Origin of the sequence: Pseudosulfitobacter sp. DSM 107133 (genome assembly GCF_022788695.1) — a bacterium.
Taxonomy (GTDB): domain Bacteria; phylum Pseudomonadota; class Alphaproteobacteria; order Rhodobacterales; family Rhodobacteraceae; genus Pseudosulfitobacter.
This window is the reverse complement of the sequence record NZ_CP085158.1, coordinates 1-113,241: the sequence shown is the minus strand read 5'-3', so window position 1 is coordinate 113,241 and position 113,241 is coordinate 1. Positions and strand designations below refer to the sequence as shown.

Sequence of the window (113,241 nt, the reverse complement as noted above, 5' to 3'; positions counted from 1 at the left end):
ACGGCGTTAGAGTTGGACCGTCGCGGGCCGAAACGTGGGTCGAAACGGATTGCCCAAGACGTCGAAATCATCATCGATGAGAGCCTGCGAAGATACTATCTGGTCCGCGAGCGTTCGAGCTTTCTTCGCATCTGGCGTGAGATCCGTGCCGAGTGCGAGGCGAAGGGGTTTCAGCCGCCGACCCGGAGAACGGTGAAAGCCCGTCTAGACGCTATGGATCAGCGAGAGGTCTTCCGGAAACGGCGCGGGGCTGAGGAGGCTGACAAGATTTTTGCCGCGCGTCCTGGCCGCCTTGAAGTTTCAGCCCCGCTGGAAGTCGTTCAGATCGATCATACAACTTCAGACATTACGTTGGTCGATCACGTCAATCGACGGCCGCTTGCGCGCCCCTATTTGACGGTTGCCATTGATGTCGCGACCCGGATCGTTCTCGGGGTCTATGTAACTTTCGACGAGCCATCTGTCTTGTCGATCGCATTGTGTCTCGATCACTGCGTGCGCCGGAAATCGGTGCACATTCCGGGGACATTGGAAGAGCTGGTTTGGCCGACGGCTGGCATCCCGAAGGCGATCCACGTCGACAATGCGCAGGAGTTTCACAGCGACGCCTTCAGAAAGGCCTGCGAAGATTGGGGCATTGCTGTCGAGTATCGTCCGCTTGGCGGCAAACACTATGGTGGCCATGTCGAACGGCTGATCGGAACGACCATGGGTGCCGTTCATGTGCTGCCCGGGACCACCCAGTCCTCAATCGTCGAGAAGGGCGACTATGACAGTGAGAAACATGCGGCCCTGACCCTGGTCGAGTTCGAGGATTGGCTTCATCTGGAAATCTTTCGCTACCACAATACGGTTCACGAAGCCCTCGGGCGAACGCCGCTTGCGGCATGGGCGGACATGCGCGGGGATACTGCGGGACGGCAGATTGTCGATGTCGATGCCTTTCGGACAAGCTTCCTGCCCTTTGAGTGGCGTCAGCTCGGGCGCACCGGGATCACGCTCTTCGGGGTGCACTACTGGAGTGATGCCTTCGCGTCGTTGGTCGGACGCCGGCATGGTAAGGTACAGGTGAAATACGATCCGCGAGACTTGTCGCAGATCTGGGTCATCACCGGTGATGGCCGCGTGATCTCGGCCCGGTACCGGGATCTCAGCCACCCGCGTATATCGCTTTGGGAAAGTCGGCGGGCGCGGAAAGAATGGCATGATAAACATTGTGGCCGGATCAATGAGCGGGTCCTATTCCAATTGATTGACGCGCAGCGGCGGCTGGCTGAGGCGGCGCGCCAAAAGACGCGGACTGCCCGGTTGGAAAACGAAAGAGGTGCTCGGCTTCCCCGGCACCAACCGCGCCGCGATCCATCGCGCGAAATGTTCGCGATTGATACAGGCAACCCTGATCTGCCAACCTATGAGATTGATGAGTTTAATGACCCCAGACGAAAGAATTGACCGTATCCGCGGCGATCATTGGATCGCGTTTGACCGTGCCACCATCGTTCTCAACCGATTGACATCCCTGATGGAAATGCCTCAGCAGAGCCGGATGCCGGGGCTGATGGTCTATGGAAGCTCTGGCATCGGCAAGACGATGATCGCCAAACGCATGGCGAGCAAATATCCGACGCAGTACAATGCCGAACTGGGCGTCACGAAGACACCCATCCTGCTGGTTCAGGCGCCGCCCGCGCCGGATGAGCGCCGGTTCTATCAACACATCCTGTCGACGATCGGGGCGCCGATGTGGGGGCGTCACACGGTGTCCGAGCTTGAGGTGCGCGCGCTAAGCCATCTTCGGGACATGGACCTGAAGATGCTGATGATCGACGAAGTGCATAACCTGCTTGCCGGCAGTTACCGGGAGCAACGACGGTTCCTGAACATGCTACGGTTCCTGAACATGCTACGGTTTCTGTCCAACGATCTCTGCGCGTCGCTTGTCGTTTTCGGTGTCAACGAGGCCCTCGAGGCCGTCCGCGGTGACGACCAACTGGCCCGTCGGCTGGACGAACACTACCTGCCGCTCTGGGAGGACGACGTGGAGTTCTCCCGTCTGATCCAGACGTTGATTGCCGCAATGGCACTCGAGCAGCGGTCTGGCCTGACGGTTGGGTCGCTTCGAACGATCCTGAAAGTGACGGGCGGCGTCACCTCTCGCGTGTTCATCATGATCAAGTCTTTGGCCATAGAAGCGATCGAGACGGGTGAGGAGCGGATCACCGACGAAGCGGTTCAGTCCTGGCAGCCGGTCTGGGCAAAGCATGCCTGGAACATCCCTCGCCAACCCGCCGCAGCATTCCGGTGACCGTCAGATCGCTACCGTTTCGACCGCCGCCTGCACGCGATGAGCTTCTGTCCAGCTGGATCGGGCGATTGGCGAAGGCCAATCACTGCTCCGCTGAAGAACTTTGCGGCTATCTTGGTTTGGGGCAGGGCAGGGTGCCGGAATATGCAGGTGACTTGCAGGGAGCGACCTGGGCCTTGCTTTGCCGAGCGGTTCAGCGGCCCGCGCATGAGATCCTCGCCATGGCCCTTCCGGACACGAAGCATCAATCCGCCCGATGGGTGTCGCCGCATGACTTCCAGTATTGTCCGAGGTGTGTTGAGAAAACACCCGATCTGGTGCTTCGCCATTGGCGCTTGGCATGGTCGATGACCTGCGAAACCTGCGGTCAGGCCCTGGCAACCAAGTATCCAGCCAAAGATGTACCAAGCGGACTTCATGGTCGCGCTTTACGCGGCGCGGAAGCTCTGAAGTCGGCTGTCGCCACGAACAATCTCGCGCGGTTGCGCCGGGTGGATTTGACCATGCATCTCATGGCAGTTCTGGAGATCGGGAACCTGAGGGCGCTCACTTCGGGGAACGAGCGCGAAAGGTTAATGGCGCTTGCCGCGGTCGGTGTTAGCGTGACCCGTCCTGTCGCGTAGCCCTTAATTGTGAGATGGGAAATCCAACGAAATCAACGGCTGTGCTTTGCCCTTAAATATGAGATTTTGCCTTTAATTCCGATATTTTTGCCCTTAAACCTGAGACAGGGTTCACAGACATGTGCGGCAAACATCGATGGATAGTGATGACGAAGACTCCGTTGCCGTTGGTGCTGAAGAGGCGCGCAGGGCCGTTGTGCTGCGTCCGCTTGTTCAGGCATATCTGAAAGGTACGGGCAGTCTGGAAAGTGGCATCAATGACGCCGTTTGGGAGCTTGGTGTCAGCAGGGCGACGGTCTGGCGTTGGATAAAGCGGCTGGCGGAAGAGGGTGGACGCACCAGTGCCCTTGCTCCGCGGAAACGGGGTCGTCCAGCCGGTACGGCCTTGATATCCAGCAAGGTCGAAGCGGTGATCGAAGAGCACCTTCGCCGCTATTTCTTGCGCCGGGAGCGTCCGAGCCTCTCGCGCGTCGTGACAGAAATCCGCAGCGCGTGCTGGCAACAGGGCTTGCAGCCGCCGACGCGTCGGACGGTTCAGCGTCGTCTGGATACGATGGATGCCCGCGAAGTTGCGAAAGCACGCGAGGGCGCAAAGGTGGCCCGCCAGAAATTTGCGCCGGTCACAGGTGAGAACAAGGCCAGTATGCCACTGGAGATCGTCCAAATTGATCATACGCCGGCGGACATCATTGTTGTCGATAGCTTTGAACGCCAACCAATTGGGCGGCCTTGGGTCACGCTGGCGATCGACATCGCAACGCGGATGGTAACCGGATACTACACTTCTCTCGAGGCCCCTTCGCGACTGGCAGTGGCACTTTGCCTGACACGGGCGGTTGCCCCCAAGGCGGAAATTCTTGCGGAATTGGCGTGCAATATTCCTTGGCCCGCACAGGGCAAACCGCAGAGCATCCATGTCGACAATGGCCGCGATTTCCGGTCGCGGGCCTTTCGATCGGCATGTGCGGAATGGGGGATTGATCTGATCTATCGGCCGCCGGGAAGTCCTCACTTCGGAGGTCACATTGAACGTTTGATCGGGACGATGATGGGGGCCGTTCACCTGTTGCCGGGAACAACGCAATCCTCGGTCGCGACCAAGGGCGACTATGATGCCGAAGGCCAGGCAGTGATGACGTTGAGCGAATTCGATCGTTGGTTTGCTTTGGAAATCTGCCGTTACAACAACAGCATTCATTCCAGTCTTGGCTGCACGCCCGTTGCCAAATGGGAGGCGCTCTCAGAACAAATGACAGGCGACATCCCATTTGATATCGAAGCCTTTCAGGTGAGTTTCCTGCCGAGCGAACTGCGCAAGATCAGGCGTGACGGCATCCATCTGTTCCAGATACGGTACTGGTCCGATGCACTGACAGGCCACATCGGGCGCGGGGATGGAAAGGTGGTCGTTCGCTACGATCCTCGCGATATCTCAATGATCTGGGTCGAACTGGACGATGGCCGATATGTTGAGGCGCGGTACAGAAACCTGGAAATTCCGCCAGTGTCCCTCTGGGAATACCGCGAAGCCATGAGGAAGGCTCGTGCCCTTAACAAGTCCGGGTCCAATGAGCTGGTTCTGGCTGAGCTGATCCGACAGCAACGCCAGGTCGAAGCTGAAAGCCGGGGCCTGACGAAGGCCGAACGCAGAACCCGTGAAAGAAAAGGAACATTGGAGGGCGCCAACTCGGCCGTCTCGTCAACCGAAGGGCTGCGCCCGATCGATACGGGTGATACATCGCGCCCATTGTTCAAGGTGGAGAGATGGTGAATTGAGGGCAGGAACAACTGAAGAAGACGGTCGGATCGCCCTCATTCAATCAGACATCTGGATCGGCTTTCCACGGGCCGAACAGGTGTTGGACCGCTTGCAGGGCATGATCGAAGCGCCACGGCAAACCCGTATGCCTGGGCTTCTTGTGCATGGCGCCTCCGGGATCGGAAAGACGATGATCGCCCGCAACCTGTCGCGCAAGTACGCACCGGAATACGACCCGGCGTCAGGCATCACCCGCACACCGCTGCTGCTTTTGCAAGCGCCGCCCGCACCCGACGAACGGCGGTTCTATCTGCACATCCTGGCCGCCGTCGGCGCCCCTGCAACGGCACTGAGCGCCCGCGCTCAAAATGTGGCTTCCCTAGAGGTCCGTGTCATCGCCCTCTTGCGCGACCTTGGCCTGCGAATGATCATGATCGACGAGGTTCACAACCTTTTGGCCGGGACCCACCGCGAACAGCGCCGCTTTCTCAATGTTCTGCGGTATCTCAGCAATGAACTCGAAGTGTCACTGGTTTGCCTCGGGGTCAGCGAGGCCGTCGATGCCATCCGTGGTGATATCCAGCTTGCCAGGCGGTTGGACGAACATCACCTGCCGAACTGGCGCGACGATACCGAGTTCTCGGACATGATCCAGACACTCATCGCGGCAATGCCCCTCGAGAAGAAATCCAATCTGAAAGTCAAGTCGCTCAAGCAGATACTTGCGCTGAGTGGCGGGGTGACCTCGCGCATCTTCGCCCTGATCAAGGATCTTTCCATCGACGCGATTGTGACTGGTGAGGAATGCATCACTGATGACGCGATCGCAAAATGGACGCCGGTTTGGTCGCGCCATGCGAAGGCCCATCGGCGGCTCGAGAAGTCCGGGGTGTGACGCCGCGACCGCTGCCAAAGACTGTCGCACCGCTGCCAGACGAGTTGTTGTCAGGTTGGCTGTCTCGGTTGGCTGCGGCCAACTACTGTGATGACGCCGAACTGCTGGCTCATATCGAAGTCGATATCACGCATGGCACCGCCTTGGACTTCGGCATCGACGCGGCTGCGGCAGAGAAGATTGCCAATGCCGCACGGGTCGCCCCAGATGTCGTGCGATCTTTGACCTTTCCAGCAATGACGCCACGAGAAGCATCGCTGACGGCCCAGATGCCATTCCAGCATTGTCTGCAATGCTCCCGAGAGGGCCTTTCGCTCATGCATTGGAGGCGGGCCTGGGCATTCGACTGTCAGGTCTGCGGGACGGGACTTGTGCAGACCCTTGGCAAACCCGGTGAGGAACAGATATGCGACAAACTGATCTACCGAGCGCGACGCGGGTCAGGGATGCTTGAGTGTGCCGCGCGATCACGCAGCCCCAAGCAACTTCGGCGCGCAATGCGCGCGGTCACCTTTGCCATGTCACTTAAGGGCTGCCACGGGGCGCCGTTGTTTGCTCTTCAGAGCCACAAACCGAAAGTGAGGCTGTTTTGCCTTGCTGCCATTGATGCAGCCCAATCTCGTCCACTGATCAAAGCCGCCATCTCAAGCTCCGGCATCGACGACTATGCAAAGGTTGCTCTTTTGCGCGCCTTCGAGAAGGAGCATCGATTGCTAGCCGCAGTCGATCACATCGCGCAAAGGCGCGCGAGAAGCAAAGGCCCCATAACAGCTGATCTCGCAATTAAGGGCAAAACACGATGCCGAAAGCGTCTCGTCTCAGATTTAAGGGCAACGCGACACCTGTGAGCCGATTGCCGACTGCAATCGATATGACAGCTTGAGGAGAACAAAGAATGGAACGATCAGACGTGATAGACGCGATGGGAAAGCTGCGGCTCTACGGGATGAGGGCTGCCTATGACGAGGTTCTGACCACCGCCGTCAAACGCCAGCACGAGCCTCAGAAGATCATTGGGGATTTGCTGACAGCCGAGATCAGGGAGAAGCAGGCACGGTCGGTCAAATACCAGATGACCATTGCCAAGCTGCCGCTCGCGAAAGAATTGGAAGAGTTCGACTTCGAGGCAGCCGAGGTGAACGAGACGCTGATCCGGGACTTGGCCACGGGCGACTTCCTGGATCATCAACGCAACCTCGTGCTGATCGGTGGAACCGGCACCGGCAAAACCCATCTTGCCGTCAGTATCGCTCGGACCTGCATCCGGGCCGGGCGGCGCGGCCGGTTCTTCAACGTTGTCGACCTGGTGAACAAGCTGGACGCCGAAGCCAGGGCAGAACGGCAAGGCCGAACCGCTGATCTGATCTCCCGGCTCGACTTCCTGATCTTGGATAAGTTGGGCTATCTGCCCTTCGCCCAGACCGGCGGCCAATTGCTGTTCCATCTGATCAGCAAACTCTACGAGCGCACCTCGATCATTGTCACCACCAACCTGGCCTTCGGTGAATGGCCCAGCGTCTTCGGAGATGCCAAGATGACAACCGCGCTGCTCGACCGCCTCACCCACCATTGCGAGATTGTCGAGACCGGCAACGAAAGCTGGCGCTTCAAGAACCGCGCATAGCGCCAACCCGAAACCCCGCAGGCCCGCCGCCGCTGCGCTATGTGAGGGCTACGCAGCGCCAGGCCTGCTCAGCACAAAGGGGTCAATATTGGACGCCGATAGGGGATAGCTTTGCACGCCCTCGAAACCGCGAAAGTTCTTCATCTTGTCCAACGTCTGATTGCCCATCAGGTATTGCATGGCGTGAAAGATCGGCGAGGCATGCGGCTTGACCGCCACGCGGTCTTCCGGACTCAGCGCAGAAAAGTAGAGCGCCGTCATGATCGAAACCATCGACGCAGAGCTAGCCTGATGCCCCCCAATCTTGATTCCGTCTTCCTTCGGTCGGATGTGATTGGCGTGGTGAATCATCCAGTGCGACAGCCAGAGTAGGCGGTCCTGTAGGGTTTCGAGGTGGGCTGTGTCAGATGTCATTGTTGGTCCTCACGGGAGAAGATTGCGTTCTCACGAGATTACCGCCAAAACTTTAGAATTTCTCGCCTATTTATCTCCGTTTATATCCAGCACTTGGTGATATGCATCGCAATTTGAGAGATACTTGGTGAAATCCGCCAATTGTGATTCTTACGAAGCGAGCATCCTGCATGCCTGCAGCAGAATGGACGCGTTACGATCAATGAACTGGCCGAAAGTGTCGGCCTGAGCCCGTCGCCAGTGGCGCGCAGGCTGGAAAATGCCGGGGTGATCACTGGCTATGCGGCGCTGATTGATGAAACCACTTTGGGTGATGAATTTTCTGTCTTTGTTTAGGAAATCCAATGCGGAGGGCCGGTCAGCCTTTTCGTCGAACTGGGTCACAGCAAGCTTGCTCGTGTTGTCATTTCCGACGAAAAGGCATTACTTTCCTTTAGTTGCTTGTGGACGACACAAACCTGATCGCAACCCGATGCTTCTAAAGCCAAGTCCAACGTATCCGTCTGAGCCCGCATGTTGGCGCAGAGTTTCCATGAGATGATGATGTAGCGGCTGTAATCGTCCAGGATCGTGCTGAGATCATTGATTTGAGTGAGTTTCTCTCTACTGTGCCACGGTTCAATCAGACGTCGATGACATTAGTCACATTTTCACGGAAATAGTCGACTTTTCCATCAAATTCATGGGAAATGATATGGGTTACACTCGTGACTTCACATTGCCGTTCACCATAAAAAAACTGCTGGTTAAAGCGAGTAAGATGCCATCCATCGCCTAGGCTAGAGGTATCGATAGCGAGTGCCAACGTTCCTTTAGGAAACACCTCGGCACTGAGCCGCCCAAGAACTTCCATAAGCCCTTCAATCGAGCTGGCAGACTGCCAGCTCGTGTCCAAGTCATCCTTGTAGTGCTCAATCTTGAAGTCGATATCATCTGCTACGTGCGTTAGCATTGAAGAGTCGCCTTGCGTAAACTTGTGCATTAGCTGCCCGATTGCAGTGTCTGTGGGACCGGTGGTGGTTATCGTTGCGGTCATTGTTCATATCCTTTGATTTCTGTAGACAAGATATGTCACTCAACATATGCATTATCAATATCGATGTAATCTATTCACTGTATAGGCATTCACTATGTTTGAGCTAGCAACCTTGAGATATTTTCTGAGTGCTTTTGAGACGGGCACGTTCAGTCAGGCTGCAAAGGTCAATGATGTGAGCCAGCCGACAGTCTCGATCGCAATCAAGAAACTGGAAGGCCACATAGGAGAACCATTGTTCCGTCGATCACGGGCTGGGCTAACGCCAACGGCGAAGGGTGAGCAACTTTATAGGGATGCAGCAGGGAGTGTTACCGAGCTTTATGCACTTGAAGGCAAAATGCGCCGTCAGCCCCACCACAAAGTACGGGTCTACTGCTATCCTGATATTCTGTTGGGATCGCTAGCATCTTCTATGCAGAGCGTTGTCCGCAAAGCGGGAAATTTGGAGTTCAGCTTTACGGCGTCACCGGAGGACAGCGATATCTCATACGTTGCTCAAACTTGTGTCCCCAAGGGCCACGGATTTCTACCAATACTGACCGAAAACTATGGCGTGGCGATAGCAATCCATCACCCCCTCGCATCGACTGATGTCTTGCACCTCGAGGAGATTCTCCAGCAGCCCACTATACACCGCCCCTACTGCCCAAACTCTGACCGGGTAGATTTACTCGGCCCAGATCGCCCTCATTCACTTGCTCGGGCTGTTAATGACAATCAGGTTCTGGATCTCATTGCGGCTGGACTTGGATTGGCCTTTGTACCTATGTCTCATGGAAATGCTCATACCGGAGTCGTTGTACGACCAATCGAGGGCTCGGACATTGGGCAAAGGACCATTGGAATATCCCATCGGAAAACTGCTTTTGCCTCTGATCTCGCGGCTAAACTTGCAGTATCACCCGGTGAATGACCATGGATTGTCTCCTTTTTCAATCAAGACGTGTCATACTATCTTTGACCCGCCGAATTGGGATGGATGATTCGAGTGATGCCACTCCATCTATTTTGGTTAGACGCGACGTTAGAAAGTGCTCGAACTCTTCAAGCCCCTCGACAGATATCCTTAAAAGATAATCTCTGTTACCTGTCATCAGCCAGCAATCGACTATTTCGGGGCACAGTGCAACTTCTCGTTCAAAGCAGACAAGGCGATTATCAGTCTGGTGATCTAGCTTTACAGACACGAAGATATTCATATCGTATCCCAGTTTTCGCTCGTCGATATGGACAGTATAGCCGGTGATAACGCCGTTACTTTCCATGATGCGGATGCGCCGCGAGCAAGGAGATGGAGATAGATTAACCCGCTCGCTCAGTTCTTGTAGGGATAACCGCGCGTCCTTTTGCAATTCATTGAGTATCTTGATGTCAATTTCGTCGAGTTTTTGTCTCATGTGGAGTTCCTTAGCGTTTCTACGTGCATTAAGATAAGATTCTGGCTGTTCCAACCAATAAACCAAGGATTCTTTGAAATATTAGCCCAATTCACCACGAGCTACCCGCTACAATGTCGAGGTACGAGATGCACTGATGAGCAAGCCCAAAGCGACTTCCACAGACTTTTGAAAGGTAGGGAGCGCAGTGATGAAAAATCCTGTCCAATACACAGGCGGGGTCCAAGCTCGTTGATCGACGAGAAAATTGGCGGAAACTGACACAAATACCAAGCGGAGACATTATTATGTTAGCAGTCTATAACACCGCCCGAGGCGCAGCTGTTGATACCTTATCCATTCAAGAGATTGACGTTCCGGCACCAATGGCCGGTCAAGTACTGGTTGCGATAAAGGCTTCGGGCATCAATCCGTCAGATTCCAAATTGCGAGGTGGTGCACAGGGCCCAATGGTTGCAGACAAAGTTTTGGTCCATAATGACGGTGCGGGAGTGATCGAAGCAGTCGGAAGCGATATTGATGCACGCCGTGTCGGTCAGCGTGTGTGGCTCTACAACGTCAACCGGTCTAGTGATGGGTTGGGACAAGGTGTGAACGGCACGGCCGCACAGTATGTTTGTGTATCATCGGACCTAGCCATCGAGCTGCCAGAGCCGGCAACCTTCGAACAGGGTGCTTGCATTGTAAGCGTTGCCTGGACAACACCTTCCCAGTTTTCGCCTGAGCTGCGACTCCGTTTCTGACGGATATTGGGCGGGAGTTTCGCGATGGCGACTACGGTAGAGTTTCTCATGGACTACGGGGTGGAGATACGGGCCAATGGCCAGAAGCGGTGGCCCAATGAGGTCAAAGCACGGATCGTGGCTGAGAGTTTGCAGCCGGGCGTGAGCGTGAATGCAGTTGCGGCGCGGTATGGGCTTCGGGCGAACCATTTGTCGGAATGGCGGAGTCAAGCACGCGATGGCCGGTTGGTTTTGCCTGCGGGCGATGACGACGCCTTTAGTTTTGCGCCACTCGTAGTCTCGGATGGTGGCGGCTGTGCGCATATGTCGGCCGTTGCGGGGCGGTCCGCGAAGCCTGACGAGTCATCCCATACCTCCATCGAGATTGCGATTGGTCGTGTGACAGTCCGGCTCGATGGCACGACCAGTTCGACCCGGGTTGCCGAGATCGTGCGGGCAATCGAGGGTCAGCCATGATGTTCCCATCAAACCGTGTGCGGGTTCTGGTCTCGACGCAGCCTGTGGACTTCAGGAAAGGTCATGATGGGCTGGCGTCGATCGTGTCGTCGGTGCTGCGCAAGGATCCGTTCACCGGCACGGTTTTTGTGTTCCGCTCGCGCCGGGCGGATCGGCTGAAGCTTTTGTATTGGGACGGCACCGGATTGGTGATGGCTTATAAGCGGCTGGAAGAAGCGACCTTCACCTGGCCGGCGATCAAGGACGGGATGATGGCGCTGAACCACGCCCAGTTCGAGGCCCTGTTTGCCGGTCTGGACTGGCGCAAGGTCAAGGCTCTGGAGATGCGCCCACCTGCTGCGGCAGAGTGAATCAACCGCTGTCTTTTGTGTGTTTTTAATGGGGTTTTATCGTATCCTGATGGCATGATCACGACACCCGCCATTGACCTATCCACCATCCCTGCTGCGCAGCGTGCGGCGGTTTTGGCGTTGATGGAAAAGGTAGCGGCGCTTACGGAAATCACCCAACGGCAAGAGCACCTGATTGCGGAGCTGAACCATGCCCTACATGGCAAACGGTCGGAAAAGCTGACCGAGGATGAGCGGCAGCTGGCGTTCGAGGATCTGTCCATCGCCCTGGCTGAGGTCGAGGTGCAGAAGGACCAACTGGCCGCTCAGACAGGTGACAAGACGACAACCAAATCTGCGCCAAAGCGCACCATCGGCAATCTACCGGCCGCACTGCCGCGCATCGAAGAAGTCATCGAACCTGACAGCCTGAGCTGCCCTTGCGGCTGCGGCGTCATGCACAAGATCGGGGAAGACCGCAGTGAGCGGCTGGACATCGTGCCGGCGCAGTTGCGCGTCATTGTCACCGTGCGCCCGAAATACGCCTGCCGGACCTGCACCGACGGCGTGACCCAGGCTCCCGCACCATCGCATCTGATCATGGGTGCCCTGCCGACCGAGGCCACCATCGCCAATGTGCTGGTCAGCAAGTATGCGGATCATCTGCCATTATACCGCCAAAGCCAGATCCTGGCGCGTGCGGGTCTTGATCTGCACCGCGCTGTGCTGGCGGACTGGGTCGGCAAGGCGGCCTTCCACCTCAAGCCCGTCGTCGACCGGCTGGCCGAACACCTGAAACGATCCAACAAACTGTTCATGGACGAAACCACGGCCCCGGTGCTGGATCCGGGGCGCGGTAAAACCAAAACTGGCTATCTCTGGGCACTGGCCCGCGATGACCGACCATGGGGCGGTGAAGATCCGCCCGGTGTGGTTTACTTCTATGCCCCCGGTCGGGCGGGCGCGAATGCCGAAACCTTCCTGACAGGCTTCGACGGCATCCTGCAGATCGACGGCTATCAGGGCTATAACCGGCTGACCAAACCCACGCGCAAGGGCGGTGCCCCCATTCGGGTGGCCCATTGCTGGGCGCATGCGCGCCGCAAGCTGAAGGAAGTCTTTGACCGCGATGGCTCAGAGATCGCCGCCGAAGGCCTGCGCCGCATCGCTGAAATCTATATCGTCGAAGCTGACATTCGTGGCATCTCCCCCGGCCAGCGATTGTCTGCCCGTCAGGCCCGCAGTGCCCCGCTGGTCGCAGCATTCGGTGAATGGCTGGAGGCTGAGCGCCGCAAGATCTCCGCCAAATCCCGGCTGGGTGAAAAGCTGACTTACATCCACAATCACTGGGACGGACTGCAGACCTTCTTGGCCGATGGGCGCGTCGAGATCGACAACAACCGCGTCGAAAACCTGATCCGCCCCATCACCCTCAATCGGAAAAACGCCCTCTTCGCTGGGCATGACGAGGGTGGTATCGCCTGGGGCCGCATCGCCTCACTGATCGAAACCTGCAAGATCAACGGCGTCGAGCCCTTCGCCTATCTCAAGGCAACCCTCACAGCGATCGCCAATGGTCACCCACAGAGCGCCATCGACGATCTGCTCCCGTGGAACTCCAAGACGTCAAGCTGAACCGACAGTGCCCTCCTGGGAACGCTTACCTTGCATTGGCGTGCCAGCGATGACAGCTCATCGTGCAGTGATGTGTGGCGGTGCAGTTAAGGGAAAAATTGTCCTCGTAACTGGAGGTGCCGGGTCGGTTGGACATTCTGCAATCCAGATAGCCAAAGCTGCCGGGGCGCGCGTTTTTGCCACCGTCAGCACAGACCAAAAATTCGAAATTGCGCAAGCGGCAGGTGCCGATGTTATCATCAACTATCGCACTGAGGACCTGAAATCGCGCCTACTTGATGAGGCCCCTAATGGAATTGACCATGTGGCAGACGTAGATTTTGCCGCTCATGCCGAGATATATCCCTCAGTCTTAAAGATCAATGCCAGCGTTGGATCATACGCTACCGCTACGAACCTAACCCCGGCCATCCCTTTCTACCCTCTGGCCTTCAGAAATATTCTGATCCAACCGATATTTGTCTATTCGATGAGTGATGAAGCTAAAGCAGACGCAATAGCAGATATTTCACGAATGCTGGCTAAAGGCCAATTGACCCCGCGCATTGCCAAAACCTTTGATTTTAAGAGTGTGATCGTCGCCCATGAGGCTGTGGAAGCGGGAACTTTGGTTGGGAACGCGGTAGTTGAAGTAAAAGGCTGACGCATCAGTAAGACGCTTCGGACCCGTGGGTAGTGTTTCAATTGCATTCTAATCCTTGGACAAAAGAATCTCCTTCGCGTCTTTTGCCCACAACGTCAAAGCATCTACAGTGGTTCGTACACGAGTCAGCCGAGCGAGGTTGCTCGCATATATCAGATAATAGCTTCGAGAGAACGTATGCTCGGGCAATATGCGCACCAGATTTGGGTCGGAAGAGCCAATGAAATTTGGTAAAACTCCAGCACCAAATCCTTGTGTTGTCATCATGTACTGCGCGACAATATTCGTGCTGCTGAGTTTCGCGGTTAGCTGATCGTCAATATCGGACAGATAATAGAGGTCATGCCCGAATAATTGATCACGAATGTAGCCGTAGACAGGATATTTTCGAAGTTCTTTTAGGGTTAACGGGGTGCCATAACGGGCAATGAAACTCTTGCTAACGTAGACGTGAAACGAGTAATCGGTCAGCTTTTTTGACAAGAGGTGGCCGCTTTCTGGACGGATACTGCTGATGGCTATGTCTGCTTCGCGTTTAGAAGGGTTCATCGGCAAAGGTGAAGGGACGAGCTCCAGTTCCAGTTGCGGGTAATCAACAGACAACTTTACCATCCGTGGTGCCAAGAAAAACACCCCAAAACCTTCCGGTGACGAAACACGAACAACACCCGTCATTTGCTCATCTGATCCGTCGATGCTTGCAGAAGCCAACATCCAGTGAGCCTCTATCTCTTCTGCGAAAGGCAAAAGTTGAGCACCTTTTTCTGTCAGCAGAAAACCTGTTGGTAAACGGTCAAAAAGCTTTGTTTTCATTGAAATTTCTAGAGCTGAAACACGGCGTTCGACAGTACTGTGGTTCACACCAAGTTCTCTAGCTGCTGCCGTTACACGCCTCGCTCTTGCCACAGCAAGAAAATACCGCAAGTCGTTCCAGTCCCCTCGAATTTTCGCTTGTTTGCGCACTACCGTTCCTCGCATGTAGCTATTGATTGGAGCATCAATATCCCCAAAACTAAAGGAACAGTGAGCTAGACGACAAATAGTTGATTTCGCCCCTTAGGGAAAGGCGAAGCGCCACATAAGCAGTCAACAAGCGGGAGAGATTGAAAATGAAGAATAGTATGCGAAAATTGGGAGCTTTGACGGCAGCCTCCGCAGCTCTTATTGCAAGTGCGGCCTTCGCCGACAAGGCAACCGACACCCTAAATGTGGCTTGGGATGGTCAGCTAACCAATGCGGATTCCTACTACAACGCAAATCGTCCGGGCATTATGCTCTCTCGTATGGTGTGGGATCAGCTTATTGAAAGGGACCCCGATACATTTGAATATCAACCATCGCTAGCTACGGAGTGGCGTTGGATTAATGACCTGACACTCGAATTCGAACTTCGGGAAGGCATTTTTTTCCACAATGGTGAGCCATTTGACGCAGACGATGTTGTTTACACATTTAACTTCATTTCCAACCCTGCCAACAAAATCGTTAATCCGACGGTTGGTAGCTGGATCGATCACGTAGAAAAAGTAGATCAGTACAAAGTCAGGATTCATCTATCGAATGTTTTCCCTGCGGCCTTAGAATTTTTGTCCAGCGCAATGCCCATTTATCCAAATGAATATTATGCGGAAGTCGGGCCGGAAGGAATGGCAAACGCGCCGGTTGGTACCGGACCATATAAGATTGAATCCATCGAAGCCGGCGTGTCGGTAAGTTTTATGATAAATGAAGACTATTGGACTGGTAGTCCAAAAGGTATGCCGCAAATCGGAAGAGTAGTTGTTACCTACCCGGCAGATAAAACTACCGCAATGGCGGAGCTGATGTCCGGGTCGTTAGACTGGATGTGGTATGTTCCAGCCGACCAAGTGGAAAACTTAGCCTCTGTACCCGGCCTAACGGTCACATCCGGTGAAACGATGCGCGTGGGTTACATGAACCTCGATACCATGGGGCGCTCAGGTGAATCACCACTGCAGGATGTCCGCGTGCGGCAGGCGATTGCACATTCTATCAACCGCGAAGAATTTGCCGACGCCTTTTTCCCACCATCGGCGACAACATTAAAGGCGTTCTGTTTTCCGACTCAATTTGGTTGCTACCAAGGGGCCCAACAGTATGATTATGACGTAGACCGCGCGAGAGAGCTGATGGCAGATGCAGGTTATTCAGACGGTTTTCCTACCTCACTCTATGCATATCGCCAGCCAACCTCTTGGGCCGAAGCATTGGGCGGATACATGGGTAAGCTCGGAATTTCTACATCAATTCAAGTACTACAATACTCCGCTTTTCGCACCAAGGTTCAAGAAGGCAACGTTCCAATTTCCTTTGGTGACTGGGGATCCTATTCAATTAATGATGCATCCGCTATTCTCGACAATTTCTTTACGGGCACGCTCGATGATTACGCTGGCGATGAAGAGGTTTCCGAGTGGATAACAAAGGCGAGCGAAAGCAACGATCCTGCCGTACGAGAAGCACTGTATAAGCAGGCGATTGATCGCATAATGGAGCAAGCATACATTGTGCCACTAAACTCTTTTGGTGTGTTTTATGCCTATAGCGATGACTTAAACTTCACATCGCACCGTGACGAAATTCCCCGCTACTATCTTTACAGCTGGAAAGACTAGTTCCCAAACCCAAATTTCTCTCGCCCCCAAACATATTGAGGGCGAGAGTGCATACTGAGCAGGAGTCCTCCAGTGCTTACCTACCTACTAAAGAGAAGTGTCGTGGCGTTGCTTGTAGCGTTTACTGTCTCTATCATCAGCTTCGCTCTGCTCCATTTGTCGGGAAACTTGGCGCAATCACTGGCCGGCCCGTCTGCCTCAGCTGATGATGTTGCAAAAATTTCCGAGGCTTATGGTTTTGACCGTCCGTTCACCATTCAATATCTCGATTGGGCATCTGGCGTACTAAGAGGTGACTTTGGAGAGTCTTACTTCCTAAAGCAGCCGGTGTTTCCGCTTGTTATGTCCCGCTTACCAGTTACGCTAGTTTTGGGTGTTTCTTCACTAACACTAGCGCTTTTGGTTTCAATTCCACTTGGTATTATTGCGGCCCTTCGCCCAAACTCCTGGATAGACCGCACAGCGTTGACAGTGTCAGTGTTTGGACAAGCGATGCCTAGTTTTTGGTTTGGACTACTTCTGATGTCGGTACTTGCCGTATCACTGCGCTGGCTGCCGGTATCTGGTTCGAGTACTTGGTATCACTTTATAATGCCAACAATTACGCTCGCCTATTATTCAGTTCCACCATTCATGCGTCTTGTGCGCGGTGGTATGATGGAGGTACTTGCCGCTGACTTTATTCGAACAGCACGCGCAAAAGGACTCCGCCCGCATTCAGTGATCTTCAAACACGCATTGCGAAATGCCGTTGTTCCATTAGTGGCAGTTGCAGCCGTCCAATTGGGTGCCGCGTTGGGTGGATCGGTCGTAATTGAATCTGTTTTTCGATTGAACGGGGTCGGATTTTTGGCGTGGGAGTCGATAACTCGCGCAGATTTTCCGGTTGTTCAGGCTATCGTCTTGATCCTTTCTTGTGTCTACATTTTTCTGACTTTGGTTGCTGATGTTCTCAATGCCATTCTCGATCCACGTATTCATATACGCTAAGAGGAATTGTTAATGAATAATTTGAATGAACCCGAAGCTCCCGCAACAACGCAGCAGAATTTGTTTGGCGAACTTTGTCATCGAGCACTTCAGCATACGGGATTAATGATTGGAGCGGCAATTCTAAGCTTTGTTCTCTTTGTCGCATTAATGGCACCTTTCCTTGCTCCGTCTGATCCGTATTCGCAGGACTTAACAAATAGATTGCATCCTCCAATCTGGAATTCAGACGGAAGTTGGGAATATCCACTGGGAACGGATCAACTCGGACGAGATTATCTGAGTCGCTTGATCTATGGATCAAGAATATCACTTTTGATTGGTTTCAGCATTATGGTGATTTCTGGTCTGATTGGCACTACGTTGGGCGTTTTGGCTGGGTACTTTGGTGGCAAAGTGGATTTGGTCGTTAATTTTGTTATCACCACAAGACTCGCTATGCCTGTCATCCTTGTTGCGCTAACAGTCTCAGCACTGGCTGGAAGTTCAGTCTCGAACCTTATCCTCGTTTTGAGCCTTCTGTTATGGGACAGGTTTGCCGTTGTTACCCGAAGTGCCACGATACAGGCACGCGACCTCGAATACGTGACTTCTGCACAGGCCGTTGGGTGCTCAACAGGACGGATTATCGTTAGTGAGATACTCCCAAACATTATGACCTCAATTGTCATAATTGCGACGATCGAGATGGCCAACGGTATCTTGCTTGCCGCTGCCTTGTCGTTCCTCGGGCTAGGCGTACCCGCACCCTTACCCGATTGGGGAAGTATGATTGCCGACGGGAAACAATACATGTTCTTCAGCCCTTGGGTTATCACCATTCCGGGACTCGCACTTTTTGCTCTTGTCTTGGGAATAAACCTACTCGGAGATGGTATCCGTGATCTTAGTGCGCAGGAGAACAGGAATTGACCCCTCTTTTAGAAGTTAAGAATCTCAATGTTCATATTCCGCTTCGGGTGGGTGATCTTCACGCGGTACGCGGTGTTAGTTTTTCAGTTTCCGGTGGTGAAACCCTATGTTTGGTTGGAGAATCCGGGTGCGGAAAATCGCTGACTTCCTCTGCAATAATGAATTTGTTGCCAAAGCAGGCCCAGCGGACATCAGAGAAACTGTATTTCGATAACGTCGATTTAACGAAACTCAGCGAGCGAGAAATGTCAGATATCCGTGGGAACAGGATGGCCATGATCTTCCAGGATCCAATGACTTCGCTGAATCCTACTTTCACTATCGGTAATCAGTTAGAAGAGGTGCTAATGAGGCACAGCCGTGTGTCGCGTTTTACGGCCAGAGATAAAGCTGTTTTTCTTCTGGAAAAAGTGGGAATTCGCGGGGCCGGAGACCGATTGAAGCAACACCCGCATCAATTGTCAGGCGGCTTACGCCAGCGGGTTATGATCGCAATGGCACTGATGTGCGATCCGAAACTAATTATAGCTGACGAGCCGACGACGGCGCTCGATGTGACAATTCAGGCAGAGATTCTAAATCTACTGTATGAACTCAAGCAAGAACTAGGAATGGCTCTTGTATTGATCACCCACGATTTAGGTGTTGTTGCGAGTGTAGCCGACCGCGTGGCAGTTATGTACGCGGGCCGTGTTGTTGAAACAGGGAGTGTTTCTGGGATTTTTCAAAGTCCACAGCACCCCTATACACAGGGACTGCTCAGCTGTGTTCCCATTCCGGGACAAACAAAACGTGGCGAACATTTGGGATCTATACCTGGGGTAGTTCCTAGCCTGATAGGAGCGATGCAAGGTTGCGAATTCGCGAACCGGTGTTTATTTGCACAGACTGTCTGTCGCTCCGGTGCTGTGCAGCTTTCGGAATCTCAACCAGGGCATTTCTATCGGTGCGTATTCTCAAATGAAGAGCGGTCAGCCGTTTCCAAGATAGGTGCACGATCATGAGCCCTTCAGTTTTGGAAATTAAATGTGTAGAGAAATACTTTCAAATTGCCTCAGGTATATTGAACGGCCGACAATATCTAAATGCTGTTAATAAAGTTTCACTGTCAATTGAAACAGGCGAAATCCTTGGTCTCGTTGGTGAGTCAGGCTGTGGTAAGTCCACCCTTTCGCGGATGATGCTTGGTCTTATGACGCCCAGTGCGGGAGAAATATTACTTGGCGGAACACCTATTCAGAGCATGTCACGGTTCGAAGTTGCTCGCCAGGTTCAACCTGTCTTTCAGGATCCATCTTCTTCGCTGAATCCAAGCAAAAGAGTAGGTGCTATCATTGGATTACCCCTTGTAGTCCATGGTGTTGAGAAATCGGCGAAGTCTAGAAGGATCCAAGTCGAATCCATAATGGAACGAGTGGGTTTACCGCGCCGCTACTATGATACATTTCCTCATCAACTTTCCGGGGGGCAACGCCAACGTGTCTCAATCGCGCGAGCACTTATTTTGTCACCCGAGTTGCTCATATGTGATGAGCCGACTTCAGCGCTGGATGTGTCAGTTCAATCACAAATTCTCAATCTTTTGCAGGACCTACAAAAAGATTCAAATCTTACAATGATAATTATCAGCCATAATTTGGCCGTGATTGAACACTTAGCGACGCGTGTCGCTGTCATGTATCGCGGTGAAATCGTTGAAGAAAATTGTACTGAGGCGTTGTTCTCAGAGCCATGCCACCCCTATACCCAGAAATTGCTGTCTTCTGTTCTAACTCCCGAAAGTGGCCTGCAACGAAACCTTGAAACAAGAAAAAATGGTATTGTTCTCGAATAAACCTCGACATTTACAAAAAGGAAAATATATGCAAAATATACCAGTTTTTGACGGCCACAATGATGCTCTTGGGCGGATGTATATGTCGAAATCGGCCAATCCAGCTCAAGGCTTTTTAAATGGACAAGACGAAGGTCATTTGGATCTCATAAAGGCTCGGGCGGGGTCAATGGTAGGTGGTTTTTTTGCGCTTTACTCCCCCTCAAGTGACGACCCTCTAGGCTTTCTGTCTAAACTACAATCTGATGACGATGGCGTTGTTTCAATCCCAAACCCTCCACCGCTAGGTATCGAAGATGCGCAGCGTTCAATCATATCTCAAATGTCTATTTTGGCAAAGATCGAACGCGAGTCGCTAGGTGACGTGGTTATCTGTAAAACGAGTACTGCCTTGCAAGAAGCTATCCGAAACGAGTCGTTGGCAATCCTCCTGCACCTTGAAGGAGCAGACGCAATTGACGAAAACTTCGATTTTCTTGAGATCCTTTACAGGTTTGGTCTACGTTCGATTGGGCCGGTCTGGAGCCGCGACAATATTTTCGGCTATGGTGTTCCTTTCCGATTTCCCTCGTCGCCTGACTTAGGTGAAGGTCTTACCTCGCGGGGAGAGGATCTCGTTCGGCTCTGCAACGAAATGAAAATACTTGTTGATACAGCGCACACAACGGAAAAGGGGTTTTGGGACATTGCAAAAATATCAAATGCCCCGTTGATCGCAACACATTCAAATGCGCACGCGCTTTGTCCATCTCCTCGAAATTTAACGGACCGCCAGTTGCATGCAATACGTGATACAGATGGTATGGTTGGGCTCAACTTTGCCACAGGTTTCTTACGATCAGACGGTGCTATGCGGCCAGATACCGACCTGCAACTAATGGTCGAGCAAATAGATTACTTGATAGGCGTAGTTGGTGAAAATCATGTTGGATTCGGTTCGGATTATGATGGTGCAATCGTTCCAGAATCCGTTGCTACTGCGGCTAAGCTTCCTGTTCTAGTCGACGCGTTGCGCCACAGAGGTTACTCCGAGGAATTGCTTCAAAAAATAGCCTCTAAAAATTGGCTTAGTGTTCTGGAAAAAACGATAGAGTAGAGCGCGTGTTGTCAACGGCGGCGTAACAACCTGCCATTGGGGCGGAGCAAAAGTCGGCCACTTGGTTACGCGCCTTGGGGCGTGATGCCATCAAGTAGCAAGCACGTTCCAAGGCGCGTTGGCCGTCAGGCCAACCTGATGATGTGTTAAGTTTTGGTACGCTTTGATTTGCTCTGATTGAGCCGTAAGGTAAGCGCGGCTTAGACCCCACCTATACGGCGTAGTTCGTAAGTATCCGCCGAAGGCCGCTGACGTGCCCTATTGATCAAACGGGTGATGTCACGTTAACTGCCCTATTGTTGTTCGCGTCGCGATTTCTTCTTATCTGACTGCAATGCAGACATCGGCTATCAGCTACAAGCGCCATCGCTTTCCATCCCAGATTATCGCTCACGCGGTCTGGCTCTACATGCGCTTCAACCTAAGCCTGCGTGAGGTTGAGGAGATGTTGCTCGAGCGCGGAATTGATGTGTCCTACGAAACCATCAGGCGCTGGACGGTCAAATTCGGGCCTCAGATCGCCCAGAATCTGCGACGGAGGCAAGCCCGTCCGGGTGATGTTTGGCATCTGGACGAAGTCGTCGTGAAGATTGCCGACAGGTCATTCTGGCTCTGGCGCGCGGTCGATCAACATGGGGTTGTGCTGGATGAAATCCTCCAGTCCAGTCGGAATAAGCCGGCTGCGAAACGTCTGATGCTCAGACTTCTCAAGCGTCATGGCTTCGTGCCAAAACGGATTATAACGGACAAGCTGCGATCCTATGGCGCTGCCAAGCGCGACGTAGCGCCCGGTTTGGATCATTGGTCGCACAAGGGCCTGAATAATCGCGCAGAGAACAGCCACCTGCCGTTTCGAAAGCGGGAACGGGTGATGCAAGGACACCGATCACCCGGCGGCTTGCAGCGCTTCGTGTCTGTTCACTCAGCAACCCGAAACTGCTTCTTTGTCCCATCCTGCCGCCGCACAGCCTTAACCATCCGCTTCCATCGGTTGCAGGCACTTGATGTCTGGAAAACGGCTGCGAACATCGCCTGATCCCACTAACGCGATGCCTTCGCCGATTGCCGACAGGTTAACGTGACAACACCTTGACCGGTGCCAGTCGGGCAGCGGTTCAGCGCAACCTCGCATGGATGGAAGCGCGAGGCCTCATCCGGGAAGTGACTGGGCAGGGGCGGTTCCGGATGTGGCAGGCAGCGACCTGAAGAGGGCCCGAAGGTGATCCAGAACACGCATAAGCACGCTTATGGCAAATAATGCGCAGGGACCCGCTGTATGTTGTAAAAGCGAAATTTTACGTCCCAGCACTTTGTCGATTGTGTTTTAGAGCTAGCTCCATCCATTCGCTTCCAAATTATGGGTGTTTGCATCAACCAGCCATCTATTTGGTCGGTGCGTTGGGTTTCGGGATCACTTTTTGAAATTCAATTCATTGGCGAGCTTTGAGGTTTCTCGTAATTCTGCCAGAGCTTCCTCTCTTTCTTTTATCTCGGCGCGAAGCTTATTTTCGAGGATTTTTGATATCCTTGCCCATTCGCGAAGCTGCGCTCTTGAGCCCCTGTTTTTATATATTTCTAAGGCCTTGTTGCACAAATCGAGTGAGGGATTCACTGCGTGGATCCAGCATGATAGCTGGAGGTCATGAGCAGTTGGGCACCTACGAAGTACAAGACCACGAACTGGTCGGCTTACAATGACGCACTCCGGCAACGCGGATCGCTGACGATCTGGTTTGATCCCGACATGGTGTGGCGGCCGCCGCCGACGGGGAAGCGCGGGCGGCAGCCGAGTTTCAGCGACGCTGCGATCCAGACTTGTTTGACCATGAAGGTGCTGTTCGGCATGCCGTTGCGACAGACGACCGGGTTTGTCGAAAGCCTTTTGCGCCTGGTCGGGCTGGACTGGCGGGTGCCGGACTTCAGCACCTTGTGCCGCCGCCAGCGGACGTTGAACGTGGCCATCCCTTACCGTGGCGGCACGGGCCCGCTGGACCTGCTGATCGACAGCACCGGCATCAAGGCCGAGGGCGAAGGCGAGTGGAACGCGCGCAAGCACGGCGGCCCCAAGCGGCGCATCTGGCGAAAGATACACATTGGAATTGATGAGCAAACGCTGGAGGTCCGGGCCGTCGAGATCACCGGCAGCAACATCGGCGACGCGCCCATGTTGCCCGAACTGCTCGACCAAATCCCACCAGATCAGGATGTCGGATCGGTAACCGCTGACGGAGCTTACGACACGCGCAAATGCCATGACGCGATTGCCGCACGTGGCGCACATGCCGTCATCCCACCCCGCAAAAACGCCAAGCCCTGGAAGCCCACAAGCACCGGCGCCATCGCCCGAAACGAGGCGGTGCGTGCGTCCCGGTATCTGGGCAAGACGTTGTGGCGACGTTGGAGCGGATACCACCGCCGGAGCCGTGTCGAGGCAAAGATGAACTGCATCAAGTTACTCGGCCAATCCCTCATGGCCCGCGACTTCGATCGCCAAGTCGCCGAACTGCAGGTCCGCATCGCTGTCCTGAACGGCTACACCGCGCTTGGTATACCTATCACTGAGGCCGTAGGATAAATCCGTCCGGGGAAAGGGGAACTGTGGTCAGGCCCCGATTTGTGCAACAAGGCCTATTTCTAACCAAACTCTTATATCTTCAAGCTTCATTCCGAACCGACGACCTCGCAAGATCAGCTTGAACCGCGCGATCTGTTTGCGATCATAACTTCGTTCACGCCCTTGTAGCGTGGGTTTGAGAAGTTCGAGATATTCGTAATACCGCAGGGTTCGGGGGGTGACGTCGAATTTCCCGACCATCTCTTTGAAGGTGAGCGTTTCGTCATCGGACTTGTTCATGGCGTCACTCCGTTCTGATATATGGTCGTGTTAGCGTCTCGTCGTCTAATCCTAACGTGAACTGGCGAATAACCCTTTGCTGGTTTTTCGATATGCGGACGGCGAATCCCCTGAAACCCGCCGGAAAAATCGCGACAGGCTGGCAGTTTCCGAAAAACCGAGGCGATCTGCAACTTCAGCCAGCGGTAACTCGGATGTATCAAGAAGCTCCCGTGCGCGGCGCAAGCGCACGCTATCGATAATCTGGCGATAGCTCATCGACTGACTGGCAAGTTTTCGATGTAAAGAGCGTTCTGACAAATGAAGCGTTTCGGCCACTTCCGGCGCATTGGGAAAAACGCCGCGCACCTGCATCAACACCTGATAAACCGAATTTGCTGTTCCGGTATGCTTGGGGCCGGTTTCAAGCATATTCTCGCACAAAACACGATAGTTTACCGCAAGAAGGGCATTCGCCAGCGGCAGTTTCAGCGCGCCTGTTCCAGGATGAAAGTGAATGCAACTGCGCGGTGCGCGATACACGATTTCGGTTTGCCAGCGCGCTTCTAGGTTCATCCAGCCTTTCGGGCGGTCCAACGGGCATTCGATCAGACGGATGGGCAGGTTTTCTTGACGCAGGTCCCGGAAGAAGGTCGGGCCGGACCCAAGCAGCCGTTCATGAACAAAATCCAGAAGATCGGGCGGTACATACTGGTCGTCGGCAACAAACCCTGTTGCAAAACCTTCATCGTCCTCTGTGATGTCATATGCCAGCAGTGCGTATCCCAGCCCCTGCATTTGCGTGAAAACCCTCAGCCCCGCTGTCACATTCTCTGAAACTAGCGTGGCAAGCCCGATAGGGCCATACGAGATCAGGCTGTAACGCAGACCGGTGACAAAAGCGACACCTTCAATATGCGCTGTACTCCGGCAAAAGGCACGCAGGAATGTGAGTTCCTGAATACCGTCCAGCGTGCCCCATGGATCCGAGAGAAGGCTGAGCTGCAAACCTGCTTCTTTGAGCAATGGGTCAGGATCAATGCCGTGTTCGATCAGCACGTCACACATGAACTGGATGCTATGTTTGGGAAGACGCAGGTTTTGGAGCAAGCCCACCTTCATGACGATGACCTCAAAATTCTACTGATGGGTAAATAATATCGATTTGGCAGAAAATGTCAAATTTGTGGCGTTTTCGGACATTCCCTGCCAGTCCTAACCCTGCGATGCTTGATGCAAGAGATGGGGGAGGGTTAGGGACACGGTCGCGATCAGATGCACTTTTGCGCCATTTGCAAATCCATGATTTGTTACCGCCCGATTGCTGATCCGACGTATGATAAAACCCGCCAAACTTGCTGATAGTATTCTGCTTTTCCGGGAACGATTTATCCCGGGCAGCGCATCATTCGCCTTGCAGGAGAAACTTCTTGGGGCGTGAAACCGGGAGGAAAACTATGAAACGTCGGAATTTTCTACGCAGCGCCGGGGCGCTAACTTTGGCCAGTACCTTGCCTGCGCCAATGGTTCTGCGGGCCGCAACGCCCGAAGATTATCACATTGCGGGCATTCTGTCTTTCTCGGGCGCATACGGCTTGATCGGCAATGACATGCGCAAAGGCGCGGAACTTGCCGTGGCCATGCGGGGTGGCGAATTGTTGGGCAAAAAAGTCCGCTTCAGCTGGGAAGACGATGAAACCAAACCCCAGCCCGCCGTACAAAAAGCAAGCCGGCTGTTGGCGGAAGGCACGCAATTGATGTTTGGCGCGGTCAGCTCAGCGTCGACTCTGGCACTGCAAAGCCTGTCCACACAGCGCAAGGTGCCGCATCTGGTCACGATTTCCGCAGACGACAGCATTACCAAGATGGACGGTGCGCGTTACTCATTCCGTACGTCCAACACGTTGGCCATGGAAATGAACATGTGTGTTGAATTCGTAAAGAAACGCGGGATCAAGAGAGTATACGCGGTCACGGCTGATTATCAGGCCACGCGCAGCGCCTTTGACGACTTTGCCGCAAAAGCAAAAGCCGCCGGTGTCGAGATCGTCGGGAATGACTTTGCCCCGCTTGGCAACCGCGACTTTTCGGTCATCATCGACAAGATGGCGCGTTCGGACGCCGATGGTATTCTGGTTGTGGCAACGGGCAATGACGGCGTCACCTTCTGCAAGCAGGCAGGTCAGGTTGGGATGGGTCAGAACAAAGTGCTGTTCGGCCCCGTGCTTCAGGATGAAATCTTTGCAGCCGCGACAGGCGAGGCCGCATTGGGCGTGAACTCCGGCGTGCGTTATCACTTCTCGCTCGACAATCCGGCAAACGCCGAATTCGTGACGGCCTACCGTGACGCAAACGGTGACTACCCTTCGGCCTTCGCGGGCGAGGCATTTGACGGTCTTCGCTGGTGGATGGATGTCATCGAAGCGACTGACAGCTGGGATGTGGAAACCTGGGTCGATGCATTTGAAACATCGGTCTATGAAAATTCGGTCGAAGGGCGCAAGGAAATGCGCGCTTGTGACCATCAGGCCAAACAGGTCGGTCTTTGGGGTGAAGTTGTGAAGGGCGAGGCACCATTGCCGGACCTCACCATGAAAATCACCGAAGAGTTTTCGGCAAATAGCCTGTTTAGCGACTGTTAATCGATCCTCCCTGAACTGGGCGGCGCTGTTCCCTCGCGACATGCGTCGCCCGCTTTTTTGGGGTGAAACTGAGGAACCCTGAATATGTCCATTATCGTGATCGGGCTGAGTCTCAGCTTTCTGCTGTTTCTGCTGGCAGCGGGCTTGACCCTTATTTTTGGCATGTTGGGGGTGATCAACTTTGCCCATGGCGCGCTTTATATGCTTGGCGCGTTTGTCGGGTATCAAATTGTTCATATGACCGGATCGTTCTGGTTGGGACTGCTGTTTGCGCCGCTGATCGTCGCCTGTGTTGGTGCGCTGATCGAAATTTTGGCGCTGAAACAGGTCTATGACCGCGACCACATTTTTCAGCTTTTACTCACTTTCGGATTCATTCTGGTCATCGACGACGCGACAAAGATGATCTGGGGATTTGACTATAAGCAAGTGCCGACACCAGAAATCTTCATGGCACCGATTTCCATGTTTGGCAGTCAAATACCGTCATACCGGCTTTTTGTAATCGGTTTTGGTGCAGCGGTTTCTCTGGCACTGTTCTTGCTGCTGGACCGTAGCAAATGGGGCATGATTATTCGCGCCGCCAGTTCCGATCCGGAAATGGCTCAGACACTCGGTGTAAATGTAAACCGGGTTCGCACCGGCGTCTTTGCGCTTGGTGCGTATCTTGCGGCTCTTGGTGGCGTGGTTAGCGCACCGTTGGTGCCGATCGAACTGGGCATGGGATTCAGCGTTATCATCGACTGTTTTGTCGTGGTGATCATCGGCGGGCTTGGGAACATTCGCGGCGCAATCCTTGCGTCGTTGCTGTTGGGCATGACGCGGGCGGCCGGATATACCTACGCAACTGAATGGGTCGAACTACTTACCTTTGCCCTGTTGATCGGAACGCTGATGTTCCGGCCTGCGGGCTTGTTTAGCACAAAGGGGCGTTCGGCATGACACGCAGGATTATCGGTCAGGCCCTGATGGGCATTATTATCGCAGTTATGATTATCGTTCCGTTTTTTGTGCAGGATGAGCAATGGGTGAACCTTGTCAGCCTGATCCTGATCTGGGCCTTGTTCGCAATCGGCTTTGATCTGGTCTTCGGGGTGACAGGTATGCTGTCATTCGGCCATGCGGCGTTGTTCGGGGCAGGGGGTTATGCGCTCACAATCCTCACCCTCAGCTATGGCGTCGGTTTTATACCGGGCCTTTTTGCAGCGGCGATTGTCGGAGCGGTGCTGGCTTACCTGATGGGGCTTTTTGCGCTTCGGGTTTCGGGGCTTTTTTTTGCACTGCTGACACTGGCCCTGGCGCAGATGATGTACATCCTTGCGTCCAACAAGCTGCGCGCAATCACCGGCGGATTGGACGGTATTCCAGGCGTGCCGCGGCCTGACTTGTTCGGGATCAATTTCTACGACAACCACAACTATTATGGGTTTATCGTGGCGGTTTTCCTGATCGGACTGGCGCTGATGGCATTGCTGCGTGGGTCGCCATTCGGGCGGGCATTGCGCGCGGTACAGGCGAACGACGTGCGCGCCGCGCAACTCGGATACAACGTCCATAGCTTGCGCCAATCGGCGTTTATCGTTTCGGGTGCGTATGCAGGTGTTGCAGGAGCCCTGCTGGCATCGTTGATCTTCTACATCTCTCCGCAAATGCTGCATTGGTCCACATCGGGCGACGTTTTGATCATGACCGTGCTGGGCGGCAAAGGCACATTGCTAGGTCCGATTCTTGGCGTGGCCTTGTTTGAATTACTGAAAGAAGAACTGAGCCAAATCACCCAATATTGGTACGGCATCCTTGGTCTGGTGTTCATTTTTGCCACCATCTTCCTACGCAACGGTATTGCCGGAATGTTCCAAGGTGATCAGGACGAAGGAGACATGCAATGACTGCCGGATCATTGAGTTGCAACGATATTCAGGTCTCCTTCAGCGGGTTGAAAGCTGTCAACGGTGTGACGTTCGACTTCCAGCCGGGTCAGCTTTACGGGATTATCGGACCTAACGGTGCGGGCAAGACCACGTTGATGAATGCGCTTTCGGGTCATGCCAAGCTAAGCGGTGGTCAAGTGATGCTGGACGGGCGCGATGTAACGGGCCTGTCGGTGCATAAACGGACCCGCATCGGTCTGGGCCGCAGTTTCCAGATCACCAAGATCTTCGCCGGCATGTCGGTGCTTGAGAACCTTCAACTTGCTGCTTTTGCGCATCTGTACAGGTTGCAGCCCTTCTGGCTTCCGGCGGGCCGCTTTCCTGCAGTCAGGGAACGGGCCGAAAGCGTTCTCGAAGAGATCGGCCTGACGGTGATGGCGCACCGCCCCGCCGAAACCTTGTCTCACGGCGATCAACGCGCATTGGAAGTCGGGCTGGCATTGCTGAGCAACCCATCGGTCCTGTTGCTCGATGAACCATTGGCCGGTGTTGGACATGACCAGATCGGGCCTGCGATGGAGCTGATAAAACGGATCGTCAAGGGCCGCACCGTGCTGCTGATCGAACACAACATGGACGTTGTAATGCGGGTCTCCAGTGCTTTGGTCGTGATGGTTCAAGGGCAAATTCTGGCGTCTGGCAGCCCTGAAGAAATCCGCGCAAACGCCGAGGTGCGAGCGGCTTATCTGGGAGAAGAGGAATGAAGCTGCTTGCGTTGGAAAGCTGCAATGTCACTTATGGCAAGGCGCAGGCGTTGCATAGCGTGTCGATCGAAGTCGCACAGGGCGAAGTTGTTTCGCTGATCGGGCGCAATGGCGCAGGCAAAAGCACCATTCTCAAGACGATCATCGGTTTAAAGCAACCGGTTTCAGGGCGCAGAGTCTGGAAAGGGGACGACGTTACCGCGCGACTCCCGAACCAACTGGGCCGTCTGGGCATTGGGTATGTCCCCGAAGACAGGCGCATTTTTGACAATCTGACAGTGCATGAAAACCTGCGCATCGCAACCGTCATGGGACGCACTGGCGCATGGACCGAAACCCGGATTTTTGAAATGTTTCCGGTGCTGCTTGATCGCGCGTCACAGGCGGGAAACACGCTTTCGGGCGGCGAACAGCAAATGCTGGCGATTTCGCGCGCGCTTTTGACTAATCCGGAACTGTTGCTGCTGGACGAACCGACTGAAGGCCTTGCCCCGCTGATCGTTGATGAATTGGTCGATTCGATGCGGCGGATCAACGAAGAAGGTATGACGCTTTTGCTGGTTGAACAGAACCTGCGCGTGCCGATGAAATTGGCCCATCGACAGTACGTTGTCGACAACGGGACCGTCCAGTGGAGCGGCACGACAGCAGATTTGCTGGCCAACCGCGAAGAGATCGAAAAGCTCATCAGTGTATGAGTTCAGACTGGCAAGGCGGGAAAATCCCGGAAACCAAGATAGGAAACCGTTATGCGTGTGATCGATTTCTTCGACAGGGGTGTCGCAATCAACCCTAACGTGATCGCTTTGGAAGATGCTAAAATCGGCCGGAGTTACGGCGAAGTTCAGGAACGCACATATCGTTTCGCCAATGCCATCACTGCCGAAGGGTACGGACGCGACAAGATGGCCGGCGTTTACAGCCCCAACTGCGTGAGCGGCCTTGAAGTTATGCTGGGCTTGTTTCGTGCCGGCACGATCTGGGTTCCCGTCAATGCCAAGAACGGCGTAGAAGAAAACGCGTATATCCTGGATCATAATGATGTGGAGATTCTGTTTTATCACAGCGATCTTGCACCGGCGCTGGAACAATTGCGTGAACTTTGCCCAAAGATACAAAAATTCATCTGTCTGGATAAACAAGACGGCGCGGCACCATGGCTGGAAGACTGGATGGCCGCGGCCCCTTCAACCGATCCCGATGTGCCGCTTGGCCCTGATGATCTTGTCGGAATTTTATCCTCTGGTGGGACAACGGGGCGGCCCAAGGGGATCATGCTGACGCAGTTGAACTGGACCACGCTAATCGCGAACTATTATGCCAGTTTTGATGCCGGACCTGACCCTGTGCATTTGCTGATCACGCCTATGACCCACGCGTCAGGGGTGCTTGCCATTGCGTTGATGGCCGCTGGTGCGCGCAGCGTCATCCTGCCGGGATTTGATGCCGCCAACGTTCTAGACACAATTGAAAGCGAGGGAGTGACCCATCTGTTCCTGCCGCCGACCGCCGTTTACATGCTGTTGTCGCAACCGGAAGTTGCGCAACGTAGCTTTCCGTCATTGCGGTTCTTTCTTTATGCCGCCGCACCTATGGCCATTGACAAGCTGCGCCAATGCCTGAAGATTTTTGGGCCGGTCATGGCGCAGTGTTTCGGACAAGCAGAATCGCCGATGTTCTGCGCGCTGCTGACGGCAGAGGATCACAATGTTATCGGAGATCCGGCCCGCGAACACCGGCTTGCAAGTTGCGGCAGGCCCGCACTTTTGACACCGATGGCGATCATGGATGATGACGGTAACATTATGCCGCGTGGTGAGCATGGTGAAATTGTTGTGCGCGGAAATCTGGTGATGAAGGGGTATTACAAAAACCCCGAAGCAACCGCAGAGGTTTCCCAGTTCGGTTGGCACCATACCGGCGACATCGGGTATCTGGATGACGAGGGTTACCTTTATATCGTGGACCGCAAGAAAGACATGATCATTTCGGGCGGCTTCAACGTTTATCCCTCGGAAGTCGAGCAGGTGATCTGGTCGCATCCTGCTGTGCAGGATTGCGCGGTGATCGGTGTGCCTGACGAAAAATGGGGTGAAGCGATCAAGGCGGTGATCGAACTCAAACCCGATGCAACGGTGGAACCCGAAGCAATCATTGCATTGTGCAAGGAAAACCTTGGCAGCGTAAAGGCCCCCAAAACGGTTGACTTCTGGGATGAACTGCCGCGCAGCCCCGTTGGGAAGGTGCGCAAAAAGGACATCAGGGATACGTTCTGGCAGGGGCAAGCGCGCAGAATTTAGGGAGCAGAATTATGAACATCGCGTACATTTTGACACAGTCCGCGCGCGCCTATTGCGATCGACCTGCCGTCTGCTTGGGGTTGTCGACGTTCAGCACCTACACCCAATTACAGTACCGCAGCGCGGCCTTGGCCGCTGCGCTGAAACAGCGCAATCTGGTAAAAGGTGACCGTGTTCTGATCTTCATGGGCAACCGGCCCGAATATATCGAGATCCTGTTTGCCATCTGGACTGCCGGATGTGTTGCCGTTCCGTTGAATGCCAAACTGCACCCTAACGAAGTGACCTATATCCATGCTAACTGTGATGCCGCACTTGCCTTTACCGACCGGCCGGAAGACGTCGAAGGGTTTTCAGCAGTCATTGCGGTCGGTGGACCGGAATATAATGCGGCGTTACAAGCGTCAGCGGATTTGCAGCCTGCACACGCTGCGCAAACCGATCCGGCATGGATTTTTTATACCAGCGGCACGACGGGCCGCCCGAAAGGGGCGATACTGACCCACCGCAACCTCTGGACCATGACCACGAGTTTTCTGGCCGATATGTGTCCGGTTACGGAAATGTCGGCGGCGCTGCATCCGGCACCGCTGTCTCATGCGGCAGGGCTGTTTATGCTACCGTTTGCGCAGCGGGGCGCGGCGAATGTTGTGCCGCAAAGCGGTGGATTCGATCCGCATGAAATCGTGACGTTGCTGCATGAATATCCCCATTCATCTTTTTTTGTCGCACCCACGATGCTGACGCGTCTGACGGCCTATCCTGCGCTTGACACGGCGGCCATCGAAAACCTTGATCTGTTGTTCTGCGGCGGTGCGCCGATTTATGTCGCAGACCTGCGCCGGGCGATGGCGCTGTTGGGCAACCGCATCTGGATCGGATACGGACAAGGCGAGGCACCATGTACGATCACTTATCTACCACCGCATATATTGAGCTGGGAAATTCCGGATAGTTGGCTGGGATCCGTCGGCATTCCACGCACCGGCGTCACGGTCTGTGTGGTGGATGAAACAGGCACACAATGCCCCCCAGATGTCGCGGGCGAAGTGATCGTCAGTGGCGATGTGGTGATGGCGGGATACTGGGGCAATGAAACGGCAACGGCGTCAGCCTTGCGGGACGGCTGGCTCCATACCGGCGACATTGGCAGCGTGGACGCCCACGGTTTCCTGACGCTCAAGGACCGGTCCAAGGACGTGATCATTTCTGGCGGGTCAAATATTTATCCGCGCGAGGTCGAAGAGGTGCTGCTGCGTCATTCCGGCGTGGTCGAAACTAATGTTGTTGGCCGCGAGGAGGCCGAATGGGGCGAGGAAGTCATCGCGTTTGTTGTGGCAGAGCCGGGCGTGACCGCACAGGCGCTGGACCGTTTTTGTCTGGATAACATAGCGCGGTTCAAGCGACCCAAGGCCTATTGCTTTGTTCTCGAACTGCCCAAAAGCAGCTACGGCAAAATACTTAAGACAGAGTTGCGCCAGATGCTGACCGACCCCGATACACAATTCGAAAAACCATAAAAAAGGAGACCCAAAATGACTGCCATTATTGCCGGTGTCGGCATGATCCCTTTTGCAAAACCGGGCGCATCGGCACCTTACGACGAGATGGGCGAGGTGGCGATCCGTCTTGCACTGGATGACGCCGGTATCGCGTTCGAAGACGTGCAACAGGCCTATGCCAGCTATGTTTACGGCGACAGCACAAGCGGGCAGCGTGTGATTTACCGCGTGGGCATGACGGGCATCCCGATTATCAACGTGAACAACAATTGTTCGAGCGGTTCAACAGCGCTTTTCCTCGCACGGCAGGCTGTCGAAAGCGGTGTGGCAGAATGTGTGCTGGCGGTGGGTTTTGAACAGATGGCCCCCGGTGCGTTGGGTGTTGTCTTTCCCGATCGCCCGTCACCGCTGGCGGAATTTGATGCCGCCACGGACCGGCTGATAGGGGACGTCGATCTGCCGATGACGCTTCGGTATTTCGGCGGTGCGGGCAAGGCGCATATGGAACGATTTGGTACGAAGATGGAGACATTCGCCAAAATTCGGGCCAAGGCTAGCCGCCATGCCGCGAACAACCCACTCTCGGTTTTCCGCAAGGAGATGACCACGCAGGATGTAATGGGTGCGCAGGTGATCTGGCCCGGTGTAATGACACGGCCAATGGCTTGTCCGCCCACCTGCGGCGCTGCGGCGGCGCTTGTGGTGTCCAAAGGGTTCGCTGAAAAAATGGGCCTTGATACAACTGTACAAATCCGCGCGCAGGCAATGACAACGGATAAACTGCTGGACCCTGAAACCGGCGACATGATCGAAGTGGTTGGCGCCAGGCTGAGCCGTGATGCCGCGCGCATGGTCTATGAAAAGGCGGGCGTGGGTCCTGACGATATCGACGTGATCGAATTGCATGACTGTTTCGCGCAGAACGAATTGATTTCCTACGAGGCCCTGGGGCTATGTGCCGAAGGTGATGGCGAAAAGTTGGTCGATGATGGCGACAACACCTTTGGCGGGAAATACGTCACGAACCCGTCTGGTGGTCTGCTGTCAAAGGGGCATCCACTGGGTGCTACGGGGCTGGCACAGTGTTTTGAGTTGACCAACCAACTGCGTGGAAAGGCAGAGAACCGGCAGGTCGATAATGCGCGGCTTGCCCTCCAGCATAACGTTGGGCTGGGCGGTGCGGCGGTTGTTACACTTTATGAAAGGATTACAGCATGACAAAACCACCAATGAGAGATCGTGACGATTTCGGCGTGGCACTTGTCACCGGTGCAGGTTCTGGCATCGGACAGGGGATTGCTTTGCGGCTGGCGGAGTTGGGCGCGAGGGTTGTTGTCACTGATATTGCCGAAACAGGCATAGCCGATACGGTCAAGCAGATCGAAGCGGCAGGTGGTACAGCGCTTGGGCAAAAGCTTGATGTGTCGGATCCGGCATCGGTGAATGCGGCATTTGACGAGACGGAACGCTGGGACAAATGCGTGGATGTGCTGGTGAACAATGCGGGTATCGTCGGGATTAATCCGTTCCTCGATTTTCCTTTGGAAGACTGGAACCGCGTTATGGCTATCAACCTGACAGGCAGCATGTTGTGCGCGCAACTTGCTGCGCGTGAAATGGTTCGTCAGCGATATGGCAGGATCATCAATATCACGTCGGTCAGCGGCATCCGCGCAGGGGTCGGGCGCACGGCTTACGGCACGTCCAAGGCGGCCTTGGTGGGGCTGACACGCCAGATTGCGCTTGAAGTTGCGGCGCATGGCGTCACGGCAAACGCGATTGCACCGGGCGCCATTACAACTCCGCTCACCGAAAGCACCTATACCGAAGAAACGGTTGCGCGCCTGTTGCCGATGATTCCGGCGGGTTACATGGCCGACCCTGCGGATATCGCGGCGGCAGTTGCCTATCTGGGCTCGCCTGATGCGCGATATGTGAACGGTGAAACACTGGTCGTTGATGGTGGATATGTCTGTGGCGGCATGATGCAGACTGGCTCGCTGGATCTGGGCACAAAAAGTTCGTCCTGAACACAAGGTGTCGCGCGGCGAGGCATTTTTTCATGTCGCGCGCATCATCGGGGAACGCACTATCTTGATGTCGCCGGATTGCTGATTCTCCGATCAAATCGGACGGGAGAAACCGACAACCTACAAGCCTATGTAACCTAACGTAAATTAGTTCTTGATTTGATTATATATTTTTGATTACTTACTGGTAAGTAAATAGAAAGACGCACGCATGACTCAAGCGAATGTACTGGTCGAATACCGTGGTCCGGTTGCGTGGCTGACGTTGAACAGGGCCAACAGTCTTAATGCACTTTCTGTCGACCTCATTGGGGAACTGCGCGCCGCGATAAGAGAGATCGCTGTGGCAAAACAGGTGCGCGCAATTGTGCTGACGGCTGCGGGGCGTGCGTTTTGCGCCGGTGCCAATCTGAAGGAAGTCCTCGCTGGTCTGGATGATGCCGATACGCAAAAGGGTGATTTTCTTGACGCTATCGGCGCGACGTTTCAAGCGCTGCGTGATTTGCCGAAACCGGTGATCGGCGGGCTGAATGGCATTACCGTTGCGGGCGGGCTGGAACTCGCGATGTGTTGCGATGTGCTGATTGCGGGCGAGAGCGCCAGAATTGGCGATGCTCATTCGAATTTTGGTGTGTTCCCTGGCGCAGGCGGCGCTGCTGTCTTGCCGTGCCGGATCGGACTCGCAAACGCGAAATACCTCTTGTTTTCGGGCCAAAGTCTACCAGCGCGCGAATTGATGCGCATGGGGCTGGTGCAGGAAGTGGTTGGTGATGACGCGCTTGAAGCGCGGCTGCACGAGTTCAGCCAGTTGCTGGCGACCAAAAGCCCGCTGGTCCTGTCGCAGATGAAGCGGGTAGCCAATGCATCCATCGAAATGACGCAGGTGGAGGCGCTGAAACAGGAACTTGCCGTGCTGCGCGAACATCTGAAATCCAACGATGCGGCCGAAGGACTTGCCGCATTCGGTGAAAAACGAAAGCCGGTTTTCACCGGCACATGAGCGGAGATTGAAATGACAAAAATTTACATTGCCGGGGTCGCGATGACCAAAATGGGACGCCTCGACGGGGCAACGGTAAAGTCGCTGACCTGCGAGGCTGTCGATGGCGCGATGGCGGACGCCGGCATTGGCAAGGATGACATTCAGGCTGCCTACTACGCGAACACAACACAGCGACATCTTGAGGCGCAGTTGATGATCCCGGGCCAGATCACCCTGCGCGAGATGGGATTTGAGGGCATCCCGATGGTAAACGTCGAAAATGCATGTGCCAGCGGGTCAACCGCGTTGAACCTTGCGGCTCAATTTCTCAAAGCAGGCGAGGGTGACGTGGCTTTGGCCGTTGGGGCCGAAAAAATGTGGACAGGTGACAAAGCTAAGATGTTCAGCTTTTTCGATGGCGCGTGGGATGTGTCCACCGTTGAGGAAAATACCGAAAAACTGATGGCGCTGGGCAAAGGCATCGACGTGCCGAATGACACCACTTCGGACAAGCCGTTTTCAGTCTTTATGGCGATTTACGGAGCGTTCGGGCTGGCGCATATGCGCACGTTCGGCACGACCCAAAAACAGATTGCTGCGATTGCAGCAAAGAACCACATGCATTCGGTTGAAAATGAAAAGGCGCAATTCCGCGCGCCTTATACCGTTGACGAAATATTAAGCGCACCACCGATCACTTATCCTTTGACCCTGCCAATGTGCGCCCCGATGAGCGATGGCGGTGCCGCTGCGGTTCTGATGACCGAGGCCGGATTGAAAAAGTTCGGGATCAGCCGGGATCGTGCCATCGAAGTGCGCGCCAGCGTGATCCAGACCGGATCAAACCGCGCGCCGGAGGATTATGAGAACCACCTGACCGCGATTGCGGCACGGCGGGCATATGAAATCGCCGGTATCGGTCCCCAAGACGTATCAGTTGCCGAAGTGCATGACGCAACAGCGGTGGGTGAGTTGATCCAGATCGAAAACCTTGGGCTGTTCCCATTTGGCGAAGGGGGTGCTGCATCCGAGCGCGGTGACACCTCCATCGGCGGGCGGGTGCCGGTGAACCCGTCGGGCGGGCTGGAATGCAAAGGCCACCCGATTGGCGCGACTGGGTTGGGCCAGGTTTACGAACTGGTATCGCAACTGCGCGGTGAATGTGGACCTAGACAGGTCGAAGGTGCGCGGATCGCCATCGCGGAAAATGGCGGCGGTTTGATCGGTATCGAAGAGGCCGTGGCCTCCATCCTTATTCTCGGGCGCTAGGAGCGAAAGATGTTCAAAACCGAAGAGCAGATAATGGCTTGCGATTCCTTGCGCCGGTTTCTGGATGACCAGATCGAACCGGAATACCTGAAGGTTAAGGATGCGCCGTTCGAAAAAGAAGTCATTCAGGGTTTCATGACGCGACTTGCCGAGTTCGGTCTGACATCGGCCCCGCATCCCGAAGAAGCGGGCGGTATGGGGCTGGATTGGACCACCCACCTGATGCTGTTCGAAGAGGTTGGTGTTACGGCAATAGATATCGCGCTGCCCATTCTGATCAACGTGGTGGCAGGTGAGATTCTGCTGAAGCTCGGGTCTGATGAGATTCGCAAAAAATATATCGGTCCGTTGCTTGCCGGTGAAATTACCGCGTCGATGGGCATATCGGAACCAAATGTCGGGTCCGATGTGGCCGCTGTCAAAACCCGAGCGCGGCGGGACGGCGATGACTGGGTGATCAATGGCGAAAAGACCTGGATCACCAATGGTCGCTTTTCGGATTTCCTGATATGCACCTGCGCCACCGATGAGGGCCTGACCCATATTCTAGTGGATCGCAAAGAGCATGGCTATGAAACCCGCGACATCAAAAAAATGGGTCTGAACGCACAATCCACGGCACAGATCTTTCTTGATGACGTGCGTGTGCCGATTGCAAACACGATAGGCGAGGTCGGCCGCGGCTTGCAGCAAACGCTTGTGGTGTTTGAACGGGCGCGCGTTCACATGGCCATGTGGGGAATCTCCCTGGCACGGCGCGCGTTGGAAGAGTCGATCAGATATGCGCAGGAACGCAACCAGCACGGCAAGCAGATAGCGGGTCACCAGCTCATCGCAGACAAGATCGCCGTAATGGCCACAGAGATTGATGCTGCGCGGCTTTTGACCCTCCGTGCCGCTGGCATGATCGACCGCGGCGAACGCTGCGACAAGGAATGTGCCATGGCCAAATGGTACGGCACGGAAATCGCAGTGAACGCAACGCGCCAAGCAGTGCAGATCCACGGTGGCAATGGTGTCACCACCGATTTTATCGTCGAACGGCTGGCGCGCGAGGCCATTATCGGGCCGATCCCGGACGGGACTACAGAAATACAAAAATTGCTGATCGCACGGACGCTTACCGGCGTGCAGGCATTCAAATAGGAGCGGTCATGGAAATCGAAGGCAAGACAATCATCGTCACCGGCGGGGCATCGGGTCTTGGCGCGGCGACGGCGAAATATCTGCGAGCACGCGGTGCCAAGATTGGTATTTTCGATATGTCGCAGGGCGCTGGCGATGCGCTGGTCAAGGAACTGGGTGCTTCAAACGCAATGTTCTGCAACGTCGATGTGACCGACGATGAAGGCGTGGACGCGGCAGTTGACGCCGTGGTTTCAAAATTCGGTGCGCTGCATGGGTGCATCAACTGCGCCGGGGTCGTCAGCCCGATGAAAGTGATCGACCGTGACGGCAAGGCCGCGTCGCTCGACACATTCCGCCGCACGGTTGATATCAATCTTGTCGGCACATTCAACGTAATGAGCAAAGCTGTTCAGCGGATGTTGTTGAATGAACCCGAAAACGGCGAAGAGCGCGGTGTTGTTGTCAACGTCTCCTCTGGTGCTGCGATGGAAGGGCAAATCGGCCAGCCGGCTTATTCGTCGTCAAAGGCGGGGGTGATGGGCCTTAACCTGCCTGCCGCGCGCGAACTGGGTGCCAAGGGCATTCGCGTCAACGCGATTGCACCCGGCCTGTTCGGCACGCCGATGGTCATGTCGCTGCCCGACAACGTGATCGCAAACCTCGAAGCCTCTGTCGAAGCGCCCAAGCGTGTCGGCCGGATGGAAGAATTCGCTCATTGCTGCGCCTTTCTGATCGAGAATTCATATATGAACGGCGAAACCGTGCGGCTTGATGCTGCCACGCGCCTGCAGGCGAGATAGGGCGATGCTGCAACGCTCAGGTCCCCTCAAAGGTGTACGCATTGTTGAAATGGCAGGTCTTGGCCCTGCGCCGTTTGCTGCGATGCATCTGGCTGATCTGGGCGCTGAAGTGGTGCGCATCGCGCGGCCCGGTCAGAAATTTCCGTTGCCGATTGATGCGAAATACAATCTGTTCAACCGCTCGCGCCGCAGCCTGACACTTGACCTGACAAAGGCCAGAGATGTCGACCGGCTCTGGCAGTTGATCGAACGTGCCGAGGTGCTGATCGAAGGGTTCAGGCCGGGCAAAATGGAAAAGCTGGGATTTGGTCCGGAACAGGTGCAGGCGCGCAATCCGGCCTTGGTCTATGGCCGATTGACCGGATGGGGACAGGAAGGGCCGCTGGCACATGCAGCGGGCCACGACATGAATTATGCCGCCATAACCGGTGCGGTTTGGGGTTTGGGCGATGCGGACCGCCCGCCACCTGCACCGATGAACCTGATCGCGGATCAGGGCGGCGGCGCGATGATGCTGAACGTTGGTATCCTTGCAGCCCTGACTCATGCGCGCGCCACGGGGCAGGGGCAGGTGGTCGATACGGCCATGACGGACGGGGTTAACCTGCTGATGACCATGCAGCACGGGTTGGTCGCATGTGGCGCTTGGTCTGATAAACGGTCTGGCGATTTTATCAACGGCGGCGTTGCGTGGTATCGTTGTTACGAAACGGGCGATGGCAAATATGTGTCCGTTGGATGTCTCGAACCGCAATTTTTTGCCGAACTTCTGGCACTTCTGGGCCTCACAGACGATCCGCGCTTTGCCGATCAATACGCACCCACCGCGCAGGCCAGTATGATGGACGCGCTTACGGAGATTTTCCTGACTGCGACCCAACAGGAATGGTGCGATATTCTGGAAGGCAGCGACGCGTGTTTCGCACCTGTGGTTTCTCTGGCTGACGCATCGGATCATGCGCATAATCGCGCCCGGGGCAGCTTTGTCACAGTAGGTGGCATCGAGATGCCGACGCCCGCACCGCGATTCTCGCGAACACAACCCGACACACCGACGACCGGAGATGCGGGAGAAATCAGCCTTGATGAAATCCTTGAACACTGGGGGAACAACGCATGACTGCCTTGTCTTTTGCCGATGCGATGCAGCTTTTTGTGGTCGGCCTGTCACAAGGGTGCCTTTATAGCCTGATCGCGATTGGTCTGGTGCTTGTGTATAAGGCGACTGAGCAGGTGAATTTTGCCCAAGGCGAATTCATGATGCTGGGGGCATTTGTCGGGTATCAGTTCATCGTGCTGATGGGGATGCCCTACTGGCTGGGTGCGATGTTGACATTGGTCTTCATGGGCGCATTCGGCTACGGCGTCGAAGCGCTTGTGGTGCGGCGCCTGACGGGCCAGCCGGTGTTCACTGTCTTTATCCTGACGCTGGCATTGGGTATCGCGCTCAGGGCGGTTGCAGGGATAATTTGGGGGTTTGGCAACTATTCGTTGCCTGCTCCGGTTGATGGCAATCTTACACTGGGCCCAGTGATCATTTCTTGGGCCAGCGTGTTGTCGATTGTTGTCACCGCGGTTGTCGCCAGCGCGCTGTACCTGTTTTTCCGTTACGCTCGGCAGGGTGTCGCCATGCAGGCGTTGTCCCTGAACCAGTTAGCAGCGTTCTACATGGGTATTCCTGTGAAACGGCTGACATCCTCGATCTGGGCAATGTCCGCGATCTTTGGCGGGATTGCCGGACTGCTCCTGGGGCCAATGACGTTGGTTTCGACGCAGATGGGTTTTATCGGGTTCAAGGCATTTGCAGGGGCAATTGTCGGTGGTTTCGGCTCCATCCCCGGTGCGGTGATCGGTTGCTTGCTGATCGGTGTGACGGAACCGTTTTTCGATATCATGTTCCCGACCCTCAAAGGAATTGGTGCCTACTTGATCATGTTCCTTGTGCTGTTGATCCGTCCGCAAGGCCTGCTGGCCCAAATTTATGCAAAGAAGGTCTAAGCCATGCGCGTAATTTTTCGCAAATCCTATGTTCAGGACATCCAGCTTTTCCGCGACCGTGGACAGGCATTCTGGTATCTGCTGTTTGCCGCGATCGCACTGGCCGCGCCGCTGTTTCTGGACGGCTATTTTCTGGATGAACTCTCATTCGTATTCATCTATGCTATCGCGGGTCTTGGGCTAATGGTGCTGACCGGATTTTCCGGGCAGGTGAGTTTCGGACAGGCGGCGTTTGTCGCAATCGGTGCCTACACTCACACGATCCTGCTGACCCGTTACAGCGTGCCGTGGCTTTTGTCGCTGCCGATAGCGGCGTTGGTGGCTGGGCTGGTCGGGTTGGCCGTCGGACGGATCTGCGGAAAGATGCACGGGCTGTATCTGGCGATTGCCACGCTTTCGATTGCGATTGTGACCGAACGGCTCATCGGTGGTGCGGGCGATTTCACAGGCGGTCATCGTGGCCTTTCGGTGCCGGAAATCAATATTCTCGGGCTGGCCATCGACGAAAGCTGGAAAGTTTATCTGCTGAATTTTGTCATCTTCGTGGGTTGTATCCTGATCGTTCGCAACCTGACACGCACAAGGTCGGGTCGCGCCATGATTGCGATCCGCGACTCCGAAGTGTCGGCGCGGGCGTTGGGAACCAATGTGGCCTTCTTCAAGGCATATGCGTTCTTCATCTCGGCAGTTTTTGCGGGCCTCGCGGGCGGGCTGCTGGCGCACGCCTTCTTCTACATCACGCCGGAAACCTTCGGAATGGGGGAATCCATCCGTCTGCTGTTGATGATCGTCGTCGGCGGGATCGGAACCATCCACGGCGCGGTTTTTGGGGCGTTCTTTATCGTGCTGCTGCCAACCGTGTTGAGCTGGGTCAAGATCGTGCTGCCCAGTGCAGTCGCCACGTCCGGCGGTTTCGATAGTCTTGCATTCGGTCTGATCCTGCTGGGGTTCATCCTGTTCGAACCTGACGGACTTTATGGACGCTGGACCAAGATCCATCACTATTTCAACGTGTTCCCGATGTACAAGAAGCGCAGTTTCCAGCGTCAGAAGACATTCCTCAAAACGGAGCGTTTAAGATGAACGGGTTGGAGATAGATAACGTATCGCTTTCCTTTGGTGGTTTGAAAGCGGTGGATGGCTTGAGCTTTTCAGTTGAACCGGGGTCGGTGTTCACCATCATTGGCCCCAATGGCGCGGGCAAAAGCACGGTGTTCAACCTCATCTGCCGGATTTACGATCCGTCGCAAGGCGACATCCGGTTCAACGGCAAAAGCCTGCGAAAAGCGAAATCCCATGAGGTAATCAACCACGGCATTGCGCGGACGTTCCAGAATATCGAACTGTTCGAACATGCGTCATTGCTTGATAACTTGCTGATCGGGCGCATCCGTCACGGCAAATTCGGGCCTCTGAGTGAGCTGTTTTTTACCCGTTCGCAGATGCGTCAGGAACTGGCCCACCGCCGCAAAGCCGAAGAAATAATCGAGTTTCTTGATCTCGAAGGCTACCGTCATGCACGGGTTGCGGATTTGCCGTATGGCGTGCGCAAAAAGACCGAAATGGCCCGCGCGTTGGTGTCGGAGCCAAAGATCCTGTTGCTGGACGAACCGTCAAGCGGACTGACCAGCGAGGAAACCGACGATACTGCTTTTGTGATTGAAGATATCCGCGAGGTCCTGGGTGTCACCGTTGTTATGATCGAACACGACATGAAACTGGTGAACAAAGTTTCGGACATGGTGCTGGCCATCAACGAAGGCCGGTTTCTTGCAAGCGGCAGCGCATCCGAAGTTCAAAGCGATCCCGATGTTCAGGCGGCATATCTGGGAGGGCAGGCAGCATGACCGAGGTACTGCGCGCCAGCAACGTCGAAACGATGTATGGCAGGGTGATGGCCATTCGCGGCATCAGCCTGACGGTCAAGGAAGGGTCGGTCGTTACGGTCATGGGCTCCAATGGGGCGGGCAAAACGACGATTTTGAAAACCATCTCCGGCGCGCTTGATCCGTTCAAGGGGCAGGTGGAATTTGAAGGGCGCGATATCACCGCGCTTGACCCAGATGTCATCGCGCGCGCCGGCATCGCCCATTCACCCGAAGGGCGCGAAGTGTTTTCCCTCTTGTCGGTCAAGGACAACCTGATGATGGGTGCCTATTGCCGCAAGGATCGCGATGAAGTGGCGCGTGACTTGGAAAAGGTGCTGGGCTGGTTTCCCGTGCTGCGCACCTTTCTGGAAAAGCAGGCGATCTATCTATCTGGCGGGCAACAACAGATGTTGGCTTTGGGTCGCGCGTTTATGCAGCGTCCGCGCGTGATGTTGCTGGACGAGCCGTCGCTGGGCCTGTCACCGCTCCTGATTTCCGAGATTTTCCAGATCATCAAACGGATCAACGTCGAAGAAGGCGTGACCATGTTGCTGGTTGAACAGAACGCCAGTGTTGCGCTGCCGGCCGCCGATTTCGGGTACGTCCTTGAAACCGGCCGGATCGTTATGGAAGGTGAACGCGACGTTCTCATGAAAAGTGCTGACATTCGCGAATTCTACCTTGGCATCAAAGCAGAAAGTGCGCGCGGCGACCGCCGCTGGAAAGCAAGAAAGACGTGGCGATGAACACAATGCAAGACCAATCCACCGCAGGATGGACGCCGCCGCCGGTCCAGATTGACGGCTGTGACACGTTCTCCAAACTGTTCCGGCAGAACTGCAAGAAGTTCGGCAACAAAATCGCAATCCGCGAAAAGGATTTCGGCATCTGGAAAGAATTCAGCTGGCTGGACTATTACGCATCCGCGCGCAGGGTCGGGTGTTCACTTATGGCGTTGGGCTACCGTGAAGGTGACGTGGCCGCGATCATTAGTGAAGACAACAAGGAGTGGGTGTTTGCCGACCTTGGCATCCAGTGCATCGGGGCCACGACTCACGGGCTATATCCTACTTTGCAGGAAAAGCAAGTTGCCTATCAGTTGAACGATAGCGGAGCGAAGGTGCTATTCGTTGAGGATGAAGAGCAGCTAGATAAGTATCTGGGTGTGGAGGACCAGCTTGATCATCTCGAAAAAGTTATCGTATTTGATATGGAAGGGTTGCGCAGTTTCCAGCATGACAAAGTCATAGGCTGGGAAGAATTTCTCGCACTGTCGGACGCTAAAATCGAAGAACTGAGCGTTGAATTTGAGCGCCGCGTTGATGCGGGCGATCCCGAAGATATCGCAACGCTGATCTATACGTCCGGCACAACCGGTGCTCCCAAAGGTGCCGCGATGTCGCACCGCTTCTTTCTAGCGCAATCGGATAATTACCCCGAATTGCCGCTCGGACCGGGCGATGAAGTTTTGACGTTCCTGCCGCTGTGTCACGCGGCCGAACGGATCCTGTCTGTCTGCGTGCCGATCCGTCACGGCATAACCATCAACATCGCGGAAAGCGGCGATACATTTGCCGCTGACATTCAGGAAGTCGCGCCAACATTCATCTTTGCGGTGCCGCGCGTGTGGGAAAAATTCTATTCCCGTATCAATTTTGTGATGAATGATGCCACCGCATTTGGCCGGTTTGCCTATGACCAAGCCCTGAAAACGGCTGGACGCAGGGAGGCATTGATTGCTGCGGGAAAATCTGTGCCGACGATGCTTAGGCTTAGGCATAAGGTGCTGGACTTTCTGGTGCTTCGAAATATCAGGGTCGAACTGGGACTGGCGCGCGCGCATACGATCGTATCGGGTGCGGCACCGATTTCAGCCCGACTGCTCAGCTGGTTCAATGCCCTTGGGGTGACAGTACAAGAGGCATATGGCCAGACCGAAACCGGCATTGTGACTGCAACCATACCGGGCAGATCACCGATCGGTTCCATCGGCCGGGCAATGCGCAATGTCGAAGCGAAACTGGCCGATGACGGTGAAATCCTCATTCGCTCATCCAGCAATTTTTCGGGTTATCTGAACCAGCCTGAAAAGACGGCGGAAACCGTGGTCGATGGCTGGGTCTATACGGGTGATGTTGGGACGATGGATGCCAATGGTGACCTAACTATTCTGGACCGCAAGAAGGACATCATCATCACCGCAGGCGGCAAGAACATTACGCCTTCGCAGTTGGAAAACGAGCTCAAATTCTCGCCCTATATTTCTGATGCGGTGATCATCGGGGACAAGCGCAAATACCTGAGCGTGCTGATCATGATCGACCACGAAAACGTTGAAAAATACGCGCAGGAAAAGCGTATCCCGTTTTCCAACTACAAATCCCTGTGCGCAAACACCCAAATCCAGGACTTGATCGAAGGCGAGGTGGAACAGGCGAACAGCGGTTTCGCGCCGGTCGAGCAGGTAAAGAAATTCCGGCTGATCGACGTACTTTTGACAGCCGAAGACGACGAGCTGACTCCGACGATGAAGCTTAAGCGCAACGAGATCGAGCGCAAATACAAAGACCTGATCGAAACGATGTATTGAAACACCAAAGGGAGAGACCAATGAAGAAACTAGCAACAGCACTTGCGTTTACCGCAATGACAGCCACCGGCGCGATGGCCGAGGGGCTGCAGGGCGTGACCGACGACATGATCACGCTTGGCACCTATACGGACCTAAGCGGGCCGTTGGCAGTCTGGGGTGTGCCCGAGGCGAATGGCCTGCGCATGCGCGTGGACGAGATCAATGCGGCGGGCGGCATTCACGGTCGCCAGCTTGAGATTATAATCGAGGACACGCAATATCAGGTGCCCCGCGCGATTCAGGTTGCAAACAAACTGATGCGCCGCGACCAGATTTTTGCGATGGTTGGCGCGCTTGGCACACCGATGAACCTAGCGATCATGCCGCAACAAATTGAAGCGGGAATTCCCAACATGTTCCCGATGTCGGCCGAGGTCGAGATGTATGAACCATTGGATCCGATGAAATACGCATTTTTTCGCAGCTATACAGACCAGTTTCGCGCGGGCGTTGCATACTTCAAGGAAAATGGTGATTTCTCAACACCCTGCATTGCGCAACTCGCAAATGAAGCTGGTGAATCAATGGCGCTTGGCGTCACGCAGCAATTGGCAGAGTATGACATGAAAGTCGCGGCCAAAACGGAGCATTCGGCAACCGAATCCGATATGCTCTCGTCTGTAACCACATTGAAAAACGCCGGTTGCGATATCGTGTTTCTGGCGGGTGGGGTGCGCGATACAATTCTAGTTGTTGCAACATCTAAAAAGCTTGGTTTTGAACCGACTTTCGTGACTGGAATGGTGTCCTATATGGATGCAGTTGCGACTGCCGCTGATGGCGCGATGGATGGTCTATATCTGGTATCGCCTTTTGTTTTTGCGAACGCAGGAGACTCCGAAGGGGAAGCAAAACGTATCCTGGAGAGTTACAGCGAAATTTACGGTGAAAAGATGGCCCCACAAGCGCAGCTTGGTTACGTTTTCATCGACCTGATTGCCGTGGCGCTCGAAGCTGCTGGTCGCGATCTGACGACCGAAGGATTTCTGGCCGCAACCGAAGCGATCACTAGCTATGTTGATCCGATCGGCGGCCAGTCGGTCAGCTTTGGCCCGGAAGACCATCAGGGCATCGAAAGTCTGATTATGGCAAAAGTCGAAGACGGTAAATGGACTATTGCGGCCCGCGGGCTCGACTACTAGTCTGTCAGTGATAAATGCGGGCGGTGCTTCGGTTCCGCCCGTTGGTTTTGAAAGAGTAGCTTTGACTAGAATCCATTGGCACAAAAAAACCAAAGATGCCAAAGGCCAGCAAAAGCTGAAACGGCGGGCCATGCTCAATCTGGCCGCGCATTCGTTTTCAACAGTCGGATACAAACAGACATCGATGGATGACATCGCAGCGGCACTCGCAGTCACCAAGCCCGCGCTTTATTATTACGCCAAAAACAAAGAAGATATCCTGATGCAATGCGCCCGCATCTCGCTGGAGCGGGTCGAGCTATGCTTCACATCGGCACAGGAAGTTCAGGGTAACGGGCTTGATCGTATCCGCGTATTCTTTAGAGTCTATGCGAACATGGTTGTGAGCGAATTCGGCTCTGCCTTGATGCGCGAAGCGCGGCGCAATCTGACCGGAGAAAATCAGAAGAATTTGCGTCAGACACTGATAGACGGTCAGAATTTTCTTGAAAGTATTATCGCAGAAGGGATCAAAGACGGTTCTATCCGCGATTGCGACTCAAAGCGCCTCGCACATGTGCTTTTTTCGGCCTTCAACCAGATGCCGATCTGGTATAATCCGAAAGGGCCGCTTAACCCAGAGAGTATTGCAGATGAAATGCTGGAACTAATCATCCATGGCGTGGGTGCGAAGAATACTTGATTCTAAATTTGTTGCCTATTCAAACAGCGCCGATTTTATTAAAGATTTAACATAAGATAGACTCTCGGATTTTTGAAGGAGCACTGGCACATTCCATTTTGGATTGCATCACTGGATAAATTTCTGATGCAGATCAGGAGGATGTGATGAGACGACCCTACCGCAAATTGAACTTAGATGAACGCAGAATCTTGGCGACAATGCTCCAAGCGAAAGCCACGAAGACGAAGATCGCAGAAACGCTTGGTCGAGATCGCTCAACGATCCACCGCGAGATCAAGCGCAACTGGTGGCACGACGAGGAAGTTCCGCAGGCTGATGGCTATTGGCATGTGACAGCGCAAACGCTCGCAGATCGGCGTTACCTGAAGCGCCGTAAATTGGAACGGCACGAGGATTTACGCAACGAAGTGATCGGCAAATTGAAGAACGGCTGGTCGCCCGAACAAATCGCAGGTCGGCTTAGAATCGAACCGTGTCCTCCTTACCGGATTTGCCACGAGACAATCTATCAGTACGTCTATTCTGAAAGCGGCCAGTCTCAGGAACTTGGCCGGTATCTGCCCGAGCGCCAGAGGAAGCGCAAACCACGCTACGCCCGCAAGGCCCGTGATCGTGTGTTCCCCTTGGAAATAAGCATTCACAACCGCCCCGACGAGATCAACAACCGTAGCCAGTTTGGCAACTGGGAAGGCGACTTGATGATCTTTGAACGCGCTCAAGGCAATGCCAACGTGGCGACTTTGATAGAACGTAAGACCCGCTACACGCTGCTGCTGCGCAACAACGACCGCAAGTCACGCCCTCTCATGAACAAGCTGATCAACGAGATGTCGCCCCTGCCCGCTGACGCCCGTCGCAGCATTACGTTCGACCGTGGGTTTGAGTTCACATCCTGGCGCGAACTGCACAAAGGCATGGGAACCAAATCTTGGTTCTGTGATCCACAGGCCCCGTGGCAGAAAGGATCAGTCGAGAATATGAACAAACGGATTCGCAGATACCTGCCACGAGACACTGCTCTGCTGGCGCTCCCAAGTCGATATATGAAGTCGATTTGCGACCGCCTGAACGCGACACCGCGCAAATGCCTCGGTTATCGAACCCCGGCCGAAGCGTTTCGAGATGAACTGATGAAACTGGAGCGGGGATGAAGTACCCTATCCACGCAAACCGATGCAATCAGAATGGAACTCACAACTTGGGCAAGTTCAGTTGCGGGTTGGAAACTTTACCTCACCCTATTGCGCCGTTTTTGCAGAGCCGCAACGCTTGCATCAAAGTCCAGCCTTCCTGCCTTGGCTCGACGGATCAGCTCGCGCATCAAACCGCCAGGATTGCGAACAGGATAACTCGGGTGATCTCGCTGCGCATCAACCAATAGTAGACAGAAAGCCAACCCGTGGTCGCCCAAGGTGCTCTGGCCCTCGTGCCAAACTGAAGCATGGATATCGAGCATCGGCAGTAACGCCCAGGCCGCCTCGATGATGTCGCGCTCTTTGAGAGGTCGGTTTTGATCTCGGCTCGCGTCAAGCATCATGCGTAGGCCGTCGCCAGCAATGCGATATAGATTCTCTGGCGTCAGAGTGGGTGGCGCGGGGCAGGAAATTGGTGACGGCAATGCATTCTGTGCAATTTCCGCGTGTCTTACAGAGTTATCCACAGCGGGCGGCGTCTTTACAGTTTGAGTTTCTTCTCTGGTGTTTTGTTTAAAGGGCCGGAAGTTTTCCGCTGGTTGGTCGGAAGAAAGCCCACGTTTTTCAAGCCAATCATCAAGGCTGTTGCACAGATCGGAACTGGCCTTCAAATGGGCGTTGAGCCGCTCCAGACCGAGACGGCTTAACCCATCGCTGCGTGGCCATTCATCGAAACTGGCCAGAATCTTGGCGATCTCAGGATCTTTGATAGCCGAGGAGGGCAGGGCGGCGATGCACCGTTTCATGTGACGCAAACGAAGGGACCGAAGATCCTTCAAAGCGCGCAAATGCCTCCGTTCCGCACGGAGTCGATCGCGAAGGGCTATGAACTCTTCCAGTCGCGCGATCAGCGGAGTCAGTATCAAGCCTAGGCCAGCGCGACCATAGCGGGCCCCATTCGCCGCGACACGTTTCACGATCAGCCCAAGCTTGGCCAGCGCGGCCTCATCCGTTCGCAACTGGCGCGACGTCTTGCCAAGTTCGACCGCTGCGAGATCTTGCGCGCCAAAAAACACCGGTTCACGATGGGGAGAGGTCCAGTCGGATGCGCGGGTGCGCCCGATGATGTAGTTCAGAACTGCGAGGCGCGCCGGGCGCAGGCCTATATGCGGGGCAACCTCTGAAATTAGCGCCATGACAGCACCTTTGGTCCAGCCTTCCGGCAGGGTGAGATGGGTTTGGATCACGTTCAATGTCTAGTCCTTGTGAATTGGGACAAGGCTGCAACAGGGCATCCGTATCCCAGCGAGCGACACGTTTTTTCATTGCCTTGACTGTCGGGACTGCTAGAATGAGATCACAGTTTGATTTGATCTGACGGAACGCCAATTCCGTTGTTCTTTGAGTCCCTCGCTTGGTTGCCGCCTTGCGGGGGTTTCTTCTTTTTTATCGTTTGCCTGTGACTGTTTGAGATCAGTAGTTGACTTGTTCGAAGCCATAGGTGCCCTCAAAATCCTCCCAATCGACGAACACAGCACGGACCCAGATATCGGGGCAGTTCTGGCCGTATCGCTCGGCCCCTCGGAAGGCTGGAGGAAGGGCACTTATCGAGCTGTTTTGCCACCGGAATTGGCCGTCCTGATCATACGTGCCACGCCGCACAGAAGCATATCTGTTGCAATCGTCACGGCCCTCCCTCTGACGTGCCGTAACCTGGAAGACATCTATGGAGCGGATGAAATCAAAAGCAGGGTCCGTCACGTCGATATCCGCAGCACGCCCGACAGCTTGGGCGAGCTGGAGCGTTTCTCGCTCTCGGGGCAGGGAGACTGCTGGACCCGGATTGAACCCCGCCAATCTGTAGAGGCGCTCAACCGGGTTCGGCGCTTCGAACTCAGCACGCATTGGACAACGCCAGATCTGCAGCGGTGGCTCAATTGGCCAGGGCGTGATCCGGCGGATAAACTCTGCGCGAGCACGGGCGCAGGGAGCCGACGCAGGCCAACCGCCTGCGAGGCACAGGAGGATCGCACAATCGATCTGGTAGCCCTGTGCGGCGGCAGGTTTGGCAGCAAGCGGTGTAAGCCCGATCGCGATGATCGCGGCAGTTGACACAAGCCGCCTCATGACAGAGCGCCGCCGCTAACCCGTTGGCGTATAATCAGACTTATGTTAAATACGTTCTTTGAATTATCGATTTACTCTTGATAATTCTAAAAAGTGTTACCAGCGGAGGCCTCACACACAGTGCCTGATAATAACGAGCGTTCACTGCTGAGCAAGATACGCGATAATGTCTTCAATTTCCGATTCCTTGCGCAAGCCAGAGAACGACATTTGCGTTCCGCGCAAGAAATCGCGCGGCTTTGCCAGAAAGGCGGCGAGTGTTTCCTCATCCCAGACCAGCCCGTCCTGTGCCGCTTTGATCAAAGCATCCGAATACTGGAAGTCGGGATCATTCATCGCGGCAGCATCCATGACACCGGTCAGGACCGGTCCGGTGCCAGTTTTTGCAAGCGCGCCAACTGCGTGACATGCCTTGCACTTTCGAAAAACCTTTGCGCCCTTCTCGGCGTTACCTTCTGCCTGCACAATCGGTGCTACCAGTGAAAGAAGCGTTGCAATGAGCATTGGTGATGCGAGCCGCATGTTGTGTTCCTCCGGAAATCCAACCGCACGCTACAACAGCATAACTCGAAGCCAAATGCGACGTTGGTCGATTAGACCAAAGACCCACGGCGCCACTGTGTTGCATGTCGTTCCCACGATTGTAGGACCCCGTATTCCAACGCCAGCATCAGAACCACAAAACTCAGTGCGTAGGCCAGAACATAGCGGGTCTCGAATAATTGGAAATAGAGGTGAATTTGAAACCCGATGCCATCGCTGCGGCCCAGAAACTCGACCACGAGCACAATTTTCCAAATAATCGCCAACCCGTTGCGCGTGCTGGCAGCAAAATAGGGCCAAAGCTGGGGTAGTGTCACATGGCGAAGGCGCTGTATGGGCCGCATCCGGAAGACACGTGCCATTTCGCCAAGTTTAGGGTCCAGGGCCTGCACCCCTTCGCGCAAGGTCACAGCCACCATCGCCATTTTATTGAGGGCGACAGCAGTAACCGCAGCAACCTCGTTCAGACCGATCCAGAGGTAGCACAAAACGATAACAACCAATGCGGGAATATTCAAAAGCACGATCAGCCATGGCCCGAACCAGCGGTTGAGATACGGATAGAACCCCAACAACAGCCCCGCCACCGTGCCAAAAACCATCGCAAGCGCGAAGGCCATGGCAACCCGCTTGAGCGTTGCCCAGATGTGCCGCTGCAACTCACCCGATCGGCCCTCGAGCAAGCCGACGCGCCAGACCTCGGCAGGGCCGGGAAGGACCGCACCATCACTTGTTACCCATGCCGCAAGGACCCAGATCAAATACAGCCCGAAAAGTGATATCACCACGACCGGCAATGAGGGGTGAGGGTTGTGGTCAGGCATAGCAATTACCATGCACAAATCCCGCGCCAATCCCAAGGCGAAATAGCGAAGCCCTACCATAGTCGCATAGAGCATTTTTCCACCTGCTTCTAATCTCGATCAATGCAACGCCAGTGGACATTACACATCGTGCTTGGTGCGGTCACTTTATGGCTGGTGTCGTGCATTGCGCTGGCCGCCGAACCGCTGGATCGAGAGACGTTGGAGCCCTACATCGTTCCGCCGATGTCGCTGGGCGAGAGGATCAACGATGAAGGCGTGTGGCAGCTTCTGAACTCGGGCGGTGCCGAGGCAGGATTTGTGTTCGAGACTGAGCCGATGGCACCGCTGCCCGGCTTTTCCGGTGCGCCTATCAACGTGCTGGTGGTCCTTGACCTTGAAGCTCGTTTTCTCGACGTCAAACTGATCTCCCACAACGAGCCGATCTTTGTCTCAGGGCTGGGACAGGCACCGTTCCACAAGTTCTTCGAGCAATATCGTGGCCATTCGATTACCGAAAGTCTGGTGGTCGGGACGCCTTATGGCGCGGGAACTGACGGATCCGCGCTGGTCTATCTTGACGGCGTCACCAAAGCGACCGCCTCCGTGCGCATCGCCCATGAAAGCGTGCTGGCCGCGACGCTGAAGGTCGCACGCGAAAAGATGAGCGGCGTCTCGACAGGTCCGCCCGCCTATCCGGACCTTACCTATGATGAGCCATTGGACTGGGAGGATCTGGTCAGACAAGGACTGGTCACCCGTCACCGCGTGTCGAATGCGGAGATAAACGCTGAATTTGCAGGGAAGATCTGGGCCGACGATGATCCGGAAGCAAGAGACAATCCCGACGGCACCTTCCTCGATCTTTGGGTTGTGGACATAGGCCCGCCCTCGATCGCCCGCGCGGTGCTGTCTCCCGGCAGCCTCGCTGAACTGAAGGGGTTTATGGGTATCTCCACCAGCGACGAACCCATTCTTGTAATCGAGACGGCACGGCACGGGTTGGTCACCGATGAATTCATCCGCAACACCTCACCCGATCTGATCAGCGCGGAACAAGGCGGTTTTCCGATAGCCCTGCGAGATGCCGACATCTACATTGAGCTGAATGACGCCCTGCCCGACGAACTGCACGACGGTGCTGCCCTGATCCTGCGCACGGACAGGCGGCTGGGGTTCGATCCTACTGCGGAATGGACACTGCGGATCAAGGCGCTGCGCGAGCATGGCATGTTCAAACCCGAAATCGGTTCAGCCTCGGTAGACATCACCCACAGCACGGACGCGCGGTTTTTCAAACGTCTCGAAGCGGTCAAACCGACGCCTGCGTGGGTAGATGCGTTGCGCAACCGTGCGGCGGATCTGATTATCCTCGCCGTCTTTCTTGTCGGATTGATCGCACTGCTGGGCCTTAGCCTGAACCGCCTGGCCGGGCATAGATATTTCACACCGATCCGCCTCGGGATTCTGGCCTTTGTCATCGGGTTTGTCGGCTGGTGGGGGCAAGGGCAGTTGTCGATCGTTACGCCGCTCGGGGTGATCCGTACGGTGGCCGAGGGCGGATCACTGGCGTTTTTACTCTACGATCCCTTCTCGCTTGTCATCTGGGCTGTCACGATCCTCGGGTTTGTGCTCTGGGGGCGAGGTCTGTTTTGCGGCTGGTTGTGTCCCTTCGGGGCGATGCAAGAGTTCGCCCACCACCTCGCAAGACTGTTGCGCATCCGCCAGATTGACGTGCCCGATGCGTGGGACGACCGCCTGAAATGGATCAAATACGCCGTCTTGTTCGCACTTGTGGCGATCATGTTCACCGCCCCTGCGCGATTGGACAAAGCCATCGAAGTCGAGCCGTTCAAGACCGCAGTGACCACGTTCTTTGTCCGCGAATGGTATTATGTGGCTTATGCGGTGGGGCTTTTGGTGCTGTCCATGGTGGTGTTCAAAGGGTTCTGCCGCTACATTTGCCCACTGGGCGCCGTCATGGCGATCGGCGGATTGATACGCACCCGCAAATGGATCGACAGGCGGGCGGAATGCGGATCGCCCTGCCAGTTGTGCCGCGTCAAATGCGCCTACGGAGCCATCAAGAAAACCGGCGAAATCCAGTATTCCGAATGTTTCCAATGCCTTGATTGCGTCACGATCCACGATGACCCAAAACAATGCGTGCCGCTGATCGTGGCGGCGCGGAACGGGCGCAGACTGCATAAGGTGGCCGCGCAATGAAACTGAATCGTCGGCGTTTCTTGTCTATCTCGGCCGCCTGCATGCTGGCGACGCCCGCGCGGGCGCAGATCCACCGCTGGCAGGGTCGTGCCCTGGGGGCGGAGGTTGACATAACCCTGCATGCCCCGGCAGAGATTGCCGAGCCCGCATTGGACCGCGCCCGTGGGTCTCTGGATGCCGTTATGGCGCAATTCGACCTGTTCGATCCGGCCTCCACAGTCTCGCGGTTGAACCGGACCGGGCACCTTGATGCGCCCGATGTGATGTTTCGCAGGTTGATGCAGGCCTGCACACAGGTTCACGCAGCAACCGGCGGGCTATTTGACCCCACCGTTCAGCCGCTGTGGCGCGCATTAGCCGAAGGGCAACCACCTGAGGCCGCGCGCGCGCTCATCGACTGGTCGCGTGTGCGCCATAGTGCTGCGTCGGTTACGTTGGGCGAAGGACAGGCGTTGACCTTTAACGGAATCGCCCAAGGGTTCGCGACAGATCTGGTGGCCGAGGCGCTGCGGGATGCGGGGCTCGAGCGCACGCTGGTCAATATCGGTGAATTTCGAGGCACCGGCGGGCCGTGGAGGCTGGGCATCAGTGACCCCGAAATCGGGATGATCGGCACGCGCACGCTCACCTCGTCGGCCATCGCCACCTCCAGCCCCAAGGCCGTTCCGCTGGGCGGTCAAGGGCATATCCTGCATGGGCACGCAAAACCGCGTTGGTCTACAGTCTCGGTCGAGGCGGCGACCGCAACCATGGCGGACGGGTTTTCCACAGCGCTGACAATGGCCCGCCTTGAGGATATCCGTGCGGCGGTGGGGACATTCGGGATCCGGCGGATCACGCTTGTTAGTGATCAAGGCGATGTCTCGAGGGTCGAGGCCCCTGCATAAAAAAGCCCCCGCATTATGCGGAGGCCTTCGTGTTGTTCAGGCATGCGAGCTTAGCGTGAGGCTGTAACGGCCCGTCCGGTCAGAACCTTGATCAGATGGGCGCGGTAGGCGCCATCGCCGTGCAGGTCGGTGATCATCCCGTCTGCGTCCACACTCAACCCGTCCAGCGCACCTGCGGAGAAATCCGCCGACAGCGCCTCCTCTGCTTCGGTCCACCGGAAAACGCCGCTCTCGGAAGCGCCGGTGACAGCGACCCGCACACCGTCGTCGTGCTTGGCCACAAACACACCCACCAGCGGGAACCGCGAGGCGGGCTGCTCGAACTTCTGGTAGTCCGCTTTTTGCGGCACGGGGAACGTCACCGCCGTCACAATCTCGTCCTCCTCCAACGCCGTTTCGAACATGCCCAGAAAGAAGTCGTCCGCCGCGATGTCGCGGGTGTTGGTGGTGATGGTCGCACCGGAGGCGAGGCACGCTGCCGGATAGCAGGCTGCGGGATCGTTGTTGGCCACCGATCCGCCTATCGTCCCGCGGTTGCGCACCGCAGGATCGCCGATCTTGGAGGCAAGATAGCCGAGTGCGGGATAGCTCTCAGCCAACTCTGTCGCGACCTGCCCGTGCGTCGTCGCACCGCCGATGCGGATCGTTGATCCTTCGCGCGATATTCCGATCATTTCCGCAATCGCGCTGAGGGAGACCAACTTGCTGGGGGCAGCGAGCCGTGCCTTGAGCGTGGGGATCAGGGTTTGCCCGCCGCCAAGAGGCTGGGCTTCATCCGTTTTCAGCGCGTTCACCGCTTCTGCAACTGTCGTTGGACGTTCTATGTCAAATGCATACATGATTTGGGTCCCTTTACGCGTTGTTCATGGCTGACCACACACGGTGTGGAGTCAACGGCATGTCGATGTGTGTGACGTTCTTGCCGCCCGATTGAAGGGCGTCGATCACAGCGTTCACAACTGTGGGCGGGGATCCGATGGCACCGGCTTCACCGCAGCCTTTGGCCCCCAGCGGGTTGTGGGTGCAGGGTGTTCCCTGACCGTGATCAACGATATAGAAGGGCAGATCGTCCGCGCGCGGCATGGCATAGTCCATGTAGGACGCGCTCTCCAACTGGCCATCTTCGTTATAACGCGCCGCTTCCAGCAGCGCCTGGCCGATGCCCTGCCCCAGACCGCCATGCACTTGGCCGGTCACGATCATCGGGTTCATGACATTGCCGAAATCATCCACGGCTGTCATGCGGTCTACCCGCACCTTGCCCGTATCCGGATCAACCTCGACCTCACAGCAGTAAGCGCCTGACGGAAACGTGAAGTTGGCCGGATCGTAGAAGGCTGTTTCCTCCAGCCCCGGCTCGATGTCTTCAATCGGGAAATTATGCGGGATGTAGGCCTTGAGGGCTACCTCGCCAAAGGAAACGCCCTTGTTCGTTCCCACGACCGAGAATTGACCGTCCTTGAGCTCGATATCGGTCTCGGCAGCTTCCAGCATATGTCCTGCGATCTTCTTGGCTTTGGCGATGATCTTTTCGGTGGCGCGGACAACGGCAGAGCCACACACCGCAAGGCTACGCGACCCGTAGGTGCCCATCCCGAAGGGGATCTTGGACGTATCGCCATGCACGATGTCGATGCTTTGGGCGTCGATGCCCAGCATATCGGCGACAATCTGCGGGAACACGGTTTCATGGCCCTGGCCGTGGCTGTGCGCGCCGACCATGACACTGAGGTTGCCCGTGGCGTTCACCCGCACGGTCGCCGCATCATAGAGACCCACACGGCTGCCCAGCACGCCGACAAGGTTGGAGGGCGCAATGCCGCAAGCCTCGACATAGGCGTTCACACCAAATCCGCGCAGCAGGCCTTTGGCCTCGGACGCCTTGCGGCGCTCAGCGAAACCCGCAACGTCCGCAACTTCCTCCATCTTGTCCATCAGGGCGTCGTAATTGCCGGAATCGTATTCCAGACCGGCCGCGGAGGCGAAAGGATACTGGTCCGGCTTGATGAAGTTTTTGCGCCGCAGGGCAATCGGGTCCATGCCCAACTCGCGTGCGCATTTGTCGATGACCCGCTCCAGAGAATAGGTCGCTTCGGGCCGACCGGCACCGCGGTAGGCGTCGACCGGCGCGGTGTTTGTAAACACCGCTTTGACGTTCACATAGACATTCGGCACCGTATAGTTGCCCGCCATCAACGTGCCGTGCAGAAAGGTCGGCGTGGCAGTGGCAAAGTTTGACAGGTAGGCACCGACGTTTGCATAGGTCTCGGTGCGGAAGGCCAGAAAGTTGCCTTCGGCATCTGTGGCCAGTTCAATTGTGGTCACATGGTCACGGCCATGGGCATCGGTCAGAAACGCTTCGGTCCTGTCGGACGTCCACTTGACCGTGCGACCCACGCGTTTCGCCGCCGCCAGCACCAGTGCCTCTTCGCCGTAGTGGTAAATCTTGGAGCCAAAGCCGCCGCCCACGTCAGGCGCGATTACCGTCAGCTTGTTTTCGGGAATACCCATCACGAAGGCCGAAATCAGCAACCGGGTCAGATGAGGATTTTGCGATGTGGTGTGCAGCGTATATTCATCGCTGCTCTCTTTGTAGCTTGCCATGGAGCAGCGCGGTTCCATCGCGTTGGGCACCAACCGGTTGTTGACCAGCTCGAGCGTGGTGACATGCGCCGCACCTTTGATCGCATCATCAGTGGCCCGTCGGTTGTCTTCGATCCAGCCCCAGTCGAAACACTGGTTCGTGCCAATCTCGTCATGTACGAAATTGTCCGATGTGAGCGCCGCCTTCACGTCCATGATGGCGGGCAGTTCCTCGATGTCGGCCTCGATGGCTTCTACCGCATCACGCGCCTGTTTTTCCGTCTCGGCAATGACCGCGGCATAGGCATCGCCCACATGACGGACCTTGCCGTGGGCCAGCACGGGACGCTTGGGCTCCTTCATCGGCTCGCCATCGCGGCTGTTGATAAGCCAGCCTGCGGGGTTGCCGCCAACATCGGCGAAATCGGCACCGGTAAAAACCGCCAGCACGCCGGGCATGCTTTCCGCAACGGATGTGTCGATTGATTTGATAACGCCGTTTGCCACGGTCGAGCGGGCGAAGACCGCCGCCGCCTGATCATGGGCGGGCGGGATATCATCGGTGTATTGTCCTTTTCCCTTGAGGAAACGAACGTCTTCGCGGCGGCGTGTCGATGCGCCAATTCCGGTGTCCTTCGGCATGAAACTTCTCCCTTAATCTTTTATTTTGTGTAGGCGTCGGCCTTTGTATTCCGGCCCGGGCTATTCTGCAGCGATGGCGCTGACATCCTGACCGGATGCGGCCATGATCGCCTTGACGATGTTGTGGTATCCCGTGCAACGGCAGATATTGCCTTGCAGATAGTGGCGCACTTCGGCCTCTGTCGGTTTCGGATTGTCCTTGAGAAGGTTGGCCGCCGTCATCACCATGCCCGGTGTGCAGAATCCGCACTGCAATCCGTGATGCTCCTGAAACGCGCTCTGGATCACGCTGAGCGATCCGTCCGAGCCTGCCATCCCTTCGATCGTCTTGATATCCGCACCATCGGCTTCGATTGCGAACATGGTGCAGGCTTTCACAGATTTTCCGTTCACATGAACCACGCATGCGCCGCACTGCGATGTATCGCACCCGACATGGGTGCCCGTCAGTCGCAGATCCTCACGCAGCATCGACACCAAAAGCGTCTGCCCCTCCACGTCGCGGGACACCTGCTTCCCGTTGACCGTCATTTCTACTTTCGTCATGTCGTTTCTCCCTTGGTGTACTCGCGTGACCCGCTCAGCTTTTTACCAGCTTGCGGAACCAGCCTTTTTTCTGTTCCGGTGCTGCCTCGGCAGTTGCGGCAACCTCTTGCGATGGTGTGCCGAGGGCATCCTGGAAATTGCTGAAAAACTGATCTGCCATTTTCTTGGCAAATCCATCGATGATGCGGCTGCCAAGCTGGGCCAGCTTGCCGCCCACCTTTGCCTCGACGTCGTAGTGCAGGATCGTTTGGTCGCCGTCGGCTTCCAGACGGACTTTCGCACCGCCCTTCGCAAAGCCGGCGGCACCGCCTTTGCCCTCGCCGGTGATGGTCAGGCTTTCAGGCTCGACCATCTCGCTCAGCTGGACAGCGCCCTTGAAGGTTGCCTTTACCGGCCCGACCTTTTGAACCACCACGGCTTCGAAACCGCTTTCGGGTGATCCGGTCATTTCCTGGCACCCGGGCACACAGGCTTGCAAAACCTCTGCGTTCAGCAAGGCGGCATAGACCGTCGCGCGGTCTGCGTCGATCGTCTTTGTATCACTAAGGTTCACGTCATAATCCCCACTTTTATTTTCTCTACGCTAGTCCAACGAGACGCAGCGGCATATTAGACCAACGGCGCATATCTCAGCGCAGAGGGGGCTGGAAACTCAACCCGTAGCTGTCGAATATCGCTGCGATCCGTCCATCCTCGAGCGCTGCATAGATCGCGTCATCCACCGCATAAGACAGCGGCCGAAAACGGAAGTTGACCCCGACACCCAAAGTCCAATTGCTGACAGCAAAGCCTGCCAAGGGGGGCTGGTGTACGTCCGTCGCCTCGGTCAGCCCGTATTCCAACTGCCCCAGCGGGCCCATGGCCGCCTTCGTCTCGCCGCCGTTCAGCGCGGTCATTGCGGCCTGCATGTCGGGATATCTCGCAATATTCGCCGCCAACTGCCCGCCTGCGAATGATGTCAGGTAGAAATCCGATATTGAATCGTTTTCAACCGCAACCGTATCAAACCGGAAATAGGCCGGTACGGGCTTTTCGTCCGGATACTCGGACTTGGCATAGGCGATGGCGATGGATTCGGTGGAATACTGGCCCGTGAATACCACCTGCTCGACCCGGCACTTGAACGCTGAATCGTAAGGCACCCGCATCATCACATTCGAGACACGCCCACCTATGACAGCTCCTTTCCAGACGTTGTTGCGCAGATCCGCTTCGAGGTTTTCGTCCGACGACACAAAATTGAATTGTGCCTTAACGCCGATTTCTTCGGCAATCAGGCGGGCAATGTCGACATCGACCCCCCGTGGCTTGCCCGCCTCCTCCCAGCTGTAGGGTGGGTAGTTTTCATAGACCGCAAACAGCATGAATCCACGCTCCACGATCTGATCAAGGTCCTGCCCCACCTCATCTCGGCCGGCATTCTGCGGTTTGGGTTGCGGCACATAATCGGCACAGGGATCGGCAGCGCGGGCCTGCCCCGCAAAGGACAGGCCCGCAAGCGCCAGCGAAAGAGCGACTGTCACGGCGCGCATGCTAGTTCGCCGCCGACAATCCGATTGTAAGCGTCTCTGCCGCAGTTTTGTATGCAGCAGGCGTACCGTCGATCTGAGCCGCCGCACGCAGGGCAATGGAGTCTGCAACTGGCGCGCCGGAAAGCGTATCAATCCCTTCGCCGATCTCGGTCAACCGGGCCTGTAATGCTTCCGCATCCGCGCCCTCTGCATTGTTTGCGTATTCTGCCATCTGGTCGCGCAAGGCTTTCAGTTCGTCTGACACCGCATCCATTGCATCGCTGTCGGGGCGCGTTTCGATGTATGTTCGGATCGCCCAGGCGGCGTCCTGTCCCAGCTGCTCTTCGAAGGCAGGCATTTTGGTAATCCCGTTCTGCGTCATGCCCGAGCGGAACCGTTCCGCATACCATTCGTCGCCGTATTCTTCGGCTTCGAGATACCGCAAATCAGGTGCAAGGCCCCCCGATACGCCCTCGATTCCGTGACAGCGCGCACAGTTCTGGTTGTATCCCGAGGCACCGACCTCGACAGCTTCTTTCCAGACATCGACACCGGCCGTGTCCGCGCGGTAGGGATTGACGGTCAACCATTCCTCGCCCGTTGACGGCAGGCTGCCCGTATCCACCGGCGAGATTCCGATAGGCGGACCCGCCGCGAATGCGGTGGTGACAGCGCCTGCCAGAATAATTGTCGGCAGGGCTGTTTTTGCGAACAGACGAAGTTTCATATCACTCTCCCAAGTCAGGTTGTGTTTTTCCACATGTCTAAGGACTGCCAAACGGTGGCGATATTAGACTTTGGTTGGGTACACCCTTCGGCAGGTATTCTACGAAGGTCTCATTAGACAGTTTCGGCGCGCGCGGTACGTTTGACAAAAGCGGGAGGCGGATATGATCTTGAGACTTGCGATTGCGGTAACCCTCGGCCTTGCCCGAATGGCGCAGGCCGATGTCGCTGTGACAATGGCCTATCTGCACGTCGAACAGCCCTTGCCCCCTACCCTGTCCAACCTTGATCCACTCCCAGGCGATCTTGGCCTTGCGGGCGTGCGGACAGGGATCGCGGACAATGCGACGACCGGCAGGTTCCTTGGCCAGACATACGCGCTGATCGACGGGCATGTGGCGGAAGGGGAGGATCCGCTGGCCGCTGCAAAGATCTTGCTACAGGACACGAAATTTCTGATCCTGAATGCCGCCCCGGAGATCATCCTCCAGATCGCCGATCTGCCAGAGGCGCGCGATGCGCTGTTGTTCAACATATCATCGGGCAATGTGGCGCTGCGTGATGACGCCTGCCGCGCCAACCTGCTGCATGCCCTCCCGTCCGTCGCAATGCGCACCGATGCACTGGCGCAGGTACTGGTGCAAAAACGCTGGACGGACCTTGCGATGATCGTCGGCGGGCATCCGCAGGATGAGGCCTATGCCGCGGCAATGCGCGCCTCGCTCGTCAAATTCGGGCTAAAGCCCGGGCCCGAAAAGCAATGGCTTTTTGATGCGGACATGCGGCGCAATGCAGCGCAAGAAGTGCCCCTGTTTACGCAAGAACTGGGCGATTATGACGCGCTGATCGTTGCGGACGAATTGCATGATTTCGGGCGCTACGTTCTCTACAACACTTGGGCTGCACGGCCTGTTGTCGGCTCTGAAGGGCTGTCGGCAGTGACATGGGACCGCGTGATCGAGCAATGGGGCGCCGCACAGCTGCAAAGCCGCTTCGAGGAGGAAAGCCTGCGCCCGATGGCATCCGAGGATTACGCAGGCTGGGCCGCCGCGCGCACCGTAGGCGAAGCCGTGACGCGCGCGAACACCGGCGTTGTCGGCGCTGTGCGCGCCTATATCCTGTCAGATGATTTCGAGTTGGCGGGCTTCAAGGGCCGCCCGTTGACCTACCGCACCTGGAACGGTCAGCTGCGCCAGCCCATCGCCATCGTGCACCCCCGCGCGCTGGTGGAGCAGGCACCTCTCGAAGGATTTCTGCACCGCGTCAATGAACTCGATACCCTCGGGCTGGATCAGCCCGAAAGCAAATGTGAGGCTTTCCAATGAACGAACCCCTGACAAAACTGCTGCCCCTGATTGTGCCTCTGGCGCTCGCCGCGCCTGTCACCGCCGGCGAAATCTGGGTCACCAACGAAAAGGACGACACCGTCAGTGTGATCGACACCGACACACTGGAAGTCATCCAGACCTATCCCACAGGCGAACGCCCGCGCGGCATTACCTTTTCAAAGGACTTCACCCGCCTCTACATCTGCGCGTCCGACAGTGATTCAGTCCAGGTGATGGACCCGAACACGGGCGAGATCCTGCGCGATCTGCCCTCGGGGGAAGACCCCGAACAATTCGTGCTGCATCCCGATGACATCCACCTCTATATCGCCAACGAAGACGACGCGATCACCACGGTCGTCAACACGCAGACCGGCGAGGTTGTGGCCCAGATCGACGTGGGCGTTGAACCCGAAGGCATGGCCGTATCGCCGGACGGCAAGATTGCCATCACCACCTCCGAAACCACGAACATGGCGCATTGGATCAACACCGAAACCAACGAGCTGTTTGCCAACACGCTGGTCGACAGCCGCCCGCGCCACGCCGAATTTGCCAAGCAGGGCACCGAAATGTGGGTCAGCGCTGAAATCGGCGGCACGCTCACGGTGTTTGATACAGCGACGCAAACCGAAAAGGGAAAGATCGAGTTCGAGGTGCAGGGCGTGCATCCTGATCGTGTGCAGCCCGTGGGTTTCGAGTTTACGCCCGATTACGGCACCGTATTTGTCGCCCTCGGGCCGTCCAATCACATCGCTGCGGTCAACGCCGAAACCTACGAGGTCGAAGAATACATCCTCGTCGGGCGCCGCGTCTGGCACATGGAGTTCAACGAGGACCATTCGCAGTTGTTCACCACCAACGGTGTTTCAGGTGACGTGACCGTCATTGACGTGGCATCGCGCAAGGCCGTCAAGACAATCAAGGTCGGACGCTTTCCATGGGGTGCCGCCTTTCGTCCATAACGACACGACAACCGGAGAATACACATGTTGAAAACACTGCTGAAACCCACGCTGATTGCCTGCCTTGCACTGTCCTCACCGGCATTTGGGGACGATCACGACAGCGGCTTTGGTGCCGCGGGCGTGCTGTCGGGCAAGAATAAGGAAGACCTGCCGCCCCTGACACTGTCCTCGGGCATGCCCATTTCGGAGGGTCCATGGGTGCTGAAATCCGGCACCTATTACGAGTTCGAGATCATCGGCGATGGCTCGCAGGAGCTGGCGTTGACGGGGCCGGAGTTCTTTCGGTCGATCTGGATCGACGAGATTGTCGTTGAGGGGCTTGAGATCAGACCCCTTGGCCTCGACAGTGTTGAGTTCGACGAAGCGGGCGAAATGGAGATCGGGTTCTTGGCGATCAAGCCGGGACGCTATTATATGAAAGTACCCGGCAGCACGGGTGAAACCCAGCGGATTGAAATCACCATCGAATGACAGGATTATCCATCAGCGGCCTGAGCTATCGCTACGGGTCAAAGGTCGCGTTGGACGACGTCTCGTTCGAGGTCTCGTCAGGACAGTTTTGCGCCCTGCTGGGCCCCAACGGTGCGGGAAAATCGACATTGTTCAATCTGCTGACGCGGTTGATCGTGTCAAGGCAGGGCCGCATCACGATTGCGGGTGAGACCCTGTCGGACCATCCACGCCGCGCGCTGTCGCATCTGGGCATCGTGTTCCAGCAGACAACGCTGGATCTGGATCTGACAGTGCGCCAGAACCTGCGCTATTTTACGGCGTTGCAGGGTATGTCGGGCCGCAGGGCAGAGACCGCCATTGATGCGGCACTTGACCGTTTGGACATGCGCGCCCGCGCCGGTGAAAAAGCGCGCACGCTGAACGGCGGTCACAAACGCCGGACCGAAATCGCCCGCGCCCTTCTGCACAGCCCTTCGGTGCTTTTGCTGGACGAACCAACCGTCGGCTTGGATGCTGCGGCACGCCATGCAATCACGGCCCATGTACACGACCTGGCGGCAGAGGGCACCTGTGTGCTCTGGGCGACCCATCTGGCCGATGAAGTGCGCCCCGACGACCGCCTTGTGATCCTGCACCGAGGGAAAATTCTGGCCGATGGCACCGCCGGCGACATCAGTGCAGAGATGCCTCTTTCCGACCGTTTTCTAAAGCTGACAGGGGCGGCTGCATGAATGCCTATATGACATCGCTTTACGCCATTTCGCTGCGCGAAGCGTTGCGTTTCGTGCACCAGCGCGAGCGTTTTGTCGCCGCACTCGTGCGGCCGCTCGTCTGGCTGCTGGTCTTTGCCGCAGGCTTTCGCGCGGCGTTGGGCATCAGCATTATCGCGCCCTATCAGACCTACATCACCTACGAGACATATATCGTACCGGGTCTGTGCGGCATGATCTTGTTGTTCAATGGCATGCAATCTTCGCTCAGCCTTGTGTATGACCGCGAGATGGGCTCGATGAAGCTGTTGCTGACCAGCCCCCTGCCCCGCTGGTGGTTGCTGTTTTGCAAACTTGTCGGCTCCACTCTGATCTCGATCTTGCAGGCATACGCGTTTCTGGCCATCGCGGCGGCCTTTGGTGTGTCGGCCCCCGTGGCGGGGTACCTCGCAGTTTTCCCTGCGTTCTTGATTGTCGGCCTGATGCTTGGCGCGCTTGGGCTGGTTTTGTCGAGCTTTGTCAAACAGCTCGAGAATTTCGCAGGTGTGATGAACTTCGTCATCTTCCCGATGTTCTTTTTGTCCTCCGCACTCTATCCGCTATGGAAAATGGCCGAAAGCTCTGAACTTCTCTATGCAATCTGCGCTTTCAACCCGTTCACACACGGGATCGAACTGATCCGTTTCGCGCTTTACGGCCAGTTCAACGGAGAGGCGCTGTTGTGGACGCTGCTGGCCGCCGGTGTTTTTGTCGCCGGTGCCGTCTGGGGATACGATCCGGCACGTGGCATGGTCGGGCGCAAGCGGTGAGGCGGCTGTCAGAGGACCAGACGGGCCGGTGATCCGGCCAACCGGATCGTGCGGCTCGCCATCTTCTCGGCTTCGTCAACGACGTGGGTCACAAAGATGCTGGCCACCTGATGCGCCTCGCGCAGCCTTATGAAAAGCAAAATCATTTCATCGGCCAGCGCAGGGTCCAGCGATACGAACGGCTCGTCCAGCAGCAAGAGCGTCGGCTTGACCGCAAACGCCCGCGCCAGAGACAAGCGGCGCTGCTGGCCCAGTGAAAGCTGCGCCGGAAAATCGCTGCCGCGCCCGGCCAGCCCGACTTCCGTCAAGGCATCCTCGGCGGTTTTGGCATCAACACCGGTCGGGATCGTGATATTGTCGCGCAGGCAGCGCCAGGGCAGCAAGGTGGGCTCCTGAAACACCATCGCGATTTTTCCGTGCACCCGCCTGTCGCCTTCGAACCCCGTCTCGATCCCCGCGATGATCCGCAACAGCGACGTCTTTCCAATCCCCGAAGGCCCGACTAGCGCCAGCGTTTCCGCAGGGCTCAGGGTGATCTTGATGCTGCCCAGGATTGCCGTGTCGTTCTTCGCGAATGACCGCAGATCAAGATCCACCACAGGGGCATGTGACGCCTGCATGTCAGGGCACCTGTTTGTAGAAAACGCCTTGCGGGAGGGTCGTGGCATCCCCCAGCAACTCGGTACCGCCCAGATCGGCCATCAATGCCAGCATGCGCGCCGCGGCCTGCTCGTCAACCGGAGCAGCTGGTGGGATTCCTGCGCGAAATCCATCCCTGAGGGCTAGGAATTGTGCATCTGACCGTGCGCTCATTAAGGGCCGCAGACGGTCCCATACAGCATCATTCGACAGCATGATATCTTTCGCCGCACGCGACGCCGCGGCAAGGCCTGCAACAAGGCCCGGTTTGGCGCGCAGCAATTCACCCCTCACGACATATCCCAGCAGCGGTGTTTGCGGATCAAGGTCCAGCGCGCGGGCGGCATCGTCTATGTCGATCAGTTTGCGCATGCCACGCGCCTGCATCTTGGCATTGAAATGCCAATAATTGATCGCACCGTCCACACCGCCATCAACTGCTGTCTTGAAGATCAGCGGGGGCGCACCAAAGACTTGTTCGGTTTCGGCCTTCAGATCCATGCCGTATTCCTGAGCCGCATAGGCCCGCAGCACCAGCCAGCTTTTATCCAGCGGACCGCCTGCGATACCGATTTTGCGGCCCCGCAGATCGGCAAGCGTCTGCGCCGCGCTTTCTTCCTGTACCATCAATGCACCGACTGCGCGTGAATAGGGGAGAAACACGAAATCCTTGCCCGCAGCCCGCTGCCGCGCAACCCACAACCAGTCGCTCACCACCGCGTCGGCAGCACCCCCCTGGAACGCCACCATCGCAGCAGCCCCGCCCGCGACGCCCTGAACCTCGAGTGTGAAACCGTTGGCGGTATCGAGGCCATGGTGACGGATTGTATCAAGCTCCCAGTTTACCGTTCCAACCTGTAGAACGGCGATGCGCAAGACGGGCAGTTCAGCGCGTACCGGCGTTACCCCGAACGTAGCAGACATAGAAAGAAAGAGAGCAGTAATGAAGTTTCGCAAGGGGTGTCCTTTGATCTGGAAGGGTGTCCGTTCGACTGCCAGACTAGCCCCCTCGCACCCGCGTCAGCACTGCGACTTTGGTCTTGGGCGAGACGCCCTTGGACATACGACCATTGTTCAATAGCCGCTTTGCCTTTTTGTGCAGATAGTCGAGCTATGCCGGATTGCGCCGTTCATTCATAAGGTGTGGCCGGACCAGATAATTCTTGGGAGGAATACCGAATGAACAGATTTATTTTGGCGCTGACGGCTTCGATGATGACGGCAAGCCTGGCGGTCGCTGACGTCACAGAGGCCGATCTTGCGAATGATACGGCATCCACGGGTGACGTGTTGACAAACGGCATGGGGCGTCACCTGCAACGCCACTCTCCGCTGACAACTCTGAACAAGGACAACGTCAAGAACCTTGTGCCGGCCTGGGCGTTCTCTCTCGGCGGTGAAAAGCAGCGCGGCCAGGAAACGCAGCCCATCGTGCATGACGGCGTGATGTACATCACCGGCTCCTATTCGCGGATGTATGCAATCGACATCAAGACAGGCAAAGAGCTGTGGCAGTATGACGCCCGCCTGCCCGAAGGTATCCTGCCGTGTTGCGACGTCGTGAACCGGGGTGCCGCCATCTTTGGCGACAAGGTTTACTTCGGCACGCTCGATGCGCGCATCGTTGCATTGAACAAGGACACCGGCGATGTGGTCTGGAACAAGCAGATCGCCGATTACAAGGCGGGGTACAGCTACACTGCCGCCCCGCTGATCCTGAACGGCATGATCATCACCGGCAACTCTGGCGGTGAGTTCGGCGTGGTCGGCCGTGTCCAAGCCCGTGATACCGAGACCGGCGAACTGATCTGGGATCGTCCGGTGATCGAGGGTCACATGGGGATGCTGAACGGCGAAGAAAGCACGATGACCGGCACGCTGAACGCGACATGGCCGGGCGATATGTGGAAAACCGGCGGCGGGGCTACCTGGCTCGGTGGATCGTATGACGCGGACACGGATACGCTGGTGTTCGGCGCGGGAAACCCTGCCCCCTGGAACAGCCACCTGCGCAATGCGGGCCAGCCGACAGAAGGCAACTCCGGTGACAACCTCTATGCCGCGTCACGCATCGGTATCGACCCGGCCACGGGCGAGATCAAGTGGCACTTCCAGACGACGCCCCGCGAAGGCTGGGACTATGACGGGGTGAACGAAGTCGTCGCCTATGAAGACCGCGCAGGCAACAAACGGTGGGCTACCGCCGACCGCAACGGCTACTTCTATGTTCTCAACCGCGAGGACGGCGCATTTGTGAGTGCCGCACCTTTCGTCAAGGACATCACATGGGCCAGCGGCATCGATGATACCGGTCGTCCGATCTTCGTCGAAGAGAATCGCCCCGGCGACCCGGCTGCGTCGGCCGATGGCAACAAGGGGGAAGTCGTGTTCTCGTCGCCTTCCTTCCTCGGCGGCAAAAACTGGATGCCTATGGCACACTCGCCCGTAACTGGCCTGTTTTATGTGCCCTCCAACGAATGGGGCATGGACGTCTGGAACGAGCCGATCACCTACAAGAAAGGTGCGGCCTACCTTGGTTCGGGCTTCACGATCAAGCCGAACTACGAGGACCACATCGGCAGCCTCAAGGCGATGGACCCCGACACCGGCGAGATCAAGTGGGAGTACAAGAACGACGCGCCCCTTTGGGCCGGTGTGATGACCACTGCCGGTGGACTGGTGTTCACAGGCACGCCCGAGGGTGAATTCATCGCCTTCGATGACGAAACCGGCGACAAGCTTTGGTCGTTCCAGACCGGTTCCGGCATCGTCGGCCAGCCCATCACCTGGGAACAGGACGGTGAACAGTTTGTGACCGTAATCTCCGGATGGGGTGGTGCGGTGCCACTCTGGGGCGGCGAAGTGGCCCAGAAGGTGAACTACCTCAACCAGGGCGGCCTGCTGTGGACCTTCCGTCTGCCTGCGCAGCTTGCTTCCAACAACTAAGAAATCTCCCTGTAACCTTGTGCGCCCCTCTCGTAGGGGCGCATTTTTTTGGCACGGGCGACTAGGGTCTGTGGACATTCAGGATTCCCATTTTGCCTGATTTCTGATTCAAACTTCCAAAATGGAGGTTTGAATGAACGAGGAGCGGTTTGTGGTGTCGGACATCTTGTGGCAGCGGCTTGAACCGCATCTTCCGGGTAAGGTCAGCGATGCCGGAGCCACAGCAAAGGACAATCGCTTGTTTCTGGAAGCGGTCTTCTGGCGGGTACGCACGGGGTCGCCGTGGCGCGACCTGCCACCTGCCTTTGGCCATTGGAACAGCCAGTTCCGGCGGTTTCGCCGGTGGGCCAGGTCCGGAGTATTTGAGAGGCTTTTCAAAGCTATGAGTGAAGACGTCGACCTCGAATATGCACTCATCGATGGAACGATAGTTCAGGTTCACCAGAAGGCGACCGGCTCAAAAGGGGGACTCAGAGTCAGGCCATTGGGCGCTCGCGCGGCGGACTGACGACCAAGATCGTGGCGTTGGTGGATGCGCTCGGCAATCTGGTGCGCTTCTTGCTGCTGCCGGGACAAGCGCATGACATGAAAGGTGTCGCGCCGTTGATCAAAGGCGTTTCATTTGATGCACTGCTTGCAGATAAGGCGTTCGATGCGGACTGGCTGTTGCAAGACCTCGACCAGCGCGGTGCAACAGCTGTGATCCCTCCCAAAGCCAACCGCAAAACCCAGCGAGATTATGACGCGGAGGTCTACAAGTGGCGGCATTTGGTAGAGAATTACTTTGCAAAAATCAAAGAGTTCAGAGGGATCGCCACAAGATACGACAAAACGGATTGCAGTTACGCAGCGTGTTGGAACCTCGTAGCAGCACTTATAGCCTCAAGATGATTGTCCACAGGCCCTAGGACTTTTTGACAAGAGACTTTTGGATTGTTGTGCCCTAGCGTAGGGCCATGACACCTCATCAATCGCCAATATCAAAACATTTATTGCAAGACATCGCACCCTGGGCGCTCATCGTCGATGACCATCCTCTGTTTTGCGATGCGCTTGATCTGACCCTGCGGTCGGTGGCAGAGTTCGTGGAAGTTCGCACAGCAGATTGCCTTCAATCGGCACTCAAGACGCTCGACACCTTCAAAGCGCCGCACCTCATCCTGCTCGATTTGAACCTACCCGATGTCAGCGGCCTTGACGGATTGATGCAGCTGCGCCGGAAGTCCGAAGAGTCGAAAATCATCGTAGTCTCTTCGATGACCGATAACACAATCATCAACGCCGCAATCACATCCGGTGCAGCGGGTTTTGTGCCCAAACACAGCCGCCGGTCGGTGTTCAAGGATGCCATCGACCAGATCAGGGAAGGCAAGATTTTCACGCCGCCCGGTTTTGTCAAAGGCAGCGAGGGGTCTGCCAAGGATGACACGCTGCGAAGATTGTCGTCCCTGACCAACCAGCAAGCCCGTATCCTGAACCTCATCTGCGAGGGTAAGCTCAACAAGCAGATCGCATTCGACCTGACGATTGCGGAAACAACTGTAAAGGCGCATGTGACCGCGATCATGCGCAAACTCGGCGTTCAAAGCCGCACCCAGGCGGTGCTGGTTGCACATGAAGCGAATTTTTCCGAAGTCTTGCCAAACCGGGAATAGCACCTCTATCGTGACCGGAACGGGGTGATCAGAATGACCGAAAAGATCCAGAGCAACGGGCGGGACGTGCATGTATTATCTCAGGCCCAGGTCTCGGTAAAATGCGACGATCCGGTCGCGCATCTGCGCGAAAAGCTGGGGGACGCTCCCTTGGCCCTGCTCACGGTCTTTGTGACCCCGAATGTCGATTTTGCTGCTGTCTCAGAGAGACTCAACGCAGTATTTCCCACAACTGATATTGTAGCCTGTACCACCGCCGGAGAAATCGGCGCGGGAGGCTATGAGGAGGGAACGATCCTCGGACTTGGCTACCCCGCCGCACATTTTGACAGCATTTCGATCCTCGTCGAAGACCTTGACGGTCGCGAGACCCAAAGCGCGGTTGACCGCATTGCGCAGGACCGGGTTGCCTTGCGCGATAGAAACCCCAAAAAACTGAATGGGTTTGCCTTTCTCGTGGTGGACGGCCTTTCCCTGCGCGAGGATACCCTGACGGCTGCGATCTCGCCTGCGCTGCGGGACATGCCGCTGTTTGGCGGATCGGCGGGAGACGGCACCAGATTCAAACAGACGTTCGTGTCATTTAATGGACGGGTGCGCCAAAACGCTGCCGTTCTGACGATGATCCAGACAGATCATAAAACGCAGGTCTTCAGCATTGATCACCTTGTCCCCACGGATATTCAGATGGTCGTCACCGACGCCGATCCCGACAGGCGCATCGTGAAATCCATCAACGCAGAGCCGGCCGCGCGCGAATATGCGCGATTGGTCGGTACGAACCCTGACCAGCTCGACCAGTTCACTTTCGCCTCCCATCCGGTCGTCGTGCGTATCGGCGGTGCCCATCATGTCCGCGCGATCCAGCAGGTCACGCCAAAAGGCGAGTTGGTGTTCTTCTCTGCCATAGACGAAGGCATGGTGCTGACTGTGGCAGAGCCGCGGGACATGGCCGAACATCTGGACGAGAAGCTGACCGAGCTGTCCAGAATGGGCACGCTGACGGACATCGTAGGATGTGACTGCATTCTGCGCCGCATTGAAGCCGAGCAAAAACAGAGCACCCGCCAGGTGTCGGACGTACTGACCCGTCACAAGGTCATCGGCTTTTCAACCTATGGCGAACAAATCGGGCCGCTTCACGTCAACCACACCATGTCCGGTCTGGCGATCTATGCCGAAACCCATGGCGGCGAGGCCTGACACCCATGTCATTGATCAACCCACTCGACAGCATCGAGCGCCAGAATGAAAAGCTGCTGCTGATTTCCAAAGTTCTCATGCGCCGCGTGGAGCAAAAAAACGAACAGTCCGGTCTTGCCTATGCCCAGTTCGAACGGGCCGCCCTGCTTGAGATGCAGGTCAAGGAACGGACCATTGATCTGGAGCGCACACTCGATCTGTTGCAGGAATCCAATGCACAGCTTGAAGAGGCCAACCGCGAGACCGAAACCGCCCGCACCAATCTGGGTGAGGCTATTGAGACGATCAACGAAGGTTTTGCGCTGTTTGATTCCAACGACCTACTCGTCCTGTTCAACAGCCGTTTTTGCCGCGATATGAAAGACGTGGAGATGCGATTGGTCGAAGGGTTGCCTTTCAACGACTACGTCGACCTGGTTTCGCGAAGCAGCTCCCTCGCACTGCCGCCTGATGTGACACCCGCCCAGTGGGCCAATCGGCGCACCGAGCGGCACCGCGACAACCATGTGGTGTTCAATGTCAGTCTGAAACATGACCGCTGGATACAGGTCAGCGAACACCGCACAGCCCGTCGCGGCACCGTTATCCTGCAGACGGACGTCACCGAAATTATCCGGCTGGAACGAAAAGAACAGGACCGGATGCGCGACCGCCAGGCGCAGATCCTTCAAGCCACGCTTGACCATCTCAATCAGGGAGTTTGCATTTTTGATCATGCAAAAAATCTTGTGGGCTGGAACAAGAAGATGAATCAGCTGCTGGATCTGCCCCCTCAGGAAGCAGCATTGGGGAGAAATTTTGTCATTCTCCTCGAACAGCTTGAAAAACAGCTCATCTTCTCCGACCAGTTCGACGTCGACATGCTGGTGCGATGGGCCAACCACAATGAAGGGCGGTCCCCGATTGCTTTTGAAGTCACGCGCAACGGCCGCCAGACCTTTAGCGTTTTTGGTCAGGAAATGCCGGACCGTGGCTTTGTGATGAGTTTTACCGACGTCACTGCCGAGCGGTCTGCGGCGAAATCATTGGCCGAAATGAACGAAGTGCTGGAACAGCGCGTGCAGGACCGCACGAATGAGTTGGGGATCGCCTTGTCGGAAGCGGAGCGCGCCAATGCGTCAAAATCCCGATTTGTCGCTGCTGCAAGCCATGACCTGTTGCAACCGCTTTCTGCTGCAAAACTGTTTGTGGCTTCGGTGTCGGACCGGTTGACGCAGCCAGACCTACTCAATGTGATCGGCAAGGCCGAAACAGCCTTGATCAGCGTCGAGAAGATCATCGAAGCTTTGCTGGACATCTCCAAACTGGACGCGACCAGCCCCACTTTCGACATCCAGCCGGTGCGGCTGGACGCCATCCTTGGCCCTCTCAGCGACGAGTTGACGCCCGTAGCACGGGACAAGGGGCTGGATCTCACCATCGTGAGCTGCGGCCTGACCGTGCGCAGTGATCCCGGCTATTTGCGGCGCATCGCACAGAACCTCATTTCCAACGCGATCCGGTACACGCAGAGTGGCAAGGTTCTTGTGGGCGTGCGGCGCAGCGGGGCCACGGCCCGTATGGAGATCTGGGATACGGGCTTTGGCATTGCAGAGGCTGATCAGAAACTGATCTTTCAGGAGTTCAAGCGTCTGGATATGGCGAACTCTGCGGCCGGTCTGGGTCTGGGTCTGGCCATTGTCGAACGGGCTTGCAAGTCCCTGAACCACCCGCTGCATCTCTGCTCCATTCCGGACAAGGGTAGCTGTTTTACGGTAGAGCTGAAGATCCTCTGCAGTGACAAAGCCCAAAAAACGACCGTAAGACCAATGAGCGACAGCCCCAAGTTACCGAAGCTCGGTCAGATTATATTGCTTGTGGAGAATGACGGGGATCTTGCCAACGCAATATCCCTCATGATCGAAGGCTGGGGCGCCCATGTCATTCACGCGCTCAACGGTGAGGAGGCAATTGCCATCCTCAGGGACATCGATCTTGTCCCCGATGTACTATTGCTCGATTGCCAGTTGGGCGATGGCATGTCGGGGCCCGAGCTGCACCAACGGATCATTCAGCAATACGGGCCAATCCCGACGCGTATGATCTCTGCCGACCGCAGTAGCGCGCTTGCGCAACAGTGTGCCTCGATGGGGTTGAACCTGATGCCCAAACCCATCGACCGTCTCAGGCTGTTCGACTTTCTCCGCAGTGTCTCGTGAGGTTACGGGCTTTTGCGGTAAACCAGTTCGGCGGTGTCATCCGTTGAAAACCCTTGCGCCAGTTCCTGCATGCGTGAATGCAACGGCGATTTGATGCAGGTCGGGTCCGTGGCCGCCGGATCGCCCGCAATCGCCATCGCCTGACACCTGCACCCCCCAAAGTCCAGCTTGCGCCGATCGCAGGATTTACACGGCTCCTGCATCCAGTCCTCGCCGCGATAGGCGTTGAAGGCGGCGCCGTGATACCAGATGTCCGACAGGGGCTTGTCCGCTACGTTATCGAAGACGAGGTTGGGGATCGTCTGCGCCGCGTGACAGGGCAACACCAGCCCGTCAGGCGTGACGTTAAGGCCCGAGAGCCCCCATCCGCCCATACACCGCTTGGGATAGTCGCCGTGGTAATCCGCCAGCACATAGTCGATGACCAGCTGACCTTTGAGCCGCTTGCGCGCGTCAGCTACGACGCGGCTGGCCTCGTCTGCCTGCGCGCGTGTCGGCATCATCGCGCTGCGGTTCAGCATCGCCCAGCCGTGGAATTGCACAATCGCAACTTCGATCCGCCGCGCTTTCATTTCAACGGCCATCTCGATCGCCTCCGGCAACTGGTGCAGGTTCTGGCGATGCACCACAGCGTTGAGCGTCAGCGGAAAACCTGCCTCGACGATCCACGCCGCTGCCTGCATCTTGCGCTTGAACCCGCCTTTGTACCCGCCGATCCGGTCGGCCATATCTGCGTCCGTGCCTTGCAAGGACAGCTGCACATGATCAAGCCCTGCTGCGTCCAGTTCGGCCAGCCGCCGCTGCGTGAGGCCGATGGCCGAGGTGATGAGGTTGGTATAGAGCCCTGCATCCCGCGCGCCCGCCACCAGATCAACCAGATCCCGCCGCGAGGCAGGCTCGCCCCCCGACAGATGCAGTTGCAACACGCCAAGGCCTGCGGCCTGACGAAAGACGTCGACCCAGAGTTCCGTCGAGATCTCCTTCTCCCGCGCCGCCATTTCGACGGGATTGGAGCAATAGGGGCACGACAGTGGACAGCGATAGGTCAGCTCCGCCAGCATGGCGATGGGTGCGGGCGCGGTCATGGTTTAATCTCCAGTATCCGGCGGTCCATCAGGCCCACCACATACCCGGACACATCCTCCGAGATTTGCGCAACAGGTGCGGCATAAAGCGCTGCGAGCGTCTCGATAATCTGGGACATGGTTTTCTCACCGTCGATCTGCTGCAAAATGGCAAGTCCGATGGCATCAAGGTCGATGACCCGCTCGGGTGCCAGCAAGACAGTTTTGCCGCGTACCGTATCATCATGCATCCGCACGCCGCGCGGTATCCGTGGTACTGCCTGACCGTCGAGCGCCGTCATGATGCGGGGGTCAAAACGTATGAACCGGGCACCCAGGCCCCCGGCGGAATACGCGCAGGCGTGACATAGGCCGCATGTAACGCATCGAGCTGCGCCCAAAGCACATCGGTCTTGAATTCAAGCGCAGCCGCCACCGCGTCCTGTTTCTCGGCAGTATCGGCGTGCTCCAGAACCCATCCCAACCCGAAGGCCACATCCTTGGGCGCCTGTGTCAGCCGGTTGCGGAAATAGGACAGGCTCGTGTCGTCGGCAAAGGCGTAATTCGCCATCAGTCCTTCGATCCGCGCGGCGTGAATTTTTGGCGCAAACAGCTCGGTCAGCGACGCGGCGACCGCTTCAAGCAGCGTCTTGTCCCGCACAAAACGCACGTAGGCATCTACCGCGAAGCGCGTGGTTGGCAAGACACCGCGCGCACTGGCGACATAGTCGCGGTCTAGCCCAACAGCATCTGCAAGATGCAACCAGCGGGCAATGCCGCCCTCGACCTCGTCAGTGCCGTCGTGGTCCTCAATGCGTGACCGCCACGCGCGGCGCAGCGCGGGATCATCGACACGGCTCATGAAAGCGGCATCTTTCATCGGGATGCTGGCCTGATAATAAAACCTGTTGATCACCCATGCGCGGACCTGATCGGGCGTGCAGTCGCCGCCATGCAGCAAGTCGTGAAACGGATGCTTGTCGTGATACCGCTCGGCCCCGATCTGGCGCAGGCGGGCTTCGAATTCGGCGGGCGTGGCCGTCATATCTCCAGCTCCATCCCGTCTTGCGCAATGATCCATCCTGCGGCTTCCACAGCTTTGCGCTCTTCCGACATTGGCCGGAACACTGGATTGGTATTGTTCATATGGACAAAAACTTTCTTCGCAATCTTGATATCTTCGAAGGCAGCGATGGAACCGTCGGGGCCGGACATGGACATATGCCCCATCCGCCGCCCGGTTTTCTGGCTCAGTCCTGCGCGCACCATCTCGTCGTCCTGCCAAAGTGTCCCGTCAAAGAAAACCGCATCCGCCCCGTCCAGCCGCGCCGCAAGCGTATCGCGCATCGCCGCACAGCCGGGGATGTAGAATGCGTTTTTGCCCCCTGCCCGCAAATGTACCCCGACCGTCTGCTCACCTTCCAGGTCGGTTTGGACTTCCGCACCTTCCAGATAGAGCGGCACCTTGCCCGGCACCGGAAACAGCTGCGCCGTCAGACCCGGTACAATTTCGACCTCGCAGCCCAGCTCAATCGAAATGCGTTTGACGAAGTCCGGATGGAGCGCATTAAAAATCGGATTTTCGGCGAGCACGCGATGAATTTCAGGCGTGGCGAAAAGCGTGAAAGCCTGTTGCTCGCGCAGGGTCAACAACCCTGCAATGTGGTCGATATCGCCATTGGTGAGCAGGACAGACCGCAACGGGGATTTGCGCAGGTCACTCGGATGCAGCGGCGGGGCTTTATGCATCTGGTCCCGAATATCGGGCGACGCGTTCAAAACCGCCCACTCGGTGCCATTGGCGCTGAGGGCGAGCGAAGACTGGGTTTGCGCTGGTATCGTTCCGGCACGCGCCAGATTGCAATTCTCGCACCCGCAGTTCCACTGTGGCAAACCACCACCGGCAGCCGACCCAAGAACATGCGCGCGAAACGTCAATGCAACTCTCCGCGCGCAGAAATATCAGAACAGATCGCCGTCGTCTTGCTCGCGATCACCGTCCGGGCCGTACATGTTGATCTCCATCCCGCATTCAATTTCGCGGATAATCGGTTTAGACCATGCCATTGTGTTTCCTCCACAGGTTACGTTTTCTCAGCTTCAAGTATTCGTCGCGACCTCGCGATTGTCTATGAGACTAAGGTATCAAACCTCGGAGATGAACCAGATTTTCAAATGACGGCGGATCTTACCCACCAGAGCCTCCCATTGTCGGCGCATTCCCGCCCGCGATGCTTTTGGAAGATACCTCCGACCATCGTCTCATGCCTGAGAGCGGCAAATTTCTGGACAGCTTGAAGGTGCCGTGACACGCTTGCGTTATGCGATTATGCCTCACTTTCATCTTCACACTTCTCGGCGCCACAAATGCCATGGCGACAGACGATTGCGCCGCCGACGCGATGATCGTCGTTGACGGTTCGGGTTCCATGGCCGAGATGGGCTTCAACGACATTGACGAGCCGCGCATTTTTGAGGCGCGCCGGGCGATGGCCGATGCACTGCCGCAAATTGCGCAGAACCGTCGCCTTGGCCTTGTCGTCTACGGTCCCAACGGCGCGGATGAGTGTTCGGGCGTCGACATGCGGTTCGCGCCCGAAGCCAATGCCGCCTCGCTGATCATTTCAGCCATCAACGCACTTGAACCCGGTGGCAGCACCGCGTTGACGCAGGCCGTCAAATTGGCGGCGCAAACGCTGGATTACAAAACGCAACCCGCGACCGTAGTGTTGGTCACAGACGGCAAGGAGACCTGTGGCGGCATGCCCTGTATGCTGGCCGCCGAATTGGCAACAGACGGGTTTAACACCACCGTCCATGTGATCGGTTTCAAAGTGCGCGGTACGTTCTTTTCATGGGACCGGCAGACCGACAACGACTACAATACGTCGGAAAGTACATCCCGGTGCCTCGCCGACCGGACGGGCGGGACTTATACCAGTGCCGAAACTTTGGACCAGCTGATCGCTGCATTGCGCGAGACGTTGGGATGCCAGTTCTTGTTCTAACGAGCCAGGCAATCACTGCTAACAGCAAAAACAGGCGCTTGGTATTGTCCATTAGCTGGCGTCCGGTAATTCTTAGGCTCCCTCAATACCGGTGCATTCAATTTGAATAACAAGAAGTCGCGCATCCCTCGCAAATACATCGTCTGCGTCTTTGGTTGCAGACCCTTGATCTGCATGTCTTCGAGAAATCGCTGGCGCAGAGCCGGTACATATTGGTCTGACATTGAAACTTCCTGTCGTCAGATTAAAAAGCTCCCAATCGTCCAACAGGTTCGTCAGTTCACAAAATCACAACGCACAAATCAACGCGCTACGCCTGCCACAAGCGCCAATACCGCCAGAGCGGTTTCGTCCTTATCCGCTTTGTTGTCCTTCAAATCTGGTGCGGCGAACGACTGGTTCAGTGATCTACGTGCATTCAATGGTTGCGCTACGCCTTACCCATCTCAGCCAGACACCCCCTCCCCTTGCTTCAACCGGCTTTCCAGCCCGTCCAAATCATCCACCACTGTATCGAGTCGATCTATACCGCCACCATCGATTTCCTCAATTTGCATCTCAACCTGGTCGGCAAAGCTCATTTCCATCTGCCGTTGCTCCTCTTCGACAACGGCTTGAACAGCCTTCGAACTTTTCTTGGCTGGCGGCACTGATTTACCTGAACCGACCTCGTTTGGACCATCCAGACGCTCATCATGCACCTGGGGCTCCGCACTCGTTCCAGCTTGGCTCGGACTCCGCTCTGTTCCGCCGAAATCTGAACCATCCGCCTTGCCGCCACCTCCGCCCATCACCGGAAACGGCAACTCGCCCCGCTGCGCGCCATGGATCGCCGCAAACAGCCGATCATCAAAATACTGGATCCGCTTCGCCCGCACTGGCATTTGCGCATCCACGACCATGATAATTTCATCAAGCGGCAACCGGCGCGCTTCGTCTTCAGGCAACAACGATGTCTCTTCCGTCCGTGTGGACTGACTGCGCCCCTCAAACGGGTTCTTCCCAATGGACCGCGATCGAGTGATAACTGTCTTCGTTGTCTTCCCAACTGCCTTGCTGAGCTCCTCGATGGTCTTTTCATCTGAGGGAGTGAGGTAGAGCTTCACACCTGCGTTGCCCTGCAACGCGCGGCGGGTGTTTTCACCGTAGATTTCATCAAGGGCAGGGATGGTTTGGGTCACCACCGCCAAGTGGCCGCGATAGGTGCGCAGAGTTTCGATGCTCTCGACCACAATGGGCATTTTGCCAAGGCGGTTGAACTCATCGAGCATGATCATCACAGGCCAAGGCTCATCTTTGCCCGGTTCCTTCTCTTGCATCGCCGAGAGAAGGTCTGAGAAAAACAACCGGATTAGCGGCGCGAGTGGTTTCACCATCAGCGGTTGGACAACGAGATAGACCGTGAAGGGCTTCTTGCGGATCGTGCGGAAATCAAAGTCGGAAACCTGCGTCGCTTCGTCAATCGCCGGGTTCTGCCATTGATCCAGACCTGAGGTCATCAGAAGCGAGACATAGGAGGTTAGCGTGTCGTTGTTGGTGGACGCCAGCCGCGTAAAGATCAACTTCGCGGCTTTGTTGTCGATCTCGTGGCCCCGCGCCACATATTCTTTCTGCTTGTTGCCCCCCGAAGCCGCGATCCGGTAGATCTCGCCCAAGTTGGGCTTCTTGCGCTGGAACGCCAGCAAGCCCGCGGCCACAAACAAATCAATGCCGCCCTTCAAAAGCCCTTGCACGCGATCATTGTCACTTTGCAGAAACAAGGTCGCCAGCAGCTGCAATTCCATCTGCTGGCGCGCGGGGTCTTCCAATTCATAGATGCGCAGCAGCGGATTGTAGCGATGGGTGCGCTTGCCTACCCAGTCCGTGGGCGCAAAGCGGTAGACCTTGTCGCCCTGGGCGGCACGGTGACGCGCCGTGGCTTCAAAACACTCGCCCTTCACATCCAACGTAACGGCAGACCCCTGCCATGTGAGCAGGTTCGGGATCACAAAGCCGCTGGTTTTACCGCGCCCCGTTGGTGCCACGATCAGGGCATGGGGAAAGACCTTAGATGTGATGTAGCGGGCCCGCGACTTTGGGCTGCCCAATTTGCCCAGAATAAACCCGGTCCCTGGCTTGCCAAAGAACCCGTTGGTTTTCATCTCACCGCGCTTTTGCCAATGGGTCTGCCCGAAGCGCGTGAGGGCCGAGCCGGAAAGGGCAAGGCTCATCATTAGCCCCGCGACGGCGGCACCGCCAATGATCAGGTTGATCAGTTGGAAATCATCAGGCCGTCTATCTCTGATCCAGAGGTAATTTTGCGCGATATATCCAAAATCGATATCGGCGCTGAACCCAAGCGCCTTAAAGGTCAGCACAGCCGAGGCAATGGTGTAGCCCATCGCCCCTGCCACCAAGGTGACCAGAACCACCCCTATGGCAATCCAAGCCTTTCCCATGGATCCACTCAATGGACCTGGCCCCGCTCAATCTCGCCGTCCACGTCCGCCGCGCGGTGTCTCTCGACTTCTACGTCTGCCAACTCATCGACAACCTGTCGCAACGCCTCCGAGTTTGCCGTTGCCGCATCCGATTGTAGATAGACCTTTGCGACATAGAGCCGATCAAGGCGATCTTCGATCACATTTTCCAAAGCGTCACTGTCACCCTCCTTCAGGCGATCGAGCTGCGCCGCGTCCAAAACCCGCGCCACATCGCTGCGGAAGGCCTCACGTTCTTGGTTGGTCTCAAAGGGCGAAGACAACTCCCCTGCCCGTTCATGGGCGAGAACACGGGACAGTTCGGGCGTCTCATTCTGGACTGTCTCGCGCTCCGTCAGGTTTTCCTCCCGTTCAGCGCCGCGCGCTTCATAGACACGCGCGTAAGTGTCGCCGAGACCCTCCGCCAGCTGCTCGGGCATATCAGGATATCGCGTCTGTAGATCGCGCGCGACGGAAACGGAGATTGGCGTGCTGCTGTGCGCCCCCAAACGCGCCGCTTCGACCTCATTGATAACCCAGTCTGCTGCGGCCTGATCTACGATCACCGCCCTGCCCTCCTCATCCGTGCGGATCACATCGGTCGGGCGCGCAATCAGCTCTGGATGGTCGCGCAGATAGTCCCGCTGTTCGTCCTCCAAACGCTCTACGGCAAGGCTTTCGATCACGGCCTCATCAAGGTCCTCACTCTGAGCTTCAATCCGAGTCTCGACGCGAACGGCATTGGCAGCGGTTTCGATCTGAGCTTGCGTGACATGCGCCTGCACCTCGCGGGCGTCTTCAATGACACCGTCACGGCGCAGCACACCTTCCCGTTCCAGCATGGTCCCCAGCTGCACATGTACATCATTGAGGATATCCCGCGCCTGTTCCAAATCCGCGCGGCGCTCAAGGTTCAAATCCTTCGCCTCGGCCACCTTGGACAAATCATCCGCAATCCATTGATGTTCCAGAGCCGCGTTTTGCGCCCCCGTCTCCATCCGGGCCACAACCTCGGATGTGCTGATCCCCGTGCCGCGCAGTGCTGCATCGACGCGGGCGCGCACCCGTGGCTCAGACAGACGCTCCAACTGGCTTTGCTGAATATTGGCTTCAGAATAAACCCCGCCTTCTGATGGGACCTCCGAGAGGGAATTGGACCGTAGCCCAAGGGGCTGCATATGCTGCACCCGCGCTTGAATTGCGTTGAGAGACTTCTCCAGCGCGGGTCGCTCTGCATCCGGCTTTGCCGCGATCAAATCTGTGATGTTTGCGACCTTCTCCGCGTAGCGGCTGCGCAGATCCTCGAACGTTTCGTCTTCGGCCATGTAAATGCCTCCTGCGGTTTCAACGTGACCACCCTTCGCCAGAACCTCGCCCGCACGGAACAGAACCTCAGCAATGTCTTCGCGGTTCTCGGAGGACGCCTCGGCAGCCAGCGAGTGGAATATGATTTTGGTGTTTGCGATCTCGGCAAGCGTGCGGGTCAGGTCTTTACCCACCCGTTCGCGCTCCACTGGCGTCCTGCCCTCTTCTTTGGCGGCATAGACCTCGCGGGTCTTGGCCGGGTAATGCACCTCGCCGCGATCTATCCGCCGCGTTGCCTCCAACCGCACGCCGTAGGTCTCGGCCTCTTCGACCATCGCCAACCGGAAGTCGTCATAGTTGAACCGATGATTGCGCGCCAAATAGAAAAACTCGCCCTCTTGAGAGCGGCGATTCAATACGAGATGCGCATGCGGATGCTCGCGGTCCTCATGTACAGCAATGATATAATCAAAGTGGCCTTCATCTTTCTGGAAGAACCGCTCGGCCACGTCAGTCGCGATGTCGCGCACGTCCTCTCCGCGCGTTCCAATCGGGAAGGACATCAGCAGATGTGTGGTTTGCCCAAGTTTGGGTTTGAACCCCGCGTCCCACCGCTTGGCAAAGCGCTCGGTCAGGTCTTTGATCTCGCCGCGCTCAAGCTTGGATTTGCCATCCAGGAACCCGCTGCTGTCGACGATATGGGTGGACTTTGTCGTGAGGTATTCGAGCTGGTTGGACAGCTGGGATTTATTATGCGTGCCCCCGCCCCGGATCGCTTTGAACACAGCGGCCCGATGTCCCGCAGCGGCGCGCACCATCTGCTTTTGCTTGGAGGCATACAGACCCTGCATCGAGCCACGGATCCGGCTCCACCCATCCTCAAATATCTCTCCGGTGACGGCACCAACCGCATCATTCAGCCGCATGGGCGAACTCCTTCAAGGCAGCCGTTGCTTTCAGCTGCATCGCGTCACGCCGGCGGCGCACAAGCAGGTCAATCTCATCTGCACTATCGAGGATGAATCGCGCCAACCCGCGCATCTGTGCAAGCCGCAATTCTGAGAACTCAGCACCAGTTCCCTGTCCCTCCCTGTTGGCCTTCTGCATCTGCTTGGCAATCTGGGCGACACCGTTTCCAACATCATTTAATGAGGCGCGATAGCGCGCCATCTCTGCCGCCAACGATGTGTCCGCCACAAAGGTGCCACCTGCCGCTTGCATCAAGCGGCGCAGCCCTTCCGAGCGGGTCTCGATCCCCGCCGACGCCAGCACCGCATCGAATGCCGCCATCTCGTCAGGGGTCACTTTCACACTCACCGCCAAGACCGGCACGGCCGTATCGCGCTGGCGCTGATCGTCACTCTTCAAGGTGTATTGCACCGCCCGCGGTGTCACCCCGAACCGCTTCGCAAGCACGGACGTCGAGACTCCGTCCGCGGCTTCGCGCACGATCTCCATACGTTGCGCATCCGTGAGACGTTTCGAGCGAGACATGCGAAGAAAGACCCCCTATTTCCTGCCACCTTCCACCAAGGCTGCCCCCACCTTACGATAATATACCGATATGTCAATTATATACTTACGTCGCATTCAGGCTCAGGCAGCCTTGGTGTCCGCTTCACGCCGCGGCCCGCAGGGACGCGGCTCTGCCGCCCTCACCACCGGGTGCACCACCTGTCCTAGGGGTCCCGTCCACCAGCCCCGCCCGAGGGTCTGGCCGAACGCGCATGTGTTCGGACGGAACCGCGGGCGGGCGCAAACCCCACCGACAGGGCGGACAGGCAGGGTCAAGGAGGGCCAGATTTGGCTTGCCAAATCTCTGCCGCAAAAACCGGGAGGCCCTGGCCGATAGGTTTTTGTGGATGGCCCCCTTGAGGCTGACTGGCCGGTCTGTCGCGGCCTGATCATTTCGGGAGGAGTGCGTCTGTTGAACGCGCAGCGGCCGACGGCTTCGTGAAGTCGCCTCGGGCGATCTGACCGCCGGACGCGGCATCCCTGGAACAGGGATCGGGCCGCCCCAAGATCGTGCTGGGGCGGCCCATCCTCGTCAGAGGATTTAGTCCTGGGGATCTTTCGCGCTCGGTGGGAACATCACCAGCTCCGAGACCGCGACCGGGAAGTCGAGCTTGAGGCTGAAGAACTCCGAGCCGTCCCCGTTGCGGGTGTTGCGGAACATCGCGCCCACGCGCTGAAATCGAGTGCGCTCCTGGCCATCGGTATCGGTGAACTTGACGGGGACGGTGGCGACGTAGTGGTTGGTCATTTGGGTTACTCCTTGTTGCGATGGGGATCACCCGGCACGGGGCAAGAGGCCCGGTCGCAAGCGCAAATGCGGAGGGTCCGCGGCTAGCCGTGGAAACCGTATTTGTGCTTGCCGAAGCGAAGCGGAGGGCACGATTGGGCCGACCCCGTGCGATCCACATCTATGAGCAAAAAGGAGTGATCCGGATGACCCTTGCCATCACGCAGCCGCCACCATCAGCGTCCGCGTCCCGCCGAGCCTGGCCGGGGTGCTGACGGAGCCCGCCCGCGTGGATGCGATGTTCCGAAACACGCCCCGAGGGACGTGCAGGTCTTCAGCCTCATGTGCGACGTCTCGACCCCTCGCGTCTTGCGCTGCTGACGATGTGCGTCATGGGCTCACCATCCCCCTCCCGTACCGATGCGGATGGGCCGCACTCTGACGGACTGGGTAGAGGGATGGCAGTGCCGGCCGCTGCAGACTGCCGATCACGCATGACCGATCGCACGCGCCATGAGACATGACGAAAGGGCCGCGCCAAGCGCGGCCCCCTCTCTTCAATCCTGCGACGCCTTCTTCGCCGGGTCCGCAACCCGCATGACCGTCAGGCCTTTCGCTTCCGCCTTCTGCCCGAGGTTCAGTGCGACCCCGTTGCCGCCGAAGAGTACAACCCCCGTCGCCGCGAACTTGTCGTCCAGCATCTCATCGTTGCACTTGAACGGTGCCGCCCGCCCGTGCGCGGACCAGCGCGGATCGAAGCGCGCCTGCGCGACCCCGCGTGCCCGGGCCCACCGAGCCGCAATCATCTCCGCCCCGTGCTTGCCACCCTTGTGGCAGAGGAAGATCTCCTGGTTGCGGTTCTGCTTGATGCGTTCGCGAACCTTGTCGAGCGTGTTGAAGATCACATCGACATCGGTCCAGTCGGTGGCGCCTGAGACGATCAGGGGAACCCCCTCGACTTTCGATTTCTCGGCAGTCTCGCGGTCGTGCTGCTCCAGGAGCTGCCGTGCCTCGAAGACCGCCCCGGTCTCTTGCGCCCGGACGCTTGCGCGGGAGCCTGCCGCCGGGATGAAGGCGTGGCCCGTTTCAATCTCGTAGCATTCCGCCGCCGCCTCGCTCATCACCTCAATGGCGCTGACGATCTCGCGCAGCTGCACGAAGCGGGCCTGCGCCTCTTCGAGCGCGGTCTCGGCGATCTCCGATCCGTCGTGGGATTTTGCCAGCGCGCCGATCTTGTCGGCGGTGCGGTCGACCTCCTTGCCGAGCGCCACCTTGCGGCGCTGCAGGATCGTCGCGAGCCCATGGGCCAGCGGTTCGATTTCGGCTTCAAGCCCGGTCCCGCGCAGCTGCCCGAGCAATGACTCGAAGCTTTCGCGGATGATGTGGTCGCTCAGGACGTGATCTTCCGGGATCGGCAGCTGCGCGTCCTTCTCGGTCAGTCCGAAAAGCTCGATGGTCTCGTAGGTGTTTGCGGTGTCGTAAGCCATGTCTGGTCTCCAGTGTTCGGTTGCAAGGCCACCACGTGAGTGTGGGGGCATGGCCGAATGCCTGGTTTCCGAATCTGCCCGGGTCAGGGACGGCGCAGCCGCCGGCTTGCCGGGCGCAAAAGTTTTCCGTGCGCAACACCTGAGACACGCGAACCCTCACGCACGGGACCCCCTAGCGCCACAGGCACCGCCCTCGCCGAAAAGTTTTGCGATCCTTGACGCGGGCTGATTTGGGGGCCATCCGGAGGATATGCTTCCGCACTCATGTGTGTGTGTTTTGACGGTAGGTTTGCCCGACCCGAGCAGGCAAACGGCCAGACCGGACGCGGGAGACGGATGAAGCGGCGGGATCGTTTTGCTCCGCAAAACAGACCAGAGCGCAATCCGGCGGAGCGGCCGGGGAGGGACGTGCTCGCGAGGCGGGCAAACCGGGACGCCGGGTGCGACGCCGCGGTGAGGCCGCATGGCCGAATGCGCGACGGACCGAAGGGCCGTTCTCCCCTGCGACACGCGAAGCCGAGCAGGGGAGGCCGCAAGGCTCTGGCCACGGTTGATGTGCAGGGACTACGCTGCCGACTATAGGGATTGCTTGTCCAGGCATTCGACGTGATCGGCGGAAAGCGGACATTCACTGCGAGTGCGAAAGCATACTGTCTGAGACATGATTGCGACAATTATTGTCTCAGCGTCAGCGCCAGTTTGACCTGCCCCCATTTTCAGAACCACTCGTAAGTCGAGCCTGATGGCACGAAAGCATCGTTTGAGCCCTAATTGCAGAATGATACACGATGCGCCCGGGTCGATAACCGGCGTCGTTATGCTGGCGTGCGCATAATCTCACGGATCAGATCATTTGTTTCTGATCTCGTCGTTTGGTGCCGATATCGAACGGCCAAAACAGTTCGTGTTATTTCAAGGCCATCGATGGGTTTCGACACCAGGCCCATGTCTGATGGAATAGCGGTGGCTGGTAGGATCACCGCACCCGAACCCTGCCGGGCAAGTTCGATTAACCAATCCACGCGATTTGACCGATAGGCCGCGTAGAGGTCGTAACCTTGATCTGCGCAGGTTCCATGTAAAGTATCCCGCATTTCGCAATTCAGTCTGTCAAGCATGTCAGTTTGAGCAAGCGTCGAAAGAGAAATTGTATTTAGTTCAGACAATGGATGCGACTTTGACACCACGACCTTGTAGTCCTCTTCATAGAGAATGTCTATACGATAGAGGTCTTCACTGACCTTGTCCGCGGTGACGACAACGTCAAAGTCACCATCTCGCAACCCGGAAAGAAGCTCGTGGGATGACGCAACGATCAATTCGATTTCGGCTTGCGGCACGCGCTTGCGCATACGCTCCATAGCTGCCGAAATTCTGCTGTGGCCAATCGTTTCGCCGACACCGACAGTGATAGGAACTCGCTCCAACCGCATATGACGGACTGCCTCGGCCTTCGCCTGTCGCGTCTCGTCGTATATTTTCTGCAATCTTGGCTGCACGAGTTTTCCCAGCGCGGTCAGCCTGCAGCCTGCACGGTCTCTGACAAACAGGTCACCTCCAAGTTCGTCTTCAAGTTTCTTGACCGCAGTCGTCAAGGAAGGTTGGGAGACATTGGAGGCACTGGCCGCGTGGGTGAAGTTTCGGTGCTCGCAGACAGCGAGAAAGTATCTGATCTGGTTCATTTCCATCGCCGCATTCTCCGTCACATCTCCGGCCGCGCCATCAAAACAAGTTCGATAGTCCATGTCTATCAAAGAATAGCATTTCGGAATTGGAGTCCACCGCATCCGGCATGGGACAAGAGTGCATCGAAACCAAACACGATGCACTTCAAAGCAGGGGCCGACCATGAAATCGCAAATTCTTCAGACACTCGCCGCACTGGCTCTGATCGCAACTTCTGCAACTGCACAGGACAATCCAATGGAAAATCATACCGCCAGCTACATCGCCATGCCCGCCGCCGAAGGCCAGTCCGAAGCTTTCGCGGAGTTTCTGGCGGGTGCCGCACCTATCGTGCGGGACACAGAGCCGGGCACCGTCCTTTGGTTTGCTCTGCAAGCCAACGATACGCTCGCAATCTTTGACATCTTTGCAGATGAAGAGGCACGGAACGCTCACTTCTCAGGAGCGGTTGCTGCGGCTTTGAACCAAAACGCCGACACACTGGTCGACGGAGGATGGGACGAAGGTGTTGTCGCGAATATCAACAACTCCGATGTCCTGTCGGTCAAGGCGCCGGTTGATCTCACCACGGCAACGACCGCAACTTACATCAAGCTTGAAGCTGCGCCGGGGAAAGGCCGCGAATTGGCAGCCTTGCTGACCGCCGCCGGCCCCATCGTCGCAGATACCGAACCCATGACATTGTTCTGGGCGGCGCTGCAAATTGACGAGAACAACTTTGCCATCTTCGACATCTTTGCCGACGATGCTGGCCGCGAAGCGCATTTTGCCGGACAGGTCGCCGGGCTACTGAATGAAAGGGCTTCGGAATTGGTCTCGGGCGGATGGGACGATGGTGTGGTGGCAAACGTCCGCAATTTCGACATCCTTGCTGCCAAGTAATCTCGAGCTGCGTTAACAAAGAAGTGCCCGGTGCAACCCATCGGGCACTTTGCTATTTGAGTTGAGAGTAAAGCCAAGTCGGTCGATTAACCGCAGCGAAATGGCATTTTATCCCAGTCTGCTGATGCTTACCCATTGAAAATTCTGCCGCCTATGCAAATGACCGTTCTAGTGCAGCTGCGCTCCAGCGCCGGAGAGCTCGCCGAGCGGCAGCTTAGGGCCGACCAAGTCAGGCGTACTGCTTCAATCCAGATCGACGTCGCCCAGACGCGGCGCATGGACATGCGTTCGGACAAGAAATGCAGCGGCCGCGCCGGCCAAAGCGCCGAACAGATGAGCCTCCCACGAGACGCCAGGCTGACCCGGAAGAACGCCCCAGAGAATGGAGCCGTAGAGCAAACCGACCACCAGTGCCGCGCCCAGCGTGATCAGTGAGCGATCCACGAGGCCGCGCGCGACGAGGAAGCCAAACCAGCCGAAGACGAGCCCTGACGCGCCGATATGGATGGCCGAGCTTCCGAACAGCCAGACAAGACCGCCGCCGAGGCCGATCACCACGGCGTTCACCGGCAGCAAGGCTCGCGTGGTCGTTGCCACAAGCAGCCCACCCATCACCAGGAGCGGCGGCGTATTGGCCATAAGATGCGCGAAGCTTCCATGCAGGAGGGGCATGGCGATGACACCATCCAATCCGCTGACGTGCCGGGGGATCAGGCCGAAGGCCGGGTTCAAGCCGTAACCGATAATCCAATTGAGGAGGTGAACCGCCCAGAGCAGTGCGACAAAGGCGACAAGCGCCGCGGCGCGCCGAAAGAAGGCACGCATGTGATCCCGGTTCATCATGTTGGCGACAGTAGACGTCACCACAGCACCTTCAGCGGCTTTCGCACGCTGCACAGGGTGCCACCTCCGGGAAAGGGGGTTGAGGCGGCCAACTTGGTCAAGGCCCAAGGCAAGAGAACGGCCTCGATCTTACACGGTGTTCCCCGGACGAACGGGCTGCGGTTCACGCTCGGGGCGCTTCAGGGCTTCGGCATATTTGCGGGCATTGTCGTCAATCGTGCCGTGCCAAAGCTTCGAGACGAAGGCCCGGGCGTCTTGGACTGTCATGTCTTTCAGCGAAGAGGACAGCGCCATGAAAAGCTCATCCTCGCTGATCCCAGCGGCGCGGTGCATTGCGTCCGCGTAAAATGACGGGTCGTTAAGGACCTGCTCGCGCAGCAGCATCCGCGCAAGGTCCTCCTCCGGGATCGCCATGAAGATCGTGTCCTGAAGGTCGGTCAGATAAGCGCGGCGCGATGTGGACACCGGTTTTCCCGCCGCCTTGGCCTCTAGATATGCCTGCCGGTTCTTATCAAGCTTCGCCGTCGCATGGGACATGATGACGGCGCGCTGTTGGGCGGGTAGCGCAAATCCGGTGCAGCGCTCGATATGAGTGAGGAGATCTTCAACCTCTGCCTCAACATCATAGCTCTCGAACCATGGAACCGTCCCTGATCTAGCCGCCACGCGCCCGCCCTCGACATTACGTTAGTATATTATTGTATCGCATTTGCACCTGATCGCAAGCGGGTGGCGTCCTTCACGCAAACGGACACGGAAAAAGGGGAACCGTGATCCCACGGTTCCCCTTTGGGTTCAGATCGTCTCCCCCTCGCGCGCCGATTAGGCGACCAGCGAGAGCCCCGCGCCCGCGTCCTGCGGCTGCTCACCGCTGTCGATGAACGGGATGATCGAGAAGGTCTGCCCGCCGCGCTGTTCTTCGTTCTGCACGGCGTTGACGCGCAGGTCGCCATCGGGCGTGTTGATCAGCAGTGACAAGTAGTCATTGCCCGTGCGGCTGCTTTTCGCCATCCACGCCGAGCCGACGCGGATCGGCGTGCCCCAGGGCGAGCTGACCTCGATGCGATAATCAGGGTGAGTCTTCTCGGATTTGTAGCCGTTCTCGATCAGCATGAACTCCAGATCGAACATCATGTTGGCGATGTAGCCGGTGAACGCGTTGTCGGCGTCCATGGCGGTGAGCTCGCCCGAGATCGAGCCGGATTTCATCAGGCCATTCGAGACCAGCGGGATGATCTCGAATGCGCCGCTCTGGGCGGCGCGCGCCTCTTTCGTCTGCACCGCGTTGACCCGGAACGGGCCGAGGCCGACATCAATCTGCATCGAGATGTAGGGGTTGCCGCTGGTATTGCCGGTCTCGTTCCAGGCCGTGCCGATGCGCACCTTGCGGCCTGATTTGTTGACTGCCGTCACGTCAAAATCCGGGCTGCGTTCGGACATCTTGGCCCGCGCCTCGAGCTGAATGGCGATGTCAAAGCGCGTCGAGTGGATCATGCCGGTGTACTGAACGGCTGCGGTCTCGACATTGCGGGTGAGGGTTCCTGCGAACATGGGATGGTTCCTTTTGGATTGGCCGGTGCCTGACGTTCTTGCCAACGCATCCGGGATTGCTTTCTCGACCCCTTGAGGGATCACAAACCAGAAAGCCTGCTTTCCTTTCAGCCTCGCCCACGGGTCAAAGCTGCCGTCCGAGCGGGAATGCCCCCGCGCCTCCGGGTGCTACGCCCCTCCCCTGCCCGTCTGGTCTTGATTGGCTGCCCGGATTTTCCGCGCCGTCCTCGGATCGCACTATGAAGAACTCCACCTCTTTTCCGTTCAACCGGTGCCCGCTCCGGTCTGTCAGGCCGATGCAGCTACCATTCGGCACATAGGTGATCAGGTACTGCCCAAGCCGGTCCTTGTGGACAACGTAGCCGGTATTGGCCCAATGCACGGTCTGCCCGGCATCGACGGCCGCCTTGATGTCTTCGAGTGTCATGCGAACCTCCTTACGAAGAATGGTGGAGAAACGACGCAAGAAGCCCGGTCGTCCAACCGGGCTTCCATGCAGCATTCGTTTGGCAAACGACCGAGATCTGTCAGGCACCTTGCGTGGCTTGCGTCGCGCGCGCCGCCATCCAATCCTTCAGGCCAAGAAGCGTTCTTCCGGCGGCAACCTCGGAGGCCCAGGCAACCCTTGGATCGCCGTAGGGCTCGGAGCCGACATGCCGGTCGATATGGCCATTGGCCATCCATGGCTCGGGCTGGATCCGTCGCAGCCAGTCCGCCATGCTCGGGATGCGGCCCTGGCAATCTTCACGGACATGCTGCTCGCCGATCCAGCGCACGGGGATATCCCGACCAGCGCTATTGGTCAGGGTCAGGCCGAAGACACGTTCGGCTTCAAACAGGCCTTGAGCATGATGGCGCATGGCTCGGTGCGTAAAGAGCGCCAGGTGCTCTTTCGAGGCATCGAACCAGTCATGTATGGACTGATAGTCAGACGGCACCCCGCCGAATTTCCGGGCAGAGCTTTCAGCATGATGAAGCGGATGGGCCATCTCAAAGTCCCTCGACATAGCTGTGCGAGCATTCGACATAGCGGTCCGCGTGATCGAGGCTGATGCTGTCGGTGCGCAAGTCCCAGGTCAGCGTGCCGTAGCCGCCTTCGTTGTTCTCGAACCCCGGGTGATGGTGATAGGCGAGCGACCAGGCGAAATCGCCCACGGCGGTGGCAAGCGGTTCCGGCAGTTGGACCTCCGCAGGCTGCACAGTCACATCCTCAACATTGCCGGAGTCGCCGTAGCCTTCGTATTCGGCAGTGACCTCGCTGATGCCAAGCGCGCGCAATTGCGCGATCAGCTCCGCTCGGGATGCCTTCAAGGTGGTTTCGCGCTCTGCACGCCACTGAGCCGCCATTGCGGCATAATCGATCTGGGGATTGGTCATGGGTCAGTCCTCTTGTCTGAATTTGGGGGGCTGAGCGTGGCATTGGTCTGCGCGCGCCCGGAACGCGCAGACCGGTCAAATCCCGATCTGCGACGCCCGACCGGAAGCCCGCTTTGACTTTTCAGGCGGCTTGTTCTGCCGCTCTAGCGGCTCGCTGGCCCACGATCCGGGCCAGAATGGTTCCCGTGTCGATCCCGTCCCCATGCGGCAGGAACACCCGCAGCTGGAAGGCAATGATCTCGGTGAAACACCCCATGGCCTTGAGGCCATCAATCATGCCCCGATCCGCGCCGCCCAGCTCGAGACGCATCTCGCCTGCAACACGGCGACGGGTCAGGGTGAGACCCCGGCCCAGATCGACAGGCGCGGTGGAGCCAAGGGCGGCGATCAGCATCTCACGCGGCGTTTGCGGGTTGGAGACTAGGAAGCGGGCGCGCAGCGCGGCCGCCCCTTGTTCGCTCAGCGTGCGCCCGATCATGGCGGTCGCCCCGTCGGGCGTGACCCGGTAGATGCGCTCATTGGTGGTCGGAATGTCCTTCCAAATGGGCAGCAGCAGCCCGGTTAGCAGGTAGAGCTTGGTCGTGGTGGTTTTTGGCAGGGACGCTGCCTCGGCATCCCAAAGCCTTGCAAACTCGGGCCTTCCGATGTCTTCCCAGGCCGAAGACTCAAACCGCGTCTCCTCCAGATAGCTAGACCCATTTGGCCTCACCGCCTTGCGCATCAGCGTGACGATGTCCTCGTCATACATCTGCATGGGCCGCGCCGAGATGAGCCCCGCGCGACCGGAGGCGCGATTGACCATGGGTAGCTTGTCGGGATTGCGCGACATGGCCTCTTCGGCGTCAAGGACATACACTGGGTCCGTCACCTCAAGTCCGATGATCCGCGTCACGGCGCCGGATTTCGGGCAGGTCCAGAGATCCTCGGTGGAGACCTGCTCGATCTTTTCGCCACACAGGGTTTCCACGCCGAGATCGAGCGTGCCCGCCGCGCGCGCCCGCTCAGACTGATCGGCAATCCGCCTCATGAACTCGGCAAAGAGCGCGTTCTGCATGTGGATGGGAAGGGCAAGCACCCGGTTGAGAAACCGCTGGATCGGGGGAAGCTCCTCAAGGAGCACCCCGTCCTTGTCGATCAGCCGCAGGGCCGTCCAGTCGGTGAAACTCTCGTAGCTCATCGCCTCAGCGCGCCCGGCGGCAAGATCGGCGAAATACCCACGCAGCGCCGCCCGTGCGATCGGGCTTTCGAGATTGTCCTCCTCGCGGAACATGCCTTGCGAGCCGGTCTCGCGCTGGCCCTTGGTCAAGGCCCCCAGCTGGTCGAGGCGCTTGGCGATCGTCGAGGTGAAACGCTTCTCGCCATGCACATCCGAGGTGCAGACCCGGAAGAAGGGCGCGCTGACCTGAGCCGAGCGATGCGTGCGCCCGAGCCCCTGGATGGCCGCATCCGCGCGCCAGCCGGGCTCCAGCAGGTAGTGCCGCCGCCGTTTCTGGTTCTTCGCCGTTTGTGCCGCATGATAGGAACGGCCCGTGCCGCCCGCATCGGAGAAGATCAGGACATCCTTTTCGCCGTCCATGAAGGCTTGGGTTTCGGATGAATTGCTGCTGGCGGCGCGCTTCTCGATGAAGAGGTGGCCATCGTCCGCCTTCAGAGGTCGGATCGACCTTCCGGTCACTTCGGCCACGGCATCGTCGCCAAAGGCCCAGAGGATCTGATCCAGCGCCGAAGGGATCGGGGCCAGCGTCATCAACTCCATCATGGCCGCGTCACGCAGAGCGAGCGCCTCGCGCGAGACGACCAGCGCGCCAGTTTCATCGCGGAGCGGCTCTGCCACCATATTGCCGTCGATCTCGACCAGCTTTTGCGCATGAATCGGGAAGGCCTGTTCGAGGTATCCCAGGACGTAGTCGCGCGGCGTTAGCGCGCCCTCGACCAGCTCGTCCTCCTGGTCCATCGCCTCAAGCCGGCGCTTCAGCAGGCTCTCACCCGTCGAGACCACCTGGATGACGCAAGCCTTGCCCGCCGCCAGATCGTCCTTGATGGCGTGGATGATGCCTGTAGCCTTCATGCCCATCAGGAGATGGTTGAAGAAGCGCTGTTTCGTGCTCTCGAAACGGGACTTGGCCGAGGCGCGTGCGGCCGAGGCATTGGTCTCGCCCGAGGCATCGTTGACGCCGGTCGCAGTCAACGCGGCTTCGAGATTGTGGTGAATCGTCCGTAATCGCGAGGACGCGATAATGCGAAGGTGTCCGAGGTTTATCGTTGTTTTCCTTGTTTTCTGGGTGTCGGCGCAACCTTTGCTGCGCATTATTTTGATTGCAGACCTCAGCGGCTTTCCAACCGTCTGAGGAGACACTCATGTTGAAGTCGCACGACGAGCTGATCGAAGAGCTCTCGCAATCGCTCACGGAGCAGAACTACAATCCCGTGGTTGTGGCCAACCATCGGCTCTATGCCCGCCGGTTCCTGGACTACCTGGCCGAGCGCGACATGCCGGTGGCGCTGGTAACGCCATCGCAGGTCGATCAGTATTTCCGCCACGCTGTCCATTGCTTTCATTCACGCTATGGCCGTCCGCCCAGTTCGCGTTGGCATGGGGTGCCTCGTACGGCGATCTGCAAGTTGCTCCGGCTGGCCCAAGGCACATGGCCACCGGTCGCCGAAATTGCGCCGGATACAGCGCTTCGGCATGCGATCTGCCGTGAATATGGCGCCTGGATGCGTGACGAGCGCGGGCTGGCAGATGAAACAATCGACGCACGGCTCCGGGAGGCGCGGCGCTTTCTGGACTGGTACTTCGGCCGCAGGGGCGCCGACGATCTCTCAGCAATGGCCGTGCGCGATATCGATCACTACATGGACATGCGCGCCATCGGGCTGCGACGGATATCGCTCGCGGGTTCTGCCGCATGGCTCCGTTCACTGCTGCGCTATCTCCATCAGTCAGGGCGAGTTCCGACCGATCTGAGTGCACAGGTCATCGGCCCCATGCTCTATGCCTACGAGGATATTCCCTCGACCCTGGACCGCAGCCAGATCGACATAGTTCTGGAGGCCACCAGAAAGGACAGGTCGCCGAGGGGGCTGCGCGACCATGCGATTCTGCAGATGCTCGCCATCTACGGGCTGCGTCAGAGCGAAATCTGCAGTCTCCGGCTCGACGACATCGACTGGCGCGCGGAATCCCTGCGCATCCGTCACACCAAGACCAACTCCTGTTCCTACATGCCACTACTGACGCCGGTCGGCGATGCGGTGCTCGACTATCTGCGCCTCGGGCGCCCGCAAGTCGAAAGCCGGGAAGTCTTCATCCGCTCCCTCGCGCCCTATACGCGGATGACGAACCTGTATGGCATGGTCAAAAGACGTCTGGCGGCAGCGGGCGTCACCCCGGTTGGGAAACGGGGGCCACATGTCTTCCGCCACGCGCGGGCGGTTGAACTACTACGGGCGTCGGTTCCGCAAAAGATCATCGGCGACGTGCTCGGGCACCGATCGACCGAGTCCACGAATGCCTATCTCAAACTTGCCACCGAAGATTTGCGGGCTGTGGCGCTCGACGTGCCCGGTTCGGAGGTGCTGTCATGAGCGCCTGGCACGATCCCGATCACACCGTTGTCGAGGACTTTCTCCGCACGTCCCGGTTCGGACAGAGAAGCAGCTACACTTACCGGTCTATCCTTCGCAGCTTCGAGGATGTTGCGCGCCGGCACTCAGCAGTGGATCGCCAGATGCTCGAGGACTGGCTGGGTGAAATGGCAACGCGGTGGAAATTGTCGACGCTGTTGAACCAAGTCTGCATCGTTGACCGCTTCCTCGACTATCTGGTCCAGAACGAGTTGATCCCCGGCAATCCCGTCGCAGAGCTTCGCAGGCAGCACAACATCAAACAGAACAAGCCGATCTGGCGGGCTCTTGCCTCCTCCAATCCCGACGAGGCACTCGCCGGGCTGTACCGGCCTGCGCCCTACGGCAGCGTTCTGGGCGGCGTCATGCGTGACCATGTCGCGCTGATGCGAAACCGGGGCTACCAATACGAAGCGCAAGCTCACTGGCTGCTGCGGTTCGACCGATTCCTGCAATCGCATCCGGAACTGGCCGACGAGTCGCTCGAGACGATGCTGTCCCATTGGGCGGCGGCCAAGTCCACCCGCAATCACGCGGCGGAATGCCAGAAGCTGGGACGCATCCTGACAAAGGCGCGACACCGGCTCGATCCGAACATCCCGCCGAAACGCTTCAACCCGCGACCGGAACGAGAGGTGGCGCGGGAGCACCGGCGACCGCATATCTTCAGCCCGGTCGACATCCGGCACATGCTCGATGTGGCCCGACGCTATCCGTCGCCGCATGCCCCGCTGCGGCCGAAGACCCTCTACACCATGATCCTGCTGGCCTATTGCGCCGGGCTTCGACGTAGTGAGATTGCGCGGCTCGATCTGGGCGACGTCGACCTTCGATCCGGCACGATCACGATCCGGGAAACGAAGTTCTACAAGACCAGGATCCTGCCGCTGTCGGGCAGCGTCATGACCGAATTACGCATCTATCTCGATGCGCGGCAGCGCGCTGGCGCTCCGCAGGACCCGCAATCGGGGCTGTTCTGGCAGAACCACTTCAAGGGGCATCACACCCCGGAGACGGTCACCACGATGATCACCAACGTCATGCGCCGCGCCGGGTTCAAGCCGCCCTCCGGGCGGACGGGGCCGCGTGTGCATGACCTGCGGCATTCGATGGTCGTGAACCGGATCCTTCAATGGTACCGGATCGGCATCAACCCGCAGGACCGGCTGCACTTCCTCTCGACCTATCTGGGTCACCGGGACATCAACTCCACGCTGGTCTACATCACCGTCACGCAGGATCTGCTGCAGGAAGCCAGCGAGCGGTTCCGCGCCGTCGGCGCCCCCTGCCTCAACGGGGAGGCACTGTCGTGAAATCGGCCAATCCGTTCCCCGAATTGTTGCGGGCCTTCTTCCAGGAATGGCTGGCAGAACAGCGCAGCGCCTCGATCCATACCATCAAGTCCTATCGGGACACTTGGCGGCTGTTGCTCCGGTTCGTCGCGGAGCGAAACGGCGTTGGTGTCGCACGGGTCACCCTGGCGGACGTCTCCGCCAGCGAGGTGCGCGCGTTCCTCAACCATGCTGAGCATGGTCGCAAGGGCACGATCGGCACGCGCAACTGTCGGCTTGCCGCGATCCGCAGCTTCTTCAGCTTCGTGGCGGACAAGAGCCCCGAATATGTCGCCCAATGCGCCGAGGTCCTCACGATCCCGCTCAAGCGCAAACCCTCTGCCGCACCCTGCTACCTTGAACCGGGAGAGGTCGAGGCCATCCTCGCGCAGCCGAACCGATCGACGATCGAAGGGATGCGAGACCATGTGCTGCTGTCGCTGCTCTATAATAGTGGTGCACGCATCCAAGAGGCGCTCGATCTCTGTCCCAAGGCGATCCGGTTCGAAGCACCGTATTGCGTGCGTCTTTACGGAAAGGGCCGAAAGGAACGTATCTGCCCGCTCTGGCCGGAAACTGTGACGTTGCTGAAGAAACTGCTGGAGCGGCAGCCGCGCGCACCCGATGAGCGCATCTTCGTCAATCGCTACGGCGAACCACTGGGAGCCTCGGGCGTGCGGTACAAGCTGGCGGCCTACGTCGCGGCGGCGGCGAAAACGACACCCACGCTTCGTTCGAAGCATGTGACGCCGCACAGCTTCCGACACGCAACGGCCGTCCACCTCGTCGCGGCGGGCGTCGACATCACCGTCATCCGAAGCTGGCTGGGACATGTCAGTCTCGACACGACCAACCACTACGCCCAGGCCAATCTCGAAACCAAGCGAAAGGCGCTCGAACAGGTCGGCGTTCCGACAGCAGGAAATCGACCCGCGCGATGGAAACGTGACGCGGACCTGCTCGCCTGGCTCGATACCCTCTGACCCCAAACCAAGGAGAGATAATGTGAAGGACGTAGCCCTCAAATCCCCGAACAATAGCGATGGCGCCGCGTTCCTTCGCATTATCGCGTCCTCGCGATTACGGACGTTATGCGCAGCTGCGCATAACGTCCGAAACGCACCCGCGTATGCGTCGTAGATCTCGATCTGGGCCGGGGTGAGCGCGTGTTCGAGCACGTCATACTCCACGCCATCAAAGCTGAGGGCGCGCGCCGTGTAGAGGCCGAGCGTCTTAAGATCACGCGCGACCACCTCCATGGCAGCCACGCCGCCGGCTTCCATCGCAGAAACGAAACTCTCGCGGCTTGGGAAGGGGTATTCGGGGCCCTGCCCCCAGAGCCCCAGCCGCGCGGCATAGGCGAGATTGTGCACGCTCGTGGCACCCGTGGCCGAGATGTAGAAGACGCGGGCGCGGGGTGCTGCCAGTTGCAGCCGCAGGCCAGCAAGGCCCTGCTGGGAGGGTTTGACCCCCCTGCCCTGCTCGGACCCTGCTGCGTTCTGCATGGCATGGGCCTCATCAAAGGCCAGCACGCCTTCGAACTCCGCGCCCATCCATTCGAGGATCTGGCTCAGTCGCGTGGTGCCGCATTTGCCCGCGGACCGCAGCGTGGCGTAGGTGACGAAGAGGATACCGTCGCCCATCGGGACCGGCTGGTCCGATTTCCATTTGGAAAGCGGCTGGATGTCGGCTGGCGAGCCGCCGAGATCGGTCCAGTCGCGGATGGCGTCCTCGATGAGCGTAGCGGATTTGGAGACCCAGATCGCCTTCCTGCGCCCGGAAAGCCAGTTCACGAGAATGAGCCCCGCGCATTCGCGGCCCTTGCCGCAACCGGTGCCGTCGCCGAGGAAATAGCCAAGGCGATAGGCACGTGCATCCGGGTCATCATCGGCGCGCGTCAGCTTGGTCTGGTCGTCATCGATGGTAAACCGACCGGGCAGATCGCGCCCATGGGCATCATGCGCCATGATGATGGTTTCCAGCTGCGCCTCGGAGAGATGTCCCTCCCCGATCAACCGTGCGGGCAGCCGCAAGTCATCACTGCCCATGTTTGAGGGCATGGGCGGGGCAACCGAGGCCATGGCGATGCTTTCAACGAGCGGCGTGGGATGTTCCTGCGCACCCGCAATCTCGATCCGCTGCGGCCGGTAGCGCGCATAGATGTCCGAGATCGGCGTGTTGTCGCGCGGGGTCTCAAAGCTTGTGAAGCTGAGCGGACGGACGGCATTGGCCCGGGGTTTGGAGGCGGCAACAGGCGAAGCGGCGGTCTTGCGCGGGGCAGATGATGGAACGGTCGGCGGCCCGTGAGGGATCACCGCCGCCTGTTGTACGGGGCGACTCTCGGTCCGGGTCGCGGCCACGACGTCGACAAAAAGAAGGGCCTCATCCAGATCGCACACAATGGCGCGGATCATCTCGCCGCCCTCCTGCACCTTGTCGAAGATCATCAGCTGGGTTTCGACAGAGGTGCCAAGCTTGCGGTAGACCTGCCCCGGCATCGTCAGCGCCAATCTCGGCGTCAGGAGACCGCAGGCGCGGGACCAATGCGCGGCATCGCGCTCGGGCGTGAATCCCGGCGGCATGATCGCCACAAGCCGCCCGCCGGGTGCCAGGCGCTTTGCAGCAGCGATGAGATGCTTGGCGGCGATGTGCTTGTCTCGGGAGCGATCGACCGAGGAGGCGAAGGGCGGGTTCATCACCACGACGTCGGGTAGAACCGGCGTCTGCAGCAGATCATCGATATGCTCGCCGTCATGGCCCGTCACCTCGCCGCCGAAAACCGCGCGCAGGAGGCGCTGGCGAAAGGGGTCGATCTCGTTGAGAATAAGCGCGGCACCGGCCTGGGCGGCGAAAGCGGCTAGGGCACCGGTGCCAGCCGAGGGCTCCAGCACAGTCTCGCCCTTGCGAATGGCTGCCGCCCGCACGACCATTGCCGCGAAAGGCAACGGCGTGGAAAACTGCTGCAGCCGGATCTGCTGCTCTGACCGGCGCATTTCCGTCAGCAGCCGTGAGGCAAGCAGCTTTGCAGCGGCGATGTCACCTGCCTCGCTGTTCCCACGCAGCAGCATTTGGACGGCAGCGGCTTGCATCAGGTCATATGCCATGCGCCAGTCCCAGGCACCGCCGGCATCGCTGCCATGAAACGTCTCGCGCATAATGCGCGCCAGCGCTGAGCTGCGCAGGGGCTGGTGATCGATCTCCGTGCCGATCTGCGCCAGCGCAGAGGCGAGGTTAGCGTCGGAGATTGAGAGAGCCGGATTTGCCGGTTTGGGCTTGGTCATGGGGATTTCCTTTGGATCTGGGTCTGAGTTCCAAAGGACAAAAAGCCCGCTTTTGCTTTTCAGGGTGACGGGCCCGAAAGCTATTAACAAGGGCGGGCCGTCAACGCGGTCCGCCTTCCTCAGCAACAAAGAGAAAGCCACGCAGCAAAACCGCCGAACTTGTTGATCAATAGAGCCGACATTGAGGCAGCGCGCGGCGATCGACCGCTAGGAGCCCAGACTCACCGATGCTGCGGGGCGCGCGAATGTCGGCTTTCGTCCGGCGCGTCGCACCATGATGGAGTTAGTCAGCTTCCACCAAGTCACTCCGGGCATCGCGGATGATCATCCACGACGAATGCAGGAAAAGCCCCGCGATCGCGAACGCGACGATCAGGTCGGGCCATGCACTGCCAAGCCACGCGACCAGCCCGGCGGCGATGACCACGGCGAGGTTGCCGATGGCGTCGTTGCGAGAGAACAGCCAGACGGCTCGCATATTGGCATCACCCTTGCGGTGCTTTAGCAGCGGCAGCACCGCGAGGATGTTTACGATCAGCGCACCTACCGCGAAGGCTCCCATCAACCCGGCTTCTGGCGTGGTCTGGTTGAGGACACGCCAGAGCGTGCTGCCGACAACGCCAAGGCCCAGAAGGCCCAGAAACACGCCTTGGATCATCGCCGACCGCGCCCGCCATGTCAGGCTCCAGCCGATGGCGAGCAGGCCCAGAAACGTGATCGCACCATCGCCCAGAAAATCGAGCGCGTCTGCCTTCAGCGCCTGCGAACCGGACAGGAACCCGCCGAACATTTCGACCACGCCGTATCCGAGATTGAGCGCGACCACGATCCAGAGCGCGCGGCGATAGCTCGGGTCCTTGTAGGCCGGATCGGACGATGTATCGCCGTCCTCGATCTTCTCGAAACCGTAGCCGGTCGCGTCGAGCGCGGGCCGCACTTTCGGCAGATCGCCGTCCGCGATCCGCAATGTCATGATGTGGGTGGCGGCGGACACTTTCACGTCGCCTTCGGCCACGCCCGCAGACCGGGCCGCGCGCTCGATCTCGGCGGCATCTTTCGCGCAGTCCATGCCTTGCACCCGCATTCGGATCGGGGAGGAGGCTGTCGCCAACTTGCTGTTATCGGGCTGGCTCATGTGCGATCCTTTTTGTGGTGGCGGGCGAAAAGGTACGCTGCTAACGTATCAGTGGATAATGATATGACAGCGCAAAACATTCAAGACGATCTTTCGGCACCCGATACACTGGAACTGCGGGCAAAGCTCTTCCGGGGCCTAAGCGATCCCAGCCGTCTGACGATCCTCGATGCGCTGGTGTCGGACGAACGCAACGTGCAGGAAATCGTCGGGCATACGGGTTTGGGTCAGCCCAACGTCTCGAACCATCTGCGCTGTCTGCTGGAATGCGGGCTGGTCAGTCGCCGCAGCAAAGGCCGCTTCGTTCGGTATCGTCTGGCGGACAGGCGGGTCGCCGATCTCATCCGTGATGCAGATCAGCTACTTGCCTCGACAGCCAACGGAGTTGATGCCTGCCAAAGCTATACGGACTAACCGGCGCGACCTGCTGCAATGTCCTATCGGTGCGCCAAACCTGAAGCAGCCATCTGCGCATCCGCAGCGAATGCACCCTTTGTCCGCATCTTACCAGTTCGTACACGACGCAGCGAACGGCAGGTGTACGGATATGGTGGGACTTCTGAGAATTTCATCGTACCAGCCATCTTGCACACCAATATCGCCCATTTCACTCGGCTCAAAGGTGACGGGAGATTGTAACGAAGACCCCCCCTTATAGACAGCCTAAATGTAAGTGACCTACCCCCCTCTGGCATTCGACCGCACTTACCGATCGGGCACCGCTTCAAGGGAAGTTTCGAACCGCTTGCCCGCCGCTGCAGCTTCTTTCAAGAGCACGTCGAAATTGTCAGGTGGATTGCTATCTTCCAACATCCCTTTGAACGTCGCATAGGCATCCGTCTTGCTGCCGTAGGCGCGCAGGGTCTTGTCGTCGTTCACCCAGGCCACCACGATGACCTTCGCATCGCTGTTGAACCGATAGAACAGCCGATACTGCTGGAAGAATTTCGCCCGGAACCAGTGCTTGCGGTGATCGCCGAGTGTGCCGCCTTGCCGGAAGGCGGCGGCACCCGGATCTGCCGGTATGGCCTCGGTGACCAGCTTGAAGATGGCGGCCAGCCGTTTCGTCGGGTTTTTCTTGCGCCAGGTCTTAGGATCGCGTGCCTTACGCGCCTCGACCACTTCAATCAGCCCTTCGAACTGATCCAGAAAGAGCGGATGCGCATAAATCGACCATCCGTTTACGACAAGGGGCGCTTGGGCGGGCACGCTATCGCCGCTCATTCATCCTCGAGCGATAGCGGCGCATCGAGATCGACGTCAACGTCTCCGACCAGTGCTGCCAGACGGTCATGCAAAGCCCCATCGAACGCCCGAATGCGGTCCGGATGCGCCTTGATATCGGCCTCGACAAAATCGAGAAAGGCTCCGAGCACGGGATCTTCCTCGTCGCTGCGCACGGGCTCGATATAGACCCTGCCACTCGGCTCGGTGCAGTAGCGAATCTGGTCGCCCTTGCCCAGCTTGAGCTGTTTGCGCACACCCGCCGGCACGGTCGTCTGATACCGATCCGTGAGTTTCGAGACATCTTGTGCGAGGGCTGTCATGGCAGTCTCCTGAAGAAAAGGTTCTTTGCTGCCCGCGATAGGTAATGCATTTGCATTGCCTTGTCAAGACAAGCCGCAGCATCTGCTGTCGCCGGGCAGGTCGATGAACCGTCCGGCGCAGGACCTAATTTCGCCCCGCCAGGAACTCCGCCAGCACCGGGCTAGCCGCACCTTTCGCGGAGCTGAGCAGCTCCGAGCCCGCAAGCGAGGCCTTCGACAGGCGTACGAGCCCACCAGTTTCCTCGATGCGGTAGCAGCGGCGCTTTTGCCTCCCGCGCCTGTAGTGGGTCGCGGTGACAATCTGGCAGGTACTGCCATCGGTGAGCGTCACAGGTGCTGCGAGCTTGATCTTGTCGCCTTCCTCGTAGTCCGGGATCGCAGCCCAGTCCTGGCAGCGCTGGCGCCAGGCATGAGCATAGCTGTCTGGGTCTTTCAGCTCGGACAGCAGGGCCAATAGGCTCAGTGGCGCGCGGGGTTCGACCGGTCCCGCGCTTTCCTCCATGTCCTTGTAGCCCCAGCAGCCGTCATCGTATCGGGTGAGGAAGACAGCCCCGAACGTGATGGAGCCATCCGCATCGGTCATATAGGTCGCGTCTTCGACAGCGGTGCCGTCGAGATTGGTGACCCTTGCCGCCGCATACCAGGTGGAGGCGACCTTGCAGGCCTTGACCAGTTCAGTTTTGCGCGTGTCGCCCTCGAAGGTGCAGAGCCGTGTAATTTCCGCCTTCTCATCCGCGTAGGATTTGATACGGCGGTCGGTGTAGAAAAGCCATCCCACTATGCCGCCCTCCGATCATCGAGTTCCATCAGCGCATCGAGAGGCACGCGGTAGGGCTGCATGGCGTCGAAATCCTCGCAATTGCCGCAGTTCTGCACGATCGCGAAGGTGTCGCAGGCATCCTTGAGAATGACCCGGAAGGTGCCGCCGAGGCCCGAGGGCACCTCGTAGGTCCCGCCGATGAGATAGTCCGAGGCGCGGCGCACGAAGACGCGGATGCTGTGGCCATCGGTGGCGAGGCGGATGGCCCCCTGCCCCCGGTCGATGAGTACCTGCACATCGTCGAGGATGTCGGTGTAGAACTGGCCGGTCAGATCGCGAAACGCCATGCGGCGCTGCGCCATCCAGTCAGTGTCGCGAAACGGGTTCATGCCGTCGGCGAAAGCAAAGGAGGGATCGGCCTGTTCGGTGGTGACGATGCGGGTGGTCGTGCCATCGATGCCGTTCGAGCGCAGATGCACACCATTGCCGACGATGAGGATCAGGGCCGGCCTGTCCACGGGCCCGTTCCAGTTGGGCAGGAAGGTTTTGCAGGCACGCGCATGGGCGATCTGCGCCGCAACTGCGGAGGCAGAGAACTTGAGAATAGCCATGAGGATGTCTTTCCGTTGGGTGTGGGAGGGGTCGACCCGCGCGGGGAATGCCTCGCGCGGGTCGCGTGATGGCTCAAGCCGCTTGCGCGACCTCGCTGTCAGGCTCGGGGGTTTCCGAAGCGGGCTCCGCCTCATCAAAGGCGATACCGGCGGTCTGCATCATCGGCGGGCACCAGGCGGCCACGGCAGCGCGCTGCGCGTCCGTGAGTGTGGCGAAGGGTTCGGCGAAGAGCTTGTCGCAGAAGGCGACGATCTCCTTCTTGCTCGAAGAGGCCAGCGTGACTGCCTCCTGGGCGAGACCCAGATCCTCGCCAAGGATTTTCAGGAGCCAGGCCTTCTTGAAGCGATTGAACAGCGCCGCGTTGGGCGTCCAATGGGCTCGAATGTCGGGCATGATCTCGATCTCGAAGTCATGCATCAGGCTGTCGCGCTGCCGGTCCCGCGCGAAGCAGGACTGCGTCGTGCTGGCCGTGGCATAGGCGACGAGCTTGGCCTTCTCCCCTGTCTCCAGCGCGCGAAACGCCGCGAACTGATCGGCGGGCGCGCGGGTGTCATCGAGCCACGAGAGGTCAAGCGCATCATGCGCCGCCGCCACCTGCTCGAGCGAGGTCCCGTCGATCTCGTCCATCTTGGCGTGGGTCCGGTATTCCTTGCGGGCCTCAACCTTGATCGCCTGCGTGACGCTCATGCCGCTGGCCAGAACGTCGCTCACCAGCTTGAAGAGGGTCAGATCGAGCGTGGCCTCGGGATGCAGCGCCATCGCGGCGCCAAGGGCCATGGCTCGCTCGGTCTTGAGGTCCTCGGCCAGTGAAGCTAGATAAGTGATTTCGCCGGCGTCCGGGGCTTCTTCCCCGGTCGGGCCAGCCGAGGAGCCGCGTGCGCCCTCCTCTTTGACGGTGTCTTCCGGGCGGACGAGACCAACATGGAGCGTGATCTGCCCACCCTGCCACGAGGCGATCACCCCAGACCGTGCGAGGTCCCCGGCGCTGTAGGCCTCCTGCAGATCGCGCGCTTCCTCTTCCAGAGCGTCCACGCGCTCGTAAAGCGCGTTGTAGGCACCGTCCTCGAGCCCCTCATCCTCCATCTCGAGCTGCAATTTCTCAAGCTCGGCGGTGATCTCATCGATGCGCTTCTGGGCAGCCTCATCCGGCTCGATCGGGCCGGGATAGACGCGGCCGTAGTCGGCCATGGTCGCGTAATCATAGCGCACCATCGCATCGGCCCAGGCAAAGCCCAGCCTCATACGGGTCTCTGCGGCGGCGGCACCGAGCTTCTCGAGCAGGATGGTCTCGACCAGAGCCGCATCCTCAAGCACGGAATGCTCTTCCAGCAGATCGGCCGCGACAGCGCCGCCACGCGCCTCATAGTCTTCGCGCACGAAGGCCCCGATATCGTCGCTAACCTGCACCCCGCGGGATTTGAGCGCCTGACGGACGGTATAGGCCTGCAGGTAGCTGTCTTCCTTGGTGAGAGCCTCAAAGACCTCGCGCTGCACCTCCTGGCTCGGGTGCTCGGCAAAGGCCTTCATCGTGTCGAGCGTGATCGTCTTGGCCCGGGCCGCGGCGCGAATGTCGGGGTGGATCAGACCATAGCGCAACCGACCTTTCACGGCGGCGACGGTCGTGCCGAATGTCTTCGCGATGGTCTCGGGCGTCTGGCCGTCGACCTCCATCATCCGGGCGAAAGCCTCGAACTCGTCGATTGCGTTCATCGGCGCCTGGGTGATGTTCTCGGCGAGCGACAGCGCCGTGGTGACGTCGCACTCCTCAGGGACAAGGCGGCAGTCCACCTTGGTCTTCGCCGTGAAGCCCTTGGCGGCCTTGTCTGCGATCAGCTCCTTCAGCGCGGCATGGCGCCGGCCACCGGCGAGGACAGCGTATTTCCCGTCGAGCTTCTGGACCAGGAGCGGCTGCAGGAGACCCAGCACAGCGATGCTGGCTTTCAGATGGGCGATGTTTTCGGGGTCATAGGTTTCCGGCGCGTTGCTGCGCACATTGGCGGGATGCGGGACGAGATCGCCGATAGCGACGGTAAGGGGAGCAAAGCTTGTGGTCATGGGATATCCTTCCAGGAGGGTGAGGTGTGGCCCGCGCGCTCACGCGCGTGACCAATCCCCGGCTTCAGGGATCACCACGACAAAAGGCCCACTTTCCCTTTGAGAGGTCAGCGGGCCTTCATCGTCTCAGATGTCAGGGTGAGGAGTCCCCTGCCTTACCAGTCGCGCGCCAGCATGATGGTCAGCACGCGCACGGTGGTGGCGGGATTGTCCGGGGTCTCAGCCCCATAGCGGAAGTCCGAGTCTGCTTCATAGAGATCGATCTTCCAGAACACGGTCTCTCCCCGGATCTCGACCGCCCCGAAATCGTGCCAGCCCTCGGGATCATTCTCAGGCTCGAATGTGGCAAACTCACCGGTTGCCTTGACCGCCTCGGCCATGAAGCCATCGCCGGCCTCCATAAGCGAGCGGGTGACATGCATGCGGCCCTGGATGGGTTGCGCGGGCGGCACCCCAAGGCATGCAAGTTTGCGAAACGCGTCGTTCTGCACCGCGATCACGGTCGGATCCGGACGGTCTGGCTGGGGTTGAACATTCATGGACATGGGGATCTCCTTTGAGAGGTTTGAAACACCCTTCTCAAAGCCCGCTTTTTCTTTTCCGCTTGGCGGATGAATCGAGGCCGAAGGCGCCCTACCCGAACAGCCCTTTGGGTCTGTAATTCGGGTTGGGGATGGTTTCGATCCAGCCGCCTTGGTGCTTGATGCTCTCGAGCGCTGCCGAGAGTGGATAAGCGCCCTCGGACGGGCTCCACCAATAAGCTCCGCGTTTGAAGGTGATGATCTTGCGGCGGCCGTCGCTGAAGCAGGCCACCCGCAGCGTCTTGGGTTCCTTACGTGACATTGGTGTCTCCGTTCTCCGTGCGGTCAGGCGGCCTCGGCACTGCGCCCTGCCCTGCCTGCCTCCGATCTGGCGATCAGATAATCACAGGCGCGCTGCGCGTCCGCGGCGTGCCGGAAGATCGCGCCCTTGTCCGACCGAAGGACCCGCAACCAGTTGTGGAGGTAGGCGGCATTCATCTCGAGCGTATGCGCCGTGAAGCCGAGCGTCTGACCCAGGAACACCGAGGTCAATTCCGCGACGATCTCCTCGCGCGCATAGGACGTGTTGCCAAACTTCGAGAACCCGAAATCGCGGTTCAGTCGATGCGGGGCTTTCGTGGCATGGGCCAGCTCATGGACCCAGACCCCGTAGAAATTGCGCGGGTCCTGGAACCGAGTGATGGACGGCATGTAGACCTTGTCCACGGGCGGCAGATAGTACGCTTCCGTTCCCGTGAAGACGGTTGTGATGTCGATGGCATCGAAAAACGCCTGCATGTGCGGGATGGGCTCTGACGGCGGATGCTCGGGCACGGGCTCCGGGTCGGGGAAGAAGCTGTCGGGCAAGCCCTCGATCTGGCAGGCATTGAACACGCGGTAGGATTTCTGGAAGCGGAAGATACGGGCTCCCTCGGAGTGATCATCCGCGTCGCTGCGGTCATGCTCATCGCCGCCGGCGTCCCTCCGGCTTTGACCGTAGTAAACGACGACAGAGGACTTCTCGCCCTTGCGAACCTTTGCGTCCAAGGCATTGGCCTGCGGCAACGTCATCCAGAAGGGAGAGCTGTGGCCCGCCATCACGGTCCGCATCGTCAGCAGGAAGTTGTTCACTCCCTGGTAGGGTTCTCCGCCCACGCGCAGGGGACGAGAGCTGCCACCTGCGGTCCATGGCTTGCGCCACGGCAGGACGCCGCGCTCAATGATACGGATGATTTCGTTTGTGATGACCTCGGAGGCATCGAATTTGGGCGTGCGGGATCGGGCCATGGCTGGCCTCCTTTTCGAGTTTTGGTGAGAGGGAGTGGTGACTAGGTTGACCGACAGGGGCGCGGATCGTTGGCGATCCTGGCACCGAGGGCTTCGACCATGTCGATGTAGGTGGTCAGCGACACGGACTTGCCGGGACCCGAAGAGTCAGGGTCGACCGATCCGTCCCGCGCCACCCGCGGCAGGTTCGCGAAGGCGATGACATCGGTGACGGGTCGGATATCGATGAACGGGGTCCCTCGTGCGACCGCAAGAGTGGCCAAGGGAAAGCGCTCGATCGGCGCGAAGGTCGAAACGGTGGTCCAACCGAGATGGATGAATGTCCCGCCCTCTCCGCAGATCACATGTGCGTTTGGCAATAACGCCGCCTGCTTCAGATGGCTGAGATCACACAGGACGGTTTCGTTTTCGAGCCGCTTCGCCAGCCCCAGCTGATCGGTTCGGCGTAGTTCCTTGTGTCGCCACCACGAGGCAGCGGTCGCGCGCAACACGCGCAGGACACCTGTTTGCATCGGAATGCCCTCTATCAGGAACGGCAGACCGGAACCCGGCCCGGACCCATCCGAGGGACCCCAAAGGCCCTCATCCGTCAGTCACAAAACCCGAAGGACACTTTTACTTTTCTCGGGCATTGACCCTGTCCTGGCCAATTTCAGCGGATCCTCACCACACCGCGCCATGCCTGCGTTTTTGTCGAAGCCATTGATTTGGAACAGCAAAGGAATCTGGGGACGCAAAATCGGCAACGGGAATCGGCAAAATCTTGCACAAGTTGCTAAATTATCGTTGCTTGGCAGATAGTTAGCAGATTCAGCAGACCGGCAAGATATTTTTCTACAGCCCAGCCTACATCTGCGGATGCGTAACATCTTTTAATCTTACCCTCTTACGCCGCTTGCCCGCTGAGCCTGCCATAAAAGCTACGCTCAAGATGCAGCTCCCCTGCCCCGGCTTTCTCGACCATGCCGCGCAGATATCCGCCTGGTGAGGCAACCTCGCCCGCGCTGTGCTTCTCGAACACAAGTGCAAACGCAGCCGTGGCCATCTGAGTGCCCATTCGGTCCTGAGCCACGTTCCAAGCATGCTCCGAAATCCCGATCATCGGCCTGAGTTGCCCGGCAACCCGATGCAGATCGCCCCAATCCTTCAGGAATCCGCCCATATTACGCGCCCAGGACGCGAACTCTGGACAGGCCTGCATGATTGTTGGCAGGTCAAGCGCGGTTCGCTTCTTGCGCACCTCTGCAACCCAGTCTTCCAGTTCCCCATCAACCCGCTCCTCGGGTCGTGCATTGGGCACGACATCCGCCGCTTCCTCTTTTTCAGAGGAATTACTTATTACAGGAATAAGTTGATTTGTAATTAGTATATGAGGTTCAGAAATGACCTCCCTGGGGTTCATTTCTTGAGTCTTCTTCATAACTTGGGCGTCATTTTTGTCGGTGTTTTCCACAGGGTTTATCGCACCAGTCGCCTTGAGATAGGCCACCTCGACTCGTTCCTGAAGTTCCTTGAACCACGCCAGTAGTCGCTCCAGTTGTTCAGAGGCTTGATGGCGGCGCGGAAGTCGGTCCAGAAGCTCCTCGAAGAGACCCGTGAATTGCGTCCAGGGCCCGCGCAACGCGCCGCTTACCGCCGCCTCGATCCGCGCGCGGATCATCCGGCGCGCAACCGTGATCTGACGCTTCAAGCGCTGGCAGAGCTCGTGCTCGGCCTGCAACTCGGCCTGCAGCTCTTCAAACTCCTCGACTCGAGCCGAAAGCGGCGACAGATCGAAGCCGTAGGCCTCGACGATACGCCCCTCAGCGTCTCTGCGGCCCCACCGTTTGCCATTCGGGCTATCCTGGAAAGAGATCACACCGTTCTCTGCCAGACGCCGCGCATGACGCTTCAGTGCCGACAGAGAGAAGCCGGTCTGTTCCATCAGATAGGCGTTAGAGGCCCAGACGATCGGGCGCTGCCCCTCCTCCCAGTCCTGGGCCTGCGTGAAGGCCCCCAGTGTATCGATGAGCATCATGTCGCCGGCCTTCAGACCGATATGCGCTCCAACGCGCTTGAGCGCGACAAATGCCCGCGTCTTGGGTACTGCTACCCGTTCACCGGCTTGGGCAAGCTGCTCAGCAACCCCAAGACCCGGTGTCGGCTTGCGCCAACCTGTATGTTTCATGCCTGTATCTCACCTCCGGTTGTGTGGAGGCAAAAGAAAGCCGTTCGCTCAGAAGCGTTCGTCGTTGACAGTGAATCCTGTGAGATTTATCTTGAAGGTGACCAAACCATTAAGATCAGCTCTCAGGCCACACCGCTTGGGGGCTTTTCTTTTGCCGTTAATTCACTTGTCGTTCCTTTTTTGCTCCTTGCCTCATCGTTCCGAAGAACATCTCACCAACGCTGTCTTCAGTCGGTATCCTTCTCCGCGTCTTCGACGTTCAAATAGCTTGCGACTAAGTCTCCAAGCTTTTCGAGACGCTCTTGGTCAATCGGCACTCCTGCAACCTTGATTGATAGGTTTCCATCGACGGAAGTGACCGAAAGATTTCGGTTGCCCACCTTGCGCTTTACGGTGAGTTTTTGGGGCTTTGTCTTTGGTTTTGGCTTGGCTTTGTTCGTTCTCTCCAAGCTCGCTAAAGCACCCTGTAAATCGCGAAAGCTCATGTCGTAGACGTTCTTGAACGTGTTCAAGATTTGATCCTGCGCAGCGAAAACGGACCGTGCTCGCGAGACTAGGCTCTCATGCACACCAATTTTCTTGGCGAAGGCCACAGCTGTCAGTTTCTCTTCGCCAGAAGCCAGCGTCTCATACATTTCACCAATCGAAACCAATCGCTCAAAAGGGCTGAGATTCTCGCGCTCCTCATTCTCGCGAAACCGCAGAAACAACATTTCAAACTTGCTGTTCTCAGCGTTTCGCGCGTCAGGCGGAGCAAGTATTGCACGAAGGGGTACACCGAGCTCTGACGCGGCAGCCAGTCGGCGGCGTCCTGTCAGCATCACGAATGGAACCCCCGCGATATTCGACGGGTCCAACGGATCCGGCTGCCAATCCGGATCCTCCGGCCACACTAGAATGGGCGTGTCCTGCCCGTTCGAAGCGATGCTGTTTACCAAAGACCTGAAGGCTTCCTGGGACATCCAGTCTTGTCGGCGGTCGGTTCCCATTGGATCGGAGATTTGATCTGGCGACAGGCTTATCTCATGGCGACCGTTGAGGATATCCAAACAAAGCTCGGCTCTGCTTCGCTCTACTGCAGCTTGCGACTGCGCAAGCGCTCCTGATTTCCAGGCACTGCCGGCCCCCTTGAAAGGAGTCGAAACAGCATCACTCGATTCTGTCCTGCCTTCGGAGCCGCTCGCACGTTCCTTGTTTGTATCGAGATTGGTAGCCTTGCTGACCAGCGACCTTGGAATACTGCGTTTCATGCTTCACCCTCGCCGTCATCTTCATAGAATTCGTCCATCCAAGTATTGGCGTAGCCACGTTCGAGTCCTGGCCAGAGTCGCGATACTATGGCGTCGTTCACGGCGTCGGCATTCGTGATGAACCGGTTGATCCCCTTGCGCTTTCCCGGCGTGTCTGGCTCGTATTCGTATACGGACTGATAGACGTCCGAAGCGTTCGAGATCGCGTCGGAACGCAAATAAAACACGGGCAGAATCTCCGTGGGGCAATGTTCTAGCAGGTTTCCGATGTGGTTAAGATCCTGCGCATTGGACCGTTGAACGATCGTTGGCAACAGCATGTTCGCACCGGTTCCGATCTCGATCCTTTCATGGGCCAGGATGTGCTGAAGCATCCCAAGCAGGCCAGTCACAAAGGTCGACAACGTCGCAATGTCGAACCCCTTCATGGTTTGCGGTATGACCAGCGAAGTAGACGCAATCACGTTATTCAACTGGAACAGTGTTAGCGCGGGTTGATAGTCGATGATGATGACATCCAGCGTCTCCGCTAGTGCGGTGTCGAGCCGCTCCTGGTCGACCTTGCCGTCGACTACCAATTCGTTGGGTAGCGTTTTCGGTGGGTGGCCCGCTTTCCAGCGGTCGATGGCATCGCGTAGGTAGCGGTAAAAGCTCTTTCCGGCGGGGGCTTCGCGGACAAGCCGCGCAATCTGGATCTCACCCTCGGACGTTTCGCCGTGAGCTGGAAGCAGACGCAGGCCTGGCCAGGAGGTCTTGAGAAGGAAGCTATCGAGCGTTTGCGCATCGTGGTCGGTATATGGCGCGTCTTCCGACTGAAAGAGTCCAGCAAAGTCCACCATGGAGGCGGTGTTTTCGTCGGGCATTTGGGGAAGGCCCTCTCCCCCAACGAAGTAGAGCGTTATTGTACTTTGCGGGTCAGCATCCATAACACCGACACGCATGCCGTAGTGCAAGCTGAGATACTGGGCAAAATGCGCGGCGCTCAGACTTTTGGCGGTCCCGCCTTTCTGGCTTGCAAACGAGATGACGGGCAAAGGTGCGTCAGGCTTCCGCCAGGCCAGGTAGTCGTACGGCCGCTTTGCCGAGGCTGCCAGAAGGGCCCGCATGTGCATCAATTCTGAAAGCGTGAAAACACGCTCTCTTCCAACATATTCTCCTGCGGGAAAGTCATCGCTCGAATTGGCGAACTTGGTCAGATACTGAATACTCACATTGAGAAACCTAGCGCACTGGCGCATGGACCAGGTTCGCTTGATGCGCTGACGCAAGGTGAGTTCCTTGTTCACTGCCACCATCGTGCGCTCAAGCCCACGTGACAGATCCGTCAAAAACTGTTCTAAACTACCGCTCAT

At 57.6% G+C, this 113,241-nt stretch carries 110 protein-coding genes and 5 pseudogenes (1 of these 115 only partly in view); 62 read left to right on the top strand and 53 right to left on the bottom strand.

Translation table 11 applies throughout. From position 1 onward, the window contains the following. From DSM107133_RS22495 to istB, 7 genes are all read left to right on the top strand, one after another. Positions 1–1,452: the 3' portion of a Mu transposase C-terminal domain-containing protein gene (locus tag DSM107133_RS22495; protein WP_114295288.1), read on the top strand. The gene continues 177 nt to the left of window position 1, outside the view; 1,452 of the gene's 1,629 nt are visible here — the last part of the coding sequence; its start codon lies off the left edge, out of view; its stop codon occupies positions 1,450–1,452. Beyond that, positions 1,430–2,305 carry a TniB family NTP-binding protein gene (locus tag DSM107133_RS22490; protein ID WP_243253633.1) on the top strand — a complete coding sequence of 292 codons (876 nt, stop codon included), beginning with the start codon at positions 1,430–1,432 and terminating at the stop codon, positions 2,303–2,305. Before DSM107133_RS22495 ends, DSM107133_RS22490 begins: the two co-directional genes overlap by 23 nt. Then, positions 2,302–2,928, top strand: a complete 627-nt coding sequence (locus tag DSM107133_RS22485) for a TniQ family protein (protein ID WP_279294882.1) — start codon at positions 2,302–2,304, stop codon at positions 2,926–2,928. The genes DSM107133_RS22490 and DSM107133_RS22485 overlap by 4 nt, the downstream gene beginning before the upstream one ends. A 136-nt stretch (positions 2,929–3,064) precedes the next feature. Next, complete coding sequence (locus DSM107133_RS22480; RefSeq protein ID WP_114294473.1) at positions 3,065–4,699, top strand: Mu transposase C-terminal domain-containing protein; 1,635 nt, start codon at positions 3,065–3,067, stop codon at positions 4,697–4,699. Position 4,700: 1 nt separating this feature from the next. Further along, positions 4,701–5,582 (top strand): TniB family NTP-binding protein, encoded by an 882-nt coding sequence (locus DSM107133_RS22475; protein ID WP_114294474.1) that lies wholly within the window; start codon positions 4,701–4,703, stop codon positions 5,580–5,582. After that, a complete protein-coding gene (locus DSM107133_RS22470) occupies positions 5,519–6,430 on the top strand; it encodes a TniQ family protein (protein ID WP_275890951.1) in 912 nt (303 codons plus the stop codon). The genes DSM107133_RS22475 and DSM107133_RS22470 overlap by 64 nt, the downstream gene beginning before the upstream one ends. A 74-nt stretch (positions 6,431–6,504) precedes the next feature. Then, the gene (gene istB, locus DSM107133_RS22465; RefSeq protein WP_275890953.1) at positions 6,505–7,206 is read left to right on the top strand and encodes an IS21-like element helper ATPase IstB; all 702 of its coding nucleotides are present in this window, start codon (positions 6,505–6,507) and stop codon (positions 7,204–7,206) included. A 102-nt stretch (positions 7,207–7,308) separates the two neighbouring features. Here the strand turns inward: istB and DSM107133_RS22460 are convergent. Next, a pseudogene (locus DSM107133_RS22460) lies at positions 7,309–7,620 on the bottom strand (transketolase); the annotation flags it as partial. 174 nt (positions 7,621–7,794) lie between these two features. On the opposite strand from DSM107133_RS22460, the pseudogene DSM107133_RS22455 reads away from it, so the two are divergent. Continuing rightward, positions 7,795–7,953, top strand: a pseudogene (locus DSM107133_RS22455) (winged helix-turn-helix transcriptional regulator); the annotation flags it as partial. Positions 7,954–8,060: 107 nt separating this feature from the next. Here DSM107133_RS22455 and DSM107133_RS22450 read toward each other — a convergent pair. Next, positions 8,061–8,198 (bottom strand): annotated as a pseudogene (locus DSM107133_RS22450) (IS3 family transposase); the annotation flags it as partial. A gap of 44 nt (positions 8,199–8,242) precedes the next feature. Then, positions 8,243–8,656 (bottom strand): hypothetical protein, encoded by a 414-nt coding sequence (locus DSM107133_RS22445; protein ID WP_114294478.1) that lies wholly within the window; start codon positions 8,654–8,656, stop codon positions 8,243–8,245. Between the two features lie 94 nt (positions 8,657–8,750). Between DSM107133_RS22445 and DSM107133_RS22440 the strand changes: the two genes are divergently transcribed. After that, entirely contained in the window at positions 8,751–9,572 is an 822-nt protein-coding gene (locus tag DSM107133_RS22440; protein WP_114294479.1) for a LysR family transcriptional regulator, read from the top strand. A gap of 19 nt (positions 9,573–9,591) precedes the next feature. Here the strand turns inward: DSM107133_RS22440 and DSM107133_RS22435 are convergent, their stop codons facing one another. Continuing rightward, positions 9,592–10,056, bottom strand: coding sequence for an Lrp/AsnC family transcriptional regulator (locus tag DSM107133_RS22435; RefSeq protein ID WP_114294480.1), 465 nt, complete (start codon positions 10,054–10,056; stop codon positions 9,592–9,594). Positions 10,057–10,343: 287 nt separating this feature from the next. Here DSM107133_RS22435 and DSM107133_RS22430 point away from each other — a divergent pair, with 287 nt between their 5' ends. Genes DSM107133_RS22430 through DSM107133_RS22410 form a run of 5 tightly spaced genes read left to right on the top strand, consistent with a single transcriptional unit; the run spans position 10,344 to position 13,862 of the window. Next, a complete protein-coding gene (locus DSM107133_RS22430; protein WP_162792089.1) occupies positions 10,344–10,799 on the top strand; it encodes an alcohol dehydrogenase catalytic domain-containing protein in 456 nt (151 codons plus the stop codon). A gap of 24 nt (positions 10,800–10,823) precedes the next feature. Beyond that, positions 10,824–11,255, top strand: a complete 432-nt coding sequence (locus tag DSM107133_RS22425; protein WP_114294068.1) for a transposase — start codon at positions 10,824–10,826, stop codon at positions 11,253–11,255. Continuing rightward, positions 11,252–11,605, top strand: a complete 354-nt coding sequence (gene tnpB / locus DSM107133_RS22420; RefSeq protein WP_067629907.1) for an IS66 family insertion sequence element accessory protein TnpB — start codon at positions 11,252–11,254, stop codon at positions 11,603–11,605. The genes DSM107133_RS22425 and tnpB overlap by 4 nt, the downstream gene beginning before the upstream one ends. Positions 11,606–11,659: 54 nt before the next feature. Then, positions 11,660–13,219, top strand: a complete 1,560-nt coding sequence (locus tag DSM107133_RS22415) for an IS66 family transposase (RefSeq protein ID WP_114294069.1) — start codon at positions 11,660–11,662, stop codon at positions 13,217–13,219. A 49-nt stretch (positions 13,220–13,268) separates the two neighbouring features. Then, a complete protein-coding gene (locus DSM107133_RS22410; RefSeq protein WP_243253631.1) occupies positions 13,269–13,862 on the top strand; it encodes a zinc-binding dehydrogenase in 594 nt (197 codons plus the stop codon). Positions 13,863–13,910: 48 nt separating this feature from the next. On the opposite strand, the gene DSM107133_RS22405 is transcribed toward DSM107133_RS22410, so the two are convergent. Continuing rightward, positions 13,911–14,825: a LysR family transcriptional regulator gene (locus tag DSM107133_RS22405; protein WP_162792074.1), complete on the bottom strand. Its 915-nt coding sequence runs from the start codon at positions 14,823–14,825 to the stop codon at positions 13,911–13,913. Between the two features lie 146 nt (positions 14,826–14,971). Between DSM107133_RS22405 and DSM107133_RS22400 the strand changes: the two genes are divergently transcribed. The 7 genes from DSM107133_RS22400 to DSM107133_RS22370 all read left to right on the top strand — a co-directional run bounded on the left by DSM107133_RS22400 (position 14,972) and on the right by DSM107133_RS22370 (position 22,366). Further along, complete coding sequence (locus tag DSM107133_RS22400) at positions 14,972–16,498, top strand: ABC transporter substrate-binding protein (RefSeq protein ID WP_114294367.1); 1,527 nt, start codon at positions 14,972–14,974, stop codon at positions 16,496–16,498. Between the two features lie 72 nt (positions 16,499–16,570). After that, positions 16,571–17,488: an ABC transporter permease gene (locus tag DSM107133_RS22395; RefSeq protein WP_114294369.1), complete on the top strand. Its 918-nt coding sequence runs from the start codon at positions 16,571–16,573 to the stop codon at positions 17,486–17,488. A 12-nt stretch (positions 17,489–17,500) separates the two neighbouring features. Further along, positions 17,501–18,400, top strand: a complete 900-nt coding sequence (locus tag DSM107133_RS22390) for an ABC transporter permease (protein ID WP_114294371.1) — start codon at positions 17,501–17,503, stop codon at positions 18,398–18,400. Next, on the top strand, positions 18,397–19,404 hold the full coding sequence (locus DSM107133_RS22385; protein ID WP_114294373.1) for an ABC transporter ATP-binding protein: 1,008 nt from the start codon (positions 18,397–18,399) through the stop codon (positions 19,402–19,404). The genes DSM107133_RS22390 and DSM107133_RS22385 overlap by 4 nt, the downstream gene beginning before the upstream one ends. Beyond that, positions 19,401–20,234 carry an ATP-binding cassette domain-containing protein gene (locus DSM107133_RS22380; RefSeq protein WP_114294375.1) on the top strand — a complete coding sequence of 278 codons (834 nt, stop codon included), beginning with the start codon at positions 19,401–19,403 and terminating at the stop codon, positions 20,232–20,234. The genes DSM107133_RS22385 and DSM107133_RS22380 overlap by 4 nt, the downstream gene beginning before the upstream one ends. Beyond that, entirely contained in the window at positions 20,200–21,330 is a 1,131-nt protein-coding gene (locus DSM107133_RS22375; protein ID WP_240310599.1) for a dipeptidase, read from the top strand. Before DSM107133_RS22380 ends, DSM107133_RS22375 begins: the two co-directional genes overlap by 35 nt. 334 nt (positions 21,331–21,664) lie before the next feature. After that, complete coding sequence (locus DSM107133_RS22370) at positions 21,665–22,366, top strand: IS6 family transposase (RefSeq protein WP_114294379.1); 702 nt, start codon at positions 21,665–21,667, stop codon at positions 22,364–22,366. A 375-nt stretch (positions 22,367–22,741) separates the two neighbouring features. On the opposite strand, the gene DSM107133_RS22365 is transcribed toward DSM107133_RS22370, so the two are convergent. Beyond that, entirely contained in the window at positions 22,742–22,942 is a 201-nt protein-coding gene (locus DSM107133_RS22365) for an inorganic diphosphatase (protein ID WP_162792075.1), read from the bottom strand. A 30-nt stretch (positions 22,943–22,972) separates the two neighbouring features. Between DSM107133_RS22365 and DSM107133_RS22360 the strand changes: the two genes are divergently transcribed. Continuing rightward, positions 22,973–23,905 (top strand): IS5 family transposase, encoded by a 933-nt coding sequence (locus tag DSM107133_RS22360; RefSeq protein WP_114294380.1) that lies wholly within the window; start codon positions 22,973–22,975, stop codon positions 23,903–23,905. Between the two features lie 54 nt (positions 23,906–23,959). Here DSM107133_RS22360 and DSM107133_RS22355 read toward each other — a convergent pair. Both DSM107133_RS22355 and DSM107133_RS22350 read right to left on the bottom strand, forming a co-directional pair. Further along, a pseudogene (locus DSM107133_RS22355) lies at positions 23,960–24,184 on the bottom strand (MerR family transcriptional regulator); the annotation flags it as partial. A 51-nt stretch (positions 24,185–24,235) separates the two neighbouring features. Next, positions 24,236–25,285, bottom strand: coding sequence for an AraC family transcriptional regulator (locus tag DSM107133_RS22350; protein ID WP_064223623.1), 1,050 nt, complete (start codon positions 25,283–25,285; stop codon positions 24,236–24,238). Between the two features lie 335 nt (positions 25,286–25,620). On the opposite strand from DSM107133_RS22350, the gene DSM107133_RS22345 reads away from it, so the two are divergent. The 22 genes from DSM107133_RS22345 (at position 25,621) to DSM107133_RS22240 (ending at position 48,927) form a co-directional block, all read left to right on the top strand. Next, complete coding sequence (locus tag DSM107133_RS22345; RefSeq protein ID WP_067296557.1) at positions 25,621–26,805, top strand: ABC transporter substrate-binding protein; 1,185 nt, start codon at positions 25,621–25,623, stop codon at positions 26,803–26,805. 84 nt (positions 26,806–26,889) lie between these two features. Beyond that, on the top strand, positions 26,890–27,747 hold the full coding sequence (locus DSM107133_RS22340; protein ID WP_064223625.1) for a branched-chain amino acid ABC transporter permease: 858 nt from the start codon (positions 26,890–26,892) through the stop codon (positions 27,745–27,747). Then, complete coding sequence (locus DSM107133_RS22335; protein WP_082894733.1) at positions 27,744–28,694, top strand: branched-chain amino acid ABC transporter permease; 951 nt, start codon at positions 27,744–27,746, stop codon at positions 28,692–28,694. The genes DSM107133_RS22340 and DSM107133_RS22335 overlap by 4 nt, the downstream gene beginning before the upstream one ends. Continuing rightward, positions 28,691–29,440, top strand: a complete 750-nt coding sequence (locus DSM107133_RS22330; RefSeq protein WP_064223626.1) for an ABC transporter ATP-binding protein — start codon at positions 28,691–28,693, stop codon at positions 29,438–29,440. Before DSM107133_RS22335 ends, DSM107133_RS22330 begins: the two co-directional genes overlap by 4 nt. Then, positions 29,437–30,138 (top strand): ABC transporter ATP-binding protein, encoded by a 702-nt coding sequence (locus DSM107133_RS22325; RefSeq protein ID WP_176832926.1) that lies wholly within the window; start codon positions 29,437–29,439, stop codon positions 30,136–30,138. Before DSM107133_RS22330 ends, DSM107133_RS22325 begins: the two co-directional genes overlap by 4 nt. 51 nt (positions 30,139–30,189) lie before the next feature. Continuing rightward, a complete protein-coding gene (locus DSM107133_RS22320; protein WP_067296559.1) occupies positions 30,190–31,740 on the top strand; it encodes an AMP-binding protein in 1,551 nt (516 codons plus the stop codon). 11 nt (positions 31,741–31,751) lie between these two features. Further along, the gene (locus DSM107133_RS22315) at positions 31,752–33,260 is read left to right on the top strand and encodes an AMP-binding protein (RefSeq protein WP_067296561.1); all 1,509 of its coding nucleotides are present in this window, start codon (positions 31,752–31,754) and stop codon (positions 33,258–33,260) included. A 15-nt stretch (positions 33,261–33,275) separates the two neighbouring features. Continuing rightward, positions 33,276–34,460: a lipid-transfer protein gene (locus DSM107133_RS22310; protein ID WP_009808028.1), complete on the top strand. Its 1,185-nt coding sequence runs from the start codon at positions 33,276–33,278 to the stop codon at positions 34,458–34,460. Continuing rightward, a complete protein-coding gene (locus DSM107133_RS22305; RefSeq protein ID WP_229678646.1) occupies positions 34,457–35,272 on the top strand; it encodes an SDR family NAD(P)-dependent oxidoreductase in 816 nt (271 codons plus the stop codon). The genes DSM107133_RS22310 and DSM107133_RS22305 overlap by 4 nt, the downstream gene beginning before the upstream one ends. Positions 35,273–35,483: 211 nt before the next feature. Beyond that, entirely contained in the window at positions 35,484–36,272 is a 789-nt protein-coding gene (locus DSM107133_RS22300) for an enoyl-CoA hydratase/isomerase family protein (RefSeq protein ID WP_009808030.1), read from the top strand. A 12-nt stretch (positions 36,273–36,284) separates the two neighbouring features. Further along, positions 36,285–37,523 carry a thiolase family protein gene (locus tag DSM107133_RS22295; RefSeq protein ID WP_009808031.1) on the top strand — a complete coding sequence of 413 codons (1,239 nt, stop codon included), beginning with the start codon at positions 36,285–36,287 and terminating at the stop codon, positions 37,521–37,523. A gap of 9 nt (positions 37,524–37,532) precedes the next feature. Continuing rightward, entirely contained in the window at positions 37,533–38,669 is a 1,137-nt protein-coding gene (locus DSM107133_RS22290; RefSeq protein ID WP_009808032.1) for an acyl-CoA dehydrogenase family protein, read from the top strand. A gap of 8 nt (positions 38,670–38,677) precedes the next feature. Further along, positions 38,678–39,451, top strand: coding sequence for an SDR family NAD(P)-dependent oxidoreductase (locus DSM107133_RS22285; RefSeq protein WP_009808033.1), 774 nt, complete (start codon positions 38,678–38,680; stop codon positions 39,449–39,451). Between the two features lie 4 nt (positions 39,452–39,455). After that, a complete protein-coding gene (locus DSM107133_RS22280; protein WP_009808034.1) occupies positions 39,456–40,571 on the top strand; it encodes a CaiB/BaiF CoA-transferase family protein in 1,116 nt (371 codons plus the stop codon). After that, positions 40,568–41,449, top strand: coding sequence for a branched-chain amino acid ABC transporter permease (locus tag DSM107133_RS22275; protein WP_009808035.1), 882 nt, complete (start codon positions 40,568–40,570; stop codon positions 41,447–41,449). Before DSM107133_RS22280 ends, DSM107133_RS22275 begins: the two co-directional genes overlap by 4 nt. 3 nt (positions 41,450–41,452) lie before the next feature. Then, complete coding sequence (locus DSM107133_RS22270) at positions 41,453–42,532, top strand: branched-chain amino acid ABC transporter permease (RefSeq protein WP_009808036.1); 1,080 nt, start codon at positions 41,453–41,455, stop codon at positions 42,530–42,532. Then, positions 42,529–43,296 carry an ABC transporter ATP-binding protein gene (locus DSM107133_RS22265; protein WP_009808037.1) on the top strand — a complete coding sequence of 256 codons (768 nt, stop codon included), beginning with the start codon at positions 42,529–42,531 and terminating at the stop codon, positions 43,294–43,296. Before DSM107133_RS22270 ends, DSM107133_RS22265 begins: the two co-directional genes overlap by 4 nt. Beyond that, a complete protein-coding gene (locus tag DSM107133_RS22260) occupies positions 43,293–44,063 on the top strand; it encodes an ABC transporter ATP-binding protein (RefSeq protein ID WP_064223630.1) in 771 nt (256 codons plus the stop codon). Before DSM107133_RS22265 ends, DSM107133_RS22260 begins: the two co-directional genes overlap by 4 nt. Then, complete coding sequence (locus DSM107133_RS22255; RefSeq protein WP_009808039.1) at positions 44,060–45,907, top strand: long-chain fatty acid--CoA ligase; 1,848 nt, start codon at positions 44,060–44,062, stop codon at positions 45,905–45,907. Before DSM107133_RS22260 ends, DSM107133_RS22255 begins: the two co-directional genes overlap by 4 nt. A 20-nt stretch (positions 45,908–45,927) precedes the next feature. Beyond that, a complete protein-coding gene (locus DSM107133_RS22250; protein WP_039965744.1) occupies positions 45,928–47,091 on the top strand; it encodes an ABC transporter substrate-binding protein in 1,164 nt (387 codons plus the stop codon). Between the two features lie 61 nt (positions 47,092–47,152). Next, a complete protein-coding gene (locus DSM107133_RS22245; protein ID WP_064223631.1) occupies positions 47,153–47,773 on the top strand; it encodes a TetR/AcrR family transcriptional regulator in 621 nt (206 codons plus the stop codon). Between the two features lie 146 nt (positions 47,774–47,919). Further along, a complete protein-coding gene (locus DSM107133_RS22240; protein WP_027238573.1) occupies positions 47,920–48,927 on the top strand; it encodes an IS30 family transposase in 1,008 nt (335 codons plus the stop codon). 77 nt (positions 48,928–49,004) lie between these two features. Here the strand turns inward: DSM107133_RS22240 and repC (DSM107133_RS22235) are convergent, their stop codons facing one another. The 4 genes from repC (DSM107133_RS22235) to DSM107133_RS22220 all read right to left on the bottom strand — a co-directional run bounded on the left by repC (DSM107133_RS22235) (position 49,005) and on the right by DSM107133_RS22220 (position 52,478). Beyond that, the gene (repC, locus tag DSM107133_RS22235) at positions 49,005–50,156 is read right to left on the bottom strand and encodes a replication initiation protein RepC (RefSeq protein WP_243253640.1); all 1,152 of its coding nucleotides are present in this window, start codon (positions 50,154–50,156) and stop codon (positions 49,005–49,007) included. A gap of 226 nt (positions 50,157–50,382) precedes the next feature. After that, entirely contained in the window at positions 50,383–51,036 is a 654-nt protein-coding gene (locus DSM107133_RS22230; RefSeq protein WP_243253639.1) for a hypothetical protein, read from the bottom strand. A gap of 141 nt (positions 51,037–51,177) precedes the next feature. Next, on the bottom strand, positions 51,178–51,558 hold the full coding sequence (locus DSM107133_RS22225; protein WP_240310571.1) for a cytochrome c family protein: 381 nt from the start codon (positions 51,556–51,558) through the stop codon (positions 51,178–51,180). A gap of 71 nt (positions 51,559–51,629) precedes the next feature. Next, complete coding sequence (locus DSM107133_RS22220; RefSeq protein WP_243253638.1) at positions 51,630–52,478, bottom strand: ABC transporter permease; 849 nt, start codon at positions 52,476–52,478, stop codon at positions 51,630–51,632. A gap of 27 nt (positions 52,479–52,505) precedes the next feature. Between DSM107133_RS22220 and DSM107133_RS22215 the strand changes: the two genes are divergently transcribed. Further along, positions 52,506–54,608 (top strand): 4Fe-4S binding protein, encoded by a 2,103-nt coding sequence (locus DSM107133_RS22215; protein ID WP_114294123.1) that lies wholly within the window; start codon positions 52,506–52,508, stop codon positions 54,606–54,608. Then, positions 54,605–55,495 carry an FAD:protein FMN transferase gene (locus tag DSM107133_RS22210; RefSeq protein ID WP_037941692.1) on the top strand — a complete coding sequence of 297 codons (891 nt, stop codon included), beginning with the start codon at positions 54,605–54,607 and terminating at the stop codon, positions 55,493–55,495. Before DSM107133_RS22215 ends, DSM107133_RS22210 begins: the two co-directional genes overlap by 4 nt. A 50-nt stretch (positions 55,496–55,545) precedes the next feature. On the opposite strand, the gene DSM107133_RS22205 is transcribed toward DSM107133_RS22210, so the two are convergent. From DSM107133_RS22205 to pedF, 6 genes are all read right to left on the bottom strand, one after another. Beyond that, a complete protein-coding gene (locus DSM107133_RS22205) occupies positions 55,546–56,334 on the bottom strand; it encodes a xanthine dehydrogenase family protein subunit M (RefSeq protein WP_037941691.1) in 789 nt (262 codons plus the stop codon). A 13-nt stretch (positions 56,335–56,347) separates the two neighbouring features. Further along, positions 56,348–58,720 carry a xanthine dehydrogenase family protein molybdopterin-binding subunit gene (locus tag DSM107133_RS22200; protein ID WP_114294122.1) on the bottom strand — a complete coding sequence of 791 codons (2,373 nt, stop codon included), beginning with the start codon at positions 58,718–58,720 and terminating at the stop codon, positions 56,348–56,350. Between the two features lie 60 nt (positions 58,721–58,780). Further along, entirely contained in the window at positions 58,781–59,266 is a 486-nt protein-coding gene (locus tag DSM107133_RS22195; RefSeq protein WP_037941687.1) for a (2Fe-2S)-binding protein, read from the bottom strand. 34 nt (positions 59,267–59,300) lie between these two features. Continuing rightward, positions 59,301–59,819: a carbon monoxide dehydrogenase subunit G gene (locus tag DSM107133_RS22190; RefSeq protein ID WP_114294121.1), complete on the bottom strand. Its 519-nt coding sequence runs from the start codon at positions 59,817–59,819 to the stop codon at positions 59,301–59,303. 76 nt (positions 59,820–59,895) lie between these two features. Further along, a complete protein-coding gene (locus DSM107133_RS22185; protein ID WP_114294120.1) occupies positions 59,896–60,798 on the bottom strand; it encodes a transporter substrate-binding domain-containing protein in 903 nt (300 codons plus the stop codon). Between the two features lies 1 nt (position 60,799). Then, positions 60,800–61,504: a cytochrome c-550 PedF gene (gene pedF, locus DSM107133_RS22180; protein ID WP_037941681.1), complete on the bottom strand. Its 705-nt coding sequence runs from the start codon at positions 61,502–61,504 to the stop codon at positions 60,800–60,802. Positions 61,505–61,667: 163 nt separating this feature from the next. Between pedF and DSM107133_RS22175 the strand changes: the two genes are divergently transcribed. Genes DSM107133_RS22175 through DSM107133_RS22155 form a run of 5 tightly spaced genes read left to right on the top strand, consistent with a single transcriptional unit; the run spans position 61,668 to position 65,771 of the window. Then, a complete protein-coding gene (locus DSM107133_RS22175) occupies positions 61,668–62,828 on the top strand; it encodes an ABC transporter substrate-binding protein (RefSeq protein WP_114294119.1) in 1,161 nt (386 codons plus the stop codon). Beyond that, a complete protein-coding gene (locus DSM107133_RS22170; RefSeq protein WP_114294118.1) occupies positions 62,825–63,796 on the top strand; it encodes a YVTN family beta-propeller repeat protein in 972 nt (323 codons plus the stop codon). Before DSM107133_RS22175 ends, DSM107133_RS22170 begins: the two co-directional genes overlap by 4 nt. Positions 63,797–63,820: 24 nt before the next feature. Next, positions 63,821–64,270 carry a hypothetical protein gene (locus tag DSM107133_RS22165; RefSeq protein ID WP_037941677.1) on the top strand — a complete coding sequence of 150 codons (450 nt, stop codon included), beginning with the start codon at positions 63,821–63,823 and terminating at the stop codon, positions 64,268–64,270. Then, entirely contained in the window at positions 64,267–64,983 is a 717-nt protein-coding gene (locus DSM107133_RS22160; protein ID WP_114294117.1) for an ABC transporter ATP-binding protein, read from the top strand. The genes DSM107133_RS22165 and DSM107133_RS22160 overlap by 4 nt, the downstream gene beginning before the upstream one ends. Next, on the top strand, positions 64,980–65,771 hold the full coding sequence (locus tag DSM107133_RS22155) for an ABC transporter permease (RefSeq protein WP_037941675.1): 792 nt from the start codon (positions 64,980–64,982) through the stop codon (positions 65,769–65,771). Before DSM107133_RS22160 ends, DSM107133_RS22155 begins: the two co-directional genes overlap by 4 nt. A gap of 8 nt (positions 65,772–65,779) precedes the next feature. Here the strand turns inward: DSM107133_RS22155 and DSM107133_RS22150 are convergent, their stop codons facing one another. Both DSM107133_RS22150 and DSM107133_RS22145 read right to left on the bottom strand, forming a co-directional pair. Then, a complete protein-coding gene (locus DSM107133_RS22150) occupies positions 65,780–66,391 on the bottom strand; it encodes an ATP-binding cassette domain-containing protein (protein WP_093733168.1) in 612 nt (203 codons plus the stop codon). A gap of 1 nt (position 66,392) precedes the next feature. Next, positions 66,393–67,334: an ABC transporter substrate-binding protein gene (locus DSM107133_RS22145; protein ID WP_114294116.1), complete on the bottom strand. Its 942-nt coding sequence runs from the start codon at positions 67,332–67,334 to the stop codon at positions 66,393–66,395. Positions 67,335–67,589: 255 nt separating this feature from the next. Between DSM107133_RS22145 and DSM107133_RS22140 the strand changes: the two genes are divergently transcribed. From DSM107133_RS22140 to DSM107133_RS22120, 5 genes are all read left to right on the top strand, one after another. Next, on the top strand, positions 67,590–69,356 hold the full coding sequence (locus DSM107133_RS22140; RefSeq protein WP_114284626.1) for a PQQ-dependent methanol/ethanol family dehydrogenase: 1,767 nt from the start codon (positions 67,590–67,592) through the stop codon (positions 69,354–69,356). Between the two features lie 133 nt (positions 69,357–69,489). After that, positions 69,490–70,247 (top strand): IS5 family transposase gene (locus DSM107133_RS22135; RefSeq protein ID WP_243253637.1). Its coding sequence is split into 2 segments (ribosomal slippage): positions 69,490–69,826 and positions 69,826–70,247, totalling 759 coding nucleotides; the frame shifts between segments, so codons are not numbered across the junction. Between the two features lie 65 nt (positions 70,248–70,312). After that, positions 70,313–71,011, top strand: coding sequence for a response regulator transcription factor (locus DSM107133_RS22130; protein ID WP_037941672.1), 699 nt, complete (start codon positions 70,313–70,315; stop codon positions 71,009–71,011). Positions 71,012–71,044: 33 nt separating this feature from the next. Continuing rightward, positions 71,045–72,214 (top strand): FIST N-terminal domain-containing protein, encoded by a 1,170-nt coding sequence (locus tag DSM107133_RS22125; protein WP_037941671.1) that lies wholly within the window; start codon positions 71,045–71,047, stop codon positions 72,212–72,214. Between the two features lie 5 nt (positions 72,215–72,219). Then, positions 72,220–74,412 (top strand): PAS-domain containing protein, encoded by a 2,193-nt coding sequence (locus DSM107133_RS22120; protein ID WP_037941670.1) that lies wholly within the window; start codon positions 72,220–72,222, stop codon positions 74,410–74,412. Positions 74,413–74,414: 2 nt separating this feature from the next. Here DSM107133_RS22120 and pqqE read toward each other — a convergent pair whose 3' ends face one another. From pqqE to pqqA, 5 genes are read right to left on the bottom strand one after another with little or no spacing between them, the layout of a single operon-like run. Next, the gene (pqqE, locus tag DSM107133_RS22115; RefSeq protein WP_114294400.1) at positions 74,415–75,497 is read right to left on the bottom strand and encodes a pyrroloquinoline quinone biosynthesis protein PqqE; all 1,083 of its coding nucleotides are present in this window, start codon (positions 75,495–75,497) and stop codon (positions 74,415–74,417) included. After that, complete coding sequence (pqqD, locus tag DSM107133_RS22110; protein ID WP_037941668.1) at positions 75,494–75,778, bottom strand: pyrroloquinoline quinone biosynthesis peptide chaperone PqqD; 285 nt, start codon at positions 75,776–75,778, stop codon at positions 75,494–75,496. Before pqqD ends, pqqE begins: the two co-directional genes overlap by 4 nt. Beyond that, positions 75,775–76,521: a pyrroloquinoline-quinone synthase PqqC gene (gene pqqC, locus DSM107133_RS22105; protein WP_114294398.1), complete on the bottom strand. Its 747-nt coding sequence runs from the start codon at positions 76,519–76,521 to the stop codon at positions 75,775–75,777. The genes pqqD and pqqC overlap by 4 nt, the downstream gene beginning before the upstream one ends. Further along, positions 76,518–77,414 (bottom strand): pyrroloquinoline quinone biosynthesis protein PqqB, encoded by an 897-nt coding sequence (gene pqqB, locus DSM107133_RS22100; protein WP_114284605.1) that lies wholly within the window; start codon positions 77,412–77,414, stop codon positions 76,518–76,520. The genes pqqC and pqqB overlap by 4 nt, the downstream gene beginning before the upstream one ends. Positions 77,415–77,438: 24 nt before the next feature. Next, on the bottom strand, positions 77,439–77,543 hold the full coding sequence (pqqA, locus tag DSM107133_RS22095; protein WP_037941665.1) for a pyrroloquinoline quinone precursor peptide PqqA: 105 nt from the start codon (positions 77,541–77,543) through the stop codon (positions 77,439–77,441). A 305-nt stretch (positions 77,544–77,848) separates the two neighbouring features. Between pqqA and DSM107133_RS22090 the strand changes: the two genes are divergently transcribed. Next, entirely contained in the window at positions 77,849–78,484 is a 636-nt protein-coding gene (locus DSM107133_RS22090; protein WP_240310601.1) for a VWA domain-containing protein, read from the top strand. Here DSM107133_RS22090 and DSM107133_RS22085 read toward each other — a convergent pair. From DSM107133_RS22085 to DSM107133_RS22055, 7 genes are all read right to left on the bottom strand, one after another. Beyond that, on the bottom strand, positions 78,481–78,708 hold the full coding sequence (locus DSM107133_RS22085; RefSeq protein ID WP_037941664.1) for a hypothetical protein: 228 nt from the start codon (positions 78,706–78,708) through the stop codon (positions 78,481–78,483). The genes DSM107133_RS22090 and DSM107133_RS22085 overlap by 4 nt on opposite strands. 222 nt (positions 78,709–78,930) lie before the next feature. Continuing rightward, positions 78,931–80,922: a type IV secretory system conjugative DNA transfer family protein gene (locus DSM107133_RS22080; protein ID WP_114294396.1), complete on the bottom strand. Its 1,992-nt coding sequence runs from the start codon at positions 80,920–80,922 to the stop codon at positions 78,931–78,933. A gap of 8 nt (positions 80,923–80,930) precedes the next feature. Continuing rightward, positions 80,931–83,174, bottom strand: coding sequence for a relaxase/mobilization nuclease domain-containing protein (locus DSM107133_RS22075; RefSeq protein ID WP_114284601.1), 2,244 nt, complete (start codon positions 83,172–83,174; stop codon positions 80,931–80,933). After that, a complete protein-coding gene (locus DSM107133_RS22070; protein ID WP_037941661.1) occupies positions 83,161–83,742 on the bottom strand; it encodes a helix-turn-helix domain-containing protein in 582 nt (193 codons plus the stop codon). The genes DSM107133_RS22075 and DSM107133_RS22070 overlap by 14 nt, the downstream gene beginning before the upstream one ends. Before the next feature lie 562 nt (positions 83,743–84,304). Then, a complete protein-coding gene (locus DSM107133_RS22065; RefSeq protein WP_007120662.1) occupies positions 84,305–84,511 on the bottom strand; it encodes a hypothetical protein in 207 nt (68 codons plus the stop codon). Positions 84,512–85,047: 536 nt separating this feature from the next. Next, positions 85,048–85,977, bottom strand: a complete 930-nt coding sequence (locus tag DSM107133_RS22060; RefSeq protein WP_037275556.1) for a DUF2493 domain-containing protein — start codon at positions 85,975–85,977, stop codon at positions 85,048–85,050. Positions 85,978–86,792: 815 nt separating this feature from the next. Next, entirely contained in the window at positions 86,793–87,722 is a 930-nt protein-coding gene (locus DSM107133_RS22055) for a LysR family transcriptional regulator (RefSeq protein ID WP_231582216.1), read from the bottom strand. Between the two features lie 103 nt (positions 87,723–87,825). Here DSM107133_RS22055 and DSM107133_RS22050 point away from each other — a divergent pair, with 103 nt between their 5' ends. After that, the gene (locus DSM107133_RS22050) at positions 87,826–88,545 is read left to right on the top strand and encodes a hypothetical protein (protein ID WP_045320533.1); all 720 of its coding nucleotides are present in this window, start codon (positions 87,826–87,828) and stop codon (positions 88,543–88,545) included. A gap of 243 nt (positions 88,546–88,788) precedes the next feature. Here DSM107133_RS22050 and DSM107133_RS22045 read toward each other — a convergent pair whose 3' ends face one another. From DSM107133_RS22045 to DSM107133_RS22015, 7 genes are all read right to left on the bottom strand, one after another. Then, on the bottom strand, positions 88,789–89,388 hold the full coding sequence (locus DSM107133_RS22045) for a rhomboid family intramembrane serine protease (RefSeq protein WP_240310563.1): 600 nt from the start codon (positions 89,386–89,388) through the stop codon (positions 88,789–88,791). A 129-nt stretch (positions 89,389–89,517) separates the two neighbouring features. After that, positions 89,518–90,054, bottom strand: coding sequence for a hypothetical protein (locus DSM107133_RS22040; protein WP_240310564.1), 537 nt, complete (start codon positions 90,052–90,054; stop codon positions 89,518–89,520). A 156-nt stretch (positions 90,055–90,210) separates the two neighbouring features. Next, complete coding sequence (locus DSM107133_RS22035; protein WP_114293993.1) at positions 90,211–90,939, bottom strand: DUF736 family protein; 729 nt, start codon at positions 90,937–90,939, stop codon at positions 90,211–90,213. Between the two features lie 124 nt (positions 90,940–91,063). Beyond that, positions 91,064–91,366 (bottom strand): hypothetical protein, encoded by a 303-nt coding sequence (locus DSM107133_RS22030; RefSeq protein ID WP_114293994.1) that lies wholly within the window; start codon positions 91,364–91,366, stop codon positions 91,064–91,066. Between the two features lie 100 nt (positions 91,367–91,466). Then, positions 91,467–91,928 (bottom strand): hypothetical protein, encoded by a 462-nt coding sequence (locus DSM107133_RS22025; RefSeq protein ID WP_114293995.1) that lies wholly within the window; start codon positions 91,926–91,928, stop codon positions 91,467–91,469. 1 nt (position 91,929) lies between these two features. Then, positions 91,930–92,316: a DUF6878 family protein gene (locus DSM107133_RS22020; protein ID WP_114293996.1), complete on the bottom strand. Its 387-nt coding sequence runs from the start codon at positions 92,314–92,316 to the stop codon at positions 91,930–91,932. A gap of 121 nt (positions 92,317–92,437) precedes the next feature. Next, positions 92,438–94,624, bottom strand: a complete 2,187-nt coding sequence (locus tag DSM107133_RS22015; protein ID WP_243253636.1) for a strawberry notch C-terminal domain-containing protein — start codon at positions 94,622–94,624, stop codon at positions 92,438–92,440. A 50-nt stretch (positions 94,625–94,674) separates the two neighbouring features. Here DSM107133_RS22015 and DSM107133_RS22010 point away from each other — a divergent pair, with 50 nt between their 5' ends. Genes DSM107133_RS22010 through DSM107133_RS22000 form a run of 3 tightly spaced genes read left to right on the top strand, consistent with a single transcriptional unit; the run spans position 94,675 to position 98,257 of the window. After that, complete coding sequence (locus DSM107133_RS22010) at positions 94,675–95,904, top strand: site-specific integrase (RefSeq protein WP_114293635.1); 1,230 nt, start codon at positions 94,675–94,677, stop codon at positions 95,902–95,904. Then, on the top strand, positions 95,901–97,256 hold the full coding sequence (locus tag DSM107133_RS22005; RefSeq protein ID WP_114293634.1) for a tyrosine-type recombinase/integrase: 1,356 nt from the start codon (positions 95,901–95,903) through the stop codon (positions 97,254–97,256). Before DSM107133_RS22010 ends, DSM107133_RS22005 begins: the two co-directional genes overlap by 4 nt. Further along, entirely contained in the window at positions 97,253–98,257 is a 1,005-nt protein-coding gene (locus DSM107133_RS22000; RefSeq protein WP_114293633.1) for a tyrosine-type recombinase/integrase, read from the top strand. Before DSM107133_RS22005 ends, DSM107133_RS22000 begins: the two co-directional genes overlap by 4 nt. 123 nt (positions 98,258–98,380) lie before the next feature. Here the strand turns inward: DSM107133_RS22000 and DSM107133_RS21995 are convergent. Together DSM107133_RS21995 and DSM107133_RS21990 are read right to left on the bottom strand one after the other, a co-directional pair. Next, a pseudogene (locus tag DSM107133_RS21995) lies at positions 98,381–100,555 on the bottom strand (strawberry notch-like NTP hydrolase domain-containing protein); the annotation flags it as partial. 283 nt (positions 100,556–100,838) lie between these two features. Further along, on the bottom strand, positions 100,839–101,690 hold the full coding sequence (locus tag DSM107133_RS21990; protein ID WP_007803328.1) for a cation diffusion facilitator family transporter: 852 nt from the start codon (positions 101,688–101,690) through the stop codon (positions 100,839–100,841). A gap of 63 nt (positions 101,691–101,753) precedes the next feature. On the opposite strand from DSM107133_RS21990, the gene DSM107133_RS21985 reads away from it, so the two are divergent. Beyond that, on the top strand, positions 101,754–102,104 hold the full coding sequence (locus DSM107133_RS21985; protein WP_007803330.1) for a metalloregulator ArsR/SmtB family transcription factor: 351 nt from the start codon (positions 101,754–101,756) through the stop codon (positions 102,102–102,104). Positions 102,105–102,395: 291 nt separating this feature from the next. Here the strand turns inward: DSM107133_RS21985 and DSM107133_RS21980 are convergent, their stop codons facing one another. The 12 genes from DSM107133_RS21980 to DSM107133_RS21925 form a co-directional block, all read right to left on the bottom strand. Then, positions 102,396–102,914 carry a type II toxin-antitoxin system YhaV family toxin gene (locus tag DSM107133_RS21980; protein WP_243253635.1) on the bottom strand — a complete coding sequence of 173 codons (519 nt, stop codon included), beginning with the start codon at positions 102,912–102,914 and terminating at the stop codon, positions 102,396–102,398. Beyond that, a complete protein-coding gene (locus DSM107133_RS21975) occupies positions 102,911–103,237 on the bottom strand; it encodes a type II toxin-antitoxin system PrlF family antitoxin (protein WP_005668772.1) in 327 nt (108 codons plus the stop codon). The genes DSM107133_RS21980 and DSM107133_RS21975 overlap by 4 nt, the downstream gene beginning before the upstream one ends. Positions 103,238–103,361: 124 nt before the next feature. After that, positions 103,362–104,015, bottom strand: a complete 654-nt coding sequence (locus DSM107133_RS21970) for a hypothetical protein (protein ID WP_114295087.1) — start codon at positions 104,013–104,015, stop codon at positions 103,362–103,364. Continuing rightward, positions 104,015–104,608, bottom strand: a complete 594-nt coding sequence (locus DSM107133_RS21965; protein ID WP_114865679.1) for a regulator — start codon at positions 104,606–104,608, stop codon at positions 104,015–104,017. The genes DSM107133_RS21970 and DSM107133_RS21965 overlap by 1 nt, the downstream gene beginning before the upstream one ends. A 73-nt stretch (positions 104,609–104,681) precedes the next feature. Continuing rightward, complete coding sequence (locus DSM107133_RS21960; protein WP_114295085.1) at positions 104,682–106,664, bottom strand: ParB/RepB/Spo0J family partition protein; 1,983 nt, start codon at positions 106,662–106,664, stop codon at positions 104,682–104,684. A gap of 155 nt (positions 106,665–106,819) precedes the next feature. Then, entirely contained in the window at positions 106,820–107,209 is a 390-nt protein-coding gene (locus DSM107133_RS21955) for a DUF3768 domain-containing protein (protein ID WP_114295084.1), read from the bottom strand. Between the two features lie 88 nt (positions 107,210–107,297). Beyond that, complete coding sequence (locus tag DSM107133_RS21950; protein WP_114295083.1) at positions 107,298–107,507, bottom strand: DUF6330 family protein; 210 nt, start codon at positions 107,505–107,507, stop codon at positions 107,298–107,300. A 23-nt stretch (positions 107,508–107,530) separates the two neighbouring features. Further along, entirely contained in the window at positions 107,531–108,472 is a 942-nt protein-coding gene (locus DSM107133_RS21945; protein ID WP_114295082.1) for a zincin-like metallopeptidase domain-containing protein, read from the bottom strand. 41 nt (positions 108,473–108,513) lie between these two features. Next, a complete protein-coding gene (locus tag DSM107133_RS21940) occupies positions 108,514–108,984 on the bottom strand; it encodes a hypothetical protein (RefSeq protein WP_114295081.1) in 471 nt (156 codons plus the stop codon). Between the two features lie 374 nt (positions 108,985–109,358). Beyond that, positions 109,359–110,639 carry a plasmid replication protein RepC gene (gene repC / locus DSM107133_RS21935; RefSeq protein WP_114295080.1) on the bottom strand — a complete coding sequence of 427 codons (1,281 nt, stop codon included), beginning with the start codon at positions 110,637–110,639 and terminating at the stop codon, positions 109,359–109,361. A gap of 227 nt (positions 110,640–110,866) precedes the next feature. Then, positions 110,867–111,889, bottom strand: a complete 1,023-nt coding sequence (locus DSM107133_RS21930) for a ParB N-terminal domain-containing protein (RefSeq protein WP_092765122.1) — start codon at positions 111,887–111,889, stop codon at positions 110,867–110,869. Continuing rightward, positions 111,886–113,241, bottom strand: a complete 1,356-nt coding sequence (locus tag DSM107133_RS21925; RefSeq protein ID WP_205387892.1) for an AAA family ATPase — start codon at positions 113,239–113,241, stop codon at positions 111,886–111,888. Before DSM107133_RS21925 ends, DSM107133_RS21930 begins: the two co-directional genes overlap by 4 nt.

Excerpts from the sequence above, each read along its gene's own strand:
- DSM107133_RS22490 (WP_243253633.1), top strand. The coding sequence starts at position 1,430 with ATGACCCCAGACGAAAGAATTGACCGTATCCGCGGCGATCATTGGATC.
- DSM107133_RS22480 (WP_114294473.1), top strand. The coding sequence starts at position 3,065 with ATGGATAGTGATGACGAAGACTCCGTTGCCGTTGGTGCTGAAGAGGCG.
- DSM107133_RS22470 (WP_275890951.1), top strand. The coding sequence starts at position 5,519 with ATGGACGCCGGTTTGGTCGCGCCATGCGAAGGCCCATCGGCGGCTCGA.
- istB (WP_275890953.1), top strand. The coding sequence starts at position 6,505 with ATGGGAAAGCTGCGGCTCTACGGGATGAGGGCTGCCTATGACGAGGTT.
- DSM107133_RS22445 (WP_114294478.1), bottom strand. The coding sequence starts at position 8,656 with ATGACCGCAACGATAACCACCACCGGTCCCACAGACACTGCAATCGGG.
- DSM107133_RS22440 (WP_114294479.1), top strand. The coding sequence starts at position 8,751 with ATGTTTGAGCTAGCAACCTTGAGATATTTTCTGAGTGCTTTTGAGACG.
- DSM107133_RS22435 (WP_114294480.1), bottom strand. The coding sequence starts at position 10,056 with ATGAGACAAAAACTCGACGAAATTGACATCAAGATACTCAATGAATTG.
- DSM107133_RS22430 (WP_162792089.1), top strand. The coding sequence starts at position 10,344 with ATGTTAGCAGTCTATAACACCGCCCGAGGCGCAGCTGTTGATACCTTA.
- DSM107133_RS22425 (WP_114294068.1), top strand. The coding sequence starts at position 10,824 with ATGGCGACTACGGTAGAGTTTCTCATGGACTACGGGGTGGAGATACGG.
- tnpB (WP_067629907.1), top strand. The coding sequence starts at position 11,252 with ATGATGTTCCCATCAAACCGTGTGCGGGTTCTGGTCTCGACGCAGCCT.
- DSM107133_RS22415 (WP_114294069.1), top strand. The coding sequence starts at position 11,660 with ATGATCACGACACCCGCCATTGACCTATCCACCATCCCTGCTGCGCAG.
- DSM107133_RS22410 (WP_243253631.1), top strand. The coding sequence starts at position 13,269 with ATGACAGCTCATCGTGCAGTGATGTGTGGCGGTGCAGTTAAGGGAAAA.
- DSM107133_RS22400 (WP_114294367.1), top strand. The coding sequence starts at position 14,972 with ATGAAGAATAGTATGCGAAAATTGGGAGCTTTGACGGCAGCCTCCGCA.
- DSM107133_RS22390 (WP_114294371.1), top strand. The coding sequence starts at position 17,501 with ATGAATAATTTGAATGAACCCGAAGCTCCCGCAACAACGCAGCAGAAT.
- DSM107133_RS22380 (WP_114294375.1), top strand. The coding sequence starts at position 19,401 with ATGAGCCCTTCAGTTTTGGAAATTAAATGTGTAGAGAAATACTTTCAA.
- DSM107133_RS22370 (WP_114294379.1), top strand. The coding sequence starts at position 21,665 with ATGCAGACATCGGCTATCAGCTACAAGCGCCATCGCTTTCCATCCCAG.
- DSM107133_RS22360 (WP_114294380.1), top strand. The coding sequence starts at position 22,973 with ATGAGCAGTTGGGCACCTACGAAGTACAAGACCACGAACTGGTCGGCT.
- DSM107133_RS22350 (WP_064223623.1), bottom strand. The coding sequence starts at position 25,285 with ATGAAGGTGGGCTTGCTCCAAAACCTGCGTCTTCCCAAACATAGCATC.
- DSM107133_RS22345 (WP_067296557.1), top strand. The coding sequence starts at position 25,621 with ATGAAACGTCGGAATTTTCTACGCAGCGCCGGGGCGCTAACTTTGGCC.
- DSM107133_RS22340 (WP_064223625.1), top strand. The coding sequence starts at position 26,890 with ATGTCCATTATCGTGATCGGGCTGAGTCTCAGCTTTCTGCTGTTTCTG.
- DSM107133_RS22335 (WP_082894733.1), top strand. The coding sequence starts at position 27,744 with ATGACACGCAGGATTATCGGTCAGGCCCTGATGGGCATTATTATCGCA.
- DSM107133_RS22330 (WP_064223626.1), top strand. The coding sequence starts at position 28,691 with ATGACTGCCGGATCATTGAGTTGCAACGATATTCAGGTCTCCTTCAGC.
- DSM107133_RS22325 (WP_176832926.1), top strand. The coding sequence starts at position 29,437 with ATGAAGCTGCTTGCGTTGGAAAGCTGCAATGTCACTTATGGCAAGGCG.
- DSM107133_RS22320 (WP_067296559.1), top strand. The coding sequence starts at position 30,190 with ATGCGTGTGATCGATTTCTTCGACAGGGGTGTCGCAATCAACCCTAAC.
- DSM107133_RS22315 (WP_067296561.1), top strand. The coding sequence starts at position 31,752 with ATGAACATCGCGTACATTTTGACACAGTCCGCGCGCGCCTATTGCGAT.
- DSM107133_RS22310 (WP_009808028.1), top strand. The coding sequence starts at position 33,276 with ATGACTGCCATTATTGCCGGTGTCGGCATGATCCCTTTTGCAAAACCG.
- DSM107133_RS22305 (WP_229678646.1), top strand. The coding sequence starts at position 34,457 with ATGACAAAACCACCAATGAGAGATCGTGACGATTTCGGCGTGGCACTT.
- DSM107133_RS22300 (WP_009808030.1), top strand. The coding sequence starts at position 35,484 with ATGACTCAAGCGAATGTACTGGTCGAATACCGTGGTCCGGTTGCGTGG.
- DSM107133_RS22295 (WP_009808031.1), top strand. The coding sequence starts at position 36,285 with ATGACAAAAATTTACATTGCCGGGGTCGCGATGACCAAAATGGGACGC.
- DSM107133_RS22290 (WP_009808032.1), top strand. The coding sequence starts at position 37,533 with ATGTTCAAAACCGAAGAGCAGATAATGGCTTGCGATTCCTTGCGCCGG.
- DSM107133_RS22285 (WP_009808033.1), top strand. The coding sequence starts at position 38,678 with ATGGAAATCGAAGGCAAGACAATCATCGTCACCGGCGGGGCATCGGGT.
- DSM107133_RS22280 (WP_009808034.1), top strand. The coding sequence starts at position 39,456 with ATGCTGCAACGCTCAGGTCCCCTCAAAGGTGTACGCATTGTTGAAATG.
- DSM107133_RS22275 (WP_009808035.1), top strand. The coding sequence starts at position 40,568 with ATGACTGCCTTGTCTTTTGCCGATGCGATGCAGCTTTTTGTGGTCGGC.
- DSM107133_RS22270 (WP_009808036.1), top strand. The coding sequence starts at position 41,453 with ATGCGCGTAATTTTTCGCAAATCCTATGTTCAGGACATCCAGCTTTTC.
- DSM107133_RS22265 (WP_009808037.1), top strand. The coding sequence starts at position 42,529 with ATGAACGGGTTGGAGATAGATAACGTATCGCTTTCCTTTGGTGGTTTG.
- DSM107133_RS22260 (WP_064223630.1), top strand. The coding sequence starts at position 43,293 with ATGACCGAGGTACTGCGCGCCAGCAACGTCGAAACGATGTATGGCAGG.
- DSM107133_RS22255 (WP_009808039.1), top strand. The coding sequence starts at position 44,060 with ATGAACACAATGCAAGACCAATCCACCGCAGGATGGACGCCGCCGCCG.
- DSM107133_RS22250 (WP_039965744.1), top strand. The coding sequence starts at position 45,928 with ATGAAGAAACTAGCAACAGCACTTGCGTTTACCGCAATGACAGCCACC.
- DSM107133_RS22240 (WP_027238573.1), top strand. The coding sequence starts at position 47,920 with ATGAGACGACCCTACCGCAAATTGAACTTAGATGAACGCAGAATCTTG.
- DSM107133_RS22230 (WP_243253639.1), bottom strand. The coding sequence starts at position 51,036 with ATGAGGCGGCTTGTGTCAACTGCCGCGATCATCGCGATCGGGCTTACA.
- DSM107133_RS22225 (WP_240310571.1), bottom strand. The coding sequence starts at position 51,558 with ATGCGGCTCGCATCACCAATGCTCATTGCAACGCTTCTTTCACTGGTA.
- DSM107133_RS22220 (WP_243253638.1), bottom strand. The coding sequence starts at position 52,478 with ATGCTCTATGCGACTATGGTAGGGCTTCGCTATTTCGCCTTGGGATTG.
- DSM107133_RS22215 (WP_114294123.1), top strand. The coding sequence starts at position 52,506 with ATGCAACGCCAGTGGACATTACACATCGTGCTTGGTGCGGTCACTTTA.
- DSM107133_RS22210 (WP_037941692.1), top strand. The coding sequence starts at position 54,605 with ATGAAACTGAATCGTCGGCGTTTCTTGTCTATCTCGGCCGCCTGCATG.
- DSM107133_RS22205 (WP_037941691.1), bottom strand. The coding sequence starts at position 56,334 with ATGTATGCATTTGACATAGAACGTCCAACGACAGTTGCAGAAGCGGTG.
- DSM107133_RS22200 (WP_114294122.1), bottom strand. The coding sequence starts at position 58,720 with ATGCCGAAGGACACCGGAATTGGCGCATCGACACGCCGCCGCGAAGAC.
- DSM107133_RS22195 (WP_037941687.1), bottom strand. The coding sequence starts at position 59,266 with ATGACGAAAGTAGAAATGACGGTCAACGGGAAGCAGGTGTCCCGCGAC.
- DSM107133_RS22185 (WP_114294120.1), bottom strand. The coding sequence starts at position 60,798 with ATGCGCGCCGTGACAGTCGCTCTTTCGCTGGCGCTTGCGGGCCTGTCC.
- pedF (WP_037941681.1), bottom strand. The coding sequence starts at position 61,504 with ATGAAACTTCGTCTGTTCGCAAAAACAGCCCTGCCGACAATTATTCTG.
- DSM107133_RS22175 (WP_114294119.1), top strand. The coding sequence starts at position 61,668 with ATGATCTTGAGACTTGCGATTGCGGTAACCCTCGGCCTTGCCCGAATG.
- DSM107133_RS22170 (WP_114294118.1), top strand. The coding sequence starts at position 62,825 with ATGAACGAACCCCTGACAAAACTGCTGCCCCTGATTGTGCCTCTGGCG.
- DSM107133_RS22165 (WP_037941677.1), top strand. The coding sequence starts at position 63,821 with ATGTTGAAAACACTGCTGAAACCCACGCTGATTGCCTGCCTTGCACTG.
- DSM107133_RS22160 (WP_114294117.1), top strand. The coding sequence starts at position 64,267 with ATGACAGGATTATCCATCAGCGGCCTGAGCTATCGCTACGGGTCAAAG.
- DSM107133_RS22155 (WP_037941675.1), top strand. The coding sequence starts at position 64,980 with ATGAATGCCTATATGACATCGCTTTACGCCATTTCGCTGCGCGAAGCG.
- DSM107133_RS22150 (WP_093733168.1), bottom strand. The coding sequence starts at position 66,391 with ATGCAGGCGTCACATGCCCCTGTGGTGGATCTTGATCTGCGGTCATTC.
- DSM107133_RS22145 (WP_114294116.1), bottom strand. The coding sequence starts at position 67,334 with ATGTCTGCTACGTTCGGGGTAACGCCGGTACGCGCTGAACTGCCCGTC.
- DSM107133_RS22140 (WP_114284626.1), top strand. The coding sequence starts at position 67,590 with ATGAACAGATTTATTTTGGCGCTGACGGCTTCGATGATGACGGCAAGC.
- DSM107133_RS22130 (WP_037941672.1), top strand. The coding sequence starts at position 70,313 with ATGACACCTCATCAATCGCCAATATCAAAACATTTATTGCAAGACATC.
- DSM107133_RS22125 (WP_037941671.1), top strand. The coding sequence starts at position 71,045 with ATGACCGAAAAGATCCAGAGCAACGGGCGGGACGTGCATGTATTATCT.
- DSM107133_RS22120 (WP_037941670.1), top strand. The coding sequence starts at position 72,220 with ATGTCATTGATCAACCCACTCGACAGCATCGAGCGCCAGAATGAAAAG.
- pqqE (WP_114294400.1), bottom strand. The coding sequence starts at position 75,497 with ATGACCGCGCCCGCACCCATCGCCATGCTGGCGGAGCTGACCTATCGC.
- pqqD (WP_037941668.1), bottom strand. The coding sequence starts at position 75,778 with ATGACGGCGCTCGACGGTCAGGCAGTACCACGGATACCGCGCGGCGTG.
- pqqC (WP_114294398.1), bottom strand. The coding sequence starts at position 76,521 with ATGACGGCCACGCCCGCCGAATTCGAAGCCCGCCTGCGCCAGATCGGG.
- pqqA (WP_037941665.1), bottom strand. The coding sequence starts at position 77,543 with ATGGCATGGTCTAAACCGATTATCCGCGAAATTGAATGCGGGATGGAG.
- DSM107133_RS22090 (WP_240310601.1), top strand. The coding sequence starts at position 77,849 with ATGGCGACAGACGATTGCGCCGCCGACGCGATGATCGTCGTTGACGGT.
- DSM107133_RS22085 (WP_037941664.1), bottom strand. The coding sequence starts at position 78,708 with ATGTCAGACCAATATGTACCGGCTCTGCGCCAGCGATTTCTCGAAGAC.
- DSM107133_RS22080 (WP_114294396.1), bottom strand. The coding sequence starts at position 80,922 with ATGGGAAAGGCTTGGATTGCCATAGGGGTGGTTCTGGTCACCTTGGTG.
- DSM107133_RS22075 (WP_114284601.1), bottom strand. The coding sequence starts at position 83,174 with ATGCGGCTGAATGATGCGGTTGGTGCCGTCACCGGAGAGATATTTGAG.
- DSM107133_RS22070 (WP_037941661.1), bottom strand. The coding sequence starts at position 83,742 with ATGTCTCGCTCGAAACGTCTCACGGATGCGCAACGTATGGAGATCGTG.
- DSM107133_RS22065 (WP_007120662.1), bottom strand. The coding sequence starts at position 84,511 with ATGACCAACCACTACGTCGCCACCGTCCCCGTCAAGTTCACCGATACC.
- DSM107133_RS22060 (WP_037275556.1), bottom strand. The coding sequence starts at position 85,977 with ATGGCTTACGACACCGCAAACACCTACGAGACCATCGAGCTTTTCGGA.
- DSM107133_RS22055 (WP_231582216.1), bottom strand. The coding sequence starts at position 87,722 with ATGGACTATCGAACTTGTTTTGATGGCGCGGCCGGAGATGTGACGGAG.
- DSM107133_RS22050 (WP_045320533.1), top strand. The coding sequence starts at position 87,826 with ATGAAATCGCAAATTCTTCAGACACTCGCCGCACTGGCTCTGATCGCA.
- DSM107133_RS22045 (WP_240310563.1), bottom strand. The coding sequence starts at position 89,388 with ATGATGAACCGGGATCACATGCGTGCCTTCTTTCGGCGCGCCGCGGCG.
- DSM107133_RS22035 (WP_114293993.1), bottom strand. The coding sequence starts at position 90,939 with ATGTTCGCAGGAACCCTCACCCGCAATGTCGAGACCGCAGCCGTTCAG.
- DSM107133_RS22030 (WP_114293994.1), bottom strand. The coding sequence starts at position 91,366 with ATGACACTCGAAGACATCAAGGCGGCCGTCGATGCCGGGCAGACCGTG.
- DSM107133_RS22025 (WP_114293995.1), bottom strand. The coding sequence starts at position 91,928 with ATGGCCCATCCGCTTCATCATGCTGAAAGCTCTGCCCGGAAATTCGGC.
- DSM107133_RS22020 (WP_114293996.1), bottom strand. The coding sequence starts at position 92,316 with ATGACCAATCCCCAGATCGATTATGCCGCAATGGCGGCTCAGTGGCGT.
- DSM107133_RS22015 (WP_243253636.1), bottom strand. The coding sequence starts at position 94,624 with ATGCGCAGCAAAGGTTGCGCCGACACCCAGAAAACAAGGAAAACAACG.
- DSM107133_RS22010 (WP_114293635.1), top strand. The coding sequence starts at position 94,675 with ATGTTGAAGTCGCACGACGAGCTGATCGAAGAGCTCTCGCAATCGCTC.
- DSM107133_RS22005 (WP_114293634.1), top strand. The coding sequence starts at position 95,901 with ATGAGCGCCTGGCACGATCCCGATCACACCGTTGTCGAGGACTTTCTC.
- DSM107133_RS21990 (WP_007803328.1), bottom strand. The coding sequence starts at position 101,690 with ATGAGCCAGCCCGATAACAGCAAGTTGGCGACAGCCTCCTCCCCGATC.
- DSM107133_RS21985 (WP_007803330.1), top strand. The coding sequence starts at position 101,754 with ATGACAGCGCAAAACATTCAAGACGATCTTTCGGCACCCGATACACTG.
- DSM107133_RS21980 (WP_243253635.1), bottom strand. The coding sequence starts at position 102,914 with ATGAGCGGCGATAGCGTGCCCGCCCAAGCGCCCCTTGTCGTAAACGGA.
- DSM107133_RS21975 (WP_005668772.1), bottom strand. The coding sequence starts at position 103,237 with ATGACAGCCCTCGCACAAGATGTCTCGAAACTCACGGATCGGTATCAG.
- DSM107133_RS21965 (WP_114865679.1), bottom strand. The coding sequence starts at position 104,608 with ATGGCTATTCTCAAGTTCTCTGCCTCCGCAGTTGCGGCGCAGATCGCC.
- DSM107133_RS21960 (WP_114295085.1), bottom strand. The coding sequence starts at position 106,664 with ATGACCACAAGCTTTGCTCCCCTTACCGTCGCTATCGGCGATCTCGTC.
- DSM107133_RS21955 (WP_114295084.1), bottom strand. The coding sequence starts at position 107,209 with ATGTCCATGAATGTTCAACCCCAGCCAGACCGTCCGGATCCGACCGTG.
- DSM107133_RS21950 (WP_114295083.1), bottom strand. The coding sequence starts at position 107,507 with ATGTCACGTAAGGAACCCAAGACGCTGCGGGTGGCCTGCTTCAGCGAC.
- DSM107133_RS21945 (WP_114295082.1), bottom strand. The coding sequence starts at position 108,472 with ATGGCCCGATCCCGCACGCCCAAATTCGATGCCTCCGAGGTCATCACA.
- DSM107133_RS21940 (WP_114295081.1), bottom strand. The coding sequence starts at position 108,984 with ATGCAAACAGGTGTCCTGCGCGTGTTGCGCGCGACCGCTGCCTCGTGG.
- repC (WP_114295080.1), bottom strand. The coding sequence starts at position 110,639 with ATGAAACATACAGGTTGGCGCAAGCCGACACCGGGTCTTGGGGTTGCT.
- DSM107133_RS21930 (WP_092765122.1), bottom strand. The coding sequence starts at position 111,889 with ATGAAACGCAGTATTCCAAGGTCGCTGGTCAGCAAGGCTACCAATCTC.
- DSM107133_RS21925 (WP_205387892.1), bottom strand. The coding sequence starts at position 113,241 with ATGAGCGGTAGTTTAGAACAGTTTTTGACGGATCTGTCACGTGGGCTT.